Below are 115,343 nucleotides of genomic sequence, written 5' to 3' on the forward strand. Positions count from 1 at the left end.
TCCGTTGTTCAGGATGGCAATTTTGACCGGCAGCCCGTAATCAACGGCGGTCATCATCTCCTGCAGATTCATTTGAAAGCTGCCGTCTCCGGTGATGCAGATGACCGGCGGCGCGGCGGAGCCGCCCAGGGCGACCGCCGCGCCGATCGCGGCCGGGAAGCCGAAGCCCATCGTGCCGAGTCCCCCGGAGGTCAGGAAGGAGCGGGGGCGGGAAAACCGGTAGTGATGCGCCGTCCAGATTTGATGCTGCCCGACGTCGGTCGCCACTACCGCGTTCCCTTGGGTATGCTTGTCGATCAACCGTATGACCTCCTGCGGATTCAGCGATCCGGCCGCGGAGGCGAAATGCGGCACCTTTCTATGCCATCCGGCGGTTTCCTCCGGCCAATCGGTTTGCTTGGGAGGAAGGGGGCATGAATTCAGCCTGCGCAGCAGCTCCCCGACCTCCCCGCGGATTTTGAGCTCCACGGGGATGTTCTTGTCCAGTTCGGCGTCGTCGATGTCCACGTGGATCTTCCAGGCGTTTGGAGCGAACGACTTCGCCTTGCCGGATAACCGGTCGTTTAGCCGCGTGCCGAGGCAAATCAGCAGATCCGCGCGATGAACCGCCCGGTTGGCGGCATACGTGCCATGCATGCCGAGCATGCCGAGATTTAAAGGATGGCGCGACGGAAAAGCGCCGATGCCCATCAGCGTGGTCGCAACGGGGATTTGCGCGGCTTCGGCCAGCCGGAGCAGTTGCTCGGCCGCGCCGGATGCCGCCGCACCGCCGCCGGCTACGAGCACCGGGCGCGACGAACTCCCGATCTTTTCGGCAATAAGCCGCATGGTGTTCTCGTCGATTCCGGACTGGGGTTCGTATCCTCGAATATGGACTTCGAAGGCCGGCTCCAGTTCGGTACGGGTTGTCATGATATTCTTGGGCAGATCGATCAGAACCGGGCCCGGCCTTCCGGTGACGGCGAGATGGAACGCCTCTTTGACGACCCGGGGCAGTTCGCGGACGTCCATCACGGAATAATTGTGTTTGGTCACATCCATCGTCATCCCGAAAATATTGACTTCCTGGAAGCTGTCGCGCCCGATCAGATCGGTGGAGACTTGTCCGGTCAGCACGACCATCGGGATCGAGTCCATATAGGCGTTGGCGATGCCCGTGACCGCATTCGTCGCCCCCGGCCCGGAGGTGACCAGGGCAACGCCGGCCCGGCCCGTTACCCGGGCATACCCGTCCGCGGCGTGCACGGCGGCTTGTTCGTGCCGGGTCAGGACATGCCGGATTTCCCGGCAATCGTACAGCGCGTCGTAAATCGGAATGACCGCGCCGCCGGGATAACCGAAGATCGTGTCGACCTGCTCCCCGCGCAGACATTCGATTAGCAGATGTGCGCCGGTTTTTGCGAATGACGGCGTTTGTTCGTTGGCGATTCTCATCAAAACGACCTCCCGGTGGAATTTTGACCATTTTATCGCGAGATGTCCCCATCCGGAGTGACTCCAGTCATAAAACGTCCCGGATTCAGGGGGTACGATGATGAGGATACGAGTGAAGGGCTGGCTTGATTATGGCAGAACGCCATCATACAGCTCGAAGGAGGTCCAATGAAGTGAGCAAAACCATCGCGGTGATCGGCGGGGGAGTCTCCGGGCTAAGCGCCGCTTATTACGCCCGGAAACGGCTTGGCGAACGGCGGATCGACGCCAAAATTGCGATCATTGAGCAAACGGACCGGCTAGGCGGGAACATCCGCACCTTACGCCGGGACGGTTTTACGATAGAGCAAGGCCCCGACTCTTTCATCGCGCGAAAAGCGGCCGTGCTCGAGCTGACGAAGGAGTTGGGTTTGGAGCATTTGCTGGTCGGAACGAATCCGTCGGCCAAAAAGAACTACATTATGCATCACGGTCGGTTTCATCCGATGCCGCCGGGGTTGATGCTCGGCATTCCGACGCAGATGTGGCCGATGGTCAAGACGGGCCTGCTGTCGCCGGCCGGCAAGCTGCGCGCGGCCCTGGATCTGCTGCTGCCGGCCAAACGCGGCGGCGAGGACGAGTCGCTGGGCGGTTTCATCCGCCGCCGGCTGGGCCGCGAGGTGCTGGACAACATGACCGAGCCGCTGCTCGCCGGCATTTATGCCGGAGATACGGCAGCGCTTAGCTTAAAGGCGACGTTCCCTCAATTCATGGAGATGGAGCGGCAACACCGCAGCTTAATCCTCGGCCTTCTGGCGAGCAAAAAACAACCCCCGCCCAAACCGTCGCCCGGGCTGCCGAAAGCGGCGGCCGGCAGCATGTTCTTGACGCTGCAAGGCGGATTGACCGTGCTGACGGACACCCTTGCCGATGCGCTGCAAGGCGAGCGGGTGATCACGGGACAAGCGGTCACCGCGCTGAACAAGCGTGGCGAGCGCTACGAACTGGCGTTAAGCGAAGGCGGGCGCTTGGAGGCGGACGGCGTGATCGTGGCGGCGCCGGCTTTTGCGGCGGCGAAGCTGCTCCATAAGCGGCTTTCCGCCGCGGCCTTCCTGGAGCAAATCCGCTACGTTTCGGTCGCGAATCTGGCGTTCGCCTACCCACGGGAAGCGGTCGCGCATGATTTGAACGGCTCCGGGGTGCTGATTCCGCGCGGCGAAGGGCGCATGATTACGGCGATCACGTGGACGTCGTCCAAATGGCTGCATGCGGCGCCGAAAGGCCGCGTGCTGCTGCGCGCGTACATCGGACGCCTCGGGGACCAAGCCTGGACGGCGCTGCCGGAGACGGAGATCCGCCGCCGCGTGGCTGCGGAATTGGAAGAGCTGATGGGGATTCAGGCCGAACCGTTGTTTTGCGAAATGTCCGCTTTGCCCGAATCGATGCCGCAGTATCCGGTTGGTCACGTGGAGCGCCTGCAAGCGCTGCGCGGCGAGTTGGAGCGGACGATGCCCGGCGTCTTGCTGTGCGGAGCGGGATACGGCGGCGTCGGTATTCCCGATTGCATCCGTCAAGGCAAGGAAGCGGCGGAAGCCATGTTAACTTGGTTAGGAGATGAACGGTGATGCAACAAATACAATGGAAAGACTATACCGTAAATCCGTTTATCGTCATTTGGGAAGTAACGCGGGCTTGCGCGCTGAAATGCCTGCATTGCCGGGCGGAGGCCCAGTATCGTCCCGATCCGAGACAGCTGTCTTTCGAGGAAGGTAAGAAGCTGATCGACGAAATCGCGGAGATGGACGATCCGTTGTTCGTATTTACCGGCGGGGACCCGCTGATGCGCCCGGACTTGTTTGATCTGGCCCGGTATGCGATCCATGAAAAAGGCCTGCCGGTATCCATGACCCCAAGCGCCACGCCGAGGGTTACCTTGTCCGCCGTAAGCAAAGCGAAGGAGGTCGGCCTATCCCGTTGGGCATTCAGCCTCGACGGCTCGACGGCGGAGATCCATGACCATTTCCGCGGCACACCGGGTTCTTTCGGGATGACGATGAGAGGGATCGAATATTTGCAGCAGCTGGAAATCCCGATTCAGATCAACACTACCGTCTCCCGCTATAACCTGAGCGACCTGCCGCGCATCGCGGAAACGGTCAAAGGGATGGGCGCCGTACTGTGGAGCGTGTTTTTCCTTGTGCCGACGGGGCGGGGCATGGTGAAGGACATGATCTCCCCGGAAGAGCATGAACAGGTGATGGTTTGGCTGGCTCAGATGCAGCGGGAGATGCCTTACGGCATCAAAGCGACAGAAGCGCCTCATTACCGCCGCGTGTTGATGCAGCAGCAGAAGCTGAACGCGGATTCCGCGGGGGGCGCCGCGGCAGCCCCAAAACGCAGGGACGTGCTCGGCCGTTCCCCCAAAGGGGTAAACGACGGGGACGGCTTCGTGTTCATCAGCCATGTCGGCGACGTTTACCCCAGCGGCTTCCTGCCGGTCAGCTGCGGGAATGTCCGGGAATCCTCGCTTACGGACATCTACCGGAATTCGCCGATCCTGCGGGAGCTAAGAGACAAATCGCTGCTTAAAGGCAAGTGCGGCGCTTGCGAATTCAAGGAGCTGTGCGGCGGCTCCAGAGCCAGGGCCTACGCGGTCACGGGCGATTATTTGGAAAGCGATCCGTATTGCTCCTATCTTCCCCCGGGGTATTCGGGGAAAGAGAAATAGCGCATCGTCCATCACAACGCAAAAAAGGAGGCCGAACGGCCTCCTTTTCAGCATCATCCCCATTATCGGATCGGTTCAAACGTCACTTTCCAATGATCCTCTGCCAGTTGTTCGCAAACATGGCTGTAGCCCTTGGTCTCCAACACCTTCAGAAGCGGAACGGGTTTCATGGTGGCGTGCAGAACGAAGCTGTCGCCCGCTTCCAGCTTCCCGACCGTGTCCATAATCGCACTGAACGGTTCTTCGCCTTGGCGAAGCAGCGGACGAACGTCGAGTTCAACGATGCGGCTTGACATTATGCCTTCACCTCCACATCGGTCCGTTCGGCCGTGAAGGCTTGGCATAATCGCGCCGCAGCGCTAAGTCCCTTCATGCCGCCATATAACGTATAGAAGAACGAGTCCGGCGCATCCAGGGAGAAGGACAAATACTGCTTCGGATCGATCCCCAGCATTTTTTCGAACAGGGTGGAGGTATCGTAGGCATAGAAACAGAAATACGTATATTGAAATTCCGGCATTTTCTCGGCGATCGTAAGGATCTCGCCCGCGTAGCGTTCGAGGTTGCTCTCCGCTTCTTCAATCATGCGCAAGGCATCTTCCAGCTCCACGGCGATTTTGATCGTCTTGTCGTCGATAACCGTAATCTTAGCCATAGGGCATTCCCCCTGCTTTAGTTTTTGCCGATTTTCACCCGGAACGTCTCCGGCCCTTGCTCAATGTACTCCCAAGTAAAACCGCCGGGATGCATCGCTTCGAACTGAAAGCGGAGCGGCACCGGGTCGTGGTCGTTGACGAGCAGCATCGCTTCCCCCGGCTCCAAGGAATTAAACGCGGCAAAAATCGTCTTATGCTTGAGCTGCGGCGGGTACTCGGTGGCGTTGACGGTAGCTTTGAATTGACTCATGGGAAGTCCTCCTAAAGTTAAAAATTTAACGATTCGACCTCATTATATCAACGGAACGGATAGGGATTGTGATATCAGTCACAAGTTGCGCGGCGGCGAAAAGTTCTCCGCGGATTTGTCCGGAAGCCGTCATGTTTCCAGTGATTCCTGTCACTGGGGCGACCTTGCCGGCTGATTATAATGTCCGTAATTTAAGCTTAACTTGAAGCTGAAGGAGGAACCGATCACGTGCGTATCCGAGATTTCATTCCCAACCAGCACGGGGCCTGGGCCATGCTTGTCGTCCCGTTTCTGTTCGGTATGCTCGCCTCTTCCCCCGGGGCGATCCACGGATTGCTGTTTGTTTGCTGGCTTCTGATCTATTTGTTTATGTTCCCTTTGCTGCAATGGATTCGGACGGGAAAAGCCAAAGCCGCCCGCTACCGCAAGCCGTTGCTATTCTATGGGGCGCTGCTGGTCCCGGCGGCGCTCCTTCTGGTCCTGCTCCGTCCCGCAGTTCTTGCGATGTCGCTCCTGTTCGTCCCCTTATTTGCGGTGAATGCCCTCTACGCCAAGCGAAAACGCGAACGCGCCTTGCTGAATGACATTGCGGCGATCGTGCAATTCAGCCTGATGGTGTTTATCTCCTATCATCTGGGAGGAGGTACCGATCTACGCTTAGCGACGGAATTGTTCCTGATCAGTACGGGGTATTTCATCGGCACGGCTTATTACGTTAAAACGATCATTCGCGAACGGAACAATAAGCGTTTCTACGTCTACTCCGTCGTTTACCATCTGCTGCTGGCGTTTCTCGCGTTATGCTTTCTGTCTCCGGCATTGCAACTGGCTGCGCTTGTCCTGCTGGCCCGAGCCGTCTGGTTTCCGCGGACGAAAATCACGGTGAAGCAGTCCGGCATGCTGGAAATTGTCTATTCTGTTATCGTCCTGGCCGTCGTCTGGATGACCTACGCGTGAAGGTGTATAATGGATACAGAATAGTACAGATTCGGGCAAGGGGGTATAACAGTTGGAGGGACCGGAAGAAAGCGTCACAAAACACGAACAGCTGCTCCAGCATATCGAGGGACTGAAGATCGGGACGAAAATATCCGTGCGCAAGCTGGCCAAAGCGCTGGGCGTTAGCGAAGGCACGGCCTACCGGGCCGTGAAGGAAGCGGAGAACCTCGGGATCGTCATAACGAAGGAGCGGATCGGCACGGTTCGCGTGGAGAAGAAGCCGAGGAACATCTCCGACCAGCTAACCTTTGGCGACGTGGTCGATATCGTGGAGGGGCATGTGCTTGGCGGCGCGGAAGGATTGGATAAAACGCTGAACAAATACGTGATCGGCGCGATGAAAATCGATGCCATGGCAAGGTACATCGACGCCGGCAGCCTGCTGATTATCGGAAACCGCGACAATGCCCACTCGCTGGCCTTGGAGCAGGGCGCCGGCGTGCTGATCACCGGGGGCTTCGGGACGAGCCGGGAGGTGAAGGCGTTGGCGGACAAGCTGTCTCTGCCGATCATCTCTTCGCGGCATGATACGTTTACCGTCGCCTCGATGATTAACCGCGCGTTGTTCGACCGGTTGATCAAGAAGAAGATCATGCTCGTCGAAGACATCGTCAGCCGCAAGCCGCGGGTGAACATGTTGAAGGCAGTGAGCAACATCTCCGATTTCGACCAGTTGTCGTTGGAGACGGGACATCAGCATTTTCCGGTCGTGGACGAGTGGAACCGGGTCATCGGAATCGTCAGCCGCAAGAACGTGGAGGAGCTTAGCGGCGATCAGCCGATCGAGAAATGCATGACCCGCCATCCGATCACCGTGGGTCTGCAAACTTCGCTGGCCTCCGCCGCGCAGATCATGGTATGGGAAGGGATCGACTTCCTGCCCGTGGTGGACCGCAACCGGAAGCTGGTTTCGTCGGTGACGCGCCGCGAGGTGCTGCAGGCGATGCGGGACGTGCGCAATCAGCCGCAGCTCGGCGAAACGTTCGAGCATTTGATGTGGAACGGGTTTGCCGAGGAACGGGATGAGGAAGGAAAACTGTTTTTCCGAGGGATGATTACCCCGCAGATGTCCACCGATTTGGGGACGATTTCGCACGGAGTCCTGTCCTCGCTCATGACACAGGCGGGGCTTCGCGCGGCCAAGGACCTCAGCGGCGGCGACTTTGTCGTCGACAATATCGCCACCTATTTCGTGCGTCCGGTGCAAATCGAAAACCCGGTCGTCATCATCCCCGTGTTGCTGGAAATGAGCCGCCGGGCTTGCAAGCTGGAAATCATGCTGACGTATCAGGAATCGCTTATCTCCAAAGCGGTCATGACTTTGCAATCGATCGACCATGCTTGAGCCGGGACGTGCTATGCGCCTGCCTAGAGACGGGGCGGAGGGATAGCCTAACGGCCGGGCGGCCGCCGGTTATCCCTGTTTTTGTCTGGCATACAAGCCGTGATTGCGAATGCCGGCAAAAATGTTGAACGCCCCCAGCACCATAAACACGGCGCCGATGACGACCCTGAGCGTCGAGCCGCTGAACAGGAACATTTGAATGAGGGCCAGGATGATCAGCATCAGTCCCATACTGATGTTCATTTTGGCGGCCGCCATCCCCCGCGTCTGCGGATCGATCGAGCGCCGCGACTTAAAGCTGAAGAAGACCGAGCTCACGCAGCTGATGATAAAAATCGCGTACAGCACGTATTGAATCGTTTGGATCATAGGGTTATTTGGCTCCTTTTTTGGCATGATGTAAGATTAGATTACTGGTGCTCTCACAACGCTCGTAGTTCCGGCAGCAGACTTCAAATTTTGGTAAACTGGTGTTCGAAAAACCATACCTATTTGCGTGAGAAAGCGAAAAAATTTGCGTGAGAAAGCGGAAAATCGAATTGTATATGAAAATTCCGTATCATCGAGATCTAGGAGATCGTCGAGATCGCCGAAATAAATGCGCAGATGCAGTTATTTCCGCGCCCCCGCCCCCAAACGGCTAAATAGCTGCGTAGGTGCATTTATTTTCTGTGAATATGGATAAAAACGGCTCTTTCATGGAAAATAACTGCATTCTCGCAGCTATCTTCGGTTAAACTCGAGAATTGGAGAAAATAACTGCACTACTGGTTACTACTTAGGTGCTGTTAGAAACTGAATTGACCTTGAAGTGCAGAAATCAGGGAGTTTAAGATGGGGAGTTGTTTTTTGCGAAACGTGGAGATGACGCCGCGGATGCGAGCGAATTGCTCCGCACCTTGCGAAGTGCGGAATCCACCAGATATCTTCGTTTTGACTTTCACCATACGGATATCTCGCTCCGCTTGGTTGTTGTCAAAAGGAATTCGGGCATCACAAAGAAAGGCGAGTACGGCGTCTTTGTACGCCAGAAACCTCCCACCTAGATTGGCTGCTTTGCTCTTGGATTTTCTTCCGCGAGGTCCCGTTTTCTCGGGCACGGCATCTTTCGCCCATTCTTCACGACCTCGCTGCAGAATATCATCATAACGGGATCTGAATGCTTGGACCACCGCATCAGATAGAGGCTGTTGAAGGCTGCGAGCTATGCGTGCAGCTTTCCAACTCTCTTGCAACAGCGTCGTCATATCGGTTGCCCATTGATGGTTATCGTACTGGGCAATTTCTTTACAATCCCGCAGCAGGTGCGCATTGCAAAGCACATGACGGAAAGCATACTGGTCTTTAAAGTAAGAGGCGTAGCAGTCATGAACGAGATTCCCCTTATAGTGGGGTAATACATTCATGGCATCCATTCCTTTGCTTCCGCGGCTGGGATGGGCGAACAAGAGTGTCCACTCTTGGTTACACACGGTATGCATCCAGTACCCTTTTCCGTTGACGCGAAATCCCGTTTCATCGGCGTGTACCACGGGGCTGGCTAACAGCTGCTCGCGAATGGTTCGCTCTAGCGGCTGAAGACGACTTGTCATCTCTTCCAGTTGAGCAAGTAAGGTGGCCTCGCTCGGGCGGTATCCCGTGAGATCGGCATAGAGCTGTCCAATACGCTCAAGCGGCAACAATTGATAGGCATGAAGATAAGCCGTCCATGCTGCCATTTCTCTTCCGTATTGCACAGGCGCTCGAACATGAGAAGGAAAGGAAGCGGTCTGTTGGACGCAGCATTGCGGGCAACATTTCTTTTCAGCCTGATGTTCGGTGATGACCATGCGAGGGGCAGGTAAGTCAAAGACTTGTCGCTTCTCTAGCTCTTGTGCGGGTACCTGTTTCAAGGAAAAACCGCAGCTGGAACAGGTTTCAAGCGGATGAACCATGACATAATCCGGGTTCGTAACCACATGCAGCGTATGACCTTCGTGACCTTGAGGAGCGCCTTTTTTCCCTCCTGGTTGGCGTAAATTGGTTGGTTTACGGAATCCGTCACTCGAAGGCGGTTTGCTGCTGTTCTGACTATTCTGGCCGAGTTGGCGCTCCAGTTCCTGAACTCGCTTCTCCAATTGTTGAATGCGTTTGGCTTGCTTCTCTACGATTTGGGTGAGCTTCTCATTTTGATCCAGCAGCGCATGAAAGTAACTGGCAATCTCCTGATCGCCTTTACAAATAGTATTGACCTGTTGTTTCGTCAGCTTCATACGGCTCACCTCATGATTCAATGGATAATATTACATTCGACGTTTGCATGGGAATTACTGCTTGAGACAAAAAAAAAATCTCCTCGCGATAGGAGGAGACCTAAGTAGTAACCACTACTGCAGTTATTCTCCCCGCATGGCCTAGCCGGGTGAATCCAAGATTCGACGCCGAATCCGCCCCTCCGCCCCCGCCTCGCAATCAAAATTCATTTTTTTAATTAGCCATTCAATCAAAGTTAAAAAAAGGATTTTCAGCACCGAGAAGGTTGGATGAAGCCAGGGATTGAGCAGCGGAGCGTAGGTAGAGCCTACGTGAGCAGCGGAAAGCCCGGGTGAATCCAAGATTCGACGCCGAGTCCGCCCCTCCGCCCCCGCCTCGTGATCAAAATTCATTTTTTTAATTAGCCATTCAATCAAAGTTAAAAAAAAGGATTTTCAGCACCGAGAAGGTTGGATGAAGCTAGGGATTGAGCAGCGGAGCGTAGGTAGAGCCTACGTGAGCAGCGGAAAGCCCGGGTGAATCCAAGATTCGACGCCGAGTCCGCCCCTCCGCCCCCGCCTCGTGATCAAAATTCATTTTTTTAATTACCACTATTTTAACATGATTTGCTAGAGTCGGATATATGGCCTCATATCCACCCAAATCTGCAGCACCCCGTCGCTCACCAGCATCGTTTTGATCTGGATGGTATATTCCTTGTCGCGCACGACGTAGATTTTGCGGTTTAGCAGCGTGCGCGCCATTTTTGCGTCGGAATCGATGTCGAAAATATTCCGGCCGCGCAGCACCTCCAGCTCGTCATGCAGCTGTTCGGTCACTTCCTTGACCGCCAACGAATCCAGCGGCGGATCGCGCTCCTCCACCCGGATTTTGATTTCTTTGATGACGGTTGAGCGGTTGTTGTATTTTTTCAGCGTTCGGATGTCTTCCTCCGCTTGATGCAGTTGGATCGTCAGATCCTTGTTTTGGATCCAGAGCAAATTATAGCTAGTCTGATAGATGACGTTGTAGACGATGCTTCCCGTCACCATCCCGAGGATAAACACGGAGGCAAACTGCATGAACCTGCGAAAGCCCGTAAGCTTCGGCTGCTTCGCTTCCTCATTCATCCCCGGCCTCCCCCGCACATCCAGCGAACCAGCTCCGAACCCATATGCGCGCCGAGAAAGGCAAACAGCAAATACAAGATCTGCTTGATGGCCGGCGACAAGTTCCCGTCGAAAAAATTGCTCTCAATGACCCGCATCGGGTCGATCGTGCCGCCCACAGCGGCGGCGAGCGCCCATATTTTGATCCGGTCGGCGATATCCAGCATCGTATGGGTCGGCGGCTGCAGAGAAACGACGGCGCCGATGCCTCCGACCATGGCTCCCCCCACCACGATCCCGAAAGCGACGAAAAAATCCATGACCGCTTTGGTCAAAAACGAACTCATGCGCGTTTGCCCCTTTCCGAGGTTTGTCCGGTCTTCTACCATTCTATGGGCGGGCCATAGCCATGTATGATAAAATATTAAGTAAATCGTTCGAAAGGAAGGGATCGCATGGACAGCTTTGTTCATTTGCACGTACATAGCGAATACAGCTTGCTGGATGGCGCGGCACGGCTCGAGGAGCTTGTCGCCAAGGCGGCGGCCTCCGGCATGAAGGCGTTGGCGCTGACGGATCACGGGGTCATGTACGGCGCGGTTCCTTTTTATAAATTGTGCAAAAAGCACGGCATCAAGCCGATTGTCGGCTGCGAAATGTATTTTACGGCGGGGTCGCGCAAAGAACGGGGGAGCCGGCAGGACCAGCCGATCCATCATTTGATTTTGCTGGCCAAGAACGAAACCGGCTACCGCAACCTGATGAAACTCTGCTCCATCGGCCATTTGGAGGGCTTCCACTATAAGCCGCGGATCGACTGGGACGCGCTGGAGCGCCATCACGAAGGTTTGGTTTGCCTCAGCGCCTGCCTCGGCGGCGAAGTGCCGTTCCATCTCCTGCGCGGCAACTACGAGGAAGCCAAAAAAGCCGCGCTGCGCTACCAGGCGGCGTTCGGCGAAGACTTTTACCTGGAGCTGCAGGACCACGGCATCCCCGAACAAAAGAAAGTCAATCCGCAGCTCGTTCAGCTGGCCGGGGAAATCGGGGCGCAGCTCGTGGTCACCAATGACGCGCATTATCTGAGCAAGGAAGACGCCGAGGTGCAGGACGTGCTCATTTGCGTGGGTACGGGGAAGACGGTGGAGGACGAAGGCCGGCTTCAAATGCACACCAACCAGCTTTATTTGAAAACGCCCGAGGAAATGGCCGAGCTGTTCCCGCATCTGCCGGAGGCGTATGCCAATACGGCGAAAATTGCCGAAAGCTGCAAATTGGAGTTGGAATTCGACCGGCATATTTTGCCGGCGTACCGCCCGATTCCGGAGGGACAAACCGCGGGGAGCTATCTGGCGGAGTTGTGTCAAAAAGGCTTGGCCGAACGCTACGGCGGCCTGGACCTCTGGCAGGATCCGACGGAACGGGAGCGGCTGGAACAGCGGCTGCGTTACGAGCTGGAGGTGATCGCCAGCATGGGGTTCTCCGATTATTTCCTGATCGTTTGGGATTTTATCGCGTTCGCCCATCGGAACGGGATTGCGACCGGACCGGGCCGGGGCTCCTCGGCGGGCAGCTTGGTCGCTTACGTGCTGCGCATCACCAACGTGGATCCGATCAAATACAATCTGTTGTTCGAACGGTTTTTGAACCCGGAGCGGGTGACGATGCCGGATATCGATATCGATTTCAGCGACGAGCGGCGGGACGAAGTGATCGCTTACGTGGTCGACAAATACGGGGCGGAGCACGTGGCCCAGATCATCACGTTCGGAACGATGGCGGCCCGCGCCGCAGTACGCGACGTGGGACGGGCGCTGAACGTGCCGTTCGGCGAAGTGGACAAGGCGGCGAAGCTGATCCCCGGCAACCTGGGGATGACGATCGAGCGCGCCTTGAAGGAAAGCCCGGACCTGAAGGCGATGTACGACGGCTCCCCGCGGGTCAAAGGGCTGCTGGACATGGCGATGAAGGTCGAGGGCATGCCGCGGCACGCTTCGACCCACGCCGCCGGCGTCGTCATCTCGCGCGATCCGCTGACCGATGCGGTCCCGCTGCAGGCGGGCAGCGAGCATACCGCACTGACGCAATATTCGATGGAAAACCTGGAAGCGATTGGCCTGCTCAAAATGGACTTTCTCGGGCTGCGCACCTTGTCCATCATCGAGCGCTGCATGAACTGGATCAAGGAGCAGACGGGGGATGCCCCCGATTTCCGGCATATCTCGGACGACGACCCGGCCACGTACGATATGCTGGGCCGCGGGGAAACGACCGGCGTCTTCCAACTGGAGTCCACGGGCATGCGGCGGGTGCTGAAGGAGCTGAAGCCGTCCGTGTTCGAGGACATCATCTCCGTCAATGCGCTGTACCGTCCGGGTCCAATGGAGTTCATCCCCAAATTCATCGCCAGCAAGCACGGGCAGATCGGCGTGGAATATCCGCACCGGGATCTCGAGCCGATCCTGAAGGATACGTACGGCATCATCGTGTATCAGGAGCAAATTATGCAGATCGCCTCCAAAATGGCCGGCTTTTCGCTGGGCGAAGCCGATTTGCTGCGCCGCGCGGTGTCCAAGAAGAAACGTGAGGTGCTCGATGAGCAGCGAAGCCATTTCGTCGGCGGCAGCGTGGCGCAAGGCTATAGCGAAGCCGAGGCGAACGCGGTATACGACATGATCGTCCGCTTTGCCGACTACGGCTTTCCCCGCGCCCACGCGGCCGCTTATGGCGTGCTGGCTTTCCAGACGGCGTATCTCAAGGCGCATTATCCGGTGCAATTTATGGCGTCGATGCTGACAGCCGTCACCGGCAGCCACCGCAAGGTGGCGGAATACATCGTGGAGTGCCGCCGCATGGGCATCACCGTGCTGCCGCCGGACGTGAACGAGAGCGGCGTGCTGTTTACGCCGCAGGCGGGGACAGACGCCGGAATCGCGAAGGCGGGAGTCGGCACGGCGGGGAGCGCGGAGGCCGGCGGCAGTCTGCAGGCCGGTTCCGCCGAACCCGAACAGGAGCCGCCGAGTCTCGGCGTGATCCGCTTTGGCCTGGCCGCGATCAAAAACGTCGGGACACAGGCGATCGAAAGTATTTTGCGCGAGCGGAAGGAGCGTCCGTTCGACAGCCTGCTCGATTTTTGCCGCCGGGTGGATCTGCGTACCTGCAACAAGCGGGTCATCGAGTCGCTGATTCAAGGCGGGGCGTTTGATTCCCTGCCGGGCCACCGCGCCCAACTGCTGGCGATGCTGGATGAGACGGTTGAGGCGGCCTTGAAATGGCGCAAGGAGCGGGACGACTTGCAGATCCAGCTGTTCGATTTCGTGGAGTCGCCGAATTGGGACATCGAATACCCGGACGTGCCGAAGTTTACGGCCGGGCAGCAATTGGATTTGGAGCGCGAGCTGCTGGGTCTGTATTTGTCCGGCCATCCGTTGGACGATTTCGACGCGCTCCTCGAGGGGGACGGCGTCGACCGGCTGATGGATCTGGCCGAAGTGCCCGACGAGAGCCGCACGGTCGTGGCGGGGATGGTCGTGTCGGTGAAGACGATCACGACCAAGCAGGGCAAAGCGATGGCGTTCATGGAGCTGGAGGACCAGATCGAACGCTGCGAGGTCGTGTTGTTCCCCGAAGTGTGGCGGCGCTCGGCCGCCCACGTCGGCAAAGGGGCTTTGCTCGCGTTGCGCGGAGTCGTCCAGCAGCAGGACGAGGGCTTCAAGCTGCTGGCCGACGAAGTGGCGCCGCTGAGCGAGCAAAGCCTGGCCCAGCTGCGCCGCGGCCTGGCGCGCGGGCGCGGGGCCGGCTCCGCCGCCGGAGGCAAAGGCGGCGCACGCGGTGCGGCCGCGGGGCCCCGCGCGGCCGGCGGGGCGCCTGCGGCCGCTGCTGGCGGGCCCCGCCCCGCCAGCGCCGCAGGCGCAAGCCCCGGCGCCGCAGCGCAGCCAGCCGCCGCGGCTCCGCCGCCCGCGCCGGGCGCGCGGCGCGAGCGGGAGAAGACGCCGGCGCAGCGCGTCTTCATCAAGATCACGGCCGCGGCGGAGAACGCGCGCCTGCTCGAGCGGCTCAAGCTGCTGCTGGAGCAGCATCCCGGCCCGGTCGCCACGGTGCTGTTCTACGAAAGCACCGGCAAGCTCCTGGCCTTGACGGAGCGCTACAGCATCAAGCCTTCGCCGGACTTGATCCGCGCAATGGAGCAAATGCTCGGCCCCGACACGGTCAAGATTAAATGAAATGCGCCTTGCTTAACCGGTTCTGCACTTGTTGCAGGACCGGTTTATTGTTGGCGCGCACAGATGTAACGGACGTTCCGTCAGCGCAGTTGCTCAGGAGTCATCAACTGGGATACTACGATCCGCGTCAGTTGACACCCGGACTCCATTACCCGCGCCGGTCTAACGGAACCTGGAGACGCTATTTGCGCAGAAAAGGAGAGTATCCCAATCTAACGGAATGAGGAGACCTTATTTGCGGTGAAACCCGTAACTTAGCTGCTCTAACCGTCGAATAAGGTCATTAGGTTCCTTTATATCGGGAAATAGCCGGGAAATAGCCAAATAACGTCGCTACGTTCCGTTAGCGCAGCGCGACGACCAGAAGCTCGTTAGCGCTGCGCGACGACCAGAAGCTCGTTAGCGCAGGCGCTCAGTGCCTCCGTTATCGCCCCAGCGCCCAGCGCTTCAGTAGTGCCAGGCGACCGCGCCTCCGATAACGCCCCGGCACCCAGCACCTAGTTTCCGCTATCGCCCCGTCGCCCAGCGCCCCGAACGAGTGCCAAGCGATCAACGCCTCCGTTATCGCCCCGTCGCCCAGTGTCTCCGATAATGCCAAGCTCTCAGCGCTTCCGTTAGCTCCCAGCACCCAGCGCCTTCCGTCAATGTCAAGTATGCCGCATCCTCCACTACTCACTGGCGACCTGCGCGACAGGTTGGGGGGGAAGGACAAGTTTTAACGAACATTTTCCATGGCTCGTGCATACACTTAGGAACACGAAAAGCCAAGAACCCAAAACCGGGCGGGAACGCCCGTAAAGCGAATTCCGGCAGCGCGTCAACGACCGGCAACGGCGGTTGTTCCGGAATGAGGGAGGAAGATGCGTATGTCTTATGAACTGGCGGAAGCCCAACTGCAGCGCCGCGGCGTCAAGCTGGAGGAAATTGCCCAAATTGTATATTCGCTGCAAACGGAGTACCATGATGATCTGACGCTCGACCAATGTTTGGACAGCGTTAAGGCCGTGCTGCAAAAAAGAGAGGTCCAATATACCCTGTTCACCGGGATCGCCCTCGACGAGTTGGCCGAGCGGAAGCGGCTTCCGGAGCCTTTGCAGGCGATCATGGAGGCCGACGAGCCGCTCTATGGGGTGGATGAGACGATGGCGCTGGGCATCACGAGCGTGTTCGGGATGATCGGTCTGACGAGCTTCGGTTATTTGGACAAGGCCAAACCGCAAATCATCGGCAAGCTGAACAATCAGGGGGGGCGCATCCACGTCTTTCTTGACGATTTGGTCGCGGGCCTCGCGGCAGCCGCTTCCGCCCGGATTGCCCATAAGCACGAGCAGGCCGCCACTTACCCTACCGGTTCCGATTAAACGGAAAAGGAAACGGTGCCCTATCCCGCCGATAGGCCCGCTCCTTCTTCACACTGCGCGGGGGCCCGCGGCAAATCCCCCGCTTCGGGCCGCGTTCGGCGCGGTTTTCCTTTTGTTGCGGGAAATTTGAAAATTATGTTATCATTACTCTATTATCCGGGCTCAAAGATTAGGTTAGGGGGCTTTGAAAAGGGCATGTGGACTGTTATGTATATTGCGCCTACCGCGAAAGTTGCGGATATGATCAAGACCAAACTCACCGAAGAAGGCTTTCTCGTCCAAACACGTCCTGTTAATTTATCCAAACAGCAGTTTGAGATTTTGGTTCCTTCCGGGGAACTGGAAGAAGTGCAAGAGGTATTGAACTCGATTCTGCATCCTTAGCGAGGGATTCGGATTCCTGTTGTAGATGAGGCCTGGAAGTGCGGGTTCATAAGGGTCGGCTGGGTTTAACGGACTTTTGGAGCTGTCACGATAAATAAACGGCTGAAGAGGTGTAGTTGTGTTCAAAGATTTGTTTCAGAAGAAGAGGAAGTACGCGACCATTCCCTCAGGACGAACCGGTAGCGAAGAGGGCTCGCCGCAGGCGGATCGGCCCAGACGCGAAATTCCGGAAGGTTTGATGAATAAATGCGGCCGCTGCGGCGCGATTCAATACAGTAAAGAATTGGAGAAGAATTTCATGGTTTGCCCGGCTTGCGGCCATCACATGCGTCTGAATGCGCTGGAGCGGATCCGTTATACGTTCGACGAAGGCAGCTTTACGGAGTACGATGCGGACCTCGTTTCCGTCGATCCGCTGGAGTTTCCGGGATATGCGAGCAAGCTTGAGCAGCAGACGCTGAAATCGGGCCTCCGCGAGGCGGTCGTCACCGGCGAGGGGACGATCCAAGGTTTTCCGGCCGTCGTGGCCGTGATGAGCTTCGATTTCTTTAGCGGCAGCATGGGTTCCGTCGTCGGGGAGAAAATCACCCGCGCGATCGAGGCGGCAACCGAAAAACGCCTGCCGATGATCATTTTCTCGACTTCGGGCGGAGCGCGGATGCAGGAGAGTATTTTGAGTTTGATGCAAATGGCCAAGACCAGCGCGGCGCTGGCCCGGTTGAACGAACAAGGCGGGCTTTATATTTCGGTCATTACGGATCCGACCACGGGCGGCGTATCGGCCAGTTTTGCCATGCTTGGCGACATCATTGTGGCCGAGCCCGGCGCCGTATTCGGCTTTGCCGGAAGAATCGTCATCGAGCAGACGATCCGCCAGAAGCTTCCGGACGATTTCCAAACCGCGGAGTTCAACCTGCAGCACGGTCAACTCGATCTAGTCGTCCACCGGAAGGACATGAAGTCGACGCTGGCGAAATTGCTGGATATGCACGGCGTGAAGGGAGGAGCATAAATGGCAGGCGAATTGCCTTTTGAGACGCCTCTCGTGAAGCTGCGCGAGAAGATTCAGGAACTGGAGCAGTTTGGTACCGAGAAGGGCATCGATTTTTCGGAAGAAATCACACGTTTGGAAGAGCGCTATCGGCAGTTGGAGGATGAGATCTACAGCAACATTTCTCCTTCGCAAAAAATGCATCTGGCCCGCCATCATCAGCGCCCGACGTCGCTCGATATGATCGGGCTGATCTTCGAGGAGTTCATCGAGCTCCACGGCGACCGGGTATTTGGCGACGATATGGCCGTCGTTGGCGGATTGGCCAAGCTTGGCGGAGTTCCGGTCACGGTTATCGGCCAGCAGCGGGGGAAGGATACGAAGGACAATATCGCCCGCTTCTTCGGCAGCGCGCATCCGGAGGGATTCCGCAAGGCGCTGCGGCTCATGCAGCAGGCGGACAAGTTTCGGCGTCCGATCATTACGTTCATCGACACGAAGGGCGCCTATCCGGGAATCACGGCGGAGGAACGGGGGCAATCGGAAGCCATCGCCCGCAATCTGCGGGATATGGCAATGCTTCGGGTTCCCGTGATTTGCGTGGTGATCGGAGAGGGCGGAAGCGGAGGCGCGCTTGCGCTTGGCGTAGGCAACCGCGTGCTGATGCTGGAGAACGCGATCTACTCCGTCATTTCGCCGAACGGCGCGGCCTCCATCCTGTGGAAGGACGCCTCCAAAGCCGATCAGGCGGCGGAAGCGATGAAAATCACCGCCCAAGACCTGCTGGAGATGGAAGTGATCGAGGAGATCGTTCCCGAGCCGCGCGGGGGCGCGCATCGGGATTACGAATCGACCGCGGAAGCGATCAAAGCCGCGCTGCTGCGCCATCTGGAAGAACTATCCCATCTGCATCCGGATGAGCTGATGGAAGACCGGTACCGGAAATTCCGTAAAATCGGCAAGTTTCAGGTGGCGGGCAAGACGGAAGCGCAGGCGGCACCGGAAGGCTTGGCCGAAGTCGAAGTCGCCGGAGTGATCGAGGAAGAGGCTTCCTCGGACGCGTCGGGCGAGTCGGCGGCAGCCTCGGAGGGCCCCGGAGCCCAAGCTGCCGAGGACAATTAAGAACCAGGGCGATAACCTCCGATGGAACCGAAGCCGGGACCAGCGGCAAGGTTGTTTTCGCCTGTTTCGGGGAATACTGGAAATTTAGACGCTGGGCGCAACGTGCGTTTGCAGAATGTTCGTTACAATATGATAAACTTCCTATACAAATCGACAAAACTATAGTAAATTTAGTTGTTGGAAAAGATTATATAGAGAGAACTATTTTAAACGGAGGAAACCCAAATGCGCAAAACAAAAATCGTATGTACTATCGGTCCTTCCAGTGAGTCGTTAGAAAACATCAAGAAGCTGATTATGGCCGGAATGAACGTCGCTCGCCTGAACTTCTCCCACGGTGATTTCGAGGAGCATGGCAACCGGATCAAAACCATCCGTCAAGCGAGTGCAGAGTTGGGGAAATCAATCGCCATACTGTTGGACACCAAAGGTCCTGAAATCCGTACCGGTAAACTGAAAGAAGAACCGATTGAACTGGTACAGGACGAATTCCTGACCTTGACGACCGAAGATATTCTCGGCGACAAGGAACGCATCTCCATTACGTACAAAGAGCTCCCCGGAGATGTGGAAGTCGGTTCGACGATTCTGATTGACGACGGTTTGATCGGTTTGACGGTCGTTGAGATCCAAGGTACGGAAATCAAATGCCGCATCGTCAATGGCGGTACCGTCAAGAGCAAAAAGGGCGTTAATGTACCCGGCGTAAACATTTCCCTGCCAGGCATCACCGAGAAAGACGCTAACGACATCAAGTTCGGGATCGAACAAGGCATCGATTTTATTGCCGCTTCCTTCGTTCGTAAAGCGAGCGACGTGCTTGAAATCCGTCAATTGCTGGAGCAACACAACGCGACTCATATCCAAATCATTTCTAAAATCGAAAATCAGCAAGGCGTTGACAACCTCGATGAAATCCTGGAAGTATCCGACGGCTTGATGGTTGCCCGCGGCGACCTTGGCGTGGAAATTCCGGCGGAAGACGTGCCGCTGGCACAGAAACGCATGATCGAGAAATGCAACCGCGTCGGCAAACCGGTCATTACCGCAACGCAAATGCTCGACTCCATGCAGCGCAACCCAAGACCTACGCGCGCCGAGGCGAGTGACGTAGCCAACGCGATTTTCGACGGTACGGACGCCATCATGCTCTCCGGCGAAACGGCTGCCGGGAAATATCCGGTGGAATCCGTGTTGACGATGGCACGCATCGCGGAGAAAGCGGAATCCGCGTTGGAATACCGTGAAATTTTCATCAAACAAAGCAATGCGCAACAAACGACCGTTACCGAAGCGATCAGCCAAGCGGTGGCCAACTCCGCGCTGGAGTTGAACGCCAAAGCGATCATTACTTCGACGGAAACCGGTTATACGGCACGGATGGTCTCCAAATATCGTCCGAAAGCGCCGATCATCGCGGTGACCACCGAAGATCAAACCTTGCGCCGTCTGGCCCTGAACTGGGGCGTAACGCCGGTGAAAGGCAATACGGCCAGCACGACGGACGAAATGTTCGACAAAGCGATGAAGGGTGGCCTGGATTCCGGTCTGGTGAAGGAGGGCGACCTCGTCGTGATTACCGCCGGGGTGCCTTTGGGACGTTCGGGATCGACGAACCTGGTGAAGATCGGGCAAATCCGCAAGTAGCCGCTAGGTTATCATATATCGATTGAGTCACAAAAAAGGCAATGGGGCCCGCTCGGGACCATTGCTTTTTTTGCCAAGAATAACGGAAAATTCGGAAAGGAGCGGAGTGCGTGTACGTTTGCGAAGTGGCCATTGAGCCGAAATATTCGGAGTTCGATATGATGGGGATTATTTACCACGCCCATTATCTGGAATGGTTCGAGCTCGGGAGACTCCAACTGAGCCGAAATCTCGGCTTTGATTATTTCAAGATGGAGCAAGCGGGATATATTTCGCCCGTCCACGAAATGAAGGTGGAATATAAACGCGGGATCCGTTATGGCGAAACCGTGTTGCTGAAGACGCGGGTTATCGAGAACAACGGCGTCATAACTGCCTACGGCTACGAAGTGTACAACGGGGAAGGCACCCTTTGCGTGGAGGGTTCTTCGTCCCATTACGTGGTTCGCCGCGAAGACTTCAAGCCGGTGCAATTCAAGAAAGTGTTTCCGGAATGGTACGCCGCGTTGGAGGAAGCCCGAAAACCATAAATTTTGCTTATCCGGCATCGAGGCGGTAAAATACAAGTACAGGAATGTGGTAAAGGAGTCCTGATATGCGTAAATGGATAGCCGCTCTCATCGTGTTGATTCCGATCGTGGAATTTTGGGGGTATATGTACGTCGGCGAGAGATTGGGCGTCGGAAAAACGATCTTTCTGACGCTGGCGACCTCCGTGATCGGCGGGTTGATGATGCAATTTGAGGGGCGTAAAGTGCTGGCCGATGCGAAGGCCCAAATGAGCGGCGGGCAAATTCCGGGACGGATGGTCTTGGATGGGATTTGCGTGTTTGCCGGCGGGATGCTGCTGCTGATCCCCGGCTTCATCACCGATCTGATCGGATTTACGTTGGTATTTCCGCTAACGCGCGTGCTGTATCGGATCCCGCTTATGAAATGGGTCAGCAAGAAGATGAAGGACGGAACGATCACGTACTTCCGCCGGTAAGCCCAGCCTTCTCTTTCGCCGGTTTTGCCGCCGTGAGGGAAGTGCCGCCGGAATCAATCAGACAAGGCATCTCGTCTCGTAAGGCGAGATGCCCTTTTTTTAAACATCCAGTTGCCGTTACCTCAGCCGGCCGTGTACGATATAGTTCCGCATATCGCGGACGACGCCGGCGCGAACGGCAGCGCCCAGGATGACCAGTGTGACCGGCCCGATAATCAGCCCCAGCACGCCAAACAGCTTGAGGCCGACGAACATGGCGATCAGCGTAGGCAAAGGATCCAGCCCGACGCTGCTGGCCAGCACTTTGGGTTCGATCATTTGGCGGGCCAGCAGGAGGACCCCATACAATACGGCCAGTCCGATTCCCAGCGTCACGTCGCCGGTAGCAAACGCATAGATCAGCCATGGGATCATCACCGTACCGACGCCCAGATAAGGTAACAAATCGACAAGTCCAATCAGCAGGGCGTAGGTAAAGGCGGAATCTACGCCTAAGATTAACAAGCCCAGCAGTACGATCAACGCGGTGATCGAGATCATGATGAATTGGGCGCGCAGATAACCCGATAGCGCCCGCTGCAGGTCGCGCCAAATGGCGCCGGCGGTTTTGCGGAAAGGCGCGGGGATGGAGGCTGCCAAGAACCGCATATCGTGCTCCCAGCGGCTGCTGATAAAAAAAGTGGCCAGCAGGATCACGCCGAGAATGATCCCTAGATTGGGCAGGGAGGAGAGCAGCGTGACGATCGTCTCCAGCACGTTATTGACGAGGTGCGAAACGAAGGAACCGACCTTTTCGGCGGTGTTGTCGATATTTTTATGAATCGTATTTTCGTATCCGGGATTATCGGCGATAAATCGGTTGATTTCGGTAATGATCGATTGGATGCCCTCGCTTTGCGTCCAGGAGACGAACAGATTTCTCCACTCGGCAATGCGCAGGTCAAAGGACTCGGCCAAATGGATCAACTCTTTGACGAGGCGCGTTAACGCCGCGGATACGACGATTCCCGCACTTCCGAAATAAACGAGCAGCGATAGCGTCACGGCCAGCCATTTCGGTACCCGCAGGTTTCTTTGGAGCCACAGAACGAACGGATTCATCGCGTAGGCGATCAGCCAGGCGATCAGAAACGGATAAACCAGCGGGATGAGCCAGCAGACCGCGAGGATGGAACCGATGAGGACGACGCATATCCAGCTGCCGCGCAGCACGCGCTTGACGATCACGTGATCCATGTGGCATTTCCCCTTTTCGCAGTACATGTCCTAGTTCTACTCTATTATTTGTCCGCCTTGAGTATTCCGTCCCGAACCTTTTTGCTAATAATGTGATATAATTCATTGCATAACTGCAATCGTTTACAAAATTTCTTTATAATTGTGATAAAATCATTTAATGTACCGGGCGGCGCAGAAGCGGTTCCCATGTTTTCGGAAATCCAGTATGATGAAGAAGTAAGCAACGGAGCTATATTTGCGCAATGATAGGGTAGGCATTGCCTAACTTCGAAAATTTAAAACTTTCAATTTTGAAAATGTTTTCAGGGCTTGTTTGCTCACAAAATGTTAACAAAGGAGAGATGGTTCATGACAGCTACGAAAGGCCTGGAAGGCATAGTTGCGGCAACCTCTTCGATCAGCTCCATTCATGATGGCGTCCTCGCCTATCGTGGAATCAATATCGACGATTTGGCGGAACGTGCGAGTTTTGAAGAAACGGCTTATTTGTTGTGGTACGGCAAATTGCCCAATCAAGCCGAGCTGGAACGTCTGCAACGGCAATTGAGTGATTTCGCTGCGGTTCCTTCTGCGGTGCTTGAACAGATGAAGCTGTATCCGCGGACTGCCAACACGATGGCAGTGCTTCGTACTGCCGTATCGGCTCTTGCTTTGTATGATGCGAACGCCAATGACAACTCCCGTGAAAGCAACCAATTGAAGGCGATAAAGCTTCAAACCCAAATTCCGACCCTGATTGCCGCGTTTGCCCGCATCCGAGACGGCCGGGAACCGGTCGCTCCGCTGAAGGGCGTATCGATCGCGCACAACTTCTTGTATATGCTGACCGGGGAAGAACCGGATCCGATCGCCGTTCGCGCCTTGGATCAAGCCCTGGTGCTGCATGCCGACCATGAGTTGAACGCGTCGACATTCTCCGCCCGCGTAACGATCGCAACGTTGTCCGACATTTACTCCGGAGTCACTTCGGCGATTGGCACGTTGAAGGGGCCTCTGCACGGCGGGGCCAATGAAGCGGTGATGAATATGTTGGCCGAGATCGGTACACTGGACCAAGCGGAACCGTACATTCAGAAGAAGTTGGCCAATAAGGAGAAAATCATGGGCTTCGGCCATCGTGTATACAAGAACGGCGACCCGCGCGCCAAGCACCTGCAGAATATGTCACGTCAGTTGAGCATCCTGAAGGGCGATTCCACGTTGTACGACATTTCCGTCAAAGTGGAGCAGCTCGTCACCGGTCAAAAAGGGCTGAAGCCCAACGTCGACTTTTATTCCGCTTCCGTTTACACGATGCTGGGCATTCCGCGCGACCTGTTTACGCCGATTTTTGCCATCAGCCGGTTATCCGGATGGACGGCGCATATTTTGGAGCAATTGGAAGATAACCGCTTGATCCGTCCGCGTGCGGAATATACGGGCGTCACCAATCAGAAGTACGTTCCTATCGAATTAAGATAAGCAGCCATGCGGCTTCAAGGCACATTGTGGTAAAATGGAGACCGTGAGATGCAGCAAACAGTTTGAAGGAGGAAACCGTGAAAATGTTGAAATTGGAAAAGTTCGATCTTCCTACCGAAGGCGAGAAAATTACGATTCAGAACGGGAAGCTGCAGGTGCCTAACCATCCTGTCATTCCTTTCATCGAGGGCGACGGCACCGGCCGCGATATTTGGAAAGCGTCGAAACGCGTATTGGACGCCGCCGTGGAGAAAGCCTACGGCGGCGAGAAGCAAATCGCCTGGTATGAAGTGTTCGCCGGCGAGAAGGCCTTCAATACATACGGGGAATGGCTGCCTGCGGACACGTTGACGGCTATCCGCGAATATATTGTGGCCATCAAAGGCCCGTTGACCACGCCGATCGGCGGCGGCATCCGTTCGCTGAACGTGGCGCTTCGCCAGGAGCTGGACCTGTACGTCTGCCTTCGTCCGGTCCGTTATTTCCAAGGGGTGCCTTCTCCGGTCAAACGTCCGGAGCTGGTGGATATGGTTATTTTCCGCGAAAATACCGAGGACATCTATGCCGGCATCGAGTATAAAGAAGGCTCCGAGGAAGTCAAGAAAGTGCTGGCTTTCCTGCAGAATGAAATGGGCGTGAAGAAAATTCGCTTCCCGGAAACGTCCGGCATCGGCATCAAGCCGGTTTCGGAAGAGGGATCGAAGCGTCTCGTCCGCGCGGCGGTCGAGTATGCGATTAAGCACGGCCGCAAGAGCGTAACCCTTGTGCACAAAGGGAACATCATGAAGTTTACCGAAGGCGCGTTCAAAAACTGGGGGTATGAAGTGGCGGAAGCGGAATTCGGCGATAAAGTATTTACTTGGGCCGAATACGACCGGATCAAGGAACAGTCCGGCGCCGACGCGGCGAACCAGGCGCAAAAAGCGGCGGAAGCCGAAGGCAAAATCATCATTAAGGATGCGATTGCCGATATCGCGCTGCAGCAAGTGTTGACGCGGCCGACGGATTTCGACGTCATCGCTACGCTGAACCTGAACGGCGACTACTTGTCCGACGCCTTGGCAGCGCAGGTTGGGGGCATCGGCATCGCGCCGGGCGCCAACATCAACTATGTAACCGGGCACGCGATTTTCGAGGCGACACATGGTACGGCACCGAAGTATGCCGATCTCGACGTGGTGAATCCGGGCTCCGTGATCTTGTCCGGCGTCATGATGCTGGAGCATCTGGGCTGGCAAGAGGCGGCGGACCTGATCTATAAAGGTCTGGAAACTTCGATTAACAACAAAACGGTTACTTACGACTTCGCCCGTTTGATGGATGGGGCAACGGAAGTGAAGTGCTCCGAGTTCGCTGACCATGTCATCAAAAACATGTAATTGCGAATTTTAACCTTTAGCATAGCAACCTCCGTTAATATTAACCCTCCCTAGTTCATGGGGAGGGTCTTTTTTGCCCTGCCCGAGTCTGTTCGGGGCGGGCTTGGCCCTCCCAAATGATAAGGAGCAGGGCAAAAGCGGGAAATGATTCCGAAGAAGCGGAGCGTTCGCCTTTGTGAGCGGGTTTCAACCTCGTATGAATTCATCGGATCAAGAAACCCGCGAGCAACAGCGATCGTAGGAACATTTCCCAGCGTTGCCCCCATCCTTATCAAGTTTGTTTTCTTCTACCGCCCCGAGTCTGTTCGGGGCGGGCTATGCTTTTCAATCGCGATAAGGAGCAGGGCAAAAGCGGGAAATGATTCCGAAGAAGCGGAGCGTTCGCCTTTGTGAGCGGGTTTCAACCTCGTATGAATTCATCGGATCAAGAAACCCGCGAACAATAGCGATCGTAGGAACATTTCCCAGCGTTGCCCCATCCTTATCAAGTTGTTCTCCTAACCTGCCCCGATCAGACGTTTCTTTTATTTCCATCCAAAGTTATAATAGATTATAATAAATGTAATTGACGTGGAAGGGGCGGTTATGTTAATGTACCAAGTCATGCTATTCCTACATATTATCGGGGCCTTGGCGTTGGGTTTCTATCTGGTTCTGCCGTTTGTGCTCGGACGGATTGGCAAGTTGTCGCTGGCGGCCCAGGAAGGGACGGTTTCGGCCGTGCTCTCCTTGAACCGCTACGCGCAGATTGGACTGATCGTTCAACTGCTGACGGGTGGCTATTTGATCGGCCAAGGCGATTATTCCGTGCCGTGGATGGTCGTCATCGTCATCTTGTTCCTGGCGATCGGCGCGTTTAGCGGCATGATGGCCAAACCGTTGCGCTTGGCGCAGGAAGGAATACGCCAGAACAAGTCCGTGACGGCGGAGGAAGGGAAGCTGCGCACGTTAAGCGCCCTGCTGTCCGTGACGGTGTTGCTGATTTCGTTCTTTATGGTGTTCAGCACCATCATTTAATTCAGGGTACAAGCAAAAGACCTGTCGGCGTCAAAGCCGGCAGGTCTTTTGCTTGCGTACGCCTGCCAGGCAGGCGCCAGCTCCTTGCTAGGAAGGATCCGGGTCTTGTTCTTTTAATTCGTCCAAATGGGTAAACATCAACTTCAGAATATCGAGTGCCAGTTGTTTCTCTTTCGGCGACCGATTCATGACGATCTGTTGGATCTGGTCGATAAAATGGTCGTCGCTGATCTCGATGGAATCGTGGAGCAAATAGTCAACGGTAACGCCCAATTGATTCGCCAGTTTGACGAGTGTTTCCAGGGACAAGCTGCGCTCTCCCCGTTCGATTTGCCCTATGTATGCATCCGAAACTTCGATGCGTTCGGCGAGTTTTTCCTGGGTCAAGTGCATTTTATGCCGTTCTTGACGCAGCCTTTTCCCCAATGCCTCGTAATCCATAACACCCCTCCTGTATTTACCTTAGTGAGAAGCCGAAAGAAAGATAATAAACTACAGGTTTTGTTTGTATTTACTGAAAGTACGAATTGGGTTATTATGGAATCATGAGTTTTACTGAAATGTATCAATTATTTATAATAACCAAATTTAAGGAGATCTAGTATGTCTTCCGAATCTACTTCAGTTTCAATCATCATTACGGTCAAGAACAATGGAATCGATCTGTACACCACGATGGAATCCCTGAAAGTGTCGCATACGACGCTTCCTTACGAAGTCATTATCGTCGATGAAGGCTCTGTCGACGGGTGCTGTGATTTCTTGATGAATTACCGGTTCGACCGGCCCTTCAAACGGATCAAGGGGGAGCCGGGAATATCGGCGCGAAATATAGGAGCTGCTCACGCCGGCGGAGATTATCTGATCTTTTGCGGAGCTCATTTATATTATGATGACGGATGGATGGAACGGTTGCTGGAGCCGTTGATGCGGGGGGAAGCCGACGGCGTGTCGCCTGCCTTTCAGAAGAGCGAGCGTTCCTCCTCCCCCTCCCCGAAAGCGGAAGCGCTTGGAGGGGTGGTCGGCTCGGTGCGAGGTTACCCGGTAGTGGGCGAAGAACGAAACGACATCCCGTGGCTGTCCTGGGAATGCTTTGCCGTCCGGCGCGATACTTTTCGGAAAATGGGGGGGATGGAGGACGGTTTTGTCGGCAAAGAGTTGGAAACGGCCGAGTTTTCTTTGAGATTATGGCTGCAGGGCGGGAGCTGCCGACATGTGCCGGAGGTCACTTTGATTCAGGTGTTCCGGCAGAATTTCCCGTGTGACCATAGCGGGGATCGGTGGGGCACGGATTTGATGACCCTTGCCTATCTGCATTTCGGCGAAGGGTTGATTGCGGCCTGCCGGGAACAAGTGAACGGTACGTTTGGCGGTGAACCGATGGATGAGGCGAAGCTAAGCGAGCTGACTTCGGTACGGAGGGAGAAATATGCCTCTCTTCGCAAACATGACGAGCTGTGGTTTGTCGATCGATTCGGAATGGATTGGAAGCCGCAGGGATAAGCCGGGACGGCCGGGCCATCCTAATAGGGATGGGTGCGATCGGGCTTATTCGCGCCTAATCCACCATAACCCGAAGGAGGATGCAAACATGGCAGGAAACGGACAATCGAAGCAAACCTTGCCGCCCCAGCATCAAAACCATCAGCCCGGCATCGAAGCGGAGATGCATCCGCGTCCGGTCTATGAAGGAAATTACAAGGCCGCCGGCAAGCTGACGGGCAAAGTGGCGCTGATCACCGGCGGCGACAGCGGCATTGGCCGGGCCGTCGCCGTCGCCTACGCCAAAGAGGGAGCCGATGTGGCGATCGTGTACTTGAACGAGCACGACGATGCGGGCGTAACCCGGCGGGAAGTCGAGCAGGAAGGCCGCCGCTGCCTGCTGATCGCGGGCGATATCGGTGACGAAGCGTTCGCCGAGCGGGCCGTGCGGCAAACGGTGCAGGAGCTGGGACGTCTGGATATTCTGGTCAACAATGCGGCCGAGCAGCATCCACAGCCGGATATTATGGCCATCACGGCAACACAGCTGGAGAAGACATTCCGGACGAATATTTTCTCCATGTTTTATTTGACCAAAGCAGCGATGCCGCATTTGCGCCAAGGCAGCGCGATTATCAATACGGCGTCGGTAACGGCCTACAAAGGCAACCCGCAGCTCCTCGATTATTCGGCAACAAAAGGGGCTATCGTCAGCTTCACGCGGGCGCTGTCGATGAACGTGGTCGGGAGCAAAGGCATCCGGGTGAATGCGGTGGCACCGGGTCCGATTTGGACGCCGCTGATCCCGTCAACCTTTAATGAGAAGCAGGTGTCCGAATTCGGCGGAACGACGCCGATGCAGCGGCCCGGGCAACCGGAGGAGCTGGCGCCGGCTTACGTCTTTCTGGCTTCGGACGATGCTTCATATATGAGCGGGCAGGTCCTGCATATCAACGGTGGAGAGATCGTCAACGGGTAATAAGAAGCCCGAATCTAACGCCAACGAACCCCCAAGCGCATCGGCGAAATCCGAACAAGCTTGGGGGTTCGTTCTTCCCGAAGGAGCCTAGCCTAATCGGCATCGCGCCGCTCCGTCTCGGATAACTCATCCAGCGTCATTTCAAAGCTGGGAGCGAGCTGCTCCAGAAAATAAGCGACTTCCGGGAGCTGCAGCCGCTGCAGTTTGTCCAGAAGCTGCGTCTTCGCGACGGCAAATTCGCGGTTGCCGGCGGTGAGCTCCCACGCGCATTTCAAATAGGCATCCAGACTGTCCGCCGCTTTGACGTAGACCATCAACGCGGCGTCTTCTGGCGCATCCTCCGTATTGCCGGGGGATAACAGCGGGGCATAAACGTTCTGAAGTTCCGGCGGGACCATGGAAAGCAAGCGTTCCGCGGCGATCTTCTCCATCTCGCGGAAGCTGGACAAGAGCCGCGGATTATGGTGCTTGACCGGCGTCGGGATGTCGCCGGTGAATACTTCGGTTGCGTCATGGAACAACGCCAGCATTGCGGCCCGTTCCGAGTTCAGCCGCCGTCCGTATCGGGCGTTCCCGATTTCGCACAGCAGATGGGCCAATAGCGCCACGTGGAACGAATGTTCGGCTACATTATCGGCCGCGGTGCTGCGCATCAGGCTCCAGCGACGGATGGAACGCAGGCGGTACAGATAAGCAGGGAAATGGTAGCTCATCAGTGATAAACCTCGCTTATTTTGGAGTGGATTTTGGACAGAAATTGTCAACCGATACTAGTTCTTATGTTATTATAAATCTGAAGAATGCGATATGGCTAACGACGCGGCAAGGTTTTGCCTTTTTGCGCACAAGGGGTAAACAAGATGACAGGGAGAGGGGATTCTCGGATCATGCATCAGTTTGAAGAAAGCGTATACGAGTTGATTGTGGAAGCTTCGACACGGCTGCCGGGGGATGTACGGCGTGCGGTGAACCGGGGGCGGGCCCTGGAAAACCGGGCGACACGGGCCGGCTTGGCCATGTCGACCATCGCGCAAAACATCCGCATGGCGGAGGAACAGGTCTCGCCGATTTGCCAGGATACCGGGATGTTGACCTTTGTAGTGCATACGCCGGTTGGGGCGAACCAAATCGAGATGAAAAAGGCGATTTACGCCGCGGTAAAACGGGCGACCAAGGAAGGCAAACTGCGCTCGAATTCCGTGGATTCCTTAACGGGAGAGAACAGCGGCGACAATCTGGGACCGGGGACACCGGTGATTCATTTTGAACAATGGGAACAAGACGCGATCGACATCCGGCTGATCTTAAAAGGCGGCGGATGCGAGAATAAAAATATCCAATACAGCCTGCCGACGGAGCTGGAAGGGCTCGGCCGCGCCGGGCGGGATCTCGACGGCATTCGCAAGTGCATTTTGCACGCGGTTTATCAGGCGCAGGGGCAGGGCTGCAGCGCCGGATTTCTTGGGGTCGGCATCGGCGGCGACCGCACGACGGGATACGAGTTGGCGAAGCAGCAGCTGTTCCGGCCGCTCGATGACGTCAACCCGAATCCGGATCTGGACCGTCTGGAACGATATGTTCTGGAAACGGCCAATCAACTGGGCATCGGCACGATGGGGTTCGGCGGGGAAGTCACTTTGCTGGGCTGTAAGATCGGGGCGATCAACCGGCTTCCGGCCAGCTTCTTCGTGTCGGTTGCGTATAACTGCTGGGCGTTCCGCCGCCAGGGAGTCGATATCGATCCCGCAACCGGCGCGATCCGCGAATGGCTGTACGAGCGCGGCAGCGACGTATCGGTGGAAGATGAGTCGGATACGGTCGCCACTGGCCCGGCCGCTTCTGAAACTCCAGCCCCGGCCAGCCGCGAAATCGTATTGCGCACGCCGGTGACGGAGGAGCAAATCCGCAGCTTGCGGGTTGGCGACGTCGTGGTGATCAGCGGAGAAATGCATACGGGACGCGATGCCCTGCACAAATATTTGATGGATCACGACGCCCCGTTGGATTTAAACGGCGCGGTGATTTACCACTGCGGACCGGTGATGCTGAAGGATGAGGAGGGGTGGCATGTCAAGGCAGCCGGACCGACGACCAGCATTCGGGAGGAGCCGTACCAAGGAGACATCATGAAGAAATTCGGCATCCGCGCGGTCATCGGCAAAGGCGGCATGGGACCTAAGACACTGGCCGCATTGAAAGAACATGGCGGCGTTTATTTGAATGCGATCGGCGGTGCGGCGCAGTACTATGCGGAATGCATTAAGAATGTAAACGGCGTCGATTTCCTGGAATTCGGCATTCCGGAAGCGATGTGGCATCTGGAGGTCGACGGCTTTGCCGCGATCGTGACGATGGACTCGCATGGAGACAGTCTGCATGAAGGCGTGGAGAAGGACTCGCTCATGAAACTGGCCGCTTTTAAAGATCCGGTGTTCAAATCAAGATGAGAACCTTTCGTTTGCGGCTAACCCTGATCTTAATGATTCTGCTCGGCATCTCGATGCTGGCCGCCGGCATCACGATGGCCCAGTTGTTCAAAAACTCGCATATCCGGGCATTGGAGGAGAATATGGCCCGGGAAATTAATCTGTTGGAGTCGACCTTCGATTTCGTTCCCGTGGAAGGGAACCCCGAAGCCAATGAATATTACGAACGGCAGGCCAAACAGCTGCAGGAGCTGACCGACTCCCGCGTCACGTTCATCACGCTGGACGGAATCGTCGTCGGCGATTCCGAGTCCGATCCGGATCGGATGGATAACCATGCCCACCGGCAGGAAATCGAGTCGGCTGCGGGCGGCAAAGTCGGCAGCGCGATCCGGTACAGCCATACGGTCGGCCAAAATATGCTGTACGTGGCGGATCGCGTGACCACCGGCGAGTTCGACGGTTATGTCCGCCTGTCGATGAGTCTGGCCACGGTGGAGAAGGGGCTGGCCCAAGGCTGGTTCTGGATGTTCGGCGGGCTGCTTATTCTGTTTCTCGTCGCCGGCCTGGTGAGTTACCGGGTGGCGGCCGGTTTGACCAAACCGCTGGAACAGATTACGCGCGTTGCCCACCGCATCTCCGGGTTCGATTACGACGCCCGGGTTAAGCTGGATCGCAAGGACGAGATCGGTCAGTTGGGCCTGGCGATCAATGGGATGGCGGACAGCTTGCAGCAGCAGCTCAAACGCATCCGCGATAACGAGGATTTGATGCAGAGCGTGCTCGCCAACATGACCGGCGGCATTCTCATGGTCGATACGTCGGAACGCATAGCCCTGATTAACCGGGAAGCGGAACGGATTCTGCATATGAAGGGCGAACTGCTGTTGGGCAAATCGTATCAGGTGCTCAAGCGGAACTACGAATTTATCAAATTCATGGAAGAAGGCATCGCCCGAAAGGAAGCGGTCCAGGAAGAGCGGAACGTCTACGATCCCGAAGAAAAAATCCTGCTGTTCGACAGCGTGCCGATGTTTGAGGATAACGGCAACTACCGCGGCATGTTGTTCCTGCTGCAGGATGTCACCGAGATCCGCAGGCTGGAGCGCATACGCAGCGAGTTCGTCGCCAACGTATCCCACGAGTTAAAGACGCCGATCGCGGCGGTCAAAGGCTTTGCCGAAACGCTGCTGGCCGGCGGGGTGAAGGACGAGGAAACCGCCCGCTCTTTCCTGCAGATCATTTATGACGAGGGGGACCGGTTAAACCGGCTGATTGGCGACATCCTCGAGCTGTCCAAAATCGAATCGAAGCGGGTGCCGCTGGAATATGCGCCGGTACAACTGAAAGAGTTGTTCGACAGCATTTATGAGGTGCTTCTCCCGGCGGCCCGCAAAAAATCGATTTCGATGTCGCACGACGTCCCCGAGCATCTGTTCATCGAAGGTGACGAAGATCGGCTGCGGCAAATTTTCATGAATTTGCTGTCCAACGCGATCAGCTATTCCCTTGAAGGCGGGAAAGTGCGCGTTTCCGCCAGCATCGCAGGCGAAGACGGGGCCGAGGAGAAGATCCGCTTTACCGTTAGCGATACGGGGATCGGCATTCCCAAGAAAGATTTGCCGCGAATTTTCGAACGCTTCTACCGAGTCGATAAGGCCAGATCCCGCGGCTCCGGCGGTACGGGCCTGGGCTTGTCCATCGTCAAACACCTGGTCGAACTGCATCGCGGCACCATCCGCGTGGAGAGTAAAGTCGGCGAAGGAACGACGTTTATTCTGGAGCTTCCCCTGATGCATGCCCTGGATGATTAAGATCGGCAAAAGAAACATACGAATAAGTGTAAACCGTTTTTTTGAAAAATTTACACCGCGTTAACACTGCCGTGATATGCTGGGCTTGTCATTAAAATGATATTGGTTCAGAGCATGAACTTGTACCGCAAACAAATGGGGGGTACTATGACACAACGTCTATTGGTTATCGAAGATGAACCGACGTTATCCCGGCTTTTGTCTTACAACCTGACGAGCGAAGGGTATGAAGTTGTTGTAGAGGATCACGGGCAGACCGGTTATGAAACCGCACTGCAGCAGGATTTTGATTTGATATTGCTCGATTTGATGCTGCCGGGCATGAACGGTTTCGAAATCATGTCGAAGCTGCGCAGCGAAGGCGTGATGACGCCGGTCATTATCCTAACCGCCAAAAATGCGGAGGAGGAAGTCGTGCAGGGCTTAAAATCCGGTGCCGACGATTACATCACGAAACCGTTCGGCGTGGCCGAGCTATTAGCGCGCGTCGCCGCGGTTCTCCGCCGGTCGTCCGGCCAGGAGGAACGCGACAAACCGGTCCAACAGGAGAATTCGCAAATCTCGCTGGGAGCTTTGACGATTTACCCGGAGAAATACGAAGTCACGTTGAACGGAGAAGCGATCACGCTCAGACCAAAGGAGTTTGAGGTGTTGCTGTACTTGGCCCGCAAGCCGGGGGTGGTGATGACCCGGGACGATCTGATGAATGCCGTATGGGGGTTCGATTACATCGGGGGACAGCGCACGGTGGACGTGCACGTCAGCTCGCTGCGCAAGAAGCTGGAGCTTGATCCGCAATCGGTGCATATCGATTCCATTCGCGGCGTCGGATATAAGCTTGTCGTCAACAAGAAGAAAGCGTCCATCATGTAACTTTCGTGATGGGCGTTTCTTTTTACATAGGACTAAAGTACCGAAAACAATGTCTTAACATTCTCCCTCTATGATTCTAGTAGATCAAACGTAACGTATACATATACGGGGGAGTGGTACAGGTTGGAAAATCGGGCCATCGCACTGTTGGAACGTACCGCAAATGAAGAGACAGAGAACTTGGCAGCGATCGCTGCGGTAGGGGTACGCTCTTTAAGCCGTAAGGTCCCGGTAATCGGGCCGGAGGTTTCCTGCCGAAATGTGCTGGGGCAGTTTCAGAAGCAACCCGACCTTCCTTGCATTGTGGTTTGTGATGTAGATCACAAACCGCTTGGACTGCTGATGAGGGATCAATTCTTTCGCCATCTGGCCGGACGGTTTGCCGCCGATCTTTTTTATGAACTTTCAACGCTTCGATTTGCCGAGCGGCAGCCGCTGATCTGCGAGCTTGACACGCCCGCTGGGGAATTGCTGGATCATGCGCTGGGACGGGAGGGCGTCTCCTTCTACGACGCTTTGATCCTTACAATTAAGGGGCGGTTTTATGGGGTCTTGACGGTTCAGGATCTGATGCTGATGTCCCGGCAACTGCAGCGGGAGGCGGATGAAGCCAGGCAGGCGGCCGTTCGCGAAAGCCGCGACCGGGTTATAGAGATTGAGCGTTCGATCGCTGAAGTGGCGGAAGCGGCCAAACGAAGCCTGCAGGAATCGGAGCGAATGAACGAATTATCGGCGGAGGGGCGGCATGAGTTGGAAGCGGTCAAGGCATCGTTTTCCCGCGTGCTCGATATGACCCGCTCGCAAGAGAAGCAAATGGCGGAGCTGCTGGAGCGAACGAAGCAAATTTCGTCGGTCGCGGGTCATATCCGCAGCCTCGCGGATCAAAGCGGGATGCTGGCGATGAATGCCTCGATCGAAGCGGCGCATGCCGGGGAACATGGTCGGGGGTTTGCGGTCGTGGCCTCCGAGGTTCGCAAGCTTGCCCTGCAGACCAAGAGCTTCTCGGAGGAAATTGGCCTGACGCTTGGTGTCGTCAATCGTTTGATTCAGCAAACGGCTGCCACCGCTTCCACCACGGTGGAGGAAATGGCGGAAAGCCACGGAAGGGTCGGCAATGCGGACGGGACGTTCGAAGCGCTGGTGGAGTCTGCCCGCACCGTGGAAGCGCGCGGCCAAGAGATGTTCCATTCGTCGGAAACGGCGGCAGGCCGGACGAGAACCGTGCTCGGAGAACTGCACCATTTGGCGTCGCTTAGTTAAGATTTTACACAGCGTTTACATTTTGCTCCATGTTCTTTTACATAAGTACGATAAAATAAAACTGTTTTACATGGAATAATTCATCATTCGCGCATACTAAATCTATAGCTGAAGCGCCGGCACGGGCTCGCTGGAAAGGCGGGTACCGTGCTTCAAGTTTGCCCTGCAATTCCCCCGGCCGTACAGGCATAAGCCTTGCGGCTTCAGGCCAAGATGTTTATTTGTGAAGGAGAACTGTGATGGATAACATTATCCGGATTCAAAAGTTGAACTTGTACTATGACCGATTTCATGCGCTAAAGGACGTTTCCCTGGAAATTCCGGAAAAAGCGATTACCGCTTTCATCGGGCCTTCCGGCTGTGGCAAGTCGACCCTTCTGCGCACCTTGAACCGGATGAACGATATGATTCCGGGGACGCGAATCGAAGGCTCGGTACAAATCGCCGGCTCCGACATTTACGGTGACGACGTCCAGGTGGAGGCGTTGCGTAAACGGGTGGGCATGGTGTTTCAACAGCCGAATCCTTTTCCGAAATCGATATATGACAATGTTGCTTACGGGCCCCGGCTGCACGGCATCAAGAACAAGGCGGCTTTGGATGAAATCGTGGAACGGAGTCTCCGTCAAGCCGTGCTGTGGGACGAGGTCAAAGATTTCCTGAAACGCTCGGCACTCAGCTTGTCCGGCGGGCAGCAGCAGCGTCTTTGCATCGCCAGGGCCATCGCCGTGCAGCCGGATATTCTGCTGATGGACGAAGCGACTTCAGCGTTGGACCCGATTTCAACCCTCAAGATTGAAGAACTGGTGCAGCAATTAAAAGATAGTTATACAATCGTCATGGTGACGCATAACATGCATCAAGCGGCGCGCATCTCGGGACGGACCGTCTTTTTCCTGAATGGTGAAATTGTGGAAGCGGACGATACGCAGAAGCTCTTCTCCACGCCGCAGGATCCACGCACTGAAGATTACATTTCCGGTCGTTTCGGATAATAAAGGAGGCTACAGCAAGATGATTCAAAGAAAGGAATTTGATCAGAATCTGGAGGATTTACGACAGCTGCTTAGACAAATGGGCGAGCATGTCGAGCATGCTTTGACGGAGGCGATCAGCGCCCTGCAGGCTCTGGACTCGGCCAAAGCGAAGGAGATCGTGGAGCGCGACGCGGAGCTGAACCGGATGGAGGAGCAGGTCATGGAGATCGGCTCGCGCTTGATCGTGACCCAGCAGCCGGTGGCCAAGGATCTGCGCCGCATCATCGTGGCGTTTAAAATTTCCAGTGATCTGGAGCGGATGGGAGACCTGGCCATCGATATCGCTAAGATAACCACGCGGCTGGAAGGCCAGAAATTAATCAAGCCGTTGATCGATATTCCGAAGATGTCCGAGCTGGTTATTCTGATGCTGCGGGAATCGTTGCAATCGTATTTGGACGAGAATACCGACTTGGCCTATAAAATGGCGAAGGATGACGACGAAGTCGATCACCTGTACAGCCAAATGATCCACGAACTGTATTCGTTTATGATCTCCAACCCGGAATCGCTCCAGCAGGCGATGCTGCTGACGCTGGTGGGCCGGTATATCGAACGGATTGCCGACCATGCGACGAATATCGGCGAAAGTGCCGTTTATCTGGTGACCGGTCACCGGCCGGACCTGAATCAATAATCCGCTTTCCCGCGTCCAACCGGGCGCCGCTTGCGAAAAATTCGCAGGCGGCGCCCGGTTTTTCTTTTCCGTTTCGGGCTTTGGTGTTAACGGGATGGCCCCTGTGTTATCATAAGAAAAGGTAGAAAACTGTGGACGAGGTGTCGTATGGAAAAATTGATACTTATAGATGGAAACAGCATCATTTACCGGGCATTTTTTGCCATGCCGCCGCTCACGAACTCCAGCGGCCTGCATACGAACGCCGTTTACGGTTTTACGAACATGCTGCTGCGCCTGATTCAGGAGGAGCGCCCCACGCATATGCTGGTCGCTTTTGATGCGGGCAAAGTCACGTTCCGTCATGAAGGCTACCAGGAATACAAAGGCGGACGCGACAAGACGCCGCCCGAGCTGTCCGAGCAGTTTCCGCTGATGCGCGAGCTGCTGGAGAGCTTTGGCATCGCCTGGTTTGAGCTGGCCGGATACGAAGCCGACGACATTATCGGCACCTTGAGCAAACGAGCCGAGGAAGCCGGTCAAGAGGTGCTCGTCGTTACCGGCGACAAGGATATGCTGCAAGTGGTGAGCGACCGGGTTAAAGTGGCGCTGACGCGAAAGGGCGTCAGTGAAGTCGAACCTTACGGTCCGCAGCAAATCGAGGAGAAGTACGGGCTCAAGCCGCTGCAAATCATCGATTTGAAAGGGCTGATGGGCGATACGTCCGACAACATTCCCGGCGTGCCGGGGATCGGGGAGAAGACGGCGCTGAAATTGCTGCACCAGTTCGGATCCGTTGAGGAAGTGCTCGCCCACACCGATGAGTTGAAGGGCAAAATGAAGGAAAATCTGGTGAACCACGCGGACGACGCCCGCATGAGCAAACAGCTGGCGACCATTTTCCGCGAGGTTCCCGTTGAACGCACCTGGGAGGAGATGAAGTTTGCCGGCATTCCGGAGGAATCCGCCGTCCCGCTGCTGCGCAAGCTGGAGTTTAAGTCGTTGCTGGAGCGGATGTCCTTTGCCGGCGGCGAGAATGCCCACGGTGAAGCGGCTCCCGCGGAGCAGGTTGAAGTCGAAGTTACGACGGTTGACCGGAACAACCTTTCCGAGCTGATCCTCGATTTGCCGAACATCGAAGGAATCATCGTGGAGTCCTACGGGGAAAATCCGCATCAAGCCACGATGATGGGCATGGTATTGTCCACCGCCAGCCGCCACTATTTCCTGCCGTTTGACGTGCTGCAAGAGGAAGCGGCGGCGGAAATCCGCACCTGGTTGGCCGACGAACGGGTGCCGAAGCGCAGCTACGATCTGCATCGGGCGGATTTGGTGCTGTTCTGGCATGGCGTCGCGTTTGCCGGAGCCGAGCATGATGTGCAGTTGGCCGCCTATTTGCTCGATCCGACGGAAAGCGATCAGACGATCAGCGGTTTGGCCGCGAAATATCAGTTGCCGCCGGTGCCCGGCGACGACGAGGTCTACGGCAAAGGCGCCAAATTCAAGGTGCCGGAGCCGGAGGTGCTGAGCCGTCATCTGGCTCGCAAAGCGGACGCCCTGCTCCGCCTTGTGCCGCTGCAGCGGCAGGAGCTGGCGAAATATGAAATGGAGCGGCTGTTCTACGAACTGGAGATGCCGTTATCCCGGATTCTGGCCGATATGGAGAAGCAGGGCGTCGCCGTGAACAAGGAGGCCCTGAAAGAACTCGGCGTGGAATTTGAAGCCCAGATCAATAAGCTGGTCGCGAGAATTTATGAAATCGCCGGACAGGAGTTTAATATCAATTCGACCAAGCAGTTGGGAGAAATCCTGTTCGACAAGCTGGGACTGCCGGTCATCAAGAAGACCAAAACCGGTTATTCGACGGATGCGGAAGTGCTGGAAAAGTTGGCGCCCTACCATGAGATCGTGCAGTTTATCCTGGAATACCGTCAGTTGGCCAAGCTGCAATCGACGTATGTCGAGGGATTGCTGAAGGAAATTTCGCCGAAAACGGGCAAGGTGCACACGTATTTTCGGCAAACGATCGCCGCCACCGGCCGCTTGAGCAGCCAGTTTCCGAACTTGCAGAACATTCCGATCCGACTCGAGGAAGGCCGCAAAATCCGCAAGGTGTTTGTCCCTTCGGAGGAAGGCTGGTTTATTCTGGCCGCGGATTACTCGCAGATCGAGCTTCGCGTATTGGCGCATATTTCCGGCGACCCGGGGCTTCAGGAAGCGTTCCTGCACGATATGGACATCCATACGAAAACGGCTATGGACGTATTCGGCGTGGGTCCGGATCAGGTGGACGCCAATATGCGCCGCTCGGCCAAAGCCGTCAATTTCGGCATCGTATACGGGATCAGCGATTACGGCTTGTCCCAGAACCTGAACATCACGCGGAAAGAAGCCGCCCGGTTCATCGATCAATATTTCGATGCATTCCAAGGCGTCCGCCGCTACATGGATGAGATCGTCAAGGATGCCAAACGCGACGGGTACGTCAAAACGCTGCTGGAGCGCCGCCGTTATCTGCCGGAGATCAACGCATCGAACTTCAATCTGCGCTCCTTTGCCGAGCGTACAGCTATGAACACGCCGATCCAGGGAACCGCGGCGGACATCATCAAGCTGGCGATGGTTCGGATGGACGAGGAGCTGTACAAGCACGGACTGAAGAGCCGCATGCTGCTTCAGGTCCATGACGAATTGGTGTTCGAGGTTCCGCCGGAGGAGCTGGAGCTCATGAGTAAGCTCGTGCCGGAAACGATGGAGAAAGCGCTGGAGCTTAGCGTGCCGCTGAAGGCCGAAGTGTCCAGCGGAATGAATTGGTACGAAGCGAAGTAGCTCTCGCTATTACATCTTAGTTGGAGGTGACCGATATGCCGGAATTGCCGGAGGTCGAAACGGTCCGACGGACCTTGACCGAACTGGTTGTCGGAAAGACGATCCGGAGCGTTCACGTGTTTCTGCCGCGAATCATTCAGCGGCCGGATGATGTCAAACGCTTCGAAACCGAGCTCGCCGGCCATACGATCGTAGAGATCGGTCGCCGGGGAAAATTTTTGCGCATCGTGATGGACGGGTTGGTGCTGGTCTCCCATTTGCGAATGGAAGGGCGTTACGGGGTTTATCGGACCGGCGATGAGGTGGAGAAACATACCCATGTGATCTTCCGGTTTACGGACGGGACCGAACTCCGCTATAAGGACGTGCGCCAGTTCGGCACCATGCATCTATTTCTGCCGGGAGAGGAATTTACCCAGAAGCCTTTGGCGAAACTGGGGTTGGAGCCGCTGGAGGACTCGTTTACGGCGAAGGCTTTCCAAGAGGCGGTCTCCCGGTGTACCTCGAAGATCAAGCCGGTGCTGCTGAACCAGGAATACATCGTGGGTCTGGGGAATATTTATGTCGATGAAGCTTTGTTCCGGGCGGGCATCCATCCGGAGCATCCGGCGGACAAGCTGACCCGGCGGCAGTTGGAGCGGCTTCACGCCGCGATCGTGGATACGTTGAGCGAAGCGGTGGAAGCTGGGGGCTCCTCCATTAAGTCCTACGTTAATGGACAGGGGGAGATGGGGATGTTCCAGCATTCGCTGCGCATGTACGGACGCCAAGGGGAGCCTTGCCCGAACTGCGGGCAGCCGGTGGAGAAGACCGTAGTTGGGGGGCGGGGAACGCATTTTTGCCCGAACTGCCAGCCGCCTTATCGGACAAGTCGACGGGCAGGCACCCGAACAACGAAAGACGAGCGATAGTGCGAGGTTTCAAGTCAAAACAGTGAGGTGTAAAGGGAATGAACATCGGACTAACCGGAGGCATTGCCACAGGGAAAAGTACGGTTTCCCGCATGCTGGCCAGCCGCGGTGCCGCCGTGATCGATGCGGACGCGATCGCCAGGGAGATTATGGAGCCGGGCCATCCGGTGCTGGCCGCGGTCAGCGAACGTTTCGGTCAGGGTGTTCTTCACCCCGACGGGACGCTCGATCGCAAGAAGCTCGGCGACATCGTCTTCTCGCATCCGGAGGAGCGCAAGGCGCTGGAGGCGTTGACGCATCCCGCCATTCGTTCCGAAATGAAGCGACGCCTGGACGAGCTGGAAGAAGCCGATCCGTACAGGCTGGTGGTGGCGGATATCCCTCTGCTTTACGAATCGGGTCTTGACCCATTATATGAAGAAATTATGGTCGTGTACGTGCCCCGGGAGCTGCAGTTGACCCGATTAATCCATAGAGACGGGTTATCCCGGGAAGAAGCGGAGCAGCGGCTGGGCGCCCAGACGGATATCGAATTAAAAAAGGAGAGGGCGGATATATTGATTGATAACAGCGGTGGACTTGACGAGACGGAGCGGCAGATTGACGTCTTTTGGCGGGATAAGGGACTAGGATGAGGTGGCTACGTAAAAAAAGAGTCCTGCTTCTGCTGTTCATCGGTTTCACGATCCTGATTTTTTTTAATTCCGCATGGCTTTCGTTATTTTATCCGATTTATTATAAAGAAGAAATTCGGTTGCATTCCAAAAACAACGGCTTGGATCCGTTTATCGTCGCGGCGATTATCAAGGTAGAGAGCAATTATAAAGCGGGGGCGGAGTCGCGGAAAGGTGCGCTCGGCATTATGCAGATCATGCCGGACACGGCGGAATGGGTGATCTCCAAGGCGAAGCTGCCCGAGACGACGCTGGAAGAAATCCGCAATGAGACGGAGATGAATATTCGAATCGGTACTTGGTACCTCGGATCGCTGTCCGATCAGTTCGATGGCAACCCGATCGCCATGATCGCCGCTTATAACGCCGGACCGACCCATGTGAAGAACTGGTTGAAAAGCGGGCGTTGGGACGGGCGGCTGGAGACGGCCCAAGACATTCCTTTTGGCGAAACCCGACATTACGTACAGCGGGTCTCCCATTACTACCAGCAGTACCTGAAGATTTACGACGAGTTTTAGGCGGTTCTTTCACGAAAAATAAAAGGAAGCATTGGCTGGCTAAGCGCCACCCCAATGCTTCCTTCGGTGATCGGATTATTTGAATTGACCTGCCAGCTGTTGTTCAGCCAAGGTCACCAGACGTTTCGTAATGAAACCACCGATCGAACCGTTTTCGTAAGAAGTCAGGTTACCAGCATATCCGTCTTGTGGGAAAGAGATGCCAAGCTCCTGAGCGATTTCGTATTTCATTTGATCCAAAGCTCCGGAAGCTTGTCTAACCACCAGGTCGTTCGAAGAGTTATTATTTTGGGCCATGATTGTTCACCTCCTTGTGGTTGGTAACAGTATTATGTGCCGCACTATCAACTTCAATCCGATAAATTTATAGTAATTTATTGCCATGAGGGAACAGGGCTGTTATGACGGCATATTGAGGGGAGGTGCTCTAGTTTGAAATGTCCGTATTGCGATTATTTGGGGACCAAAGTGCTGGATTCGAGGCCGGCCAACGAGAACCGCTCGATCCGCCGCCGCCGCGAGTGCGAGAAATGCAGCCGGCGATTCACGACATTTGAAATGGTGGAGGAAATGCCGCTGATCGTCATCAAGAAGGGGGGAAGCCGAGAGGAATTCAGCCGGGAAAAAATGCTGCGGGGCTTGATTCGGGCCTGCGAGAAACGCCCGGTCTCCGTGGAACAGCTGGAGTCGATCGTATCCGAAGTGGAACGCTCCCTGAGGCATTCGGCCAACGCGGAAGTCGAAAGCCGGGAGATTGGCGAACTGGTGATGGAGCAGCTGTATCCGGTGGATGAGGTGGCTTATGTCCGTTTTGCTTCGGTATACCGCCAATTTAAGGATATCAACATGTTTATGAAAGAACTGAAAGGCCTGCTGTCCAAAAATACGGGGGTCACGGAATAGCTTTACTAATAAAGGGAGAACTCTTCGCCGGGCGGCGGGGAGTTTTTTTTATTATTTTGCAAAGACTAACAAAACCGAGGAGATTTGTCCCTTCATTTTACACAAAGTTTACAAAACGAAAACACAGGATTGATCTTCGCTTTCTATAATCAAATTGTAAATCAAATAAGGGGGATACCTAAGACAATGAAAAAGAGTATGCTATTGGTTTTGACTTTGGTGTTAAGCTTAACGCTGGCGGCCTGCGGTCAAAACAACAACGCAGCACAAAACAACACGGCCGGAACGAACGGCGGCACTACGGATGAAGCGTCCGCGAACAACGGCGGAAATGCGGCGACGACGGACTTGTCCGGATCGATCCTGGCTGTAGGTTCCTCGGCGTTGCAACCTTTGGTAGACCAAGTTTCGAAAAAATTTATGGATCAAAACCCTAACGTTTCTATACAAGTCCAAGGCGGAGGCAGCGGTACCGGGCTGACGCAAGTTTCCGGAGGTCAGGCGGACATCGGGAACTCCGACGTTTTTGCGGAAGAGAAGCTGGAAGCCGCTCAAGCCGGCGAACTGGTTGATCATCAGGTCGCTGTCGTAGCAATGGCCGCCGTTGTGAACCCGGACATTACCGTCGACAATTTGACGAAGGACCAACTGGTGCAAATTTTCACTGGCAAAGTAACGAACTGGAAAGACCTTGGCGGTCCGGATCAAGCGATCCAAATCGTAAACCGTCCGTCGAGTTCCGGGACGCGCGCGACGTTCGAGAAGTACGCGCTCGGAGTCAAAACGGAAGACCTGCAAGGTTCAATCCAAGAGGATTCCTCCGGTACGGTTAAGAAGCTTGTTGGCGAAACGCCGGGAGCCATCGGATATCTTGCCTTGTCTTACCTCGACGATTCCGTGAAAGTCGTGAAATACGAAGGCGTCGATGCAACGGAAGAGAACGTAGCGAACGGGACTTATCCGGTATGGGCCTACGAGCACATGTATACAAAAGGCGAGCCGAATGAAGTCGTCAAAGCGTTCCTGGACTACATGGTTTCTCCCGATGTCCAAGGCGACAACGGCGACGTTGTAGAGCTCGGTTATATTCCGATCAGCAAAATGCAAGTCCAACGCGATGTTGAGGGCAACATCACGCAGAAATAACGAGCAGGACTCGATAACATCATATCGGCACGGCAAGAGGCGGATGGTTCTGCCTCTTTCTGTGCTGTTATTAAAGGGAGAGGTTTCATGGCTCAGTCCGGCGGAAGAAAAAAAATACAACCGCATATCATCGAGGAATGGACCGGCAAGATCTATGCGTCGTTTTGCATCGTGCTGCTGGTGGTCACGATCTTCTCGATGGTTTATTTTGTTGCAACTAAGGGGTTAAGCACCTTTTTTCAAGACGGGATCGCATTTGGCGAAATATTCGGCAGCACGAGTTGGAAACCGGATGGGGAACCTCCGTTATTCGGCGCCTTACCGTTTATCTTGGGGTCGTTCAGCACCTCGATTTTGGCGGCGCTGATCGCGGCCCCGCTCGGCATTTGCGCAGCTTTGTTCATGGTCGAAATCATGCCGAAGTTCGGTAAAAAATATCTGCAGCCGGTCATCGAACTGCTGGCCGGGATTCCTTCGGTCGTTTATGGTTTTGTGGGGCTTAGCGTCATCGTCCCTTTGTATCGGGAACTTTTTCCGGGACAAGGTCTTGGTATCTTGGCCGGAGCGACCGTGTTGTCGATTATGATTTTGCCGACGATCACTTCGATTGCCACCGATGCGCTGGCTGCCCTGCCTCCCGGTTTGAAAGAAGGTTCTTACGCACTTGGCGCAACGCGTTGGCAAACCTTGTCCCGGACCGTATTGCCGACGACCCTGCCGGCCTTGATGACCGGGGTCGTGCTGGGCATGGCCCGGGCGTTCGGGGAAGCCTTGGCCGTTCAGATGGTCATCGGGAACGCACCGCATATTCCGCGCTCGCTCTTTGAATCCACCTCCACCCTGACCAGCGTCATTACGCTGAGTATGGGGAATACGGTGATGGGCACGACGCAAAACAACGTTCTCTGGACGCTGGCGTTGATTTTGATGCTGATGACGTTTGTTTTCGTCTTTATCGTCCGGTGGCTGGAAAGGAGAGCAAAACGATGAGCGCAAGAACTGTAGACAAAATCGCGACGGGCGTTATTATCGCCTTGGCCAGCATGATCGTACTCGTTATGGCGGCCTTGCTCGGCTTTATTCTGGTTCGGGGACTGGGTCATATCAGTTTCGATTTTCTGACGTCCCCGCCCGAAACCATTAAGGAAGGCGGCGGGATCGGCCCGCAATTATTCAATTCTTTGTTCCTCTTGGTCTTGACCATGATCATTACGGTTCCGCTCGGCATCGGTGCGGGAATCTATATGAGCGAATACGCCAAACCGGGGAAGGTCACCGATTTTATCCGTTTGATCGTCGAGGTGTTATCCTCCTTTCCGTCGATCGTCGTCGGTTTGTTCGGTTTGCTCGTCATCGTCAACTTGTTCGGGTTCGGCTTCTCGCTATTCTCGGGGGCGCTGGCGTTAACGGTCTTCAACCTGCCGTTAATGGTGCGGATCACGGAGCAGGGTCTGGCTAGTGTGCCGCAGGCCCAAAAGGAAGCCAGTCTGGCGCTGGGCTTGTCCAAATGGAAGACGATCCAATCGGTGATGCTCCCGATCGCCATACCGATTATCCTGACGGGAACGATTCTGGCGGCGGGCCGCGTGTTCGGCGAAGCTGCAGCGCTGCTCTTTACGGCCGGCATGAGCAGTCCGCGCCTCGACTTCGGCAACTGGAATCCGCTTAGCCCGACGTCGCCGCTGAATCCGTTCCGTCCGGCGGAAACGCTGGCCGTTCATATCTGGAAGATCAATTCCGAGGGCCTGGCGCCGGATGCACCCGAAATCGCCGCCGGCGCTTCGGCCGTCCTGATCCTGACCGTCCTGGCGTTTAACCTGCTGGCCCGCTGGCTCGGACGCGTGATGCTCAAGAAATTTACGGCGACGAAATAGGAGGACGAAGCCAGTGCCTAACATTGAACTATCAACAAAAGACTTAAGCGTTTTTTACGGAGAGAAGCAAGCCGTTAAGAATATCTCGCTCGATTTCGCTTCCCGGCAAGTTACGGCTTTGATCGGCCCTTCCGGCTGCGGCAAATCGACCTTCCTGCGCAGCTTGAACCGGATGAACGATCTGATCAGCGGGGTGAAGATCACGGGGGAGATCTGGATCGGGAACGACAATATCAACGATCCGAAGACCGATGTCGTGCTGCTCCGGCAAAAGATCGGCATGGTCTGGCAGCGGCCGAATCCGTTCCATAAGTCGATTTACGAGAATATCGCGTTTGGGCCGCGTTACCACGGGATCCGGGACAAGAAGAAGCTGGATCGGATCGTCGAAGAATCGCTCACCAAAGCGGCGCTTTGGAACGAAACGAAAGACCGGCTGCATACCTCCGCTTTGGCTTTATCCGGCGGTCAGCAGCAGCGGCTCTGCATTGCCAGATCGATCGCGGTAAATCCGAGCATCATCCTGATGGATGAGCCGGCATCGGCCTTGGACCCGGTGTCCAGCGCCAAAATCGAAGAGTTGATCGCCGACCTGAAGAAGGATTACTGCATTATCATCGTAACGCACAATATGCATCAGGCGGCTCGGGTGTCGGAGAAGACGGCTTTTTTCCTCATGGGGGAACTGGTCGAATACGACGATACGAGCAAAATCTTCACCAATCCGTCCGAAAAGCGGACGGACGATTATATCTCCGGCCGGTTCGGCTAAGCTCCGCGCCGGACCCAGGAATAGAGGCCAAACCGGGAAATCCCTTTCCGGCTTGGCCTTTTTCCGCAAATACAGGGGACAATGCCGGACCGGAGGCGGGGCACAGCCCCGTCCCCGGTCCCTTTTAGATTGGAAAATCCCCGTATATACTGATAACATGAGAGAAAGGACATCATGGCGTAGGCAGCGCCCGGAATGATTAAAGGAGATTGAACCATGAATGTGTTGGATTGGATAGAACGGATGTTTGAGCAATACGGCTATTTTGTCCTGCTGCTCGGATTGCCCATCGATTTTATCGCGCTGCCGCTGCCGCCGGGTCAGACGACGCTGACCTACACGGGATATTTGGCTTATAAAGGCGTGCTTGATTTCCTGCCGGCGATGCTTGCCGGATACGCCGGGTCGGTGATTGGAGTAACGGTCACCTATTTGATCGGCCACCGGGTCGGGGCGCCGCTAATCGAACGATACGGAAAGTGGATTATGGTCAAGCCCTCGCACTTGGACAAAACGAGACGGGTATACGAGAAGTACGGCAACAAGATGCTGCTGATCAGTTTTTTCGTGCCGGGCGTTAGGCAGTTTTTCGGTTATTTTGTCGGCATTATCCGCATCCCTTTTCGAACCTTCGCTTTATATGCTTACACCGGAGCAGCCCTTTGGGTGGCCGCGTTTGTGAGCATCGGATTCGTCTTTGGCGAACAGTGGCAGGTTGCGATCGATCTCGTAGAGAAATATATGAAGTACTTCTTTATGGGATTGGGTGCGCTGGTGGTGGGGCTCGTGTACATGAAATGGCGGCGTTGGAGGGTGAAGGTAGCCAAGCTCTCCCGGTAACGCCCAAAAGGCGCAGGATTGGATCCTGCGCCTTTGTTATTTTTTTCGTCTTTTTTTATTTTCGGGTTTGCTTCGGAGCAACATGAATTGATCAATCAGCGTCTCCTCGGTCTCTCCGCCGAAAGTTGCGCCGCTGCTCTCCGCTTTTTCCTCCTTCAACTTCATCAGGGAGAGCAAATCGAAAAAGTCCCCGAGAACGGTGAACCCGGCACCGATAATCGCCAGGTCGTCCGAGGAAATGTCATTGTCTTGGAGTCTTCGGTATTGACGCCTCTTTTTTCCTCCCAAGAAACACCACCCGCTTTTAAGATTAGACTTGTTCTATCATATGCACACGGCGGTAGAGGTGATTAGGCGGCTGCAACGGAAAGCTTTTCGGTCAAAGCCCGCTCGGGCCCCCCCGGCCTCGCTAACCCAATTTTGCTCATCTCCGCGAATGTCCCGATCGTTCGCAGGCAGGCCGTAATATGATGTTCTATATTTAAAAAGGAGGGAAAATCAATGTCGGGATATGAAAATAGCGTAGGCAACGTAGGTTACGGCGGTTTCTGGACTTCCACAGGCACGATCCTGGTTCTGTTCATCCTGCTGGTCATCATCTCCAGAGCGCTTATCGTATAATTGAGGCGTACGTCTCGACAGAAGGCCCTGCGGCGGCAGGGCCTTTCTTTAATGGCATAAGTCGGCCGGACAAGGTTCGGTATTAAGAAAATATTTTAGCGATGACGGCATATGGGTGAACAGATCTTTGAGGGATGTTCCGTGATAAATGTTACCGATCACAACGGGGTAGCAAAGCTCGGATATCAGGACATCGCCATTTCCATGAAGGTGAAGCTGCTTTTTGCCTTCGATGCAGCGGGAGAAATAAACGCCGGGTTGATCGGCAAACCCCAGCTTCTCGGCAAATCGATCCATACAGGTAAAATAGAGGGTGCTGTCTTCTCTCTTGGCGTCGATCAGTTGTTGAACCGCCTTCTTCAATGAATCGCGGGCGGTCGTGGCCTTCCAGCCGCTATGCGTCATTTCGATGCTGTTCTGAATTTCATGGGTGCGTACGCCAAGCCGATACACATGATCGGCAATCTCCGGAAGACGATGCTCCGTTTCAGCATACAGCAGCGTTTCGAGTACGGTATCGATGGCGGTCGTCGCGCTGTAGGCGATATTTTCCCGGATTTTATGGTACACGGGCTCCGGAATCCCATAGTAACGGGAGAAACTCGCCGCATCGGTGAAATTGAACGAAATATGCAAGGTCGTTAAGCCGGCGTCGGCCAGTTGATCGATGCGCGCCGGAGTCAACAGGCTGGCATTGGAATTTAGCTGCGTTTCGATATCGTTCGCGGCGCAATATTCGACAATCTTCAGGCAATCCTGGAATTTCAAAGTGACTTCCCCGCCCGACAGTCGAACCCGCCGGATCGTGCCGACCTCCTTCAGGATGCGTACGACCTCCTCTCCGCTGATGCTGTTCCCGTCATTCCTTTCATAAGCGCAGCAATAATCGCATTTGAAATTGCAACTCGAGGTAACGCCGACTTCCAAAGCTTCCAACCGGTATTCGGTCGGATTTTCCAGTTCGAGAAATTTGTAGGGGTTCATGTGGTACAGCCTCCCAGCCCGTCAAAATCGTTTTGATCCGTCTTTGTGATTATAAGCGTATAGGCATGGCTGAATTTATGACTTTTTTAACCTTCCGGGTCTCACCGGAATAAACACTGACCGGAGCGAATGGCGGAAGTAAGCTTGGAAATGGCCGAACATTACCAACAGATGAAGAAGGCCGGGAAGGTGGAAGGATAAGGATAAGGTGATCTAAGGTGATCTCGGCCGGCTTACCCCTTTGTTCCCCCCTGCAAACCGAATCCTTTGGACATAAACCGCTGGGACAAGATGTACAACACAATGGACGGGATCGCATACAGGATGGAGAAGGCGGCGAGATTGCCGTATTCGATCATCCCGTATTGGCCGAAGTACTGGTACAGCTTCAGGGAAGCCGGGAAGTTCTCCGGGTTTTGCAGCAAAATGTACGGGACGAAGAAGTTGCCCCAACTGCCCGAGAAGGTGAAGATCGCCACCGTGCAGATCCCCGGGACCATCAGCGGCGCAACAACCTTGCGAATGCCCGTAAATACGGAAGCTCCGTCGACCCACGCCGCTTCTTCCAAATCCAAGGGAACGGAATCCATAAAGTTTTTGAGCATCCAGATGCCGTACGGCATGGATGAAGCCACATAAAACAGGATGACGCCCCAAATCTGGTCATACAGCTTGAGGCTGAGAAACAGCTGATAGACCGGGACCATCACCGCAGTGATCGGCAGGGAGGTCATGAACAGGATGGTCAGCATAAACGGCTTCTTGTATTTCATCTGATACCGGGACAACGGATAGGCGGCGAGCAACGCCAGGACGACGACGAGTACCGCCTGCCCCAGCGACATGATCAGGCCGATAACGAACGCGCGCTGGTTCTCGCGGCTGGTGATCACCTCGAAGTAATTATCCGCCGTGACCCGCTGCGGCAGCTTCAGCGTCTGCATCGCATTGGCATCGACGGAAGCAACCGCTACCCATAGTAAGGGCAGGACAAAGCAGATTCCGATGAAGGTGAGGATCGCATAGGGCATGATCCGGTAGATGATTTTCCGTTGTTTCGCGTTCATAAGGAAGTCTCCTTGCACTTGGACTATTTCAACGAGCGGGTATAGAACAAGCTCAGCACGACCCCAATCAGCAGAAGCAGCAAGGAGATCGCGGTTCCGTACCCCAGTTGATAGTTCACGAAGGCTTGGTTGTACATAAAGATCGGCAGCGTGGTCGTGGAAGTTCCCGGGCCCCCGCCGGTCATGGCGTAGATTAACCCGAAGACGCCTAACGTCTGTAAAGTGACCAGCATCATGTTGGTGGTAAACGTCTCTTTAATGTAAGGGATGATGATTCGGATCAGCACCTGCCACCGCGAGGCGCCGTCGACGACCGCCGCTTCCTCGACTTCGCTGGGCACGTCGTCCAGCGCCGCTTGAAAGACGAGCATCGAGAAGGCCGTGCCGTGCCAAATATTGGCGAGGATGACCGTCAGCATCGGTACCGTATACAGCCAGGTGACCGCCGGAATCCCCAGCGAGGTAATGATCGAATTCAGCGTGCCCTCATCGCCGAAGAAGCTGTACAAGCACAAAGCGCAGACGATCTCCGGGGTGACCCAGCCGGCCAGGACGATCGTGCCGATCACCCGGCGAAACGTCCTGTTCTTGCGCTTCATGAGCAGGGCGATCAGAAAGCCCAGCACCTGCTGCCCGATAACCGCCGAGCCGAACAGGAAGACGAGCGTGTTCCAGATGCTGATCCGGACCGTCGGATCCTCGAACATGTGAAGGTAGTTGTCGAAACCGACGAATTTCAGTTCCCTGGCGGATTCCCCCGTTAAGGCGAGGTTCGTAAACGAATAGAAAAAGGTCAGAAAGACCGGATAGATAAAAAACACCAGCATTATCGCAATCGAAGGGAGCATGAAATACAGCCACGCGTACGAGTTTCGTTTTCTGGAATAACCTTCAGCCGTCATGCTGCTCATGGTTCGTTCTCCTTCCGGAAGGCAATGCTTTGCCGCTAGTTTTTATGGGGAGCGCAACACGTCATTTTTGCATCACCCGGTCCTCGCCGACGATACGGGTCACGTTCTGGGCGTATTTTTGGGCTGCGTCAGCCGGAGAAGTCCCCGTCGCGACGGACTCGACCATCGTCTGGATTTGCGTCGATACTTCCGGGTATTTATCCTGCGCCGGGCGGAATTCGGCGTTCTGCAGATATTCCGTAGCGATTTCGTTGAAGGGCATTTTCGTGTATTCCGGATCTTTGGCGACGTCGGCCCGGACGGTAATGTTGCCCGAGGCGATAACCAGCTTCTGACTGTTCTCCTTGTTTAAAGCGTATTTGATGAACTCCCAGGCTTCGTCTTTATGCTTGGCGTTGCTCGGAATGGACAGCGCCCAGCCTCCGGCGAGGGTGATCGAACCCGGCGCCTGGCCTTGGCTCGTCGGCATGGGGGCAAAGCCCAGCACATCCTTGTACTCCGGCCAAGGGGAAGCGCCGGAATCGAGATAGTTGCCGGTGATCCAGGAACCGTCGAGGGAGATGGCCAGCTTGCCCTGCGGCAAATATTCGCGGGAAGCGGTATTGCCGGCCTGCCCGTTGAGGACCTTGGAGAGCGGCGGTCCGAGCTTTTCCTTGTTCACGGTTTCGACAAACCCTAATGCGTCCCAAATTCCCTGGCTTTGAATGATCCACTTCCCGCTCGCATCGTCATACAACCGTTCGCCGGTGCCGTACAAGAGCATTTCGTACGTCTGCATGGAAGTGGCTTCTCCGGTCGCCTTCCCCATGTTCATCCAGATCGGGACGATGTCCGGCGCTTTTTCCTTGACCGTGCGGGCCGCATCCAGCACTTCCTCCCAGTTCTTCGGCACCCATTCCTCGGGAAGGCCGACCTGCTTGAAAATTTCCTTGTTGTACCAAAGGCCTCGCGAGTCGGTATTGTACGGTACCCCGTACACTTTGCCGTCGCTGGCGGTAACGCCTTTCTTCATCGCTTCGATGAACGAACCGTTCGTCCAGTCCTCCCATTCCATCAGCCGCTCGTCCAGCGGCTCCAAATAACCGGCGCTGGCATCGGAATTGAGAATAAACGTATCTTCCGTCACGATATCCGGCGCGGTATCCTTGGACTTCAAGGCCAAAGCGATTTTGGCGAAGTAATCGCCTTCGGACGCTTGGATCGGCGCCGGCTTGATCTCGACCTCCTTGTTCGGATAGTCGGCGGCGATCTCCGTCAGCCAACGGTACAGCGAGCCTTTCTCCCCGGCTCCGTCATCCCGGTACGTCACGGTAATCGTCGTTTTTCCGGAACTGCCCGACTTTTCATCGGACCCGGAACACCCGGCTAGCAGCGATCCGCCCAAAGCTGTGCACAACAAAACGGAAGCGATGGCCCAACTTCTTTTTTTCATGAATGACATGCTGATCCCTCCCTGGTTTCGTATCCCCGTCGGATTCGGAACTCCTAGCAATTGTGAAAGGTATAACGTTGTATCCGCTTACAAACCTTCCAGTAAAACATACTTGCCGGAGGAACGATTTATTCAAAAATTGCCTCGAAAAACTGGCGGACGAATCGGTTGTGCTGAAGGCATGATTCTCCGCTTGGCCTTGGGACCCCTCGAATGCAATGAGGCGCGGCCGGTTGCCCGGTCGCGCCTCATTGCATTGCATATAGGATTCGCCAGCTCCGGCGAGTCCGCCATCCCTAACCGCGAACATCGGAAAGGGCTCGCGATAGCACATGTCCCAAGTGGTCCAAGGCCTGAAGCGTATGACGGTAAAACGTCGTCCGGCTCATGTGAAAATCGTCCGCCAACTGGCTTTTGTTCCGGTTCTTCTGCAAGTAAACGGCTCTAAGGATGTTCTGATCCAACTGCGTCAGCGGATAGGCCGCTTCTGCGGCCGTCAAAATATCTTGCACGCAAGTCCGTACGGCGGCTGCACTCATTCCCAAATCCCGCACAGGCGAAAGCCATTCCAATTCTTCGCTGCGAAACAGCAGCTCCAGGATTTGCTTCGCTGCTTTTCCGTCAAGAGCCGAAGGGAATTCGGTTCTTGAAATCGCCGCAACCTCCGCCGGTCCGGTTTGACGAATAATTTCCTTCACCCACTTGTCGAACGCTTGATGCCTGAAATCCAGCTCCCAACGCGTTAGTTCGCCTTCCCCCTCGGTGCCGCCCGGCTTGATCCGTCCCATTTCTTGAAAGCCAAGAATTCGGAAGAGCCCGTTTAGCTGCGGATCGGCCGTAATCATAATTCCCCGAAGCCCGCTGGTCATCTCGATCAACCATTGCCGCATCAGCAGAGCGCCCAATTCCTCCGGTCCGTATAAGGGATGCCGGACGTCGACGGCGGCCAGCAGCACGCAGAGGGAGTCGGCAGACTCCCGGGGGAGCGTTCGGAGTTCGTTCTCCTCCTCTCCCAATAAAGGAAGAAAGCCGGGAGCATATCGCTCCAGCATAGGCAAGGTTGCGCCGTGCAACCAGAAGCCGGCGCAGAAAGCCAGCGGCGCTCCGGAATCGTCGCGCACGATGCAGATGCCTTCCGGGCTGTGCCGGGCAATTTCGTCCAGCAAGGCAGGGTAATCTTCGGCCGTGACCAGCTCCGATTGCCAGTTTGTCGGCGAAATCGCCGCCGCCAGCAGTTGCTGGAGGTCGCCGAGGTCTTCCGGGCGGAAAGGAAGATAAGTCCCCGGATTCAGCGCGGTAGAGAAATCGGCATACGCATGGGCAGACGGCAGAAATTCGCGATAAAGCTCCAAAATGTGAGCAGCGATCCCCCTTTGCCGCCGGGGGGCCGCGAGGTGGAATTGCTCCGCCAACAACCGAAATGCTTGATGCCGCCGGCTTCGGAACCGATCCGCATCCCTCCGGGCGTAATCGTCCCGCATCAGCCCGGCGATCACGTGATGAAGCGTCAACCCGTAAGCCGTTCGGCGAACGAACGATAAATTGCCGAGGGCATGGTAGCCGGCTGCATCCAGCGGCTGATCCAACAAACGATTAAGCACCGCCTGATCCGCTGCCGGCACCAGCGATAATGCCGCCAAAGCCGGATATAAATCCGGATACGCCGCTTCCCGCAAAATTTCGGCGCTTAATTTGCCCGGGAGCTCTGCAAAGTCGGCTCGGGGATCATCCTGCCGGGAATGAAGCCATTCGACGGTCATCGCAAGGAGCAGGGGAAGACCTTCGGTTTTGCGGGCGATTTCCTTCTGCAGCCCCTCGTTCAACCCGCTGCCGCGCAAATAGTCAAGCACTTCTTCGCGCGATAATAACGTTAATGGAAACGTCCGGATACGATGCCCCCAATAGGGACTGGTGTGCCATTTGACCGGGAGGCCGTTTCGCGAAGCCATGACGAACAGAACCCCGGCGTCTGTCAGCCTCGGCAGGAAACTGGACATCAGCCATCCCTCTATGCCAGCCAGACGCTCGCAATTATCGATCAGCAACACGGAGCGTTGCCGGGTCAATTCCTCGATCACGAAGGAGAGCTGGGGAAGTTCCGGCTTCCGTTGCCTGCCGTATTCGCTTTCCAGGCTGGTTTCGATCCCGGATAAGAAACTGCCCGATGTCGCCAGCTCGCTTTGTCCGTCCAACCAAAGCGTAAGCACGGATGCATGGGACGCCGCCTGCGCCATTTCCAACAGCAACGTTGTCTTGCCGATGCCGCCGATTCCCGAAACGGAAAAAATACGCAAGGCCGGGCTGGGATCGGCCAGCCATTGCTTGAAGCCGGCCAATTCCTTGGCAAAGCCGACGATTCGTCGGCCCGGTACGAACCGGTCGTTTGACGGTATCGATTGCAAACCGATCACTCCCCTGCAGGATGTTTATCAAAATTTGAAACATATATGAAACATGAGAGAGACGTTACTAGTTTACACTATAAATGGTTTCGCCAGTTGTTGTAATCCTTCTTTTCTAGTAATTAATTTTGGATGATAGAAAGGAGCATTTCGCTCATGAAACGCCGCCTATCGCTTATCTTGTACGCTATTCTGCTTGCCGCGCAAATCCTCCCCTGGGGGACGCCGTCGGCCCGGGCCAATGCCGAGCACCCGCCCGTCATAGACGGGTGGGTGCTCGTATCTACGGCGGAGCAGCTCGTCTATATGAATCGGCATCAGACCGACTATGTGTCTCGGAACATCCGGTTAACGAGCGATATCGATCTCAACGGGTACGCCTGGATCCCGTTCGGCGGGAACGGAACCGCTCCCTTCAACGGTACGTTCGACGGACGGGGGCATCGTATTTCCGGAGTGGAGATCAACGAGGCCGATTGGAGCGATCCCAAGCAATATGAGCTCGTCGGGTTCTTCGGGAGCCTTACCGGAACCGTGCAGCATCTGCGGCTGGACGTTCAAATTAACGGCGGCGCCAATACCGGCGGCGTAGCCGGCATTGTGAGCGATGGTGGGAAAATCCGGTTAACGCATGTCACGGGATCCGTCGCCGGCACATCGGTGTGGGAAAACACCCATACGATCGGAGGTCTGGTCGGTGCCACGACCAATTCGACCATTTCCGGCTCTTCCTCGGCGGCTGCCGTTATGGGCGGGTATGGTGCAAATATTTATACGGGCGGTTTGGTCGGCTCGCAAGGCGCGGGGTTGATTGAGCATTCGTACGCCACCGGCGCGATCGGGCTTCAGTCGTCAGCGGGCATGTATGTCTATTACTCCGGCGGTCTGGCCGGTTTTATGATTTACGGCACGATCGCAGACAGCTACGCGGCAGGGAAGGTATCCGGTGGCCCCGGGGGACCGAACTCGTTTGTTGCCGGTGTTGTAGGGATGGCTTCGGCAAATGCCGGCGTTCTCCGCTCGCATTTCGATACCGATAAGACGGAGCAGTCCGTCGGCATCGCTGTCCCAAACGGTGGCCCGGCCGAAGCCGAGGGGCATCCGACGGCCGAAATGGTCCAAGCCGCAACTTATGCCGGTTGGGACTTTGCGAACACTTGGGCGAGGCATCCGGCGGTGAACGGCGGAACCCCTTATTTGCGTCCGGCGGTACTGACCGAAAGCTTGCCGACGGCAGACCGAGGGAGTGCTTATGCGCAGCAACTTGAAGCTTTTGACGGGGCGGGAGGCGGCTTGACCTGGCAAGCAACCGGGCTTCCGGAAGGGTTGGCCTTGGACGCAACAGGGGCGCTGGAAGGAACTCCTCGGGAAGCGGGCAGCTTTGACGTTGACGTTACGGTGATCGATGCCGGGGGGGCCTCCGCAGCGGCGACGCTTCGTTTAACGGTCGCCGAACCTCCATTGCCAGACTTCGGCACGGTGACCGGTACCGTCTACGGAACCGGCAACATCCCGTTATCCGGGGTAACGGTGACGGTCGACGTCTACGGGATAAGCGACACGACCGGCGCCGACGGCAGCTTCACGCTGACGAATGTGCCGGTAGGCGCACAGACAGTGAAGTTCCTCGCCTCGGGATATAAGACACAGACGGCAAACGTGACGGTTGCGGCGGGAGGCGGCATCGATATCGGCCGGATCGACCTGGAGCCGAAGGATCCGCCTAGCCCGCCCGCGGATCCCGACGGATCGGGGGGATCTGGAGGATCCGGAAGCTCAGGAAGCCCGATTGTACCTGTGACGCCTCCGCCCGCCAACCAACCGGCCAAGGCCAAGATCAGGGCCGGCGGCCAGGATCTGCTCGTTACTATCATCGATGAAAAGGCCAGCGACGGCCGGGCCGTGCAGCGATTCGTAATGGATGGAAGCGGGCTGCCTGCGCTGTTTGCGAGCGCAAACGAGGTAGAGCTAGAGATCATCGAAGCCGCGGCTCCCATAATCAAAACGGATCTCCCGATGCAGACGCTCCGCGACATCCTGCGAGTACAACCGAATGCCGTTTTGCGGATCAAGGCGAATCGGGGAAGCTACAGCTTGCCGCTGCGTTTGTTCGGGGAGAGTGGCGGATCGACCTTGACAACCACGATCGCGGAAGCGACCGAGGAGGATCTCTCGGAAGTATTAACGACCTTCAAGGAGCACGGTTACGAGGGGCTCGCCGATCCCGTCGAATTTTCGCTGGACGTGGACGGTAAGGTCATCGCCGACTTCGGGCGCAATTATCTTGAACGGACGATCCGCCTGGACACGGAGCCTACCCCGGCAAACGCAACCGTGGTTTGGGTGGATGCGGATCATCGCTTGCACTTTGTTCCTGCCGTATTTCGCAAGGAGCATCAAGCCGTTTACGCCGTTTTCTCGGCTCCTCACGACAGCCTGTACGCCGTACTTCGGACCGGTCATGCTTTCGCCGATCTTGAGGGGCATTGGTCAAGAGCGGACGTTGAACTGCTTGCCGACAAATTGATCTTGGTCGGAAAAGGCGGCGGCGCTTTTGATCCGGACGGCAGCGTGACCCGCGCCGAGTTCGCGGCGATGCTGGTGCGTTCGCTCGGGTTGGCCGCACGTCCCGCAGCAATCGCCTTTCGCGACGTGTCCCCGGATGCGTGGTACGCGGACTCCGTAACGGCTGCCGTTCGGGCGGGGCTGGTCAGCGGTTACGCGGACGGCACGTTCCGGCCGGACCATCCGATCACCCGCGAGCAGATGGCGGCGATGCTGGCGCGCGCGGCCCAATTCGCAGGTGAATTGCCGGCGGCCGGAGCCGAAGTGCTCGAACGCTTTCCCGACGCATCCAACCTGGCGCGTTGGGCTGATGAGCCGATGCGGGGCTTATTGGCGGCGGGGCTGATCCAGGGGACGGACGAAACGACCCTCGCCCCGAAGGCATCGGCAACCCGGGCCCAAAGCGCCGTGATGTTGAAACGGCTGCTCGCTTACCTGAATTTCATCGATTAAACGCAAGCTCCGGCCGTTCCTTGGCAGTCGAGCGCTTCCCCCTCATTGTTAGTCAGATGAAGCTGGGGGAAGTTTCGGCTGCCTGTTTGGCTTACAGGCGATCCGGAGCCGGCAAACCGATAACATCCAGCGCATCGGCGATCGTATCCTTGAACCTGGCGGTGAGCCATAGGCGGAACGGCTGCTGGTGCGGCTCGGCTTTCAGGATCGGACACGCCGAATAAAAATGATGAAACAAGGTGGCGAGCTCATAAGCGAAATGGCAGATCGGCGTAGGGGACAGTTCCTCGCGTGCGGCGATCAGCGTATCCGGCCATGCCGCGATGTGCCTGAGCAGGGCGTGCTCGGCGCGTTCCGACGGGGCGGCATCAACCGGGGGCTCCGTCATTTGCGCCATTCCGCGCTCGCGGGCTTTCGCCAAGAGGCCGGCGGCTCGGGCATGGGCGTACATCAGATATACGCCGGTGTTGCCGGTCGTCTCCATGGCCTGTTGAATGTCAAACACCACTTCAGTCGGCAAGGCGAACCGCAGCAGGTAGTAGCGGATTGCTGCAGCCGCGATCCGGCGGCTGGAGAGCCCCTCGGCATCGGAGCGTTTACGCTCGATATGCGCTTCCATGAGATCCAACAGCTCGGACACCTTAATTCCGATCCCTTGTCTGCCGGACATGGCATAAGAGCTTTTGCCGTCGGAGGTGTCAATCCCCAGCTCCCTTGCCGCACCGGGGCTTAGTGAAACAACGCCGTAACCGACGTGGCGCAGCTTCTCCGCCTGGGCCGCGAAGCCGAGCCCTTCCAGCGCTTGCTTCACCATGGCCTGCGGGTACGCTTGCCTGCGGTCGATCACGTTGACGACGAGGTCCGCTTTGCCGAAGTTGGCGGATACGCCATCCAACCCATCGGTGCCGTCCGCGTGCGTGGTCCAAAGCCCATCCGCAAACGGTTTGTACCGGAAGTCGTTTGTCAGCAAACCGAATTTCCAGAGATGGTACGCGATATCTTTGGCCGTGTAGGTCAAAATGCCGTTGGACCGAACGAGAACTTTGTCCGCCCGATGCTCGGCATTCGGCTCGACCTGCTCGGCCTGCTCGGCCGACGACTGCTTCAGCACCCAACAGCCTGCCAGCTTGCCGGACCTTTCCATCTGAAATAGATCGGTTTGCTGCAGCAAACGAAAGGCCGAGTCCCAAAAGCCTTCGCGGACGATCCGGCTCTCCCACACCAGCAAGTCGTATTCGATCCCGAACGCCTTCATCTCCTCCAGATGCTCCCGCACGATACGTTCCGCCGTAAGCAAGCCGATCCATGCGATATTTTCGTCCCCGTCTTCCAGCGCCCGCAGCACTCGCGTTCTTTGCTCCAGAAGGGAAGGGTCCCGCTCATATTCCTTGTTCACGCGGGCATAAAGCTCCCAGCAGTAATCGCCGAACCGCGGATGCTCCGCCCGATGGGGAACGTTCAACAGCCCTGCGACAGTATCGGCCAGTTGATTGCCCAGGTCGTCGATATAATTGTGGACTTCAACCCGATATCCCGCTCTCTTCAGCAGCCGCGCCAGCGAGTCGCCGATACAGGCGTTTCTCAGATGGCCGATGTGGGCGGATTTGTTCGGGTTGATGGAAGTGTGCTCGATTATGACTTTTTCGCTGCCGGGATCGAGAAGGCGAAAGGCCTTGCGGGCCCATACGTTCCAATCGAGGTGGAAGTTCAGAAACCCCGGCGGGGCGGTTTCGATCCGCTCCAACAAACCTCCCATCCGTCCCGCCTGTTCCAACTCTTGCTTCAATAGCTCGGCAATATGCAGCGGCGGTTGCCGCAGTGTTTTGGCCAGCTGCATCGCGATATTGGTCGAATAATCGCCGTGTTCCGGGCGTGCGGGCTGCTCGATCACCACGTTCGCGAGCCCTTCGGTACGTTGACCGAGCTGTGAAACCACTTGCTGCACGGACGTTTCAATGTGCTTTTTCATCCATTGGCTGATCATAGGGGACCTCCTTGGCAAAATAAAAATAAGCCTCCGTCTCCTAAAGAGACGAAGGCTTGCGCGTTCGCGGTACCACTCTTGTTGTTAAACTCATGTTTAACCACTCTGGGGATAACGGTCTTTCGCCGTGGCTGCCTACCGGACGTAAACGTTCGGCAGCCATTCTCATGGGCCCGCTTCGCTGTCCGCTCCGTACCGGCTTCCACCAACCCGGCTCGCTAGGACTCGAACCGACAGCTACTCTCCCAATCGTCGAATTTGGGTTATTTTGTAATATTATAACCGGCCGGGCGATAAAGTCAACCGCTGTTTTATTAGGGTTGTTTTATAAGGCCATCCGTCCGATTGCGGATTGCTCCCATAATGTTCCTGAAATAGGTTATTCTTTTGGGGCTTTCTCCACAGGTAGGGGGGCGGCGCCCTTCTTGAAATCGGTTCTACTTTCGGCGCAAAAGTAAACCAAAGCCAGCAGAGGCACGACAACGCCGATCAGAGAGGTGAGACTCCAACCGCCGCGGGAATAAGACCACCCGCCCAAGGACGATCCGGCAGCCCCGCCGATGAAAAAGATAGCCATAAATAACCCGTTGAGGCGTCCTTTGGCTTTATTGCCCAGGGAATAAACCACCCGCTGTCCAAGCACCAGATTTCCCGAGACGGCCATGTCCAGCAGAATTGCGGCAAGAACCAGCAGGATAAGGGAGGCCGTCGATTGGCCGCGAATAAGATAGGCCAGGACAAAAGACAAGGCGGCAACCCCCATGGCCAATCCGGTCAAGAATTTGGTCCAGCCTTGATCCGCGAGTCTTCCCGCGATCGGCGCGGCGATGGCGCCTCCTACGCCGGCCAGCGCGAACCAGGCGATCCCCTGCTGCGTCATGCCGAATTCGTCCGCCAAATGCAGCGGAACCACAGTCCAAAAGAGACTGAAAACGCTAAACAGGCAAGCTTGATAAACGGCCCGGCGGCGAAGGACCGGCGTGTGTTTCAATAAAGATCCCAAAGAAGCGATCAATTTACCGTAACTTAAGGCGGGCTCCGGCTTGCGTTCGGGAAGCACCCGGTACAATAAAATCGTTAAAAGGCCGATAGCTCCCGCGGATAAGGCGAAAACCGCCTGCCACTTCCACAGGCCGGCAATGAAGCTGGCCACGGGGCGGGCGAACATGATCCCGAGCAGAAGTCCGCTCATTACGTTGCCTACTACCCGGCCCTGGTTGGGTCCCGACGCCAAATAGGTTGCATAAGGAACGAGAATTTGCGCTACCACGGATCCCAGACCGATAAACAAGGATGCGGCGAGGAACAGAGGCGCGCTGGAGGCGAAGGATGCCGTCACCAAAGCGCAGAACGCCACAAGCAGGAAGATGGCCACAAGACGGCGGTTTTCAACAATATCGCTGAGCGGAACGATGAACAGCAAACCGAGCACATACCCGATTTGCGTTAAAGTGACGATAAATCCCGCTGCCCCGGAAGTTAGCCCCGTGGCGGCGCTGATCGGCCCGACCAGGGTTTGGGAATAATACAGATTGGCGACGATAAGTCCGCAAGCGGCGGCCAACAGGAACAGAATCCAGCCTGAAACCGGCTTGCCGGCGGCAGTATGTTTCGTTTCCATAACAAAACTTCCTCCTTCGATCAAATACTGAACGCAACGTTTATTAATTGTCGACGATTAAATAATATACTGAACGTATCGTTTTGTAAATAACGATTTTATTTCCGGTGGTTGATGTAAATTTAGTATAATGAACGTATAGTTTTTTTCGGAAAAGGAGTGGGTTCAAGTGCATGCCAAAAGAGGGCGTCCGCGCAATGTGGAAACGCAAAACGCCATTCTTGCCGCTTCCTACGATTTGCTGCTGGAGCAAGGCTTTGGATCGGTCACGGTGGAGAAAATCGCGGAGCGGGCCGGGGTCAGCAAAGCCACGATCTATAAATGGTGGCCCAACAAAGCCGCGGTGGTCATGGACGGGTTCCTGTCGGCATCTACGGCTAGAATCCCGGTCCCCGATACGGGTTCGATCTTTCAGGACCTGGTCATCCATGTTACGAGATTGGTTCGGTTTATGACCAGTCGGGAGGGGAGTGTTATCAAAGAGCTGGTCGGGGAAGGACAAATTGATCCCGGACTGGCGGACACATACCGTTCGAGGTACTTTCGGCCCCGCCGGGCTGAGGCAAGCCAGATCATTGAACGGGGAATCCGGCGCGGAGAATTGAAGGACGGTCTTGATCTTGAGTTATGCCTGGATCAAATCTACGGGCCGATCTTTTACAGGCTCTTGATCCTTAGCGACGAGTTGGACGAGAATTACGTGGAAAACTTGGTGAAGGGGGTTTTGGAGGGACTCGCGGTGAAATGAATCCGTGAAAGTATCCGTGAAAGTATCCGTGAAAGTACCGGGCACGTACCGCTTGTAAACACCGCCGATTCGTGATACATTTTTCCCATAATCGATCGATTTTGGGTGTGAAGCACATACCGCTTTGATGCGACTTGCTCCAGGGAGCAGGTCGTATTGAGGCGGTTTTTTTATGGACTCGGAGAGGGAGGGGAATTCATGGGAGAATTCGATGACGTTTATTTGGAATGGTTGGACCGACAGATCGAAGAGGAGGGAAACCCGAGAAGACGGGAATTTTTGCGCAAGGGATTGAGCCGCGGTACAACGGATTTTTTGCGGTTCATTTGGTATCCCGCTATCGGAAATCTGGATGATTTATATCCCGAGTATGAGGTTCGCGATTTTAATAATGGATTTCGTTATCTCGATTTGGCTTATCTGCCGGGGAACGCCAAAGGATGCATCGAGATCCAGGATTATCGCAGCCATGCCCGGGATATCGAAGCGGGGCGATTCAAAGATTTATGCATGAAACAGGCTCTGCTGGCGCTTGACGATTGGCTGTTTCTTCCGATCGCCTATTTGTCCATTCGGGAAGATCCGGGAGTCTGCAAGCAATTGGTTCTCGCGTTTGTCGGCAAATTTCTGTCATGTGCCGTGCCTTCCGGCCTGAGTTGGGCAGAGGCGGAGACCCTGCGGTTTGCCCGCCGTTTGATGCGGCCCTTTACTCCAACCGAGCTCGCAGAGCATCTCGTGTTATCCAATCAACATACACGAGCAATTCTACATGAGATGCTCAACCGGAGGTTGCTGGAGGTCGTGGACGGCAAGCAACGGTATCGTACGTTCCGGCTTCCCAGTGCCAATCGGAGGGGAGTGAAAGCCGGATAGGGACGAGGGTGCTGTTGCAACCACCAGGTGCAACCACCGGGTGCGGCCTACGGGTGCCGTCTCCGGGTGCAACCTCCGGGTGCAACCTCTAACGCTTGTGAGCAACGCTATTTCGGCAAAATCGTGGCATAACAAATTCTAACGACGATGAGACACTCTATTAGCGGAAAAATCGAGTAATTTGGCACTGGCGTTGCATTAAAATTCGCAGACAAAAAAGAAGACATCTCCTATTGTTGAGTTAACCACGCGTTATCCATAAAACGCCTCAACAATAAGGAGATGACTATGGATAACGTACCGAATCAAACCGTCATTTGTCAATGTCTGAAACTGTTAAATGTGGATTCTTCCCGGGATGCAACTTTAGACTATCGGTCTCGGAAATTATTTGTCGGCGCTTCGACGCTCTTGTTTATCGAAGCTCAGTTGCACCAGCGCAGTTCTTACAAAGTCATGTCAGAGCATTTAGCCGCCAATCGCGAATTTCAGAAACTGCTGAAACTCGAAAGCATAAGTGCTGCCCAGTTATCGCGGAAAATGAAGCGGCTGCCTATGGCCAACCTTCAAACCCTTTTTTTCTCGATCATCGAGCAAATCAAGCAAAGAACAAAGGATTTAAAAGGGGTGACTCCTGGCATGGGTAGGCTCAAACTCATCGATTCGACGGGGATTACCTTGCCGCCTATTCTCGCGAAATGGTGCTACTGCTCAGAGACGAATCATGGCGTGAAGATGCACACTTCCTTGGTTGTCATGGATTCCAAAACCATGTATCCGGACAAAATCATCGCTTCCACCAAGGACGTCGCGGACCATGAAGTGGCTCTGGAATTTACGATCGCCAAAGACGCGACTTACGTGATGGATCGCGGCTACCAAGTATATAAGCATTTTCAGAAATGGCTAAAGGACAAAATCAAGTTTGTCTGCCGCGTCAAGGAAAATAGCCGACTAACGGTCATCCGAGAAAGGGAACTGCCCAAAAGACAGAAGGGATTCATCCGAGATGCCGACGTGAAACTTCCGGACTTTCCCGGGATCTTTCGCTTAATCGAGTTTTGCGATGACCAGAAGCGAACCTATTGTCTTGTAACGAATCGCTTCGACTTGTCTGCGCACCAAATCGCTGAGGTTTACCGAAATCGCTGGCATATCGAGTTGTTTTTCAAGTGGGTCAAACAGCATATTCGATTGGTCAAACCGCATGGTTATACGCCCGAAGCGATATGGAACCAAATGTATATTGCTTTGATCGCCTATGCGTTATGTTTACTTGTTAAACTAACTCTGAACTGTAAGAAATCAGCGTGGGATCTGCTCCAACTGATGCGAATCTATGCGGAAAAACCATGGGACGATTTTTTAGTAGCGATCTACCGCAAGCCAACGCGAACATCGAAGGGACGACCTAAGCGAAATGGTAGGCCCCCGAAAAAGGCAACGAAGTCAATGGAGCCGAAACTGATCGTACGCTAATGACAAATGAAAATTAAAAAAATGGATAACTCGTGGATCTATTCCCCCTTAGCCATTTTAGTTTATCCAGAGGAAACAAAGATGTAAAAATATTCATTTTATTGATATCAATTCAATTCTATCGTGACGAAAATTACTTAATGCAACGCTAGTGGTAATTTGGCTGCATAACAAGGGAATAAGCTTCGTGGTAAGCGTTAGAATCGCAAAGTGCTTTTTTTGGAGCATATAAGGTTTGTGACAAGCGTTAGCGGTTTGGTGGATGGGGGGGAGGTCGAGAGGTCGTAGGTAGGCGGTTGTTTAGGTCACAAGTTACTAAGTTGCAGGTAGGCAGGTTGCTAGGTCACGGTGTCGCTAAGTTGCAGGTAGGCGATTGCTAGGTCACATGTAACAAAGTCCCGGGTAGGCAGGTCGCTAGGTAGCTTAAACGAGGATTGCTGGAGGTCGTGGACGGCAAGCAACGGTATCGCACGTTCCGGCTTCCCGGCGCCGACCGGAGGGAAGTGGGTGCCGGATAGGGACGAGGGTGCTGTTGCAACCACCGGGTGCGGCCTACGGGTGCCGCCTCCAGGTGCAACCTCCGGGTGCCGTCTCCGGGTGCAACCTCCAGGTGCCGCCTCCAGGTGCAACCTCTAACGCTTGTGAGCAACGCTATTTCGGCAAAATCGTGGCATAACAAATTCTAACGAAGATGAGACACTCTATTAGCGGAAAAATCGAGTAATTTGGCTGCATAACAGGGGAATAAGCTTCGTGGTAAGCGTTAGAATCGCAAAGTGCTTTTTTTGGAGCATATAAGGTTTGTGATAAGCGTTAGCGGCTTGGTGGATGGGGGGTTAGGTCGATAGGTCTTATGTAGGCGGTTTAGGTCACAAGTTACTAAGTTGCAGGTAGGCAGGTTGCTAGGTCACGGTGTCGCTAGTCGCGGGTAGGCGGGTTGTTAGGTCACATGGTGTTAAGTCGCGGGTAGGCGGGTTGTTAAGTCACATGGTGCTGAGTCGCAGGTTGGCGGGTCATCGGGGTCCCGAGTAGCTAGGTCGTACGTTGGTAGGTTACCAAGTCATCATGTCTCCAAGTCGCAGGTTGGCAGGTCACAAGGTAGGTCGTTAGGTCATCATGTCTCCAAGTCGCAGGTTGGCGGGGTGCTAGGTCACCGGTTCGCCAAGTCGTAGGTTGCAGGTTGCTAAGTCCCCATGTCGTCAGGTAACCTGTAAACCAAGGGCTAATTTATTCATTTCTAATCAGCTGTGCTAGAATAAAGAAAATAAACCTTATTCCTGCAAAGATTCCCGCAAAGGAGGAAAACGATGAGCCATTCCATTACTGCGCACCTGTGGTTCGACAAAGAGGCAAAAGAAGCTGCGGAGTTCTATTGCTCCGTATTTCCGAATTCCAAGATCGCGAGCGCGACGACCTTGCACGATACGCCTTCGGGCGATTCGGAGCTCGTTTCGTTCACCGTTTGGGGTTTTCCGTTCATGGCGATTTCGGCCGGGCCGCTCTTCCGGTTCAATCCTTCCATCTCGTTTATCGTTAATTTTGACCCGTCCCGCGATAAGAACGCGAGGGAAATGCTCGACAAGGCATGGAACAAGTTGTCCGATGGCGGGATCGCGCTTATGCCGCTGGATCGGTACCCGTTCAGCGAACGGTACGGCTGGATCCGGGACAAGTACGGTGTCACTTGGCAACTGATGCTGACGAACCCGGACGGGGAGCCGCGGCCCGCGATTGTTCCCAATCTGATATTCGTGGGCGACAATTGCGGCAAGGCGGAAGAAGCGCGCGAGTTCTACCTCTCGATTTTCCGAAATGCCAAACCGGGCACCCTCGTCCATTATGGACCCGGCCAAGAGCCGGACCAAGAAGGAACGGTGATGTTCGCCGATTTTAGGTTGGAGAACACCTGGTTTGCGGCCATGGACAGCGCGCACGCGCACGGGTTCAACTTCAACGAGGCGATCTCCTTCCTGGTCAACTGTGAGACGCAAGAGGAGATCGATCATTATTGGGACAAGCTGTCCGCCGTCCCGGAAGCCGAGCAATGCGGCTGGCTCAAAGATAAATACGGCGTCTCTTGGCAAATCGCTCCCGCCCGGCTGGACGAAATGATGACCCGCGGAACGCCGGAACAACGGGACCGCGTCACGCAGGCGTTTTTGCGCATGAAGAAGTTTAACCTCGCGGAATTGCAACAAGCCTTTGATGGGAATTAACGAAAAAGGAAGCTCCGCTCAAGCCGAGTGAAGCTTCCTTGCATTTTATGGAGCCTAGGGGATCGATACGCTGGCCTCGTTGCTGCCGGCAAGACGTTAAACGCTGCGTCGCAGATGGGTTCACTGCCGTTTACATGGCGATATTCAGCTTTTTCAAAGCTTCCAATGCTTTGCCGTCCGCTTCCTTCCAGGCATCATAGGCCAGCAGTCCTTTCGCATAATTGCCGCATCCTGAATAGGGATCTCCGGTCCTATTGCCGAGCGACATAACCGCCACGGTATCCGCATTCTCCCACCAATGTCGGCTGATAAAATATCCCGACACATCAAACTGAAGGTCCGCTGCGAATTCGGGACTGTCCTGAAAGAAATTCCTTCCCAGCAAAACTTCTCCGTTTTCATGATATCCTGTGGTGAAATACATAGGGGTAATCCGATGAACTCCGTATACAAATGGTCGAGTAAATCATAATCTTTGCGGATAAAATGGCTTTGTAAAGGAGGGAAGCAAATGTTGCAACAATTTAATCGCTTAATGGACTACATTGAAACCCATCTGACGGATGAAATCTCTGGTAAAGACATATCCCAAATTGTTGGCCTATCTGATTATCATTTTAAAAGAATGTTTTCGTATATGGCCGGAATGTCGTTGAATGAGTACATCAAAAACAGGAAATTATCCGTTGCAAATGTTGATTTAATTAACGGAGCAAAGGTAACCGATATTGCCTATAAATATGGCTATCAATCTGTAGAAGGATTTTCAAGAGCCTTTCATGAGTGGAGCGGTTTTTTGCCTTCAGAAGTATCCAAAAACAAAATTCAAAAATCATTTCCCAAAGGGTGGACGAACCCTTGGGGTTCTTCTCCCCTGCTCGATAAATGCAAAAAAAGCCGATCCATCCGGATCGACTCTTGTATTATGGAGCCTAGGGGGATCGAACCCCTGACCTCATCGCTGCCAGCGATGCGCTCTCCCAGCTGAGCTAAGGCCCCGTGAGCGACTATTTTATTTTATTAAAATGCGATCAAGCTGTCAATATCCCGATGCAAAAAAAATGGCAATCCCCCCTCCGGCAACCGGAGCCGCCGTGAAGGGGGAACGCTGACGCTTTCCGCTGTTAAGGGACGATAGGTTGTACTTACACCTTCAGGGCGGTGATTTTCGCGGTCGGAACGATGACCTGTCGGCCGGATTCATCGATCATTTCCAGCGCATCGGTTTGCATGGCAACCAACGTACCGCGAATGATGGATTCGGCAGCCTCGACGGTAATGCGGCGGCCGATCGAAGCCCCGATCCGCTGTCGGGTATCGGAATCCGGGAAGGAGGCGGCATGGAGAGCTTGCTCCAGATGTTCTACCCGGCTGGACAACAGCTCAAGCTCAGCCTGCAGTAGACGAATTCGCCTTCGCAGCGGTTCGTGAAGCAGAAAGCGCAGGATGGTCATATGATTCACCTCCTTCGCATTCCGAGATCGTCTCTAGCAAAAGAGACAATATATCATATGAGGATAGATTGATAGAGTTCGGGTGGGACCTTACTTTCCGGCGGATATCCTTTATGTTATGCTGAAAATAGATACTGAATCGTTACGTAAGGAGAGGGATAAAACATGATCAAACATATCGTCTTGTTCAAACTGAAAGAAGCGTCGCCGGAAAGCGTTGCACGTACGGTTGAAGTGCTGCGCGGCTTGCAGGGCAAAGTGGAGCAACTAAGAAGCCTGGAGGTGGGCACCGATGTGATCCGTTCCCCTCGTTCCTATGACATTGCGTTAATTGCGACCTTTGATTCGCTCGCCGATTTGGAAGGATACCAGATTCATCCGGAGCATAAGAAAGTTATCGAGCACATGAACGAGGTCCGCGAAAGCCAGGTTGCGGTCGATTTCGAATTTTAAATCGGACCGGAGGAGGAAATCCCCATGTATTACGTAAACCGGGAACAAATCGAACGCAGGCTGGAGCTGGTGCCGGAATTGCTGCAGGCTCTTCGCGAATCTGCCCAGGCCGCTCCGTCCCTATTGGGGCGGTATGCCGAGGAACGGGCGCTGCATCTCGCCATCGAAATTGTGACGGACGCGGGCAGCTATTTGATTGATGGGTTCATTATGCGAGATGCGAGCAGCTATGAGGATATTGTGGACATTATGCTGGACGAGAACGTGATCGATGCTTCCCTGCATGCCACGTTGATTGAGTTGGTTCGCCTGCGGAAACCGCTGGTTCAAGATTATTTCGCGTGGGACCGGCAAGAAATGATCGGGCTAAGGGAGCGGCTGCCCGGCGCTTTACAGGAGTTTTCGGCCAACGTGCTGAAGTACCTTGATCAGGAAGGCGTTTGATCCGAGACGGACAAGCCCAAAAATAATTCCTTACCGGTGTGACCGGACGGACTGTCGCTGCTTATAATGCATTATCGATATAGGCATTCGCGGAGAGATGCCGAAAAAGGAGAGATGAGTCGTGAGCAAAGGAAATAAGGGTTGGTTATGGGGGGCCGCCATCGGTACGGTCGCTGGAGCGGTAACGGCGCTGTTGTTTGCCCCCAAAGCCGGGAAAGAACTTCGCAAGGATATTGCCGACGGCGCTCGTCAGGTTGGCGAAAAGACGCAAGAGGTTGCCGGCAAAGTATCGGAGCAAAGCACCGTACTTGCAGGCAAGGTGAAGGAAGCTGCGGGCGGCTTGATTAGCGAAATTCAAAGCCTCCGGTCCACGAAGGACGCAGCGGAGGAGGAAATCGCCAAAGTGTCCGAATTTGCGGAGGAGGGGGAAGCTGCGGCTGAAGAAGAGACGGTTGTTCTCGGTGTCGTGAAGGGAGAAGAAACGGCTGAAGCCGGCAACCCGGAAGCCGCGGCTCCGGAAGCGGCAGCGACGGCCGAAGGCGAAGAAGGCAAGTGATGAGGAATGGCCGAGAAGGCCGATCATCCGAAGAAGACCCGGTGATGCCGGGTCTTCTTCCCGTTATTCCAACGCTTACGGGTTTTCTTGTTCTGCATTGCAAATTGAGTTAAGATTTAGGTACGCTTTGCGGATCGGAGTCATAAAGTAACGAGAGGGAATTTAAACTAATCATGAAGGATGCGGTATGTTCGTGCAGCAAGCCATCGCCATATTAGACTCGGGAGTGGGGGGCCTCACCGTCTGCAAGGAAGTGATGAGACAGCTTCCCAGAGAGAAGATCATTTACTTCGGAGATACGGCCCGAGCTCCCTACGGTCCGAGATCGCCTGAAGAAGTTCGCTTGTTTACCGAGCAAATCGTCGATTATTTAATTCAGTTTCATCCGAAAATGATCGTGATCGCCTGCAATACGGCTACGGCGGCGGCCCTCGATTTCATCAAGGCCAAAGTCGATATTCCCGTGATCGGCGTGATCTACCCCGGAGCGAGAGCGGCCATCAGCGCCACGAAAACCGGCAAGGTCGGAGTGATCGGAACGGTAGGGACGATCCGCAGCGGGGCTTATACCGCTGCTTTGCGCGAACTCAATCCGCAGACCGAAATCGTCAGCGAAGCTTGTCCGGAGTTTGTTCCCCTGGTTGAGCACGGGCTGTATGAAACGAAGGAAGCGCTGCTCGTGGTACAGCGATCGTTGCGGGAGATAAAGGAACATCCGATCGATTGTCTGATTCTGGGGTGTACTCATTATCCATTCTTAAAAGATCCGATCCAGCAGGTGATGGGTCCCAAAGTGAAGCTCATCAGTTCTGCGGACGAAACCGCAAGGGAGATCAGCACCGTGCTCCATCAGCGCGGTTGCCTGGCTCGCGGCAACGGCCTCCCCGTGCATCAATTTTTCTGCAGCGGGGATGCGGAGATGTTCCACAAGATCGCCCGCCAATGGCTGGGCGAGCAAATCGAGCTGACACCGATCGTATGGCAGGTGTCCAGCCCGGCGGGGTAAACGGTAAAAAAACCTTTGGCGGGTCTATTCGTCCCGTCCAAAGGTTTTTTTGAAACGCGGCCCGATAGCTTTACGCCGTTTCTTGCGCGGGACGCAGGATTTGGATGGCGCCGGGATCCGCCGAGGCGTTAAGCGGCGTGGCGGCGACGTCTTCCCCATCGCCCAGGGCTAGGCGAGGGAGCGGACTGGATACCGTAATATTTCGGCCCCGCAGCATCGTGACGAACGAAAACTTGGTATGGGCACCAAATAGCACGGTCGGGAACAACAGCAGCAACTTTAGCTTCGAGCAATCGTGCACGACGCATAGATCGAGCACGCCGTCATCCGGTTTGGCGCCGGGGCAAATGGTCAGTCCGCCGCCGTAGCTGTCGACATTATTGATGGCCGTCAGCCAGGCGGACTCGAATTGATGGGCGATTCCGTCGCAGTCGACATTTAACGGGCCGGGACGGAACGTGAGCAGGGTATGAAAGATGCCGATCACGTAAGCCAGCCTGCCGAGCCCCAGGGCGTTGCATATTTTCTTGTAGCGGCTGCGGTTGACGTTCCGGGCCACCTCGGCGTCGAAACCGACGGCAAGCGCGGTCAGCGTGCTGCGACCCGCGACGGCGATCAGGTCGGCCGTTGCCGGTCGGCCGCTTAACATCACCTCCAGCGCGGCCCGAGGACGGCGCGGGAGGCCGAAGCCGCGGGCGGTGTCATTGCCCGAGCCGGCCGAAAATACGGCCAGCGGCACGCCGGAGTGCCGCAGCGACGGCAACAGGCTGTGGATCGTGCCGTCGCCGCCGATGACGCCAACCGCCTTCCATGCCCCCCGGCCGGATAGCCGGTCCTGAAGAAATGTATGCGCTTGCTCTCCGCTATCCGTAAAGGCAAGCTCATAAGGGATGCCCCGTCGGTGCAACTGTTTGCTGATTTTGTTCCAGACTCGGCGGCCTTCGCCGCCCCCTGCTTTTGGATTCACGATAAACAAATACATGATGACTCCCCTATCTTTGATGGCGGCGCCAGAGCGGCGTAATCTCAGTCTACTGAAGATTTGAATAAATGAAAATCAAAATTTTCAAAACCCGTTAATGGACGAAAGGAGTGTAGGCCGTGCAACTGATCGCCATGATCACCATGCTGATCGACCATATCGGGCTGCTGTTTTTTCCAGGTGAAGTGCTGTGGCGGATTATCGGGCGGATTGCCTTTCCGATCTATGCCTACGCGCTGGTCCAGGGTCATGTGCATACCTCCGATTATCGGAAATATGCGATTCGTTTGCTGCTGATTGCCGCCCTTTCGCAAATTCCATACCAGCTGGCCTTCGATACGAACGGACTCAACGTTGTCGCAACCTTGTTTGTCTCCTCCTTGGTCCTTCGTATGCTGGATTCGGCCAAACCGGGGCCACTCTCGGCAGTGATCATCGCCGGCGTCTGCGTAATCATGGAAGTGCTCCCGTTCGATTACGGAGCGTATGGGCTGCTGCTGGTGCTGATCTTCAAATATGCCGGACAGGGAAAAGCGGTGGCGATGCACTTGCTCCTGAATCTCGTCTACTTGTTTGCATACGGTTGGATCATCCAATTGGCCAGCATCCTGCCGACGGTCGTGATCGCTTACGGTCCGGGACTGTGGCGGAAATTGGAGGCCTGGCGGCTTCCGCGCTGGGTATGGAGGGCCTTTTATCCGGCGCATTTGGCCGTGTTGGCGCTGCTGGTGTACCTGCTGTAGCGGCAGAATCAGGGCGTCCCGGATTTTATTGCCCGGACGCTTTGCACGATTATCCCCTTTGATCAGGGCCAAGTACTGGAAGAAGAGCTCGCCTCACTCCGGGCCCTTGCCCCCTGAATGAAAGGGATAATCGTGCAAAGGCAGCGTGAGGGACACGCGCACAAGGTGGAAGTTAGCACCAGTCGAGGACGCCGTCCGGCGTTTTTTTGCGCCATGAAACGTGTTAAAATAGGGTATTCTAATGGGGATAACAATTTTTGACCCGAGGGCAGGAGGTAGGGAGGGAGATGAAATGGAAAAGCTGGTGGTCGCTCCGTCGTTGGTCCCATATTTTTCGCCGGACTCTCCCGCTGCTGACTTCGGGCAAAATCCCGTTCACCGACAAGCTGCTATTAGTTGTGCCGGCGTTGCTCTATTGGGTTTTGCCGGATGTGCTGCCCTGGATTCCGATCGACGATCTGGCGGTGACGATGCTGCTGATGAACTGGTTCGTGACCCGGGCGGAACGGAAATTTCCGGGAGTTTAAAGGCCCCGGCCTTGCTTGTTGGGCGGCGTTTCTTTACAATAGGAATGTTAGGAAGCCATTTTTTCTGATAGGAGAGATCATATGAACGTCAAAATTACCCGCAATGCGGCGAAAGTGATACAAAAAGAATTGGGCAAGGAAGAGAACCAGGGACTGGCGCTGAAGGTATTCATTACGCATTCCCATGGCGATCACGCCCACTACGGCCTGGATTTGGCCAAGCCCGCCGAAGGCGAGCAAATCGTCAAAACCGACAAGGACATCGATGTCATCGTGGAAGGCACCGACCCGTTGCTTGACGGCGTGAAGATCGATTATTTGTATTTTCCGGAGGAAGGCTTCGTTATTACCAACCCTTCCAAAGGCAATCATGGGGATCACTAAGCATTAGCTAATGATAAAGAAGGGACCTGGCATGGCTAACGATATTCGGATTTGCGATAAATGCAATCATATCCGTATGAAGACGTTTGTTCCGAAGTTGCAAAAGCTCGCGCCGGACGCGGAAATCAAAATCGGCTGCAAATCGTATTGCGGCCCGTGCGGCAAAAGAGCGTTCGTATATATCAACGGCAGATACATCAGCGCGCCGACGGAGGACGAGGTGCTGGCCAAGGCTGCACCGTTTGTGAAGAAACCGAAATAGGGACCGGTTCATACTGCATGATAGAGAGAGGCTGCCTCAAAAGGTCATAAACCTTGACCCGAGAGGCAGTCTCTTTAGGATTGGCGACCGATTAGATGCCCATGTCCTCGATCAGCTCTTGCCAGTCAATTCCATCGGTCCATTTTAGCGCCGCCGGCAGGTCTTTGCTTGTCCAATCCAGCGCAAACGACGTTGCCTCGTCGCTGCTCGCCTTGTGGTCTTTTCCTCCATAAATCTGGAGATAATACGACTGTCCGTGAGCGGTTGTTTCGGTAGATAGGATGATAAAATCCTGCGAATGAACGACTTTATACTCGCGCCCGTTATAAATCTCCTTCGATTCGGTGATATTTTGCCCTTCGAAGTCGATTTTCGCTTTATTCACCGAAATAGATACGCCTTTTCCATTGTCGTTTTTGTAGATCAACCCTAATCCCTCGATATCTTTCGTCGTGATTTCCGATTTAAATTTATAAATTTTGTTCAACTCTGTGCCTTTGAATTCCTTGCTCTCGATATTAGGGTACGTTAAGTTGACAACAGCGGAATCTACAGTGTATCCACCAATCTTCGCAGGCAGTTTCAGGCCCGACACGGCTCGTTCCGCAGCGCTCTTATCGGTAAAGGTTTCATTCGTTCCAATCACCAGCAGCGGTTGCTCATCCGGGCCTATGAGCTTGTATTCTCCCAAATGCAAACGTACACGCTCTTTTTCGGCTTGTTCAAATAGCTCATCCATAGCTGCCTGCTGTTCAGCCGTTAGTTTTGAGGCTTGCGGCCCTGCAGTTACGGCAGCATGAACAAACTCGGGGGAATCTCCTTGTTCCAGGACAAAGTCGGACAAGGCCTTGACATATTGATCAAGCAGCTCGAAATCGAGATGATCCGGCGTATCATTGCTTGTATGGAAACCTTGGATATTTTCCTGTGATACAGTAACTGCGTCAAAGCCCGACTCCCAAAACGATAGATGGTCACTCCCGCCATAGGCTCCTTCGGTCGTGGAGGAGATTCCCCGTCTCGTCATAGAAGTGTTTAAAGCGGTAACCAGAGGGCTTGATTGGTTTCCGACCAGCAGCGTTCTGCCGCCATTCTTAAGTCCCAAACAGTCAATATTGATATTATACACATGATCGTATTGATCTTGTAACTGCTTGACGAAGGCCTTGCTCCCCTGCATTCCGGATTCTTCCCCGTTAAAAGCGGCAAAAATGAGATCGCTTTCGAATTCTGCGGTGGGCATCGCGCTTAGTATAGAGGCTAGCTGCAGCAAGGCGCTTACCCCGGACGCATTGTCCAAACTTCCTCGATAGATCGTTTTGTCCTTTCCCGTTCCGGTCCAACCCACATGGTCAAAATGGGCCGACAAGACGATGGCATGCCGATGCTCCTCTTTCTGAGTTCCCGGGAGATAGGCTGCAACATTGGATGCGGTAATTTCTTCAGCATGCAAGTTCATCCCGATTTCAACATTCCGGACTTCCTTACGATGTTGGCTTAACCAGTCCGCCGTCTTCGGGTTTATCTGCAAAACCGGGATATCCTCTAATGCTGTTGGCAAATGCTTCATAAAAATATCGCTTCGCATCAGGATAGCCATAGGTTTGCGTTCATACGCCCCGGAAAATTGAATGTTGTCTTCGACTACAGCAATCCGCTTATCTATATTCGGGTCCTGCAAATCATTGGAAAGGGGAGAAACGGTATGAAACCGTTCATGGACTCTCTGCTCCAAAAAGTCCTTGCCGTAAGTCAAACGCTTTACCGTCCCATCTTCCAGGTGAAAGTTTAGCGTGAATTCCTGCTGATCCGGATGGAACATCGTGTGGGAATAACGCTGCAAATAGCCGTCTGAAAATAAAGGTTTCAGCCCCAAGCTTTTGAAATGAGATTCAATTAAACTTTGCGCTTTTAAATTTCCGTCCGTTCCCGTCAATCTTCCCATAAGTTTTGGGTCCGACAGCGCCTTGACGGTTGTTTCAAGACCGAGTTCTTCCGTCGTAGGAGATGCATGAAAGCAACCATTTAATAAAAGCGTGATCGTCAGCGATAAGAAAACGATGCTGGCCAACATTTTGAACGACATATGCCTCACAAACTCCAACCTCCGATTGTTATAGTTTGGTATATCTAAATAATACCATTACCTTATTATTTTATATAAGAAATATATTTACAATAAATAGAAAATAAAGTATTCTATACATGGGAGGAGGTGATAAATATGAGGAAAGTTACCATTTTCTTTCTCACCATGTTTATGCTGCTAGTAGGAGTTGCCGGCACTGTTTCGGCAGAAGGGCAAGCGTTTACACCCGCTCAAGTTCAATCATCCGCTCTATCCTTGAGTCCGGAATTGATCATTGAACCACAAGCACTCCCTTGTGATTACTACGCTGATGGTCAACATAGATTGGTTCTAGTTGGAACCCGATCAGCGTCATATTCCGGGGGATCACATTCTGCAATTATTATCAAGCCGGATGGAAGTCAACAAGCAGTAAGCTGTAATCTTACCAATTGGTATGAAGTCAAAACGTACAGTTGTGCTTGCGGGAGAGTCTCACAAGAAGTACAAGGTGATTTTATTAGAACGACTCATCAATACAATCATAATTGATTCTTTTGTGAAAAAAATCACTTAATAAATTGCTCAAATCCTTGTTTATATGATTAAAAAAGAAACCGCTCCTTTCGAAAATGGTCGGATGGCCCCCCCATTATACTCGAAGACGGTTTCTTTTTTTAATGTATGAAATAACATTATCGAGCTAAATGACGGCTATCCCCTCACGCGTACCATATCCTTCCGCCGATATACGCTGTAAATCAGTCCGATGGCCGCCATTTGGGCCAGCAGGCCGCTTCCTCCGTAGCCGATCAAGGGAATTTGAACCTTGGAGATAGGCAGGATCCCGAGCGACATCCCGACGCTCCAGGCGAATTGAACGGCGAATAAAGAACCGAGGCCGGCAATGAGCATTTTTCCGTAATTTTCGCTTACCGTGATGGCCGCCTTGGCCAAATGAAATATGAACAGCAGGATGCCTACTAAGACGATGAGGGCGAATATCCACCCCAGACTGTAGATCAGATAAGTAAACAGGCTTTCCGAATGAATGTAAGGTAGCTCTTGCATCGGCAAGCCGAAGCCGTGCCCCTGCCATCCGGCCGAATGGACGGCCTTTTCGATTTGTAAATAGATATAGCCTGCCCCCTCCGGATCCCGATCTCGCAGGATAAATCCGGCCAGCCGATCCTGGACGCGCTCGCTTAACAGCATCGGCAGCAGGAAGATCGCCGTGACGAGGGAAAGGTACGCCGTAACCCAACGCCAGCCCTGCCTTGAAAAGCACAGCATGAGGAAGAAGGTGACGGCATAGATCATCAGGTTTGCAACGGACGGAATCGACGCGAACAGCAGCAAGGGGAGGATGCCGAATACAAAGATCTTCCACAAAGTGTTCCGGCGTGCTTCAACTCCCCGGGAAAAATATCCTGCCGCAGCAACGGTGAAGAGATACGGACATACCGCCGTGAGGTTGATCCCGCCTAGGATATAACCGCGCGCTCCGTTAATCTGCTGACTCCCCAAGTGTGCGGCCAGGATAAGCATCACCGACAGTCCGTAGATCAGCGATGAATAGCCGGACAATTTCCGGTAATGAATCCGGCTAAGCGTGAATAGAACCGCCAATCCAAGCCCCATAAAAATCGTTTGTCTAACGAACAAATCGGTGTCGGACAAAAATCCGTTTCCGGCATTATAGCTAAGCTGCACGGCATATACGGCAATCATCGCTATCGTCAGCAGCAGCGCAAGGGTGCACAGCAGGGCCCAGGGGATGCGCGGTTTGTGCACTCGGTTTAATCCCTGCGCGACCGATTCCGAGTCGCCCATCCGGGCAATCGCCCGCCGCGCGGCCGCATCTTCGTCTAACCCTTCGGCTCGCATGGACTCCCATAGCTCGTCCAAATGGCCGGATAGCTCCTCTTTGATCTCCTGGCGCAGCTCGCGAGCCTTCACTTGCCCGCATACCCGGTTGACGTACTCTTGCAACAACGGATGCAATGGACTCATGCCGGTCCCTCCCCGAGTACACGATTCACGGCTCCGGCGTATAATCGCCATTCCTGCTTTTTCTCTTGAAGCTGGCGTTTGCCGCTGTCCGTGATCCGGTAATACTTGCGCTTCCGTCCCTCGGCTTCCTCCCAATAGGACTCAAGCCAGTGTTCCGTCTCCATTGCGTGAAGAATCGGATATAGCGTGCCTTCCTTCAAATCGAACACGCCTTCCGACAAACGTTCAAGCTCTTTGATAAGCTGATAACCGTACAATTCCCGCTCGTCCAGAAGGGTCAGGATCAGCATGCCGGTGCTCCCTTTGAGCAGCTCTTTATTTAGTTTCAAGTTGGCACCACCTTCCATTATCATGAAAATATTATACATCGAACTCATATGCATAGCAAATCTATGTATGTGAGTAGAAGTTTCCCCCGCAGGCGTTTTCTTTGGTAAAATAGATGCAATCTTTGCATTTTCGGTTATCCAATACAAGAATGAGAGGAGTCGGATCATGGGAGCGATTCAGGAACGGATGGCGGAAGTAGCGCGGTACCGGGCCGAGCGAACGGCCAGAGAGGACTTCGGCGAGTTTTGGAGCCGGACGCTGGAGCGGTTTGCGGCCAAGCCGCTGCATGACCGCCGGGAGTCCGCGGCTACGTTTATGCAGGGGGTTGCCGCGCACCGCGTACGGTTTGAGGGCTACGACGAGACGCCGCTGTACGGCTGGTTTTTGGTTCCGAGCGGCGGAGAAGGGCGAAACCGCAAACTTCCTTGCCTGGTGGTTTACCAAGGGTACCAATGTCATCGGGGAATTCCGGAAAATTATGCGGTTTGGCTGCAGATGGGGTACGCCGTTTTTGCGGTGGACACGCGCGGGCAGTCGGGAGAAACGGGGAATCACCTGGCCTCTGACCGAGGCATCGTCAAAGGATGGATGACGCAAGGCTTGCTGGAGCCGGAGAAATTCTACGGCCTGGCGATGACGATCGACGCTTGGAAGGCGTTACAGTGGGTAAGCGTTCAACCCGAGATTGACGCGGAGCGGATCGGGGTGTACGGAACGAGCCAGGGCGGGGGCTTGGCTTTGCAGATGGCGGCGTTAAGCGAGGTCCCGCGCGCGGCGGTCGCCAATGTCCCGAACCTGTGCCATCTGGAATTTGCTCTGATGAATTCGACCGGCTCCGTCTCGGAAATCGCCGAATTCGCGGCCCGAAATCCGGGTGCGTTGGAGCAGGTGCTTACGACGTTGAGTTATTTTGACAATCTGAATTTGGCCGAAAAGATCAATATCCCCGTGCTGTATTCGGCGGGCTTCAAGGATTTGATCTGCTGGCCGGAAACGATCGCCGCTGCCTACAACCGTAATCCCGCGGCGGGCAAGGAGTTGCTGCTTTACCCGTTTATGGGGCATGAGGAAGGGCCTGACGAGCATCGGTTGAAGGCGTACGCTTTTTTGCGCGAGCATTTGTGGTCGTAAAGGGCAAGGGGAGGCTTCGCCTTCCTATCCTTCCGTCTCGGGCCGGTCGGCGCTACGATCTTCCGGGCGATCCGGCCCGCCTAAGTTGTCTTGGAGTAAGTGCGCATAAACTGGCGGGGGGACATGCCCTCGGCCTGCTTGAACGCTTTGCTGAAAGAGTAGACGTTGCTGTAACCGACCTTTTCGGCGATCGTGGACAAGGACAAGCGGTTAAACATCATCAGTTCCTTCGATTTCTCGATCCGGTAGCGGATTTGGAACTGATGGGGCGTCAGGTCGAACGTCTGCTTGAAAATGCGGGAGAAATGGAACACGCTGAGGCAAGCGATCTTGGATAACGTCTCCAGCGGAACCGTTTCGTTGTAATGCTCCATAATGTAGGTGACCGTCCGTTCCATCGCGCGCTGATGCATGACGAGATGCGCATTGTCGTTTGCTTTCAGCCCTTTTTGCAGCAAGTAAAGGATGCGCAGCACCAGCGATTTCTGCATCAGCGGGTAGTCGGCGTCGCGCCGCTCGTAGGCATGGATGATCTGCATCAGCGTTTTGTGCACCTCGGCATGGTTGCCGATGCGCAGTACGTTGGGAAATCCGAAGACCGTACCCAGAATGTCGGGGCGGAGCCAGGCCAGTTCTTCTTCGGTGCATTCGCTGCGATTTTTGAAATTGATCGGCACCTGTTCGAAATCCTCATAATACAGCACGTCAAAATGAATGTGCGGCATCCAGCACTCCCCCCGCGATTCCATGAATTCGTGCTCCAATCCCGGTTTGAACAGCAAAATATCCCCGGGCTCCGCGACGAACGTTTCGTTCTCCACGCGGAGGGTGAGTTCCCCTTTTTCCATATACAGCAGCTCGTAATCAAAAATGATGCGAGGCGCCAGCCTCATCTCGTCGACCCGGTGATTCCAGGCTCTCCGAACGTTGGGCGACAGGCGATGAATCAAATCCTGAAGCGTCATAAGCTGATTGTTCATCCGTTCCTCCTGTATAGCAAGATTGGAAGCAAATCCCCCATCCATGGAAGCTTGAAGATCTATTCATCATATACTAGGATTTCGGCAATTTGATAGTGTCGCTGCTAGAGAAGAAATCTTGATGGAGTCACAATAGCAAGAATGGATAAGAAATCACAAATCCCAACATAGAACCAGGCGGGAGGATCATGTAAAATTTAAACATGTAATCGCTTTCAATCATATCACGGTTAAAACCGAACCGAAAGGGGGGGCTTAACGTGGCGAAAGCAAAGCCGACGATTTGGGCCGGGCGAAGGACCTTGTTTTTGCGAAATCTGCAATCGATTGCAGAAATGAAGAGCAGCCATGTTGCCAGCGGCTCTGCCCCGAGAGGACGCCAAGAAGGGGATGATCACCGTTGCGCAGCCTGCCATTGATGTTGCTTTCCGGGCTGCTCCTATTGACCGCTTCCTGCAGCAAGGAGCCTTCCGTGCTCCCGCAAACGACCGCTCCTGCGGGGGAGACGTTTATTTTGAAAAATACCGCCAATCTGCAGCAACTCGCCCAGCTGACCGGCAAGGATTCGCTTAACCATACGGATCGGTACGCCGTTTACGGAACCGACTTGGGTTCTATGTTCACGATGGGGGACCAAACCTACTTCGTCTTCGGCGACACGTTCGGCGAAAGGCCGGAAGGCATGACGGGAGGGGGCGGCAGTTATTGGCGATCCAACGTCATGGCCTACAGCTCGGATTCCGATCCGTCCGACGGGATTACGTTTGACGGGATGATTACGGATGAGGTCGGACTGGCCAAAGAACTGATTCCCTCGAAAAAGCTCGATTACGACGAGATGACCGTGATTCCTACGCATGGCTTGACGGCCAACGGGGCGATGTACCTTTACTTTATGTCGGTCCAGCATTGGGGGGATCCCGGAGAATGGGACGTTAATTACTCCGGCGTAGTCAAATCGGAAGACGGCGGGGAGCAGTGGGCGATCGTGGAAGGGCTCCAGTGGCCGGGAGACAGCGGGTTTATTCAAGTGAGTCCGTTCAAAATCGGGGACGGCGAAGAGGCGGAAATCTATTTCTGGACGATCCCGTCCGGCCGTTTCGGCGGCGTCAAGCTGATGCGGGTCAAGGAACAAAGGATCGAGGACCTCAGCAGCTACGAATATTTTGCGGGTGAAGACGAGCGGGGACAACCGCGATGGAGCAAGGAGATGGAGCAGGCCGAGCTCGTGGTGGACGACAACGTCGGGGAACTGTCGGTGATCTGGAATCCCGGGCTGGAGCGGTGGCTGATGACGTATTTGAAGGAAGGTCAAGGCGTTGTTCTCCGGGAAGGCTTAACTCCTTGGGGACCGTGGGGCGACGCGCTCGATTTGGTTTCGGCAGCCGATTTTCCGGGGTTGTACGCGCCTTTCATGAATGACCGGTTTCTTGCGGACGACGGGCGGACGCTCTATTTTGCCTTATCGCTGTGGGATCCGTATAACGTGTTCTGGTTCAAAGCCGCGCTCCAGGAAGCCGGCCCCGGCGATTGAGGCCCGTGGCGCGGTCCGTTCAGGTTTAAGCGCCGGAAGGCGTTTAAATAGAAGTTTTGCCGAATAAAAAAGGGAGGTTAACCAAATGAAACAGCGTCGTTTGAAAGGATTGTCATGGACATTGGGATTGCTGCTGATCGTAGCCCTGTTCGTAACCGGCTGCGGGGGGGCGGGGAACGGCGGGAATGCCGCTTCGGGCGAGAATGCGGAAACGGCAGGCGGAAACGCCGCCGAGGAACCCGTGGCCGGTGATAACGCGGCTCCGAAGGAGAAGGTCAAGCTCGAGTTTTGGGCCAATAAATTCGAAGAGACGACCGATGCCTGGTTCAAGAAATGGACGGACGAATTCAACAAGACGCATGACGATATCGAGGTCAAGCTGACGATCGTGCCGGGGGACGCTTGGACGCAGAAGCTGAAAGCGGCGCAGGCGGCCGGCAAGGCGCCCGATGTGATGACGATGAACTACAGCAACATCGCGCCGTCGGCGAAGCAAAGCCAGATTTTGCCGCTGAACGACTATCTGGACTCTAGTCTGTTTGACGACCTTTACGACAATATCAAAGGTTTCGTCACGGTGGACGGCAAGTATTACGCGTATCCGAAGCTGGTGGAGCCTTCGGCGGTGCTGTATTACCGGAAGGATCTGTTCGAGGCCGCCGGGCTGGATCCGGCCAAACCGCCGGTGACATGGACCGAGTTGATCGATTACGGCAAGAAGCTGACTCAAAACGGCGTGTATGGCGTATCGATCGCCCAAACGGCACCGGACCTCGGCTGGTCGAGTTGGGGCCTGCAATATAATGCAGCCGGGCATCTGCCGATCACGGACGACTGGTCCAAAGCGGATGTCATGGACGACGGTTACAAGGAGCTGCTGAACTTCTACAAGACGCTGTACCAGGAAGGGATCATGCCGAAGCAGCAGTTGGCCGGTTACGCCGACGCGGCGCCGTTCGGGCAAGGAAAGACCGCGATGCAGATCAGCGGATCGTGGTCGATCGGCTTGTTCCGCAATGAATACAAAAACATGCTGGACAAAATCGGCGTCGCCCCGATGCCTTCGATCGATGGAGACCCGACGAAAACGACCGCCACGCTGGGCGGCTGGACGCTGGTCGTCGACGGCAAATCCAAGCATCCCGAAGCGGCTGCGGAATATATCGGCTGGCTGCTGGCCGGGGATCCGAACATCATGATCGACTTCTTCAAAACGAGCCAATTCTCCAAGTTCTCGCCGCGCAAATCGGTGGACGAAGCGATGAATCAGGATCCGGATGCGAAGAACGACGAGTGGCGCAAGCTGATCTCCGAGAAGGTCGTGCCTTATTCCGAAGCGGAGCCGGTGTATCCTTGGGACATCAGCATGTTCTTCGCGACCGCGATCGAAAAGGCCATGAAAGGCGAGGACGTCGATAAGGCGCTGGCGACCGCGGAGAAAGAAATCAACAATTTCATCGAGAAGCAGAAGCTGGCAGGGACAAACCCGAGAGCTAACGGCGGTGAGTAAGGATGCATCGTTCCCGTTCCAAGCCTCGTTATGACAACAAAGTGGCATACGCCATGCTGCTGCCGATTCTGGCGCTTCTCACCGTGTTCGTTATCATTCCGTTTGCGTATGCCATCCGGGTCAGCTTCTACGATTGGAGCTTCTACCAGGATTCGGTTTACGTCGGGCTCCGCAATTTCACGAACGTATTGACCGACCCGTTGTTTACGAAGTCGATTCTGATCGGCCTCCGCTTCTCGCTGATGGTCGTTCCGGTCCAATTGGTGCTGGCCTTCCTCTTCGCCCACGTGATCAAAGGCATGGGAAGACGCGGGTCCGGATTCGTGAAAACGTCGATCTACATCCCGACGGTGATCTCCGGCATCATCGCATCGATTGTCTTCGCGTTTATTTACGACTATGACGCCGGCCTAGCCAATTACCTGCTCGGGTTGCTCGGGCTGGAAAAAATAGCTTGGATCGCCGACGTTCGCACAGCGCTCGCGAGCATCGCGGTGCCGGTCGTATGGCTCGGCTTCGGGATTACGACGCTGATCATGCTGGCCGGATTGCTTGACATCCCGGAGAGCTACTACGAAGCGGCCGAGCTGGAAGGGGCCGGCGGTCTGACGAAGATGCTGCGGATTACGCTGCCTCTTCTGAAAAACGTGATTTTGTATCTGCTGATCACCGGCTTCACCGGGGCCGTCCAGCAGTTCGAGCTGCCGCTGGTCATGACCGGCGGCGGTCCGCTCAACGAGACGCAAACGCCGAACCTGTACATTTTCAACCATTTCCGGAATGACGTGCTGGTGGGTCACTCCATCGCCTCGGCGCTGCTGCTGTTCCTCGTGCTGGGCAGCATCTCCGCGATCATTTTCAAGGTGTTGAACTCGGATAAAGCGGTGGACGGTTAAAATAACCCGGATGGAGGACTAAGAGACGATGAGCAACCACAAAGCGCTGTTCGGCAAAATCGTCCTGTATGCCGCCGGGATCCTGGTCGCCTGCATCGCATTGTTTCCTTTGCTGTGGATGGCGATCGCCGGATTCAAGGCCAAAACGGAGGTGCTGTCCACGCCGTTCCGGTTTTTCCCGGAGCGGTGGCTGGTCGAAAATTACATCTCTATCCTGCAGGACAATATGTTTCTCAAATCGATGATCCTAACGTTTGGCGGGGCGGTGTTGTTTGCCGTGTTAAGCCTGGCGATCAACGCCTCCGCCGCTTATGTGTTCGCCCGTCTGGAATTCCGCTTCAAGCGGGTGCTGTGGGTGTACGTCATCATGACGATGTTCATTCCCGGCATGGCGATCCTGGTGACTTCGTTTATCGTCGTAACCAAGCTACAGATGCTGGATACGCTGGCGGTACTCGTGCTGCCGGGCGTCGCTTCCGCCGGACACATGTTTTTCATCAGGCAGTTCTATCTCAATATTCCGCTGGCGCTGGAGGAAGCGGCTTTGATCGACGGAGCGGGACGCTTCAAAATTTTTACGCATATCTTCCTGCCGATGTCGTATCCGGTTTTCGTCATCGTCGGCATCGGCTCGTACCTGGGCTACTGGAACTCCTTCGTTTGGCCGACGATGACGATTACGAACGTCAACCTGTTTCAAATCATGCAGTATCTGGCCACGTTCCGATCGGAGCGCGGGACGGAGATGGGGATGCTGATGGCCGGATCGAGCCTGGCGGCTGTACCGACGATCGTGCTCTTCCTGATCTTCCAGAAATACATTATTCGCGGCATCAAAATCTCCGGGTTGAAGTAACGACGCCGAAAGGAGGAAGTTTGGATGATCGAATTGAAAAACTCCCGGCTGTGCGTGGGACTTAGCGAGGAGAACGGCGCGATCGTTTCCCTGCGCGATCCATCGAACGGACGGGAATACATCGAACCAAACGGCACCGGAGGCGACGTCTTCCGGCTGGAGACGGAAGACGGTGCTTCGGGCGGGTTCCGCGAATTTGCTTACGAGTTACGGCAGGGCGAGGGTTACCTGGAGTGCCGGCTCCGCTGGCAAAGCCTGGCGGGCCCGGTGGTTGCCGGGACGCTCCGGTTGCGGGAAGATGCGGATCGGTTGGAATTTCGCTGCGGGGTGGACAATAGCGCGGGCGGACCGCCCGTTATCAGCTTGGAGTATCCGATCCTTTCGGATCTTGGGGCGATCACGGACGGAGGCGAAGACGACTTTGTCGTCCACAGCTTTGCCACGGGATTTCAGGTCCGAAATCCGCTGAAGCATTTCCGGCATGACGGAACGGGCTTCCGTTACATGCCTTATCCGGAGAGCTTCTCCGGCGCGGCGATGCAGTTCTTCGCCTATTACGGCAAGGAGCGCGGCGGTTTGTATTTTGCGGCGCTGGATCCGGACGGTTACGCCAAATGGCTCAACTTCTACAAAAACGAAGGCGGCCGGCTGGAGGCATCCTTCATTCACGCCTGCGAGGACATCGGTCCCGGTAAGGGGATCGAGGTTCCTTACACGCTGGAGCTGCGGCCGCTTCGCGGACTGGGCTGGCCTGAAGCCGCCGGCCTCTACAAGGCGTGGGCGATCCGGCAGCCGTGGTGCGCCAGAGGAACTTTGGCCGAGCGGCGGGACCGCGGCGACGCGGAGCTGTTCCGCTGGTTGTACGAGGAGGCGGGCGCGGCCACGTTCGGCGTCAACGCCGGCTACGACCGGACGAAGTGGCTGCGCAAGTACCGCGAGCGGATCGGGACGCCGCTGTTCCATATCCTCGGTCCGGATTGGAGCAAGGCGCCGCAAACGTTCGGCCGGGGCGTGCCCGGCGGCTATGACGACTGGTTCCCGACCCGCTTCAACCCGGACAACATCGCTTGCATCCGCGAACAAGGCGACCGGTTTGCTCCATTCGAATTCGACTATCTGTTCAATTTCGCCGGGGCGGACGGGGAACGGGCCAAAACGGCCGCTCAACGGTTCCCGGAGGACAAAAAGAGCATCGATGCTTACCGGTTCCCGTTTCTCTGTCCGGCCGCCCCCTTTACCCGTGAGCTGCACCGCCGCCGGGACGAAACGCTGCAGCGGGAAGCGGACGTGGACGCGATCTATTACGACATTTCGGCGAACAACATCCTGAAGACATGCCTCGACGACAGTCACGGCCATCCGGTCGGCGGGGGCAAAGCGATCACTGACGCGTACCGGCTCAATTACGCCGAGACGAAAGCGGCGATGGGGCAGGCGGCGGGACGATACGTGACGATGGGCACGGAAATGATGAACGAAACGTTTCTGGACGTGCTCGACTTCTACCAGGCCCGCGCCGGCGGTCAACCGGCCGCCCCGCTGGAGGGCTACCCGTTCCGGGACCTGCTGAAGTCGGGGGACGCGGAGCTGGTGCCGCTGTTTGCCTACGTGTACCACGAGTACGGTCCCGTCAGGCTGGACGGCTGGGGCAAGCTGACGGCGGAAATCGGCGACCTGTTTTATTTCACGGTGGCGCGAACGTATTTGTGGGGCGGGCTGTACGAGCTCAATTACGAATACAGCCCGATGGAAGCGCTGGACGGCGTGGAGAACGGGAGCGACGAGCATTACGCCGCGTTCGAGCCGCGCGGGTATGCTTTCGCGGAGGAACGGGCGGATTACCTGAGCTTGTTTGCCGCGTTGCGAACCGGCGCGGCAAACAAGTATCTCGCTTACGGCGAAATGCTGCCGCCGCTTCACCTCGATGCCGGCCGGGTGACGCTGGACTGGTTCCACTACAACCACGGGATCGGTTCCCCGGAGTATAACGATGCGGGGAGCCTAGGCGTGGAAAGGATCGTGCATGCGGCATGGAAGTACCGCGACGAAAGCGTCGGGTTATTTTTCGCCAACGTGGGCGAGGAGGCTCGGGAAGTGGCGTTATGTCCGGACGATCTTCCCGTGGCCGGACCGGTCGTGGAGCTGCGTTGCCACACGTATTCGCCGGGCCCGGAGCGGCGGAAAACCGAAACCGTCAAGGCGGATGCCCGGAAGCTAAAACTGACGATCCCGCCGCGTTCCGTCGTTTTGCTGGAAGCGATGCTGCATCCCGTGAAGCGTACGTAGCCAGGAGATCCGTGACGCGAGGGACGTAACGGAAAGTAACGGAAAGTAACGGAAAGTAACGGACCGTAACGGACCGTAAAGACCTTATTGGCCCATTTCCCGGCTATTTCCCGCTGTAACGGACTCCAGAGACCTTATTCGACCCTAACGGTGACTCCTTATCCGCTTTTGTACGAAATAAGGTCTCCTCGGTCCGTAAGATTCGGAAACTGCTCAAAAGCGGTGAATAGCGTTTCTGATGTCCGTTAGCGGAAGGCCCGGCTGAATTCAAGATTCGACGCCGAATAACTGCTTTGAAAATTGCTTCGTGACGCGAAGATGAATTTTTGAACTACCGTTTCAATGAAGGTTCAAAAAGTCAGGTTTGGAGCACCGAGAAGGTTGGATGAAGCTAGGGAGTGAGCAGCGGAGCGTAGATAGATCTACGTGAGCAGCGGAAGGCCCGGCTGAATTCAAGACTCGACGCCGAATAACTGCTTTGAAAATTGCTTCGTGATGCGAAGATGAATTTTTGAACTGCATCTAATAAGGAGAGAGAGATGATCATGAACCTATTTAACGGACTGGATCTAGGATTAGGCAACTTGTACCGGATGTCGCCGGCGAAGACACGATCGATCAGCGCGGAGAACTTTACCGGCGCCAAAGGCCAAGGCGGCATGGCCACCAAAGGCACGGGGGCGGAGTGCGCCCGCGACCTCGGGCAGGGCTGGAAGGTATCGCCGTCGGTGAGCATCGCGCCGGGGCAGACCTTTACGGTGGCGGACATCGACGGGCCGGGAGCGATTCAGCATATTTGGCTGACCTGCTTCCCGGACAGCTGGCGGCATTTGATTTTGCGGATGTACTGGGACGGCGAGAGCGAGCCGAGCGTGGAAACGCCGCTGGGCGACTTCTTCTGCAACGGTTGGTGCGAGCGCAGCAACGTCAACTCGCTGCCGGTGGCGGTCAATCCGGCCGGCGGGATGAATAGCTATTGGGTGATGCCGTTTCGCCAAAAAGCCAAAATCACGGTCGAAAACCGGATGGGCTCGCCGGTTGTCCTGTACTATCAAATCGACTACACCTTGACCGAGGTACCGGACGATGCCGCTTATTTCCATGCCCAATGGAGAAGAAGCAGCCCGCTTCGCTATAAGGACGTGCACGTGCTGTTGGACGGCGTCCGCGGAAAAGGCCACTACGTGGGCACCTATCTAGCCTGGCAGGTGAACAACAACGGCTGGTGGGGCGAAGGAGAAATCAAGTTCTACATGGACGGGGATCAGGATTATCCGACCATTTGCGGCACGGGTACGGAAGACTATTTCGGCGGAGCGTGGAACTTCGAGCAGCCGAAAGGAGAATACGCCTCCTTTTCCACGGCTTACTTAGGTCTCCATCAGATCATTAAGCCGGACGGCTTATACCGGAGCCAGCAGCGCTTCGGCATGTACCGCTGGCACGTGATGGACCCGATCCGCTTCGAAAGCGATCTGCGCGTCACGATCCAGGCGCTCGGCTGGCGGTCCGGCGGCCGGTATTTGCCGCTGCAGGACGATATCGCCTCCGTCAGCTATTGGTATCAATCGGAGCCGCATGCGGCTTACCCGCAGTTGCCGGATAACGACGGGCTGGAAGTCATTTAAGCGAATCCAAGGAGGGAATGACATGCTAGGGAGCATTTCGCCCGGCCCGAACCTGTCGGCATTCGCCGCATCGATCGCGTACGATTTCATCGGAGGCACGGAGCCGGAGGTGCAAGGGAGCGAGCCGGAACCCGGCGTGTACCATTTTAGGCTGACATTTCGCCTGGATCGTCCGGTCCGGCAGGATGATTGGAGGGTGAAGGTCGTACCGGCCTTTGCCCCCTCTTTCCATTGGGCGCCTCATTTGACCCCGACCGACCGCCATGTGATCGACCAGCACAGCTTCCGCTCCCCGGCGTTGATCGTCCGGGATGACCGGCGGATGCTGGCGCTGATCCCCGACCTCGATCTACTGGGGGAGGGGAGCCAGGTCCGCTGGTATATGGATAATGACGCTTCCCGGAACGAGCTTGTGCTGGGCATGGGCGGTAGCCGGGTAAAGGAACATGTGCTTTACGAAAAAAAGCCCGGAGCAAGCTACGCCGCAGGCCGCGTGAAAGTCGGCTTTCACCTGATGGTCAGCGACGCGCCGGAGGCGCTGGCCAACCCGTGGCGTGCGGTCCTGCGCTTCCTTTGGGAACGGTGGGGAGCGCCGCTTTACCGGACCGGGGCGCCTTTACCCGCGCCGCTGGCGCCGTTCGTGCGGTACGCGTACCGCTGGGCGTTCGAGCATTGGGAACGGCAGGTGTGGCAGGAGTTCGAGTTGAACGGGATAAAGGTAGGGGCGCCGGCGTTCATCGTCAACGTTACGCAAAGCCCGAATTATCCCGGGCCGGCCAGCGAGCGGGAGACCCGCTCCATTTGGAATCAGGCGTGGTTCAGCTCGCTTCGCTCGGCAGTGGGCGTATTTCGATACGGTCGGCAACACGATGATCCGGACCTGCTCCGGCGGGCGAGGTTGATGAAGGAGCTGGCGTTGTCAGCGCCGCAGCGCAGCGGCTTTTTTCCGTCGGTCATCGCCACGGAAATGGAGCAGGTCCGAATCGGGGACGCGCTCGTCCATCGCTCCAAAGGATGGGATACCGCGTACTGGGGAAATTCCGACCGCAACCCGCTGCCGGATCGCCGAATCAAGGAAGCGCCATATCATATTGCCGATATGAGCTGGACGGCGTTATGGATGCTCCGGTGGTACGGGGAGCTGGAGCGGGACCCGCGGTTGTTGTCCTATGCCGTTCGTTACGGAGACGCGTTGATCGCGCTTCAGGATGCGCTGGGGTTTTTCCCGGCTTGGCTGGATTGGCATACCTTGGAGCCGCTTGAGGCGCTGCGGGATTCGCCGGAGACGGCGGTGTCCGTCACGTTTTTGCTCCAGCTTGGCGAAATGACCGGCCAGGCCCGCTATACTCAAGCCGCGCTGCGGGCGGCGGAGGCGGTCGCGGAGAAAGTGGTGCCCGAGGGCCGCTGGGAGGACTTCGAGACATACTGGTCCTGCTCGGGGTTTGGCGGCAAGGATCATGTCGGCCGGAAATATGCGCGCAACAAGATGTATAAGCAGTGCAATTTCTCGATGTTTTGGGCGGCGGAGGCGTTCCTGGCGTGTTACAGACGGACGGGCGAGATTTCGTATTTGCGGCAGGGGGAACGATGTCTGGACGAAATGCTGATGACGCAAGCCTCCTGGCAACCCCCGTATCTGCATGTCGATGTGTTGGGCGGATTCGGGGTCATGAATGCCGACGGCGAGTGGAACGATTCCCGGCAAAGCCTGTTCGCCGAATTGATTCTGGAGTACGGCCGCGAGCTGGGCAGGACCGAATATCTCGAGCGCGGGCTGGCCGCCCTCAAGGCCTCCTTCGTCATGATGTACTGCCCGGAGAATCCGAAGACGAAAGCGCAATGGGAGGAGGCATTTCCTTTTTTCGGGGAACGGGACTACGGTTTTATGATGGAAAACTACGGGCATGGAGGGGAGGTGAACGAGCGGGGAACCGGAATGGGCGAGTTTACGATTTTCGATTGGGGCAACGGAGCCGCGGCGGAAAGTTACTTGCGCATCAAAGCGCATGATCCGGAATTGGACATTTGAGGCCGGGTCGGGGCGGCCGGAACCGGGAATTTCAGGAATGAATCCGATTTCTTTTGCCGAAACGGCAGCGGGGCCGTATACTTTGGGTAGAGATCTGCAATCGATTCCACAATTTGGAATCCCATCATTGTAAGCGCTTTATGACTGGAGGAGAAACGCCCTGATGTGGACTAGGCTCAAAAACGCCAAACTCCGGAACAAGCTGATGCTGATGCTCGTGTTGTTCATTTTGACGCCGCTCGTGTTTGCCGGGTTTATTTTCTACCGGAGTTCCAGCAATTTCGCCGCCGAACGGGCCGACCGCGAAGCGTTGCAATCGCTTCATCTGGTCCGCAGCAACGTCGACCAGCTGCTGTCGGAGATTGAAAACCGCATGCTCACGATTTACGACAACGGCCCGCTGATCGAGCAGCTTAGCCGGATGGACGGCCGAAACGCGAAGGGGGCCCGGGCGAACGCCGAGGATACGGTCAACCGGTTTTTGCGCGATTCGCTGCGCGGCAAGGAGGACATCGACTCGATTTACCTGCTCGCCAGGAACGGGGCGATGTATTTTGCCGACATCAAAGGTTCCGGCGTGTTCCGGCCGATCCTGGAGCGGCATCCCGAATGGACGGGGGCGATCGAGGCGAGGTCGGGACAGATTACGTGGCTGCCGACGTACGAAATGCCCGCGAACAATTATTTCAACTATTCGACCTACTACATCCCGGCAGGCATGCTGGTGAAAGACGTGACGGATTCCTTGCAAAATATCGGCGTGCTGATGATGAACGTCAAAATCTCCGCGCTGGATCGCATCGTGAAAGGCGTCAGCGTAAGCCCGCAGGGCGTCATTTTGATCGCGGACGGCGACGGGAACCTCGTGTGGCACGGCAACGACGAGGCGTATCGGCTCAAGCTGGCGGATCAGCCCTTTTTCAAGGAGATGATCGCAAGCGGAGACGCGTTGTCCCGGATGGACTTGAACGGGAAGCCTTACCGCATCGGTATGGAGCGCTCCGAATACAACGGCTGGTATTATTTCTCGCTAATGCCGCAGTCCGACGCCTTGCAGGCATCGGGTTCGCTAAAGCGGTTTTTTATCGTAACGTTATGCGTCTTCGCCTTGTTGTTCGTGCTGCTGGCCTGGCTGACAACGCATTACATCACCAAACCGATCCGCCAGATGGCGGTGGCGATGAAACGGATTCAGAAGGACAATTTCGAATACCGCCTGCAGGCGCAATCGGAGGATGAAATCGGGCTGCTGCAAAGCTCTTTCAACAGCATGAGCAGCCGAATCAACGACTTGATCCATGAAGTGAAGGTCATCTCCGAGCAGGAAAAAGAAGCCGAGATCAAAGCGCTGCAAGCGCAGATCAACCCTCACTTCGTCTACAATACGCTGGATGCGATGAACTGGATCGCGATCGAGAAGGAGCAGCCGGAGATCAGCGGCATGATCACGTCGCTGAGCGACATTATGCGTTACGCGATCCGGCCGGGCGCTCCGCTCGTCACGATCGAAGAGGAACTGAAATGGGCGAGAAATTACGCCTATTTGCAAGAGATGCGGTTCGAGGAGCGGTTCGAAATCGGGTTCGACGTCGACCCGTCCATTTACGGCTATAAAGTGCCGCGCCTGTTGCTGCAGCCCTACTTGGAGAACTCGATTTTGCACGGGATGGAGGAGATGGAATCGGGCGGGCGCATCGACGTGTCGATGGGACTGCAAGAGGACGGCCGGGTCCTCGTGATCCGCATCCGGGATAACGGAAGCGGGATTCCCGAGGAGAAGCTGCAGATGATTCGCGACCGGTTGGTGCACGGCATCGGGATGTATAATCTGAACGACCGCCTGAAGCTGGAATACGGGCCGGAGTTCGGCGTGCAGGTGAATTCCGTTTACGGGGAAGGAACGACGATTACGATCGTCATTCCGGCAATCGCCGGATAAGGCGAAACCCGGATCAATCAAACCTAGGGGGCTATGACATGTATAAAGCATTGATCGTCGACGATGAGACGAAGGTCCGCAGCGGACTCACCAAGCTGATTCCCGCCCTGGACGCCGAATGGACGGTCGTGGGCCAAGCCAAAAACGGCAACGAAGCGCTGGAGCTGGTGCGCAAGGATATGCCCGACCTCGTGATCACGGATATTCGCATGCCGAACATGAACGGATTGGATTTGCTGAATGCGCTTCGCGAGTATCCGGTTCAAGTCGTCATTTTGTCCGGGTACGGCTATTTCGAATACGCCAAAACCGCCATCCGGTTCGGGGCGTTCGACTATTTGCTCAAGCCGCTGAAACCGGACGAGGTTCGCGATCTGCTCGGCCGCTTGAAGCAAGAAATCGGCAAGCCGGCAGCAGGCGTTCCGGCGATTTCCGCCGATTTCCATTACGCCAAGCTGTGGAAGGATTGGCTGCTTGGCATCGAGGACTCCGCCGACCATCTCGACCGGCTGCGCGGACAACTTCCCGAAGCCGTCCGGGATTATCACGTGATCGCGATCGATATCGAGGACTTCGACGAGCTGGTGACCGAGGACCAATGGGGAGACCGTCAGCTGGTGGTGTTCGCCGTGCGGAACATCGCGTACGAAATTTTGCAGAATCGGGAGGGTTTGGGCAGCCGGTTCTTGTTTGCGAGCGCGTCGCAAATCTATTTTCTGCTGTTTGACGGGCCTTGTCCGAGGGACGTTTATAAATCGATGATTTATGAGGTCCGCCGTTGGGTGCGCATCTCCATTTCGGTGGGGATCAGCAGCCGCGCGGACGATTTCGCCGAGCTGCCGCGCGCCTTTGCCGAAGCTCGCGAAGCGCTGTTGAACCGCTGGATCTGCGGGAGCGGTCTCGTGCATGAGCATGGGGAATTGGCGAACACGGAAGGGAACGGGAACGCGCCCGGCTATCCGAGCGACCTGGACGAAGCGCTCGTGCTGGCGCTTCGCGAAGGAGACGGCGCCCGGGCGCGGGAAACGCTGCGCCGCTTCGTCGGCACGGTGTTGGAGCAAAACGTCGTTTACCCGGTATTCCATGGGTATTGTCTGCAATTGCTATCCTCCGTCGTTCGCTATGTGCACGAGCAGAAAATCACCGCCCTGGTCTTTCAGGACGAGCTCAAGCCTTACGAATGGTTTCAGGTGAACTTCTCCGCCGACGAATTCATCCGGTTCGTCGATGAGCTGACGGCGGCGGCGATCGACAAGGCGGAATGGAAAAAGCAGCAGAAGCACAACCGGACGCTGGAAACGGCGGTCGGCTTTATCCATCGCCACTACATGCAGGATATTTCGCTGAACGACGTGGCCGGCAAGGCGGGGATGAGCAGCAGTTATTTCAGCTCTTTTTTCAAGCAGGAGATGGGGATGTCGTTTATCGAGTATTTGACCCAGTTCCGGATGGATAAGGCGAAAAATCTGATGATGGACCCGGATTTGAAGCTGTACAACATTTCGGAGATGGTTGGGTACCAGGACGTGAAATACTTCTCGCGGCTGTTCAAAAAGACGGAGGGCGTGACGCCGGGGGAGTATCGGCAATTTTTCTACCGGAAGGACGAGGACGATGAGAAGTAGGGCGATTTGGCGTTGGCTGCTGCCGGTCATGGCCGTAACGCTGCTGCTCGCCGCTTGCCGGCCGTCGCCGGAGCCTGCGGCGGATCGCGGCGACCTTAATATTCTGCTGGATCATCCGGAAGTCGCGCAAGCCGACCCGGACCGGATCGTCTTGCATCTGCTGAGCTTTCACACGGGCCAGGAGTTCGAGTTCTGGAAATGGCTGGGCGAGCAATATACACAGGAGCACCCGAACGTGGAAATCCAAGTCGATTTCATCTCGAGCGACGACTACTTTACCGATAGCAAGCTGCTGGCTTCGTTTGCTTCGGGACATGGGCCGGACGTGTTTTTCGTATCCCCGGGGACGATCCGGCGGTTCGAGAATGCGGGGATTCTGGAGCCGCTCACCGCGGAATTCACGCCGGAGATTCGGCGGGATTTCAACGACGCGGCGCTGGAATCGGTGACGCTGGGCGGACAGATTTACGCGGTGCCGTTCGAAACGGAACTGCTCGGTTTGTACTACAACGAAGCGATGTTCCGCGAGAGGGGGATTCGGCCGCCGGCGACTTGGACGGAATTGGAAGCGGCGGCCCAAGCGCTGAAAGCGCCGGGCGTCAGCGGGCTGACGATGGAGACGTTCCAAAGCGTGTATCAAAATTTCGCCTGGCTCCCTTTTTTGTGGCAGACCGGGGCGGATTTGGTGTCCGAAGACGGGCGGGCCTCGGGCTTGGACGCTCCCGGTGCCGACACGATGTTCCGCTTTTTCCGCGACATGACGGATCGGGGGCTGCTGAATATGCACCCGTCCCGCCCGACGACGGATATCGGCATCCTGGCCAGCGGCGAAACGGCGATGCAGGTCAGCGGCACCTGGAATATCCGCATGCTGGAGACGATTTACGCCGACAAACCGATCGGCGTCGTTCCGCTTCCCGTGCCTGACGGCGGACAGCCGGTCACGATCGCCGGAGGATGGAAGATCGGCGTGAACCATTTCAGCAAACACGCGGACGAAGCCAAGAAATTCGTGATGTGGGCGTTTGCCGGCGAGCCGGAACTCCCGTTGAAGTGGGTCAGCGAGGTGAAGTTTGCCTACTCCCCGCGCAAATCGGTCATGGAAGCGGGCGGCGAATTGTACCAAAAAGGACTTCGCCGGGTGTTCACGGAGCAGATCTACGGTACGGAGCGGCAGGAGCCGCAGTATCCGGCGGAAATCAGCGGCATTTTCACCGATTCGCTCCAGCGTTTATTGTACGGCGGAGCGCTGCCCGATGAGCTTGCCGCCAGCACCTATCGGCAGATTACCGACTACCTGACGGACAGCGAAAAATAATCCACCCTCCGAAATTATTTCCCGTTACGAGCATGAATCCCCGGCGACTATACTGAAGTCGACCACAAATGAAAGGGGATTCATAAGAGATGAAGAAGACTCGTTGGAAGATCGTTTTGCCCGCTCTGATGGCGCTTTTGCTCCTTCTCCTGGCCGGCTGCGGCGCGAACGGTTCGAACAATCAGGCGAATAACGCCGGTTCGGACGGGGCCCCGGCCGCAAACGGCGGAGGGACGAAGGAGAAGGTCAAGCTGCAGTTCTGGGATATGCACACCGAAGCCGAGCAGAAATATTTCGAAGATCTCGTCAAAGCGTACAACGCTTCGCAATCGAACGTGGAAATCGTATACTCCACCTATAACCAAGCCGATTACACCTCGACGAAACTGCCGATCGCTTTTTCCGGCGGCAATGGTCCCGACATTTACATGATCAGCCCCGGCGACTTCATGAAATTCTCCAATTCCGGGTATCTGGCCGATTTGTCGCCGTATTTCCCGGAAGGGGTCAAAGAAGACTTCCTTCCTTCCGCGCTGGATGCGGTGACGGTGGACGGCAAAATTTTGGCTTTGCCTTACGAAATGGAGCTTCTGGGCCTTTACTACAACGAAGACATGCTGAAGCAAGCCGGTGTCAGCGTACCGAAAACGTGGGATGAGCTGCTGGAAGCCGCCCGCAAGCTGACGACGGACAAAGTGGCCGGCCTGGTGCTTCCGCCGGACAAAGGCGCCTACTTCAATTTCAACTTCTATCCGTTCCTGTGGCAAGCCGGCGGCAAGGTGCTGGCGGACGACGGCAAGACGTCGGCGTTCAATTCGCCGGAGACGGCGAAAGCGCTCGATTTCTGGGGCACGTTCTTCCGGGAGAAACTGTCGCCTTCCAAGCTGCAGTACGGCCCTTGGGAGATCGATAACCTGGGCAAGAAGACGGCGGCCATGCAGATTTGCGGCACCTGGGCGGTCAGCCGGATCGAGGAAGTCTACGGCGACGTTCCGATCAAGCTCGCTCCGTTGCCGACTCCGGACGGGGGCCAAACGGTAACGACAGCCGGAGGCTGGAAATTCGCCGTGAACGCCAAGAGCAAAAACCTGGAGGAAGCCGCCAACTTCGTGATGTGGGCCTTTGCCGACGCCGACACGTCCCGTCCGCTGAAGTGGGCGACGGAAACGAAGTTTGCTTACCCTGCCCGCCAATCAGTGGTGGAAGCCGGTAAGGAAATTTACAACAAAGGCTTGCGCCAAGTGTTCACGAACGAAATTTACGAATCGGCCATTCCGGAGCCGGTGTACAACCCGGACGTCGTCGAAGCGATCGGCGATGCGATGACGCAAGTCATGTTCGGCAACAAAACAGGGGCGGAAGCCGCCAAAGACGCCGACGCCAAAATCAATGAAGCGATGAAGTAAAGAAACAAGGCAGATGTCGGATTGGGGGATGGGCGGGCGTTGCTTACGGGGTGCCCGCCTCCCTCGAATCTTCTTTGGAGGAGGGGTTGAAGTGATTCCGCGCAAATGGCGTACAAGAGTATGGCAGGAAAGAATCACGGCCTACTGTTTTTTGTTGCCCGATCTGCTGGGCTTGTTCATCTTCGTTTTTTTACCGATCGTTTACGCGTTCTACGTCAGCTTGCATGAATGGGACGCGTTGAATCCGATGAAGTTCATCGGTTTCGATAACTATGTCAGCTTGTCCAAAGATGCGGACTGGTGGCATTCCGTCGGCAAAACGCTGCAGTTTACCGTCGTCTACGTTCCGCTGCTGTTTTGCCTTTCACTCGGTTCGGCGGTGATGTTGAACGCGTTGAAAGGGAAAATCGTCTCCCCCGTGCGGACGATGTTCCTGATTCCGTTTGCGATCACGTCGGTCATCTCGGCGATCATCGGCATGTACATGCTCGATCCCCGCAACGGGATCGTCAACGAAATCCTGGCGTTTTTCGGCGGCCAGCCGCAGCAATTTCTCGGTTCGACCTCCCAGGCGCTGTACAGTATCGTCGCGGTGCTGCTGTGGATCAACGTCGGCTATAACATGATTATTTTCCTGTCGGCGATCAAGGAAATCCCCAAGGATTATTACGAAGCCGCCACGATCGACGGGGCTTCGCGCTGGCAGATATTCCGGAGCATTACGTTTCCGCTGCTCAAAGAAACCAATACGTTTATCCTCGTCGTGACAACGATCGGCTCGTTCCAGGTTTTCGACCAAATCATGGTCATGACCAAAGGCGGGCCGGCGAACAGCACGGAGGTGAGCGTCGTCTATATTTTCAAACAAGGCTTCCAGCTATTGAACATGGGATACTCGTCGGCGCTGGCATTCGTCCTGTTCCTGCTTATTTTCTGTTTGTCCCTCGTCCAAATGAAGCTGTTTTCCGCCAAAGACTAAGGAGGTGACCCCAAGTGAGAACATGGAAGCGAATGCCGCAAAATTTGCTCGCCGTCCTGTTGGGGCTGGTGATGGTGTTCCCGATTTACCTGCTCGTGATCAGCTCCTTGCGGTCGGAGGAGAATGTGCTCGACGTGACGTGGGTTCCCATGGAACTGGCCTGGAGCAATTTTACCGAAGCGATCCAAACGACGCATTTGCTGCGTTCGATCGGCAACTCGCTGATCGTCAGCATCACCGTCACCGTCGTCGCCATGCTGTTTCATGCGATGTCGGGATATGCTTTAGCCCGCTTGCGGTTTCCCGGTCGAAAGTACATTTTCGCCTGGATGTTAAGCACGCTGATGGTGCCGTTTGCGGTGATTACGATCCCGCTCTACCTGATTACGAAAAGCTTCGGCATGCTGGACTCTTATGCCGGACTGATCATACCGTCGATTTTTAATGCCTACGGGATATTCCTGTTCCGGCAGTTTTACCGCGATTTCCCGAAAGAACTGGAGGAAGCGGCTTATATCGAAGGCTTGTCGGTGGCCGGAACGTTCTTCCGGATCGCGCTGCCGCTGTCGCGTTCGATCATTATTCCGCTGACGATCGGGTTTTTCGTCGCCAACTGGAACGCATATTTGTGGCCGCTGATCATCACGCAGCGCGAATCGCTGTGGGTGGTGCAGCAGCAGCTCGCGAACCTCGTCGGCGGCGGGTATTACACGCCGTGGAACGTGGTGTTGGCCGCCGCGGTCATCGCCGCGTTGCCGACGCTGCTGTTGTTCTTTGTGGCGCAGCGCTACCTCGTCGAAGGCATCAAAATGACCGGCATCAAATAAGTCGGTGCTGAAAACCCGGATTTTTGAACCTAGATTAAAATGGAAGTTCAAAAAATCAGCTCCAAAAAAATCGCTACATTTTTTATCCCTAGAACCCCCATTGCACGATTATCCCTTTGGGTAAGTGAGCAAGGAGCGGAACGAGGGAACAAGGTGATCCGCCCCATCCTCTCGTTCTCGGAGTTGTGCTTTTCGCGGCTTTAGGGCCTGAATCAACGGGATAATCCTGCAAAGCTCCGGACTACGGGGATGGACTTGGCATAGGATTTCGATTCGGTTAGATGAAAGGAGCAAAGATACTATGATTGACCAATGGGTGCGGGAGGCGCTGGAGAACGAAGCCCACGCGCTGTATCTGACCAGCCAAAACGTCAACGAAGAATATGTGAAGGCCGTCGAAATGCTGAAAAACTGCACGGGTAAGGTCGTCGTCACGGGCATCGGCAAATCGGGCCACATCGGCAAAAAAATCGCGGCCTCCTTATCCAGTACGGGGACGCCGGCGTTTTTCGTCCACTCCGCCGAAGCGGTGCACGGCGACAGCGGCATGATCGAGAAGAAAGACGTGGTGATCTTGCTGTCCAATAGCGGCGAAACGGCCGAGGTGCTGAACGTGCTGGGCATTATCGAAAAAATCGGCTCGCCTTGCATCGCCATCACCAAAAACCAAGATTCCACGCTGGGGCGCCGCTGTCACGCCGTATTGTCCTACAACTACGAGCGGGAAGCCGATCATCTCGGGCTGGCGCCGACCACGAGCGCGCTCTTGCAGTTGGCCGTCGGCGACGCTTTGGTCGTTACGTTATGCAAAGTGAAAGGCTTCACCCAAGAAAGCTTCCATCTGTTCCACCCCGGAGGCAGCCTGGGCGACCAGCTGTCCCGGAAAAACGCCGGCTCGGACGTACATTCGTGAGGAGGACGCAGCCATGGGCATTATGGTGATCGGCAGCTTCATGATGGATCTCGTCATCGGGGCCTACCGGGCCCCAGAAGACGGGGAAACGATTATCGGCAACAGCTTCGACCGATTCCCGGGGGGCAAAGGAGCCAACCAGGCGGTCGCGGCCGCCCGGCTCGGCGCTTCGGTGGCGATGGCGGGCAAGCTCGGCAACGATTCGTTCGGCCAAGAGATGAGGGCGGTGCTGGAGCAAGAAGGGATTGATGTCGGCCATATCCTGACCGATGCGCATGCGCCGACCGGCGTCGGTTCGATCGTGCTGGACGAAAACGGGCAAAACCGCATTATCGTCGTTCCCGGGGCCAACCTCCGGTTTACGCCGGAGGAAACCCGGGAGCTGGAGCCGCTCATCCGAAACGCGAAAATGCTCGTGATGCAGCTGGAAATGGATCTCTCGGTCATCGAGCAGGCCGCGGAGCTGGCTCGCAAATACGGCGTGCCTTGCATCCTGAACCCGGCCCCGGCGCGGGCGCTGAGCGACGAGCTGCTGCGCAAGGTGACGTATTTGACGCCAAACGAAAGCGAGCTGGCTTTGCTGACGGGCATCCCCGCCGATTCGCCCGAAAACGTCCGGCGGGGCGCGCAGTTGCTGCTGGACCGCGGGGTAAGCTACGTCATCGTGACGCTGGCGGAAAAGGGCGCATTGATCGCCGGCCGGGACGGCTTTACGAGCGTGGAAGGCTTCCCGGTGAAACCGATCGATACGGTGGCGGCCGGCGACTCGTTCAACGGCGCCCTGGCCGCCCGGCTGCTGCGCGGCGCTTCGGTCGAGGAAGCCGTGCGGTATGCCAACGCGGTCGGCGCTTTGACCGTCACCCGGCGGGGGGCGATTCCTTCGCTGCCCCGGCGCGAGGAAGTGGAGGCTTTTCTAAAGAGCAGAATCTAGCAACTTGCGTAGCCGAATTCGGCTGACCAAACCTAATAAAGGCAGGGATCACACCATGGAGATCGTGCAAAATTTGTCAAGCCTCTCCCGCAGTCGCCAAGGCAAAAGCAAACGGGCGTCCAGTTACGATCGTTCGGGAGGCAACAAGGATTACTTCAGCATCAAACCGGGGGACAACACCGAGATTTGCCGCATCCCCGGGGCGGGTTGCATCAAGCATATCTGGATGACGATGGCGACCGACGCTCCGGCGGAGGAAACGTTCCTGCCGCGCAAAATCGTGCTGCGCATGTACTGGGACGGCGAAACCGAACCCAGCGTGGAAGCGCCGATCGGCGATTTTTTCGGGCTTGGCCACGGAATTACGAGAAACTACACCTCCGCTTGCCTGATGATGAGCCCGGAGGACGGAAAGGCGTTCGTCAGCTATTTTCCGATGCCGTTCGCTTCCGGCGCGCGGATCACCGTGGAAAGCGAAGCGGAACAGACGATCAAATTTTATTTTTACGTCGATTACGAACAGTACGAAAGCTTGCCGGCGGATGAACTGCGCTTCCATGCCAAGTGGAACCGCGAATGCCCGACGGAAGGGATTCCCGACAAGGACGTCGATAACGCGTTTTTTGAATTCGGCGGCAAAAACACGACCGGGGACGGCAACTACGTTATCCTGGAAGCGCAAGGCAAAGGCCATTATGTCGGCTGCAATTTGAACATCCACAACCTGCGGGAGACGCGGGAGTGGAACTGGTACGGCGAAGGCGACGACATGATCTTTATCGACGGCGAGCCGTGGCCGCCTTCCCTGCACGGAACGGGAACCGAGGATTACTTCAATACGGCCTGGTGCCCGCAGCAGGAAGTCTGCACGCCGTACCACGGCATCATCCTTGGCGGAGGACCCAACTGGAGCGGGAAAATCTCCGTGTACCGCTACCATATCCAAGACCCGGTCATGTTCGACGAAAGCATCAAAGTGACGATCGAGCACGGGCACAACAACCACCGCAGCGACGATCTCTCGTCCACGGCCTATTGGTATCAGTCCGAGCCGCATCTGCCGTTCGCGCCTTTGCCGAAGGTCAAGGAACGCTTGCCGCTGCCGGACATCCTGCCGTTCGACGAGGAATCGAACCGTCAGCAATTTGCGCACCCCAATCCGTAAGCAGAGCGGCCATCCGTCGGGATGGCCGCTTGCGTTGTTCGTCACCCGTCGATTGATTCGAAGGGGGTTCTATTCTAAAATATGGATAGATGATGATAGCGATTTCATAGAATGGGATGATCATTTGGCGACAATTTACGATATCGCGGACAAACTGGGCCTCTCCCCGTCTACCGTCTCGCGCGCCCTGTCCGGCCGCGGATACTGCAAAGAAGAAACCCGGAAGCGGATCATGCAGGCGGCGGAAGAGTTGGATTACGCCCCCGACCAATCGGCCAAAATGCTGAAAACGCGGGTATCGAACAAAGTTTTGTTCACGGTTCCGGATTTATGCAATCCTTTTTATTTCGATATGATTCAAGGCATCAACGACGTGCTGGACCCGTACGGCTACCTGCTGATCCTGATGGACACGAAAAACCGGCTGGACGAAGAGAAACGGGCGATCCAACTGCTGCGGGAAAAATACGCCGACGGCATGATCATGGTTTCTTTCGATTTTTGTGAGGAAAATATCGCTTTGCTGAACCGCCTGCATGCGCCGGTCGTGCTGACGAACCGCTACGTTTCGCCCGTCGGCAAGGACCGTTTCCATTACGTCTGGGTCGATACGCAGCTGGGGATCAAAGAGGTGGTGCGCCACTTCGTGAGTCAAGGCATCCGCCGCATCGGGTATATAGGCGGCCGTTTGCAGGAGCAAACCGGCCGGGAACGCTACGAAGGCTACCGCGAAGGATTGGAAGAGGCGGGGCTTTCGCTGCGCGCCGATTGGGTCCGGGAAAGCGACTATACGGAGCAAGGCGGTTATTTGGCCGGCCTATCCTTGCTGGCCGGCAGCCATCCGCTTCCGGAGGCCGTTGCCTGCGCCAATGACCTGATGGCCTACGGCTTCCTGCGCGCCTGCGAAGAGAAGCGGATTCGCGTCCCCGAAGACCTGCTGCTTGCCGGGATGGACAATTTGAGCCTCTCGTCCCGCATTTCTCCCCAATTAACGTCGGTTTCACTCCGGGCGGGGGAAATCGGACGGACGGCGGCGGAAATACTGATTCGCCGCATGAACGGAGAGACTCAGCCGATCAAAAACATCAAACTGCTGCCCGAGCTGATCGTTCGCGAATCGAGCGTTTCTCATCGCTCCGCCCCCTGATTCTCCTTGCGGAGGTCCGCGATCAAATTCGACATAATTACCTTGTCGGAAATCCGCAGCCGTTTCATTGCCTCTTCATGGGGAGCGCGGCACGGCTCGATTTCCGTCGGCTCCCGGCTGTCCAGATCGTAGCAGTTGCCATTTTCAAACAGATTATCGGGCGAAGGAATGTAATACAGCTTGCTGTCCGTAAACGCTCCCGAGCGGAGGACGACCAGGCGATCCATTTCAGAGTCGGCAAACCAATGGTTGCCCATCATGTAATAAGGAGCCGAGGAGATCCCCAGCAAATGCAGCAAAGACGGGGCCATGTCGAGTTGGCCGGCAGGTTCATCGTACACGCCGGCCAGCTTGCCATCCGGCAGATGTATGAGCAGCGGCACCTGATTCATGATTTGGTGCATATCGAGATCGCTGAGCGGTTTGCCGAGGAATTTTTCGTAGTCCTCTTTGCCCGTGACCGAGTTATCGTGATCGCCGTAAAAATACAGGATCGTGTTGTCCCACAAGCCGTTCTGCTTCAAACCCTCCACCAATTCGCCAAGTGCGGCATCCACGTAATGCACCGACTGCAAATAATCGCCGAAAATCGTTCCTTGGAACTCGCCGGTGTCAAGCTCCTGTAGGCTGGCCGGCAGCGAATAAGGATGATGGCTGGTTAAAGTGATCATAAACGAATAAAAGGGCTGGTTTTCTTGAGCCATGAACCCTAAGGATTGCCGGAAAAAGGATTTGTCGCCCAGCGACCAGCCCAGGGGCTCGTCCAGCTGGAAGTCTTTTTTGCTGTAGAACCGGTCGTAACCCATCGCTTGGTACATATTGTTGCGGTTCCAGAAGCTGCCTTCGTAAGCATGAAAGGCTCCGGTCGTATAACCGGCTTGCGCCTTCAGGATCTGCGGCAGCACGTCGAACGTATGATTCGGGTAACGGACCGCGACCGATCCCGTCGGCAGGGGATGCAGCGAGCTGTTTGAGGCGAAGTCCGCATCCGAGGTTCGCCCCTGGCCCGTTTGATGGTAGAAGTTCGAGAAGTATAGGCTTTCGTCCATCAGCTTGTTGAAATTCGGAGTGACTTCTTGGCCGCCGATTTGTTTGCCGATCATGAAATTCATGAACGCCTCGGCCTGGATGACGATGACGTTGCTCCCGGCGTACGCCCCAAACAGGTCATTGTCCGCTTGACGGCGCTGGCCGGCTTCGGCGAACCACTGCCGGATCTCGTCCTGTTCCCCGGCGCTGACCGTTTGGCCACCTCCGAGATGCTCCTTGAGGTAGCGGCTGGCGTCATAATAATGAAAGCCGAGCAAGCCGGTGACGTTGTACAAGGAGACGTTCCACCAGTTGTTTTCGAACAGCCCGACCGCCCAGGTTTGGGTATAGTAACGGATCGGCCCCATCGTTAAGGCAAAGCCGAGCAGAAAGACGCCGATCCCCGTGAACAGGCGACCGAATCGGCGCCCGCCGCTTCTCCGGCTTCCCGAGCCGAAGGTAACGGGGGAGAAGGAGCCGCTCCCCATGCCGGAGTAAGCGGAGGGGCCGTGAAGCCGATCCCTCCGGCGACGGTCACTCCCGCGGGTCAACCGCAGCCCCAATTTCACCGCGGCCCAGGCGGCCCAATCGGCGATCAGCCACAGATCGGCAGGGCGGATCAACTCGCGGATGCTGCCGCCGAGCTCCCCCACTTGTCCGGCTTGCAGCAACACGGGCACCGTCAGAAAATCGCTGAAATACCGATAATAGACCAGATCGGCGAAAATCAACACCGTGAGCAGCACGTTCAATACGCCTAAGGCGATCCCTCTTCCGCGCGGGGGCAGCCACAGCGTCCAGAACGAGACCAGCATGACGGAGCCGATGGCGATCAGATCGTCCAGCAGGTTCATGTCGATATAGCGGGCGTGCAGGTTAGTATGCAGAATGACAAGTTTCATGAAAATTGCGGCAACGAATAACAAATAGACGAAATGGCGGCCGCTAAAGCCGCGATTTGGTGTCAAACGCAGCATGACGGATCGTCAGCTCCTTTCCTTGCGGGTGTAAAAAGGGAGAACCCTCCCCCCACGGCTAATGGCGCGGAGGAAGGGGCCCGAGGTACTGCAAATATTGGCATTCGATGCGCCCGTTGAACAGCTTGCGGCGTTTGTCCGCTTTGCGCTGGAAGTCGTGCTCGAACTGCTTGGTCGGCGTGAGCGCGAAGAAGGACCATGTCGGAAGCCCGGCCATCACGCGCCCGAGTTGGGCGATCAGCTTGCGCACTTCCTTCTCTTCGCCGATCCGCTCGCCGTAGGGCGGGTTCGTGATCATGACGCCGTAATCGCCCTGCGGTTGGATCTTGACGGCAGGCATGCAGGCGAACTGGATTTCGTTCGCCAGCCCGGCGCTTTTGGCCGCGGCCTTGGCGATCTCGATCGCTGCCGGGTCGATGTCGCTGCCGGCGATGTGGAGCGGCACGTCATCGCGCACCGCGTCGATCGCCTCGTCGCGCGCCTGTTGCCACAGCTCCTCCGGCACGACCGGCCAGCGCTCGGCGTTGAACGTGCGCCGCAGGCCCGGCGCGAGGTTCCAGCCGATCATCGCCGCCTCGATCGGCAGCGTCCCCGAGCCGCAGCACGGGTCGTAGAACGGCCGCGCCGGGTTTTGGTTCCAGCGGCTCAGCAGGATCATCGCCGCCGCCATCGTTTCCTTGAGCGGCGCCTCCGTCGCGTGCTTGCGGTAGCCGCGCTTATGCAGCGCCGGACCGGTCGTGTCCAGCGTCAACAACGCCTTGTCGTTCAGCAGGTTGACCTCGATCACGTAACGCGGCCCGGTTTCTTCGAACCACTCGGTATGATACGACTGCTTCAGCTTGTCGACGATCGCTTTTTTGACGATCCCCTGGCAAGCCGGTACGCTGCTAAGCTGCGATTTGTGGGAGCGGCCCTCTACCGGAAATTCCCCGTTAGCCGGGATAAAATCCTGCCAAGGCAGCGCCTTGGTGCCTTCGAACAGCTCGTCGAAGGTGACCGCGGTGAACTCGCCCATCTTGATGAGCACTCGGTCCGAGGTTCGGAGCCACAAATTGCAACGGCAGATGTCGATCAGATCTCCGGTAAAATGGACCCGGCCGTTCTCCACGACCGTGTCTTCGTAACCTAATTCCTTTAATTCGCGCGCAACCACGGCTTCCAGGCCCATCGGCGCGGTTGCGATCAATTGCAAAGGTCCAGCCATAGGTAAGTCAATCACTCCAGCTTCGCTTAGACTTGTGAGAATAACGGAAAAACCATACAATTCAGTATAGGCCAATGTTCTGCAAGTTACAAACGGTTCTTGTCCTAGGAACGGATGAAAGGAAGATCGAAATGCTGACGCCGGAACAATACGGTGATGAACTATACGCCAAGGACGAAGTGCTGGAGCGGGTGACGCGATCCATCGCGGACAGCGGGATGCGCGACGTGTCGATCGCGCCGGGGTACGGCCGGCTGCTGACGCTGCTGGTCAAGCTGGCCGGAGCCAAAGCCGTGCTGGAAATCGGTGCGCTGGGCGGGTACAGCGGCATCTGCCTGGCGCGGGGGCTGCCCGCGGACGGGCGGCTGTTGTCGCTGGAGCTGAAGGAGGAGAACGCCGAGCTGGCGCGGACCAACTTGCGAGAGGCCGGATTCGGGCAGGTTGCGGAGTATAGGGTCGGACCTGCGCTCGACAGCCTGCAAACCCTGGAGCAACGGGGGGAGCGGTTTGATTTCTTTTTCATTGATGCGGACAAAGAAAACTACCCCAATTATCTCGAATATGCCATCAAGCTGGCAAAACCGGGGGCGCTGATTGCCGGGGACAATATCCTGCTGCGCGGGCGGACGCTGAACGAGGACAAAAACGGGCCGTCGGTGCAGGCGATGCGCCGATTCAACGAGACGATCGCCCGGGATGAGCGGTTGATCAGCACGTTGCTGCCGGCGTATGACGGGTTGGCGCTGGCGATGGTGAAATAAGCAAAGACGGGTCATTTGACAAGAATCAAATGACCCGTTCGTTGACGGCTAAGCCCCTTCAACCATGTCCCGTTTGCGGTAGCCCATATAGCCTAATCCCATCAAAGCAATGCTGATGGCCGTGAGCGAAATAAAAGTTGCCGCATCGAACGGATCCACCGGCATCCGCGGGATCCAGCTTTGGACGGCGGTTTTCGAGAACCATTCCGGCAAATCCAGAATGCCGCCAAAATAGTTTAATGCAAAAGAATACCCAAGATAAGCATAAACCGCTTTGCCTAGTCTTGGTGCCCAACCCAAAGCCATCGCGGCAAGTCCGGTAAAGAACAACATGGATGGCAGGAAGTTATAACCTGCGGCGAGAAAATCCCCCATGGTCATGGGAGAACCGTCGCCTAATGCAGAAACGGCGGTCCCGCCCAGTCCGGCTGAAGCCAGCAAAATGCCGAGCACTCCTGCAATGATGGCCAAAATGACACTCGTCCAATAGAGCTTAGCCCGCGTCACTTTTGTCGCATAAAGCTGGCTTAAATGCAGCCGCGATTCCTCCGAGACAAGTTTGTTTACGATGGCGATTGGCAAAATGGAAACCAATCCGATCATGACCATCATAATGGTCCCGGTGAAGGCTTCTTCGATGGAAACGCCGGAGACCGTAAACATTTGACTTAGAATTTCGTTGCTTTCCAGGAACGTCTGCATGTCTCCGTAAATCGAACCATAGGCTGCTCCCATAAGGACGAAGGCAATCATCCAACTGATCATCACGCCTTTGTTCAGCTTGGTAAACAAGCCGGGTACGGACAGCAATGATTTTTTTGCCGACTCCCGGCCTTCTCGTTCGGGCAAATAACCGGCCCCCATATCCCGACCGCCTTCAAGGACAAAAGCGATGATCACGACAATGATGCTGAAGGCCGCGGCCAAAGCTAGAGGCACCCCATTGTTTTCCGTAAATGGATAAGTCAGATAAGTCCAGCCCATCGGGTTGATCATGGAGAAGTCGGCGTTCGACACATCCGTACCGGCGCGAAAAATGTACAGCAAGCCTACCATCCCGAGCGATGCCCCCGTTGCGGCGGATGAGGTCGGCATAATTTGCGCCATCACTAAGGCGATCCCGGCCCCCAAGACCCCGGCCATCCCGATGGATGCGCCAAACAAAAAGGAACCTTCCGCGGAAATCGCCTCAACGCCAAAGCTGGTCATGATTCCGCCAATGACGAGGGCTAGGATCATATTGATGATGAAGACTTCGGCAACCACCGCAAGCGAGTTGGCTTGCCGTCCTACTCGAAAGGAACGGACAAGTTCCGTAAGCCCAAGATCCTCTTCTTTGCGAGTATGGCTTACCACGTGCAAAGCGGTGACAATCATTGCAAACAACCCGCAGAATAACAACATTTCATGGGCATACATCGCGCCTAAAGTATAATCCGCCGCAGATTCGATCGGCGTCGGACCAACCATGGAGATCATGGCCGGATTTTGCATGGTCTCATACATTCCCTGTAAGCCTTGCCCCTTGCCGATTTCTTCGAATGCCGGAACAAATCCGGCTGAAAACAAACCCAAGCCTAAGATCCAAAACATGATTTTTTTCCAATCCCGTTTCAGATATTGAACAAACAAAACGTCCCAACGTGCAAATTTCTCTTGCATGATATCGTTTCCTCCTTCCCGCTCTTAGACTTCGTAATGACGCATGAATAAGTCTTCAAGCGTAGGCGGCACCGATTCAAACTTCTTGACGCCCAATTTTGCCGCTTCGGACAAAATATCGTTGATATAAGCATTATCCGCAGAGAAGGTCGCTTGATTCCCGATTTGCTTGAAATCATGGACCCCGTTAACGGAAGCCATCCGAGCTGCATCGCCTTCGGTTACCATCGTGACTGTGGAACGGGTGAGGTGACGCAATTCGTCCAAGGTCCCGGTTTCAACTACCTTGCCTTGACGAATAATGACCACCTTATCGGCCAGACGCTCCACTTCGCTCAAAATATGAGAGGACAGCAAAATCGCTTTCCCCGAATATTTGATTTGTTCGACTTCTTCTTGGAAGACCGCTTCCATTAACGGATCCAGACCGGAAGTCGGCTCGTCGAGAATATACAAATCGGAGGCAACGGACAAAGCCGCAATCAAGCCGACCTTTTGCCGGTTGCCTTTCGAGTAGCCCTTTGCCTTCTTCTTGGGATCCAATTCAAAACGTTTAATCAAATGATCGCGCTTCTTTTTGTCTCCGCCGCCGTGCAGCTTTATAAACAAATCAATGATTTCGCCGCCGGTCAAGCTGCCCCAAAGCGCCACGTCCCCCGGAACATATGAAATCCGTTTATGAATCTCAAGGCTGTCCTTCCATACATCCTTGCCAAAGATTCGGGCCTCCCCGGCATCCCGACGAATGATTCCGAGCAGCGTGCGAATCGTTGTTGATTTCCCCGCACCGTTTGGTCCGATAAAGCCGACGACTTCTCCGGCGTTTACCGTGAACGACACGTCATGCAAAGCTTTGAATTTACCGAACTTTTTCTGCAAACCTTGAACTTTTACCATTTCCGTCATAGCACTAAAACCCCTTCTTAACCAGTTTTAGTAACGTGCTTTCCAGTTTAAAAACAAAGCTTTACTCGGATAATTATGAACTTAATATGATATAATAGTTCATAATTATAGAGTTAATCGCCAAGTTTTAAACCAAAGTTCATTTACAGATTCAGTTATAATCCTTTTTATCGGCATAGTCAATTTAAAAATCTTAAATTATGAACTATGCATTGTTTGATCATTCATAACTATCAATCTATAATTTATAGATAGCAGAGTTGTGAACCCAATACTCCATAATTGGATAGAAGTCGACAAAGATAGAAAGCGGGAATGAGAAATGAATGGTTTTGAGAAGAGGACGCGGGAGAAGAAAAAACAAGTTTTGCAAGCAACTTTTGACTTGATGAACTCCGAGGCCGGCCTGGAAAATGTGACGATGGATGAGATTGCCAAACACTCGAAGGTCGGTAAAACGACGATTTTTAAGTATTTTGGAAGCAAAGAAAACCTGATTCACGAGGTTTTTACGTTTTTTTTGACTCAAATGGGGGAATCGGCGCGGGCCATTATGGCCGAAAATAAGCCCTTCGAAGAAACCATCATTGCCATGAGTCAGAACAAAATCAATTATTTGGAGAAAGTCAACAAACAATTTTATTTGGATTTAATGGATCATTTTACGAAGAAGGACGATGACGGCATATCGCTGATCATGCAGCAATACGTTAAGGAAGGTTACAGTATGATGTTGGATTTGTTCCATCGCGGACGTAAGGAAGGCAAGATAGATCTGAAGTATTCGGATGAATTTCTTTTGATTTATTTCCAAGCTCTGGTCGAAGGGATCTCCAGCCCGCACATCTACCCGAAGATTCTCCCTTATACCGCCCAATGGGCGGAATTGCTGATCAAAGGGATGGCGCCGAGTCAGCCGAGTCAATAGAATAGACGAACACGACTCTGTTCTGAATAGGGCAGAGTTTTGATCATGCGGCAATAAGTGCAGTGATTTGTTTTGACTGATTATGAGAGATATTGAAAGTACTTGATTGATATTTTCTCGGGTTATGATACGATGTTCTTATGTTCATAGTCAGGAGGGGGAAGGATGTTAACGGAGGAGAGATATCACCGGATAATGCAGCGGCTGCGGGAGGAGGGAATCGTCAAGCTCCAGGACCTTTGCGCGCTGCTTGAAGCCTCCGAATCCACCGTAAGGCGGGATTTGGCGGATTTGGAGGAACGGGGGCTGCTCCGTAGAGTCCATGGCGGTGCGGCGCTGCCGGCCATGTCCGGGGGACTGGAGCCCGGCATGGCGGAAAAATCGGCCGTGAACCTCCCTCAAAAGCAAACGATTGCCGAAATCGCCTCCAATTTGGTGCGGGACGGGGAGGCGATTTATCTGGATGCCGGGACGACCACCCTGGCCATGGTTCCTTATCTGAAAGCGAAGCGGATCACGGTCGTAACCAACGGCTTGCCGCAGATTGAGGCGCTGTTGGAAGCCGAGATTTCCGGCTATTTGCTCGGCGGACTGGCGAAACGGCGCACGAAAGCGCTGATCGGCAGCCTGGCGCAGGATCATCTGGAGCATTTTCGTTTTGACCGGTGTTTCCTTGGGGCGAACGGGGTTCACCCGGAAGCGGGGTATACGACGCCGGACCCGGAGGAAGCGACATTGAAGCGCTGCGCAAGCGCGAGATCCGCCCAAACGTTCGTGCTTGCCGATTCCAGCAAAATCGGGACCATCGCCTTCGCCCGAATTTTGGAGCTGGAGCGGGCGGCACTGATTACGGAGCAAGTCCCGCCACGCTGGCGTCAGCCGATCGCGGAGAAGACCAATCTAATCGGAGGGTAATCCTATCATGATCTATACCATCACCTTAAATCCTTCCATCGACTATATCGTGGAAGTGGACGATCTGCATCTCGGCGGATTGAATCGAATGAAGCGGGACCTGAAGCTGCCTGGCGGGAAGGGCATTAACGTCTCGCGCGTGCTGAAGCGGCTTGGGGCGGACACAACCGCAATGGGGTTTCTCGGCGGGTTCACCGGCGATTTTATCGAGGAGTTTTTGCGGAGAGAACAGGTCGCTACGGATTTTGCACGCGTACAAGGCGGAGATACCCGCATCAATATTAAGCTTAAGCATGGGGAGGAGACGGAGTTGAACGGCGGCGGTCCGGCCATCGCGGAAGAGGAAGCCCATGCCTTGGTGGAGAAGCTGTCCTGCCTGGAGCAAGGCGATCTGGTCGTTTTGGCTGGCAGTCTGCCCCCGTCGCTCCCCGGCGATTTCTACGAGCGGCTGATCGGCATGTGTAAGAAGCAAGGCGCCGAATTCGCGATCGACACCACGGGGGAGCCGCTGCGCCAAGCGCTGCCGCATCGCCCGCTGCTCGTGAAGCCGAACCATCACGAGTTGGCCGAACTATTCGGCGTGCCGATGGAGACACGAGAGCAGTTGATTACGTACGGCCGACGACTGCTGGAAGAAGGGGCGCAGTACGTCTTGATTTCGATGGCCGGTGAAGGCGCTTTGCTGGTTGGCGGCGACGAGGTATACCATGCCAATGTCCCGCCCGGCCAGGTTCGCAACTCCGTGGGCGCCGGCGATTCGATGATCGCCGGTTTCGCGGGAACGCTCGCGCTGGGTGGCGACCTGCTGGAGGCATTCCGTCTCGGCGTCGCGTCGGGCAGCGCAACCGCCTTCTCCGACGATTTGGCCGAGCGGGCGTTGATTGAGGAACTTCAGGCAAAGGTGAGTATCGAGAAGATCGGATAAGGAAGAAAGAACCCCAATCCGCGATTGGGGTTCTTTCCTCATGGTCCGTCATGATAGAGATGTGCCCAGCCGTTGCCGATGACCTGGGGCCGCCGGGGATTGCCGTCGCTCTGCTGGTATGGCCGCAGCCCATATCCCTGATTATAGGGCGGATGGCTGGAATGCGGGGAATAAGCCTGTTGCTGCGGATTAGGGTAAGGGGCGGGTTGGTTTTCCTGATGACACCCCCGCGGCGGGCCAATAATCACCGTTTGATTTAGCGGCGCGAATGCTTCCCGGACTTGGTTTACATCGAGACAATAGGCATGCGCGAACGCTTCAGGCGGAGTTAACCGCAGCATATCGGAGGCGGGGATGATCTCCGGAATCGGCTGATCAAAAATAGCCAGGAAACGCGTCCCGTCCATCGTCGCGGTATCGTAGTGCCACCACCCCTGCGGTACGCTTGTCGCTTGGCCGGGACGGTTCGGATAATGCCGCAGCTCTTTGGTGAACGGGTTGATGATGGAGACGACCACTTCCCCCGAAAGGCAGTATACAAGCTCGGAGGCATTTTGGTGAATATGCATTTCGATTACATTGCCTTTGTCCAGATACGTATCCAATAACGACATATTTCCGAGTGTATTTAACTGTTGGATGGACAATTCGTTAATGAAGTTGCGTTGATCCTTTCTTACCGTTGTGTTCCGGTTGACGTCGAACGTAAACTGTGCGTTGGGTGACGTGAAATCCATGTAAGAAACCGCCATGGTCGTTCCCTGCCTTTCCTACGTATAGGCGCTATCACTTCTACTGGATATGTATGTTTATAATGGGGTTTATATGTGCGTTTCTGGGGTTGTTACCGGAGGATCGCCTTCGTTTGCGTTAGTCCCGGGCGATTAGGTATCATGGAATCAAACAATCCAATCGAATAGAAGGAGTAGACCATCGATGGGCAATGTTCCGAAAATGCTGATTATGGCCGGTGCCGTTCTCATCTTGATTGGCCTGATTTGGATGCTGCTGGGGAGATTCGTTCAACTGGGCAGGCTGCCGGGCGACATCGCGGTTGAACGGGGGAACTTTCGGTTTTATTTCCCCATCGTGACCTGCATCGTGATCAGCGTCGTCTTCTCTTTGATCCTGGCCGTTATCCGCTGGTTCACAAAGTAATCGTGGATCTGCATGTACAAAATGGGCGTCGGCTTAATGACCGGCGCCCGTAAAATATTGATAGAAATGGACATCCCGCCACTCCCCGAACTTCCGTCCGACCTCCTTAAAACATCCGATATACGCAAAGCCGAACTTCTCGTGCAGCTTATGACTTGCATTATTGCCGCCAACTACCGCACTGATGACGGTGTGGAACCCTAGCTCTTCGGCCCGGCGTAAAATGTCCCCGGTTAAAGCGGAGCCGATTCCCTGGCTGCGGAAGCCGACGGCCAAGTAAATGGACGTTCCTACAAACACAATAGAGGTATGAATAAATAACGACTGAGGTGCAGTTAATTTTGAGGATTTGGCCTCTATCATCGAATTAGTAGCAATGATGCAGTTAATTTTGGTGCGAAACCGGAAAATGACGCGAATTTAGAAAAATAAATGCATGATAGCAACTATTCGGCCCTCTTCGAAAAAGATCTCCGATTTAGATGCACGATTGCACTTATTCATACTATGACTCTGCAGAAGCCGGGTATTAAGTTAAAGAAGTCAAAGTTGGTGTATCGCATCTTTCTGTAGCTCATACCTAACGGCACGTTTTCCCGTAGAACCGAAGACAGGCTTTAACAAGCCTTTTGCCAGCATGGATTGTAGAGCTTGTACAGCAGTCCGGTGGTTCACTTGGAAATGAGATTTGATGTCGATCGGGCGAAGGGGACAAGCAAAATGGCATGCTAACCGTAAAATCTCTCTTTCCATCAGAGAAATTGGCTCTGCCGGGATCGAAATCGGTAGATATCGATTCAGCACCATACGTAACAAAGTGACGCACAATTCCGGTCGATTGGCGACATCATCGTAAGCGAAGCAGATCACTTGGAATCCCATCGCGGTCAGAAACGTCTCACGGTTAAGCTCGTTGCAATATTTCTGCCGATCCATGTCCTTGACATGCGGGCCGAAACCTTTGATTTCGATCACCAGCTTCACTGGCCCGGCCAACCAAACAAAATCGCAGAAATAAGATAATCCCCGCCAGTCCACCACCTCGTATTCCGGATGCAAGTGCTTAAAATTCCCTTGTACCTCCCACCAAATCTTGCGGCAAAACAGCTTCTCCGCCTCCCGGTGCCCGCGCTCCAGACGCCCCCTACGCTCTCCCGTCCTAGCCTCAAGATGCTTCTGTATAAATGCGGAGTGCGCTTGTTCGAACGCCATCTCTGAATCCATGATCCCATCCCTCCCGATAAAATAAAAAACGCCCCGGCTCCTCAATAGGATCGGGACGTTCTTCGTCTTAAGTTTCATTATACATCTGTCGGAAATGATTGACAAAAGGGGAGGGCTCGAATAAAGTATGAATGAACAAAAAAATATTCATTCAATCATTTAACCTCGCCAGGAAAGTGAAAAATACCACAAAATAGCTAACGCTTTTCCTGGCAAAACCAACAGTGGAGGTCAAGGACAGTGGAGGACAAGAAAATCCGAATTTATCGGTGCGGGAAGGAGTTGTTCAGCGCCCATGGGTTCAAGGACACGAACGTGGCCGACATCACCCGGAAAGCCGGGGTCAGCGTAGGAACCTTCTATAACTACTATGCATCGAAAGAGAAGCTATTCATGGAGATTTTTATGGAGGAAAACGCGAAGCTCAAGAGAAGCCTGATGAAGTCCGCCGACTTGGACGAAGAGCCTTTGCGGATGA

The 115,343-nt window shown here is 55.3% G+C and carries 108 protein-coding genes, 1 tRNA gene, 1 pseudogene and 1 other annotated feature (2 of these 111 cut by a window edge); of the genes and pseudogenes, 73 read left to right on the forward strand and 37 right to left on the reverse strand.

Annotated features, from left to right (window positions below; genetic code table 11):
- On the reverse strand, positions 1-1,434 hold the 5' portion of the coding sequence (gene ilvB / locus ACZF99_RS07660; RefSeq protein ID WP_483610502.1) for a biosynthetic-type acetolactate synthase large subunit. The gene continues 282 nt to the left of window position 1, outside the view; only the first 1,434 of its 1,716 coding nucleotides appear in the window; the start codon lies at positions 1,432-1,434; the stop codon falls past the left edge of the window.
- A gap of 173 nt (positions 1,435-1,607) precedes the next feature.
- On the opposite strand from ilvB, the gene hemG reads away from it, so the two are divergent.
- Positions 1,608-3,038, forward strand: a complete 1,431-nt coding sequence (gene hemG, locus ACZF99_RS07665) for a protoporphyrinogen oxidase (RefSeq protein WP_483610504.1) — start codon at positions 1,608-1,610, stop codon at positions 3,036-3,038.
- The gene (locus ACZF99_RS07670; protein WP_483610506.1) at positions 3,038-4,141 is read left to right on the forward strand and encodes a TIGR04053 family radical SAM/SPASM domain-containing protein; all 1,104 of its coding nucleotides are present in this window, start codon (positions 3,038-3,040) and stop codon (positions 4,139-4,141) included. Before hemG ends, ACZF99_RS07670 begins: the two co-directional genes overlap by 1 nt.
- A gap of 62 nt (positions 4,142-4,203) precedes the next feature.
- Here ACZF99_RS07670 and ACZF99_RS07675 read toward each other — a convergent pair whose 3' ends face one another.
- The 3 genes from ACZF99_RS07675 to ACZF99_RS07685 are packed head-to-tail and all read right to left on the reverse strand — an operon-like array spanning position 4,204 to position 5,047.
- Positions 4,204-4,437: a DUF2249 domain-containing protein gene (locus ACZF99_RS07675; RefSeq protein ID WP_483610508.1), complete on the reverse strand. Its 234-nt coding sequence runs from the start codon at positions 4,435-4,437 to the stop codon at positions 4,204-4,206.
- Positions 4,437-4,796 carry a hypothetical protein gene (locus ACZF99_RS07680; protein ID WP_483610510.1) on the reverse strand — a complete coding sequence of 120 codons (360 nt, stop codon included), beginning with the start codon at positions 4,794-4,796 and terminating at the stop codon, positions 4,437-4,439. The genes ACZF99_RS07675 and ACZF99_RS07680 overlap by 1 nt, the downstream gene beginning before the upstream one ends.
- 17 nt (positions 4,797-4,813) lie before the next feature.
- Positions 4,814-5,047: a DUF2249 domain-containing protein gene (locus ACZF99_RS07685; RefSeq protein WP_483610512.1), complete on the reverse strand. Its 234-nt coding sequence runs from the start codon at positions 5,045-5,047 to the stop codon at positions 4,814-4,816.
- Positions 5,048-5,275: 228 nt separating this feature from the next.
- On the opposite strand from ACZF99_RS07685, the gene ACZF99_RS07690 reads away from it, so the two are divergent.
- Together ACZF99_RS07690 and ACZF99_RS07695 are read left to right on the forward strand one after the other, a co-directional pair.
- Positions 5,276-6,004, forward strand: coding sequence for a YwiC-like family protein (locus ACZF99_RS07690; RefSeq protein ID WP_483610514.1), 729 nt, complete (start codon positions 5,276-5,278; stop codon positions 6,002-6,004).
- Between the two features lie 52 nt (positions 6,005-6,056).
- Positions 6,057-7,391 (forward strand): DRTGG domain-containing protein, encoded by a 1,335-nt coding sequence (locus ACZF99_RS07695; protein ID WP_483610516.1) that lies wholly within the window; start codon positions 6,057-6,059, stop codon positions 7,389-7,391.
- Between the two features lie 69 nt (positions 7,392-7,460).
- Here ACZF99_RS07695 and ACZF99_RS07700 read toward each other — a convergent pair whose 3' ends face one another.
- The 5 genes from ACZF99_RS07700 to ACZF99_RS07720 form a co-directional block, all read right to left on the reverse strand.
- Positions 7,461-7,760, reverse strand: a complete 300-nt coding sequence (locus ACZF99_RS07700) for a YtpI family protein (RefSeq protein ID WP_483610517.1) — start codon at positions 7,758-7,760, stop codon at positions 7,461-7,463.
- 419 nt (positions 7,761-8,179) lie between these two features.
- A complete protein-coding gene (tnpC, locus tag ACZF99_RS07705) occupies positions 8,180-9,643 on the reverse strand; it encodes an IS66 family transposase (protein ID WP_483606239.1) in 1,464 nt (487 codons plus the stop codon).
- A gap of 141 nt (positions 9,644-9,784) precedes the next feature.
- On the reverse strand, positions 9,785-9,985 hold the full coding sequence (locus tag ACZF99_RS07710) for a hypothetical protein (protein WP_483610519.1): 201 nt from the start codon (positions 9,983-9,985) through the stop codon (positions 9,785-9,787).
- 267 nt (positions 9,986-10,252) lie between these two features.
- Positions 10,253-10,753 carry a sporulation membrane protein YtrI gene (locus ACZF99_RS07715; protein ID WP_483610521.1) on the reverse strand — a complete coding sequence of 167 codons (501 nt, stop codon included), beginning with the start codon at positions 10,751-10,753 and terminating at the stop codon, positions 10,253-10,255.
- Entirely contained in the window at positions 10,750-11,079 is a 330-nt protein-coding gene (locus ACZF99_RS07720) for a YtrH family sporulation protein (protein ID WP_483610523.1), read from the reverse strand. Before ACZF99_RS07720 ends, ACZF99_RS07715 begins: the two co-directional genes overlap by 4 nt.
- A gap of 108 nt (positions 11,080-11,187) precedes the next feature.
- Here ACZF99_RS07720 and ACZF99_RS07725 point away from each other — a divergent pair, with 108 nt between their 5' ends.
- Entirely contained in the window at positions 11,188-14,952 is a 3,765-nt protein-coding gene (locus tag ACZF99_RS07725; RefSeq protein WP_483610525.1) for a DNA polymerase III subunit alpha, read from the forward strand.
- Between the two features lie 424 nt (positions 14,953-15,376).
- Here the strand turns inward: ACZF99_RS07725 and ACZF99_RS07730 are convergent, their stop codons facing one another.
- Positions 15,377-15,550: a hypothetical protein gene (locus tag ACZF99_RS07730; protein ID WP_483610527.1), complete on the reverse strand. Its 174-nt coding sequence runs from the start codon at positions 15,548-15,550 to the stop codon at positions 15,377-15,379.
- 268 nt (positions 15,551-15,818) lie between these two features.
- On the opposite strand from ACZF99_RS07730, the gene ACZF99_RS07735 reads away from it, so the two are divergent.
- The 7 genes from ACZF99_RS07735 (at position 15,819) to ACZF99_RS07765 (ending at position 21,445) form a co-directional block, all read left to right on the forward strand.
- A complete protein-coding gene (locus ACZF99_RS07735; RefSeq protein ID WP_483610529.1) occupies positions 15,819-16,313 on the forward strand; it encodes a phosphatidylglycerophosphatase A family protein in 495 nt (164 codons plus the stop codon).
- A 195-nt stretch (positions 16,314-16,508) separates the two neighbouring features.
- Entirely contained in the window at positions 16,509-16,697 is a 189-nt protein-coding gene (locus ACZF99_RS07740; protein ID WP_036624401.1) for a hypothetical protein, read from the forward strand.
- Between the two features lie 118 nt (positions 16,698-16,815).
- On the forward strand, positions 16,816-17,709 hold the full coding sequence (accD, locus tag ACZF99_RS07745) for an acetyl-CoA carboxylase, carboxyltransferase subunit beta (RefSeq protein ID WP_483610531.1): 894 nt from the start codon (positions 16,816-16,818) through the stop codon (positions 17,707-17,709).
- Positions 17,710-18,810, forward strand: a complete 1,101-nt coding sequence (locus tag ACZF99_RS07750) for an acetyl-CoA carboxylase carboxyltransferase subunit alpha (protein WP_483610533.1) — start codon at positions 17,710-17,712, stop codon at positions 18,808-18,810.
- A gap of 225 nt (positions 18,811-19,035) precedes the next feature.
- Positions 19,036-20,457: a pyruvate kinase gene (gene pyk, locus ACZF99_RS07755; RefSeq protein WP_483610535.1), complete on the forward strand. Its 1,422-nt coding sequence runs from the start codon at positions 19,036-19,038 to the stop codon at positions 20,455-20,457.
- A 110-nt stretch (positions 20,458-20,567) separates the two neighbouring features.
- Complete coding sequence (locus ACZF99_RS07760) at positions 20,568-20,987, forward strand: acyl-CoA thioesterase (protein WP_483610537.1); 420 nt, start codon at positions 20,568-20,570, stop codon at positions 20,985-20,987.
- A 65-nt stretch (positions 20,988-21,052) separates the two neighbouring features.
- Entirely contained in the window at positions 21,053-21,445 is a 393-nt protein-coding gene (locus ACZF99_RS07765) for an FxsA family protein (protein WP_483610538.1), read from the forward strand.
- A gap of 117 nt (positions 21,446-21,562) precedes the next feature.
- On the opposite strand, the gene ytvI is transcribed toward ACZF99_RS07765, so the two are convergent.
- Complete coding sequence (ytvI, locus tag ACZF99_RS07770) at positions 21,563-22,681, reverse strand: sporulation integral membrane protein YtvI (RefSeq protein WP_483610540.1); 1,119 nt, start codon at positions 22,679-22,681, stop codon at positions 21,563-21,565.
- 351 nt (positions 22,682-23,032) lie between these two features.
- Between ytvI and citZ the strand changes: the two genes are divergently transcribed.
- The 3 genes from citZ (at position 23,033) to ACZF99_RS07785 (ending at position 26,541) form a co-directional block, all read left to right on the forward strand.
- Positions 23,033-24,145 (forward strand): citrate synthase, encoded by a 1,113-nt coding sequence (citZ, locus tag ACZF99_RS07775; RefSeq protein WP_483610542.1) that lies wholly within the window; start codon positions 23,033-23,035, stop codon positions 24,143-24,145.
- Positions 24,146-24,228: 83 nt separating this feature from the next.
- On the forward strand, positions 24,229-25,524 hold the full coding sequence (gene icd / locus ACZF99_RS07780; RefSeq protein WP_483610544.1) for an NADP-dependent isocitrate dehydrogenase: 1,296 nt from the start codon (positions 24,229-24,231) through the stop codon (positions 25,522-25,524).
- Between the two features lie 591 nt (positions 25,525-26,115).
- The gene (locus ACZF99_RS07785) at positions 26,116-26,541 is read left to right on the forward strand and encodes a hypothetical protein (protein ID WP_483612603.1); all 426 of its coding nucleotides are present in this window, start codon (positions 26,116-26,118) and stop codon (positions 26,539-26,541) included.
- A gap of 87 nt (positions 26,542-26,628) precedes the next feature.
- Here the strand turns inward: ACZF99_RS07785 and ACZF99_RS07790 are convergent, their stop codons facing one another.
- The gene (locus ACZF99_RS07790; protein WP_483610545.1) at positions 26,629-26,982 is read right to left on the reverse strand and encodes a helix-turn-helix domain-containing protein; all 354 of its coding nucleotides are present in this window, start codon (positions 26,980-26,982) and stop codon (positions 26,629-26,631) included.
- A 162-nt stretch (positions 26,983-27,144) separates the two neighbouring features.
- On the opposite strand from ACZF99_RS07790, the gene ACZF99_RS07795 reads away from it, so the two are divergent.
- Both ACZF99_RS07795 and ACZF99_RS07800 read left to right on the forward strand, forming a co-directional pair.
- Positions 27,145-28,044 carry a glycosyltransferase family 2 protein gene (locus tag ACZF99_RS07795; RefSeq protein WP_483610547.1) on the forward strand — a complete coding sequence of 300 codons (900 nt, stop codon included), beginning with the start codon at positions 27,145-27,147 and terminating at the stop codon, positions 28,042-28,044.
- Between the two features lie 88 nt (positions 28,045-28,132).
- Positions 28,133-29,002: an SDR family oxidoreductase gene (locus ACZF99_RS07800; protein WP_483610549.1), complete on the forward strand. Its 870-nt coding sequence runs from the start codon at positions 28,133-28,135 to the stop codon at positions 29,000-29,002.
- Positions 29,003-29,094: 92 nt separating this feature from the next.
- On the opposite strand, the gene yfbR is transcribed toward ACZF99_RS07800, so the two are convergent.
- A complete protein-coding gene (gene yfbR / locus ACZF99_RS07805; protein WP_483610551.1) occupies positions 29,095-29,715 on the reverse strand; it encodes a 5'-deoxynucleotidase in 621 nt (206 codons plus the stop codon).
- A 174-nt stretch (positions 29,716-29,889) separates the two neighbouring features.
- On the opposite strand from yfbR, the gene ACZF99_RS07810 reads away from it, so the two are divergent.
- From ACZF99_RS07810 to ACZF99_RS07855, 10 genes are all read left to right on the forward strand, one after another.
- On the forward strand, positions 29,890-31,449 hold the full coding sequence (locus ACZF99_RS07810) for a fumarate hydratase (protein WP_483610553.1): 1,560 nt from the start codon (positions 29,890-29,892) through the stop codon (positions 31,447-31,449).
- The gene (gene pnpS, locus ACZF99_RS07815) at positions 31,446-33,242 is read left to right on the forward strand and encodes a two-component system histidine kinase PnpS (protein WP_483610555.1); all 1,797 of its coding nucleotides are present in this window, start codon (positions 31,446-31,448) and stop codon (positions 33,240-33,242) included. The genes ACZF99_RS07810 and pnpS overlap by 4 nt, the downstream gene beginning before the upstream one ends.
- Positions 33,243-33,389: 147 nt before the next feature.
- A complete protein-coding gene (locus ACZF99_RS07820; RefSeq protein ID WP_483610557.1) occupies positions 33,390-34,115 on the forward strand; it encodes a response regulator transcription factor in 726 nt (241 codons plus the stop codon).
- A gap of 123 nt (positions 34,116-34,238) precedes the next feature.
- On the forward strand, positions 34,239-35,375 hold the full coding sequence (locus tag ACZF99_RS07825; protein WP_483610559.1) for a methyl-accepting chemotaxis protein: 1,137 nt from the start codon (positions 34,239-34,241) through the stop codon (positions 35,373-35,375).
- Positions 35,376-35,614: 239 nt separating this feature from the next.
- Positions 35,615-36,370: a phosphate ABC transporter ATP-binding protein PstB gene (pstB, locus tag ACZF99_RS07830; protein WP_483610561.1), complete on the forward strand. Its 756-nt coding sequence runs from the start codon at positions 35,615-35,617 to the stop codon at positions 36,368-36,370.
- A 19-nt stretch (positions 36,371-36,389) separates the two neighbouring features.
- A complete protein-coding gene (gene phoU / locus ACZF99_RS07835; protein WP_483610563.1) occupies positions 36,390-37,049 on the forward strand; it encodes a phosphate signaling complex protein PhoU in 660 nt (219 codons plus the stop codon).
- Between the two features lie 147 nt (positions 37,050-37,196).
- Positions 37,197-39,857, forward strand: a complete 2,661-nt coding sequence (polA, locus tag ACZF99_RS07840) for a DNA polymerase I (RefSeq protein WP_483610565.1) — start codon at positions 37,197-37,199, stop codon at positions 39,855-39,857.
- A gap of 35 nt (positions 39,858-39,892) precedes the next feature.
- Complete coding sequence (gene mutM, locus ACZF99_RS07845; RefSeq protein WP_483610567.1) at positions 39,893-40,768, forward strand: DNA-formamidopyrimidine glycosylase; 876 nt, start codon at positions 39,893-39,895, stop codon at positions 40,766-40,768.
- A 38-nt stretch (positions 40,769-40,806) separates the two neighbouring features.
- Positions 40,807-41,403: a dephospho-CoA kinase gene (coaE, locus tag ACZF99_RS07850; RefSeq protein WP_483610569.1), complete on the forward strand. Its 597-nt coding sequence runs from the start codon at positions 40,807-40,809 to the stop codon at positions 41,401-41,403.
- Positions 41,400-41,963: a lytic transglycosylase domain-containing protein gene (locus ACZF99_RS07855; RefSeq protein ID WP_483610571.1), complete on the forward strand. Its 564-nt coding sequence runs from the start codon at positions 41,400-41,402 to the stop codon at positions 41,961-41,963. Before coaE ends, ACZF99_RS07855 begins: the two co-directional genes overlap by 4 nt.
- Positions 41,964-42,038: 75 nt before the next feature.
- Here ACZF99_RS07855 and ACZF99_RS07860 read toward each other — a convergent pair whose 3' ends face one another.
- Positions 42,039-42,260 (reverse strand): alpha/beta-type small acid-soluble spore protein, encoded by a 222-nt coding sequence (locus tag ACZF99_RS07860; protein ID WP_059046046.1) that lies wholly within the window; start codon positions 42,258-42,260, stop codon positions 42,039-42,041.
- A gap of 135 nt (positions 42,261-42,395) precedes the next feature.
- On the opposite strand from ACZF99_RS07860, the gene nrdR reads away from it, so the two are divergent.
- From nrdR to ACZF99_RS07890, 6 genes are all read left to right on the forward strand, one after another.
- Positions 42,396-42,866: a transcriptional regulator NrdR gene (gene nrdR / locus ACZF99_RS07865; protein ID WP_483610573.1), complete on the forward strand. Its 471-nt coding sequence runs from the start codon at positions 42,396-42,398 to the stop codon at positions 42,864-42,866.
- A gap of 186 nt (positions 42,867-43,052) precedes the next feature.
- A complete protein-coding gene (locus ACZF99_RS07870; RefSeq protein ID WP_483610575.1) occupies positions 43,053-44,012 on the forward strand; it encodes a phosphate ABC transporter substrate-binding protein in 960 nt (319 codons plus the stop codon).
- Between the two features lie 87 nt (positions 44,013-44,099).
- Positions 44,100-45,002, forward strand: coding sequence for a phosphate ABC transporter permease subunit PstC (gene pstC / locus ACZF99_RS07875; RefSeq protein ID WP_483610577.1), 903 nt, complete (start codon positions 44,100-44,102; stop codon positions 45,000-45,002).
- Complete coding sequence (pstA, locus tag ACZF99_RS07880; protein WP_483610579.1) at positions 44,999-45,886, forward strand: phosphate ABC transporter permease PstA; 888 nt, start codon at positions 44,999-45,001, stop codon at positions 45,884-45,886. Before pstC ends, pstA begins: the two co-directional genes overlap by 4 nt.
- Before the next feature lie 13 nt (positions 45,887-45,899).
- Positions 45,900-46,658 (forward strand): phosphate ABC transporter ATP-binding protein PstB, encoded by a 759-nt coding sequence (pstB, locus tag ACZF99_RS07885; protein WP_483610581.1) that lies wholly within the window; start codon positions 45,900-45,902, stop codon positions 46,656-46,658.
- 216 nt (positions 46,659-46,874) lie between these two features.
- On the forward strand, positions 46,875-47,498 hold the full coding sequence (locus ACZF99_RS07890; protein ID WP_483610583.1) for a DedA family protein: 624 nt from the start codon (positions 46,875-46,877) through the stop codon (positions 47,496-47,498).
- Between the two features lie 36 nt (positions 47,499-47,534).
- Here ACZF99_RS07890 and ACZF99_RS07895 read toward each other — a convergent pair whose 3' ends face one another.
- A complete protein-coding gene (locus ACZF99_RS07895) occupies positions 47,535-47,786 on the reverse strand; it encodes a hypothetical protein (RefSeq protein WP_483610585.1) in 252 nt (83 codons plus the stop codon).
- A gap of 213 nt (positions 47,787-47,999) precedes the next feature.
- Between ACZF99_RS07895 and ACZF99_RS07900 the strand changes: the two genes are divergently transcribed.
- Positions 48,000-48,119, forward strand: coding sequence for a sporulation protein YjcZ (locus ACZF99_RS07900; protein ID WP_483610587.1), 120 nt, complete (start codon positions 48,000-48,002; stop codon positions 48,117-48,119).
- 48 nt (positions 48,120-48,167) lie between these two features.
- On the opposite strand, the gene ACZF99_RS07905 is transcribed toward ACZF99_RS07900, so the two are convergent.
- The 5 genes from ACZF99_RS07905 to ACZF99_RS07925 form a co-directional block, all read right to left on the reverse strand.
- Positions 48,168-49,103: a radical SAM protein gene (locus tag ACZF99_RS07905; RefSeq protein ID WP_483610589.1), complete on the reverse strand. Its 936-nt coding sequence runs from the start codon at positions 49,101-49,103 to the stop codon at positions 48,168-48,170.
- 233 nt (positions 49,104-49,336) lie between these two features.
- Positions 49,337-50,170: a carbohydrate ABC transporter permease gene (locus ACZF99_RS07910; protein ID WP_483610591.1), complete on the reverse strand. Its 834-nt coding sequence runs from the start codon at positions 50,168-50,170 to the stop codon at positions 49,337-49,339.
- Positions 50,171-50,193: 23 nt separating this feature from the next.
- Positions 50,194-51,081 carry a carbohydrate ABC transporter permease gene (locus tag ACZF99_RS07915; RefSeq protein ID WP_483610593.1) on the reverse strand — a complete coding sequence of 296 codons (888 nt, stop codon included), beginning with the start codon at positions 51,079-51,081 and terminating at the stop codon, positions 50,194-50,196.
- A gap of 61 nt (positions 51,082-51,142) precedes the next feature.
- Positions 51,143-52,513: an ABC transporter substrate-binding protein gene (locus ACZF99_RS07920; protein ID WP_483612605.1), complete on the reverse strand. Its 1,371-nt coding sequence runs from the start codon at positions 52,511-52,513 to the stop codon at positions 51,143-51,145.
- Between the two features lie 296 nt (positions 52,514-52,809).
- Positions 52,810-54,915 (reverse strand): NB-ARC domain-containing protein, encoded by a 2,106-nt coding sequence (locus tag ACZF99_RS07925; protein ID WP_483610595.1) that lies wholly within the window; start codon positions 54,913-54,915, stop codon positions 52,810-52,812.
- A 156-nt stretch (positions 54,916-55,071) separates the two neighbouring features.
- On the opposite strand from ACZF99_RS07925, the gene ACZF99_RS07930 reads away from it, so the two are divergent.
- A complete protein-coding gene (locus ACZF99_RS07930) occupies positions 55,072-57,933 on the forward strand; it encodes an S-layer homology domain-containing protein (RefSeq protein ID WP_483610597.1) in 2,862 nt (953 codons plus the stop codon).
- Positions 57,934-58,024: 91 nt separating this feature from the next.
- On the opposite strand, the gene ACZF99_RS07935 is transcribed toward ACZF99_RS07930, so the two are convergent.
- Both ACZF99_RS07935 and ACZF99_RS07940 read right to left on the reverse strand, forming a co-directional pair.
- On the reverse strand, positions 58,025-59,917 hold the full coding sequence (locus ACZF99_RS07935; RefSeq protein WP_483610599.1) for an arginine--tRNA ligase: 1,893 nt from the start codon (positions 59,915-59,917) through the stop codon (positions 58,025-58,027).
- Between the two features lie 41 nt (positions 59,918-59,958).
- Positions 59,959-60,179, reverse strand: a binding site (T-box leader).
- 117 nt (positions 60,180-60,296) lie between these two features.
- A complete protein-coding gene (locus tag ACZF99_RS07940) occupies positions 60,297-61,538 on the reverse strand; it encodes an MFS transporter (RefSeq protein ID WP_483610601.1) in 1,242 nt (413 codons plus the stop codon).
- A 169-nt stretch (positions 61,539-61,707) separates the two neighbouring features.
- On the opposite strand from ACZF99_RS07940, the gene ACZF99_RS07945 reads away from it, so the two are divergent.
- From ACZF99_RS07945 to ACZF99_RS07960, 4 genes are all read left to right on the forward strand, one after another.
- Positions 61,708-62,286: a TetR/AcrR family transcriptional regulator gene (locus tag ACZF99_RS07945; protein WP_483610603.1), complete on the forward strand. Its 579-nt coding sequence runs from the start codon at positions 61,708-61,710 to the stop codon at positions 62,284-62,286.
- A 198-nt stretch (positions 62,287-62,484) separates the two neighbouring features.
- A complete protein-coding gene (locus ACZF99_RS07950) occupies positions 62,485-63,159 on the forward strand; it encodes a transcriptional regulator (RefSeq protein ID WP_483610605.1) in 675 nt (224 codons plus the stop codon).
- Between the two features lie 288 nt (positions 63,160-63,447).
- The gene (locus tag ACZF99_RS07955; protein WP_483606373.1) at positions 63,448-64,638 is read left to right on the forward strand and encodes an IS4 family transposase; all 1,191 of its coding nucleotides are present in this window, start codon (positions 63,448-63,450) and stop codon (positions 64,636-64,638) included.
- A 1,307-nt stretch (positions 64,639-65,945) separates the two neighbouring features.
- Positions 65,946-66,854 carry a VOC family protein gene (locus tag ACZF99_RS07960; protein WP_483610607.1) on the forward strand — a complete coding sequence of 303 codons (909 nt, stop codon included), beginning with the start codon at positions 65,946-65,948 and terminating at the stop codon, positions 66,852-66,854.
- 130 nt (positions 66,855-66,984) lie between these two features.
- Here ACZF99_RS07960 and ACZF99_RS07965 read toward each other — a convergent pair whose 3' ends face one another.
- The gene (locus ACZF99_RS07965) at positions 66,985-67,239 is read right to left on the reverse strand and encodes a hypothetical protein (RefSeq protein ID WP_483610609.1); all 255 of its coding nucleotides are present in this window, start codon (positions 67,237-67,239) and stop codon (positions 66,985-66,987) included.
- 261 nt (positions 67,240-67,500) lie between these two features.
- Here ACZF99_RS07965 and ACZF99_RS07970 point away from each other — a divergent pair.
- Positions 67,501-67,611: pseudogene (locus ACZF99_RS07970) on the forward strand (helix-turn-helix transcriptional regulator); the annotation flags it as partial.
- 169 nt (positions 67,612-67,780) lie between these two features.
- On the opposite strand, the gene ACZF99_RS07975 reads toward ACZF99_RS07970, so the two are convergent.
- Both ACZF99_RS07975 and ACZF99_RS07980 read right to left on the reverse strand, forming a co-directional pair.
- A tRNA-Ala gene (locus ACZF99_RS07975) sits at positions 67,781-67,853 on the reverse strand.
- Between the two features lie 146 nt (positions 67,854-67,999).
- Complete coding sequence (locus ACZF99_RS07980; protein WP_483610611.1) at positions 68,000-68,308, reverse strand: hypothetical protein; 309 nt, start codon at positions 68,306-68,308, stop codon at positions 68,000-68,002.
- 165 nt (positions 68,309-68,473) lie between these two features.
- Here ACZF99_RS07980 and ACZF99_RS07985 point away from each other — a divergent pair, with 165 nt between their 5' ends.
- The 4 genes from ACZF99_RS07985 (at position 68,474) to racE (ending at position 70,767) form a co-directional block, all read left to right on the forward strand.
- Complete coding sequence (locus ACZF99_RS07985) at positions 68,474-68,761, forward strand: Dabb family protein (protein WP_483610613.1); 288 nt, start codon at positions 68,474-68,476, stop codon at positions 68,759-68,761.
- A gap of 24 nt (positions 68,762-68,785) precedes the next feature.
- A complete protein-coding gene (locus tag ACZF99_RS07990) occupies positions 68,786-69,205 on the forward strand; it encodes a DUF86 domain-containing protein (RefSeq protein WP_483610615.1) in 420 nt (139 codons plus the stop codon).
- A 121-nt stretch (positions 69,206-69,326) separates the two neighbouring features.
- Positions 69,327-69,761, forward strand: a complete 435-nt coding sequence (locus ACZF99_RS07995; protein WP_483610617.1) for a YtxH domain-containing protein — start codon at positions 69,327-69,329, stop codon at positions 69,759-69,761.
- A 187-nt stretch (positions 69,762-69,948) separates the two neighbouring features.
- Positions 69,949-70,767, forward strand: coding sequence for a glutamate racemase (gene racE, locus ACZF99_RS08000; RefSeq protein ID WP_483610619.1), 819 nt, complete (start codon positions 69,949-69,951; stop codon positions 70,765-70,767).
- A gap of 70 nt (positions 70,768-70,837) precedes the next feature.
- On the opposite strand, the gene ACZF99_RS08005 is transcribed toward racE, so the two are convergent.
- Positions 70,838-71,749, reverse strand: a complete 912-nt coding sequence (locus ACZF99_RS08005) for a diacylglycerol/lipid kinase family protein (RefSeq protein WP_483610621.1) — start codon at positions 71,747-71,749, stop codon at positions 70,838-70,840.
- A gap of 119 nt (positions 71,750-71,868) precedes the next feature.
- On the opposite strand from ACZF99_RS08005, the gene ACZF99_RS08010 reads away from it, so the two are divergent.
- The 4 genes from ACZF99_RS08010 (at position 71,869) to ACZF99_RS08025 (ending at position 73,665) form a co-directional block, all read left to right on the forward strand.
- On the forward strand, positions 71,869-72,492 hold the full coding sequence (locus ACZF99_RS08010; RefSeq protein WP_483610623.1) for a TraX family protein: 624 nt from the start codon (positions 71,869-71,871) through the stop codon (positions 72,490-72,492).
- Positions 72,493-72,779: 287 nt separating this feature from the next.
- On the forward strand, positions 72,780-73,019 hold the full coding sequence (locus tag ACZF99_RS08015; protein WP_483610625.1) for a hypothetical protein: 240 nt from the start codon (positions 72,780-72,782) through the stop codon (positions 73,017-73,019).
- Positions 73,020-73,100: 81 nt separating this feature from the next.
- Complete coding sequence (locus tag ACZF99_RS08020; RefSeq protein ID WP_483610627.1) at positions 73,101-73,403, forward strand: iron-sulfur cluster assembly accessory protein; 303 nt, start codon at positions 73,101-73,103, stop codon at positions 73,401-73,403.
- A gap of 31 nt (positions 73,404-73,434) precedes the next feature.
- The gene (locus ACZF99_RS08025; RefSeq protein WP_483610629.1) at positions 73,435-73,665 is read left to right on the forward strand and encodes a YuzB family protein; all 231 of its coding nucleotides are present in this window, start codon (positions 73,435-73,437) and stop codon (positions 73,663-73,665) included.
- 91 nt (positions 73,666-73,756) lie between these two features.
- Here the strand turns inward: ACZF99_RS08025 and ACZF99_RS08030 are convergent, their stop codons facing one another.
- Positions 73,757-75,751 carry a M28 family metallopeptidase gene (locus tag ACZF99_RS08030; RefSeq protein ID WP_483610631.1) on the reverse strand — a complete coding sequence of 665 codons (1,995 nt, stop codon included), beginning with the start codon at positions 75,749-75,751 and terminating at the stop codon, positions 73,757-73,759.
- A gap of 138 nt (positions 75,752-75,889) precedes the next feature.
- Here ACZF99_RS08030 and ACZF99_RS08035 point away from each other — a divergent pair, with 138 nt between their 5' ends.
- Complete coding sequence (locus tag ACZF99_RS08035) at positions 75,890-76,285, forward strand: hypothetical protein (RefSeq protein ID WP_483610633.1); 396 nt, start codon at positions 75,890-75,892, stop codon at positions 76,283-76,285.
- A 162-nt stretch (positions 76,286-76,447) separates the two neighbouring features.
- On the opposite strand, the gene ACZF99_RS08040 is transcribed toward ACZF99_RS08035, so the two are convergent.
- Together ACZF99_RS08040 and ACZF99_RS08045 are read right to left on the reverse strand one after the other, a co-directional pair.
- Entirely contained in the window at positions 76,448-77,746 is a 1,299-nt protein-coding gene (locus ACZF99_RS08040; protein WP_483610635.1) for an FtsW/RodA/SpoVE family cell cycle protein, read from the reverse strand.
- Positions 77,743-78,075, reverse strand: a complete 333-nt coding sequence (locus ACZF99_RS08045) for a PadR family transcriptional regulator (RefSeq protein WP_483610637.1) — start codon at positions 78,073-78,075, stop codon at positions 77,743-77,745. Before ACZF99_RS08045 ends, ACZF99_RS08040 begins: the two co-directional genes overlap by 4 nt.
- Before the next feature lie 166 nt (positions 78,076-78,241).
- On the opposite strand from ACZF99_RS08045, the gene ACZF99_RS08050 reads away from it, so the two are divergent.
- On the forward strand, positions 78,242-79,207 hold the full coding sequence (locus ACZF99_RS08050; protein ID WP_483610639.1) for an acetylxylan esterase: 966 nt from the start codon (positions 78,242-78,244) through the stop codon (positions 79,205-79,207).
- 80 nt (positions 79,208-79,287) lie between these two features.
- Here ACZF99_RS08050 and ACZF99_RS08055 read toward each other — a convergent pair whose 3' ends face one another.
- The gene (locus tag ACZF99_RS08055; protein WP_483610641.1) at positions 79,288-80,187 is read right to left on the reverse strand and encodes a helix-turn-helix domain-containing protein; all 900 of its coding nucleotides are present in this window, start codon (positions 80,185-80,187) and stop codon (positions 79,288-79,290) included.
- A gap of 418 nt (positions 80,188-80,605) precedes the next feature.
- Here ACZF99_RS08055 and ACZF99_RS08060 point away from each other — a divergent pair, with 418 nt between their 5' ends.
- From ACZF99_RS08060 to ACZF99_RS08140, 17 genes are all read left to right on the forward strand, one after another.
- The gene (locus ACZF99_RS08060; protein ID WP_483610643.1) at positions 80,606-81,721 is read left to right on the forward strand and encodes a DUF4185 domain-containing protein; all 1,116 of its coding nucleotides are present in this window, start codon (positions 80,606-80,608) and stop codon (positions 81,719-81,721) included.
- Positions 81,722-81,806: 85 nt separating this feature from the next.
- Positions 81,807-83,231 carry an ABC transporter substrate-binding protein gene (locus tag ACZF99_RS08065; RefSeq protein ID WP_483610645.1) on the forward strand — a complete coding sequence of 475 codons (1,425 nt, stop codon included), beginning with the start codon at positions 81,807-81,809 and terminating at the stop codon, positions 83,229-83,231.
- Positions 83,232-83,233: 2 nt separating this feature from the next.
- The gene (locus ACZF99_RS08070) at positions 83,234-84,127 is read left to right on the forward strand and encodes a carbohydrate ABC transporter permease (protein ID WP_483610647.1); all 894 of its coding nucleotides are present in this window, start codon (positions 83,234-83,236) and stop codon (positions 84,125-84,127) included.
- A 28-nt stretch (positions 84,128-84,155) separates the two neighbouring features.
- On the forward strand, positions 84,156-84,983 hold the full coding sequence (locus ACZF99_RS08075) for a carbohydrate ABC transporter permease (protein WP_483610649.1): 828 nt from the start codon (positions 84,156-84,158) through the stop codon (positions 84,981-84,983).
- Positions 84,984-85,007: 24 nt separating this feature from the next.
- A complete protein-coding gene (locus tag ACZF99_RS08080; RefSeq protein WP_483610651.1) occupies positions 85,008-87,269 on the forward strand; it encodes a DUF6259 domain-containing protein in 2,262 nt (753 codons plus the stop codon).
- A 545-nt stretch (positions 87,270-87,814) separates the two neighbouring features.
- A complete protein-coding gene (locus ACZF99_RS08085; RefSeq protein WP_483610653.1) occupies positions 87,815-88,897 on the forward strand; it encodes a glycoside hydrolase family 172 protein in 1,083 nt (360 codons plus the stop codon).
- A gap of 22 nt (positions 88,898-88,919) precedes the next feature.
- Positions 88,920-90,926 carry a hypothetical protein gene (locus tag ACZF99_RS08090; RefSeq protein WP_483610655.1) on the forward strand — a complete coding sequence of 669 codons (2,007 nt, stop codon included), beginning with the start codon at positions 88,920-88,922 and terminating at the stop codon, positions 90,924-90,926.
- Positions 90,927-91,089: 163 nt separating this feature from the next.
- Positions 91,090-92,865 carry a cache domain-containing sensor histidine kinase gene (locus ACZF99_RS08095; protein ID WP_483610657.1) on the forward strand — a complete coding sequence of 592 codons (1,776 nt, stop codon included), beginning with the start codon at positions 91,090-91,092 and terminating at the stop codon, positions 92,863-92,865.
- Between the two features lie 38 nt (positions 92,866-92,903).
- Positions 92,904-94,490 (forward strand): response regulator, encoded by a 1,587-nt coding sequence (locus ACZF99_RS08100; protein ID WP_483610659.1) that lies wholly within the window; start codon positions 92,904-92,906, stop codon positions 94,488-94,490.
- Entirely contained in the window at positions 94,480-95,808 is a 1,329-nt protein-coding gene (locus ACZF99_RS08105; RefSeq protein WP_483610661.1) for an ABC transporter substrate-binding protein, read from the forward strand. Before ACZF99_RS08100 ends, ACZF99_RS08105 begins: the two co-directional genes overlap by 11 nt.
- Before the next feature lie 89 nt (positions 95,809-95,897).
- On the forward strand, positions 95,898-97,214 hold the full coding sequence (locus tag ACZF99_RS08110) for an ABC transporter substrate-binding protein (protein WP_483610663.1): 1,317 nt from the start codon (positions 95,898-95,900) through the stop codon (positions 97,212-97,214).
- Positions 97,215-97,305: 91 nt separating this feature from the next.
- Positions 97,306-98,193 carry a carbohydrate ABC transporter permease gene (locus ACZF99_RS08115; RefSeq protein ID WP_483610665.1) on the forward strand — a complete coding sequence of 296 codons (888 nt, stop codon included), beginning with the start codon at positions 97,306-97,308 and terminating at the stop codon, positions 98,191-98,193.
- Positions 98,194-98,207: 14 nt separating this feature from the next.
- Positions 98,208-99,020 carry a carbohydrate ABC transporter permease gene (locus ACZF99_RS08120; RefSeq protein ID WP_483610667.1) on the forward strand — a complete coding sequence of 271 codons (813 nt, stop codon included), beginning with the start codon at positions 98,208-98,210 and terminating at the stop codon, positions 99,018-99,020.
- A 301-nt stretch (positions 99,021-99,321) separates the two neighbouring features.
- A complete protein-coding gene (locus tag ACZF99_RS08125; protein ID WP_068786445.1) occupies positions 99,322-99,933 on the forward strand; it encodes a KpsF/GutQ family sugar-phosphate isomerase in 612 nt (203 codons plus the stop codon).
- A gap of 13 nt (positions 99,934-99,946) precedes the next feature.
- A complete protein-coding gene (gene rbsK, locus ACZF99_RS08130) occupies positions 99,947-100,864 on the forward strand; it encodes a ribokinase (RefSeq protein WP_483610670.1) in 918 nt (305 codons plus the stop codon).
- A gap of 4 nt (positions 100,865-100,868) precedes the next feature.
- Complete coding sequence (locus tag ACZF99_RS08135; protein WP_483610672.1) at positions 100,869-102,029, forward strand: glycoside hydrolase family 172 protein; 1,161 nt, start codon at positions 100,869-100,871, stop codon at positions 102,027-102,029.
- A gap of 124 nt (positions 102,030-102,153) precedes the next feature.
- Positions 102,154-103,176 (forward strand): LacI family DNA-binding transcriptional regulator, encoded by a 1,023-nt coding sequence (locus tag ACZF99_RS08140; RefSeq protein WP_483610674.1) that lies wholly within the window; start codon positions 102,154-102,156, stop codon positions 103,174-103,176.
- On the opposite strand, the gene ACZF99_RS08145 is transcribed toward ACZF99_RS08140, so the two are convergent.
- Positions 103,158-105,182, reverse strand: a complete 2,025-nt coding sequence (locus ACZF99_RS08145; protein WP_483610676.1) for an LTA synthase family protein — start codon at positions 105,180-105,182, stop codon at positions 103,158-103,160. The genes ACZF99_RS08140 and ACZF99_RS08145 overlap by 19 nt on opposite strands.
- A 58-nt stretch (positions 105,183-105,240) precedes the next feature.
- Complete coding sequence (locus ACZF99_RS08150; protein WP_483610678.1) at positions 105,241-106,386, reverse strand: THUMP domain-containing class I SAM-dependent RNA methyltransferase; 1,146 nt, start codon at positions 106,384-106,386, stop codon at positions 105,241-105,243.
- A gap of 131 nt (positions 106,387-106,517) precedes the next feature.
- Between ACZF99_RS08150 and ACZF99_RS08155 the strand changes: the two genes are divergently transcribed.
- Positions 106,518-107,147: an O-methyltransferase gene (locus tag ACZF99_RS08155; protein ID WP_483610680.1), complete on the forward strand. Its 630-nt coding sequence runs from the start codon at positions 106,518-106,520 to the stop codon at positions 107,145-107,147.
- A gap of 48 nt (positions 107,148-107,195) precedes the next feature.
- Here the strand turns inward: ACZF99_RS08155 and ACZF99_RS08160 are convergent, their stop codons facing one another.
- Together ACZF99_RS08160 and ACZF99_RS08165 are read right to left on the reverse strand one after the other, a co-directional pair.
- Entirely contained in the window at positions 107,196-108,809 is a 1,614-nt protein-coding gene (locus ACZF99_RS08160) for an ABC transporter permease (RefSeq protein ID WP_483610682.1), read from the reverse strand.
- Positions 108,810-108,833: 24 nt separating this feature from the next.
- Entirely contained in the window at positions 108,834-109,715 is an 882-nt protein-coding gene (locus tag ACZF99_RS08165; RefSeq protein ID WP_483610684.1) for an ABC transporter ATP-binding protein, read from the reverse strand.
- 367 nt (positions 109,716-110,082) lie between these two features.
- Between ACZF99_RS08165 and ACZF99_RS08170 the strand changes: the two genes are divergently transcribed.
- The 3 genes from ACZF99_RS08170 (at position 110,083) to pfkB (ending at position 112,483) form a co-directional block, all read left to right on the forward strand.
- A complete protein-coding gene (locus ACZF99_RS08170; protein WP_483610686.1) occupies positions 110,083-110,643 on the forward strand; it encodes a TetR/AcrR family transcriptional regulator in 561 nt (186 codons plus the stop codon).
- A 165-nt stretch (positions 110,644-110,808) separates the two neighbouring features.
- The gene (locus tag ACZF99_RS08175; RefSeq protein ID WP_483610688.1) at positions 110,809-111,558 is read left to right on the forward strand and encodes a DeoR/GlpR family DNA-binding transcription regulator; all 750 of its coding nucleotides are present in this window, start codon (positions 110,809-110,811) and stop codon (positions 111,556-111,558) included.
- Positions 111,559-111,565: 7 nt separating this feature from the next.
- Positions 111,566-112,483, forward strand: a complete 918-nt coding sequence (gene pfkB, locus ACZF99_RS08180) for a 1-phosphofructokinase (protein ID WP_483610690.1) — start codon at positions 111,566-111,568, stop codon at positions 112,481-112,483.
- A gap of 38 nt (positions 112,484-112,521) precedes the next feature.
- On the opposite strand, the gene ACZF99_RS08185 is transcribed toward pfkB, so the two are convergent.
- Positions 112,522-113,235, reverse strand: coding sequence for a cupin domain-containing protein (locus ACZF99_RS08185; protein WP_483610692.1), 714 nt, complete (start codon positions 113,233-113,235; stop codon positions 112,522-112,524).
- A 184-nt stretch (positions 113,236-113,419) separates the two neighbouring features.
- On the opposite strand from ACZF99_RS08185, the gene ACZF99_RS08190 reads away from it, so the two are divergent.
- Positions 113,420-113,641, forward strand: coding sequence for a DUF2905 domain-containing protein (locus ACZF99_RS08190; RefSeq protein ID WP_483610694.1), 222 nt, complete (start codon positions 113,420-113,422; stop codon positions 113,639-113,641).
- Positions 113,642-113,674: 33 nt separating this feature from the next.
- Here the strand turns inward: ACZF99_RS08190 and ACZF99_RS08195 are convergent, their stop codons facing one another.
- Positions 113,675-113,941, reverse strand: a complete 267-nt coding sequence (locus tag ACZF99_RS08195) for an N-acetyltransferase family protein (RefSeq protein WP_483610696.1) — start codon at positions 113,939-113,941, stop codon at positions 113,675-113,677.
- A gap of 243 nt (positions 113,942-114,184) precedes the next feature.
- A complete protein-coding gene (locus ACZF99_RS08200) occupies positions 114,185-114,865 on the reverse strand; it encodes a DUF559 domain-containing protein (RefSeq protein ID WP_483610698.1) in 681 nt (226 codons plus the stop codon).
- Between the two features lie 240 nt (positions 114,866-115,105).
- Here ACZF99_RS08200 and ACZF99_RS08205 point away from each other — a divergent pair, with 240 nt between their 5' ends.
- On the forward strand, positions 115,106-115,343 hold the start of the coding sequence (locus tag ACZF99_RS08205) for a TetR/AcrR family transcriptional regulator (RefSeq protein ID WP_483610700.1). The gene runs 344 nt beyond the window's last position; 238 of the gene's 582 nt are visible here — the first part of the coding sequence; the start codon lies at positions 115,106-115,108; its stop codon lies off the right edge, out of view.

It is taken from the genome of Paenibacillus sp. JL3B1040 (genome assembly GCF_057063165.1).

Bases quoted from the DNA above. Each gene is read 5' to 3' on its own strand.
- ACZF99_RS07890 (WP_483610583.1), top strand. From the start codon at position 46,875: ATGAATGTGTTGGATTGGATAGAACGGATGTTTGAGCAATACGGCTAT.
- ACZF99_RS08065 (WP_483610645.1), top strand. From the start codon at position 81,807: ATGAAACAGCGTCGTTTGAAAGGATTGTCATGGACATTGGGATTGCTG.
- ACZF99_RS08155 (WP_483610680.1), top strand. From the start codon at position 106,518: ATGCTGACGCCGGAACAATACGGTGATGAACTATACGCCAAGGACGAA.
- ACZF99_RS08100 (WP_483610659.1), top strand. From the start codon at position 92,904: ATGTATAAAGCATTGATCGTCGACGATGAGACGAAGGTCCGCAGCGGA.
- pstA (WP_483610579.1), top strand. From the start codon at position 44,999: ATGAGCGCAAGAACTGTAGACAAAATCGCGACGGGCGTTATTATCGCC.
- ACZF99_RS08105 (WP_483610661.1), top strand. From the start codon at position 94,480: ATGAGAAGTAGGGCGATTTGGCGTTGGCTGCTGCCGGTCATGGCCGTA.
- ACZF99_RS08030 (WP_483610631.1), bottom strand. From the start codon at position 75,751: ATGTCGTTCAAAATGTTGGCCAGCATCGTTTTCTTATCGCTGACGATC.
- ACZF99_RS08040 (WP_483610635.1), bottom strand. From the start codon at position 77,746: ATGAGTCCATTGCATCCGTTGTTGCAAGAGTACGTCAACCGGGTATGC.
- ACZF99_RS08070 (WP_483610647.1), top strand. From the start codon at position 83,234: ATGCATCGTTCCCGTTCCAAGCCTCGTTATGACAACAAAGTGGCATAC.
- ACZF99_RS08015 (WP_483610625.1), top strand. From the start codon at position 72,780: ATGAAATGGAAAAGCTGGTGGTCGCTCCGTCGTTGGTCCCATATTTTT.
- pyk (WP_483610535.1), top strand. From the start codon at position 19,036: ATGCGCAAAACAAAAATCGTATGTACTATCGGTCCTTCCAGTGAGTCG.
- ACZF99_RS07670 (WP_483610506.1), top strand. From the start codon at position 3,038: ATGCAACAAATACAATGGAAAGACTATACCGTAAATCCGTTTATCGTC.
- pstB (WP_483610561.1), top strand. From the start codon at position 35,615: ATGGATAACATTATCCGGATTCAAAAGTTGAACTTGTACTATGACCGA.
- ACZF99_RS07950 (WP_483610605.1), top strand. From the start codon at position 62,485: ATGGGAGAATTCGATGACGTTTATTTGGAATGGTTGGACCGACAGATC.
- phoU (WP_483610563.1), top strand. From the start codon at position 36,390: ATGATTCAAAGAAAGGAATTTGATCAGAATCTGGAGGATTTACGACAG.
- ACZF99_RS07785 (WP_483612603.1), top strand. From the start codon at position 26,116: ATGTACCAAGTCATGCTATTCCTACATATTATCGGGGCCTTGGCGTTG.
- ACZF99_RS08020 (WP_483610627.1), top strand. From the start codon at position 73,101: ATGAACGTCAAAATTACCCGCAATGCGGCGAAAGTGATACAAAAAGAA.
- ACZF99_RS07685 (WP_483610512.1), bottom strand. From the start codon at position 5,047: ATGAGTCAATTCAAAGCTACCGTCAACGCCACCGAGTACCCGCCGCAG.
- ACZF99_RS07905 (WP_483610589.1), bottom strand. From the start codon at position 49,103: ATGAACCCCTACAAATTTCTCGAACTGGAAAATCCGACCGAATACCGG.
- ACZF99_RS08175 (WP_483610688.1), top strand. From the start codon at position 110,809: ATGTTAACGGAGGAGAGATATCACCGGATAATGCAGCGGCTGCGGGAG.
- ACZF99_RS07820 (WP_483610557.1), top strand. From the start codon at position 33,390: ATGACACAACGTCTATTGGTTATCGAAGATGAACCGACGTTATCCCGG.
- ACZF99_RS08200 (WP_483610698.1), bottom strand. From the start codon at position 114,865: ATGGATTCAGAGATGGCGTTCGAACAAGCGCACTCCGCATTTATACAG.
- ACZF99_RS08075 (WP_483610649.1), top strand. From the start codon at position 84,156: ATGAGCAACCACAAAGCGCTGTTCGGCAAAATCGTCCTGTATGCCGCC.
- ACZF99_RS08090 (WP_483610655.1), top strand. From the start codon at position 88,920: ATGCTAGGGAGCATTTCGCCCGGCCCGAACCTGTCGGCATTCGCCGCA.
- citZ (WP_483610542.1), top strand. From the start codon at position 23,033: ATGACAGCTACGAAAGGCCTGGAAGGCATAGTTGCGGCAACCTCTTCG.
- ACZF99_RS07860 (WP_059046046.1), bottom strand. From the start codon at position 42,260: ATGGCCCAAAATAATAACTCTTCGAACGACCTGGTGGTTAGACAAGCT.
- ACZF99_RS07800 (WP_483610549.1), top strand. From the start codon at position 28,133: ATGGCAGGAAACGGACAATCGAAGCAAACCTTGCCGCCCCAGCATCAA.
- icd (WP_483610544.1), top strand. From the start codon at position 24,229: ATGTTGAAATTGGAAAAGTTCGATCTTCCTACCGAAGGCGAGAAAATT.
- ACZF99_RS08055 (WP_483610641.1), bottom strand. From the start codon at position 80,187: ATGAACAATCAGCTTATGACGCTTCAGGATTTGATTCATCGCCTGTCG.
- rbsK (WP_483610670.1), top strand. From the start codon at position 99,947: ATGGGCATTATGGTGATCGGCAGCTTCATGATGGATCTCGTCATCGGG.
- polA (WP_483610565.1), top strand. From the start codon at position 37,197: ATGGAAAAATTGATACTTATAGATGGAAACAGCATCATTTACCGGGCA.
- ACZF99_RS08185 (WP_483610692.1), bottom strand. From the start codon at position 113,235: ATGGCGGTTTCTTACATGGATTTCACGTCACCCAACGCACAGTTTACG.
- ACZF99_RS07675 (WP_483610508.1), bottom strand. From the start codon at position 4,437: ATGTCAAGCCGCATCGTTGAACTCGACGTTCGTCCGCTGCTTCGCCAA.
- mutM (WP_483610567.1), top strand. From the start codon at position 39,893: ATGCCGGAATTGCCGGAGGTCGAAACGGTCCGACGGACCTTGACCGAA.
- ACZF99_RS07910 (WP_483610591.1), bottom strand. From the start codon at position 50,170: ATGAACGCGAAACAACGGAAAATCATCTACCGGATCATGCCCTATGCG.
- ACZF99_RS07750 (WP_483610533.1), top strand. From the start codon at position 17,710: ATGGCAGGCGAATTGCCTTTTGAGACGCCTCTCGTGAAGCTGCGCGAG.
- ACZF99_RS07990 (WP_483610615.1), top strand. From the start codon at position 68,786: ATGTATTACGTAAACCGGGAACAAATCGAACGCAGGCTGGAGCTGGTG.
- ACZF99_RS08125 (WP_068786445.1), top strand. From the start codon at position 99,322: ATGATTGACCAATGGGTGCGGGAGGCGCTGGAGAACGAAGCCCACGCG.
- ACZF99_RS08025 (WP_483610629.1), top strand. From the start codon at position 73,435: ATGGCTAACGATATTCGGATTTGCGATAAATGCAATCATATCCGTATG.
- ACZF99_RS07935 (WP_483610599.1), bottom strand. From the start codon at position 59,917: ATGATCAGCCAATGGATGAAAAAGCACATTGAAACGTCCGTGCAGCAA.
- ACZF99_RS07725 (WP_483610525.1), top strand. From the start codon at position 11,188: ATGGACAGCTTTGTTCATTTGCACGTACATAGCGAATACAGCTTGCTG.
- ACZF99_RS07930 (WP_483610597.1), top strand. From the start codon at position 55,072: ATGAAACGCCGCCTATCGCTTATCTTGTACGCTATTCTGCTTGCCGCG.
- ACZF99_RS07700 (WP_483610517.1), bottom strand. From the start codon at position 7,760: ATGATCCAAACGATTCAATACGTGCTGTACGCGATTTTTATCATCAGC.
- ACZF99_RS08145 (WP_483610676.1), bottom strand. From the start codon at position 105,182: ATGCTGCGTTTGACACCAAATCGCGGCTTTAGCGGCCGCCATTTCGTC.
- ACZF99_RS08150 (WP_483610678.1), bottom strand. From the start codon at position 106,386: ATGGCTGGACCTTTGCAATTGATCGCAACCGCGCCGATGGGCCTGGAA.
- ACZF99_RS07960 (WP_483610607.1), top strand. From the start codon at position 65,946: ATGAGCCATTCCATTACTGCGCACCTGTGGTTCGACAAAGAGGCAAAA.
- ACZF99_RS08005 (WP_483610621.1), bottom strand. From the start codon at position 71,749: ATGTATTTGTTTATCGTGAATCCAAAAGCAGGGGGCGGCGAAGGCCGC.
- ACZF99_RS08080 (WP_483610651.1), top strand. From the start codon at position 85,008: ATGATCGAATTGAAAAACTCCCGGCTGTGCGTGGGACTTAGCGAGGAG.
- ACZF99_RS08035 (WP_483610633.1), top strand. From the start codon at position 75,890: ATGAGGAAAGTTACCATTTTCTTTCTCACCATGTTTATGCTGCTAGTA.
- ACZF99_RS07680 (WP_483610510.1), bottom strand. From the start codon at position 4,796: ATGGCTAAGATTACGGTTATCGACGACAAGACGATCAAAATCGCCGTG.
- racE (WP_483610619.1), top strand. From the start codon at position 69,949: ATGTTCGTGCAGCAAGCCATCGCCATATTAGACTCGGGAGTGGGGGGC.
- pnpS (WP_483610555.1), top strand. From the start codon at position 31,446: ATGAGAACCTTTCGTTTGCGGCTAACCCTGATCTTAATGATTCTGCTC.
- ACZF99_RS08160 (WP_483610682.1), bottom strand. From the start codon at position 108,809: ATGCAAGAGAAATTTGCACGTTGGGACGTTTTGTTTGTTCAATATCTG.
- ACZF99_RS08060 (WP_483610643.1), top strand. From the start codon at position 80,606: ATGTTGCTTTCCGGGCTGCTCCTATTGACCGCTTCCTGCAGCAAGGAG.
- ACZF99_RS08050 (WP_483610639.1), top strand. From the start codon at position 78,242: ATGGGAGCGATTCAGGAACGGATGGCGGAAGTAGCGCGGTACCGGGCC.
- ACZF99_RS08110 (WP_483610663.1), top strand. From the start codon at position 95,898: ATGAAGAAGACTCGTTGGAAGATCGTTTTGCCCGCTCTGATGGCGCTT.
- ACZF99_RS07940 (WP_483610601.1), bottom strand. From the start codon at position 61,538: ATGGAAACGAAACATACTGCCGCCGGCAAGCCGGTTTCAGGCTGGATT.
- ACZF99_RS08165 (WP_483610684.1), bottom strand. From the start codon at position 109,715: ATGACGGAAATGGTAAAAGTTCAAGGTTTGCAGAAAAAGTTCGGTAAA.
- ACZF99_RS07915 (WP_483610593.1), bottom strand. From the start codon at position 51,081: ATGAGCAGCATGACGGCTGAAGGTTATTCCAGAAAACGAAACTCGTAC.
- ACZF99_RS07715 (WP_483610521.1), bottom strand. From the start codon at position 10,753: ATGAATGAGGAAGCGAAGCAGCCGAAGCTTACGGGCTTTCGCAGGTTC.
- ACZF99_RS07765 (WP_483610538.1), top strand. From the start codon at position 21,053: ATGCGTAAATGGATAGCCGCTCTCATCGTGTTGATTCCGATCGTGGAA.
- ACZF99_RS07920 (WP_483612605.1), bottom strand. From the start codon at position 52,513: ATGAAAAAAAGAAGTTGGGCCATCGCTTCCGTTTTGTTGTGCACAGCT.
- ACZF99_RS07985 (WP_483610613.1), top strand. From the start codon at position 68,474: ATGATCAAACATATCGTCTTGTTCAAACTGAAAGAAGCGTCGCCGGAA.
- ACZF99_RS07795 (WP_483610547.1), top strand. From the start codon at position 27,145: ATGTCTTCCGAATCTACTTCAGTTTCAATCATCATTACGGTCAAGAAC.
- pfkB (WP_483610690.1), top strand. From the start codon at position 111,566: ATGATCTATACCATCACCTTAAATCCTTCCATCGACTATATCGTGGAA.
- ACZF99_RS07720 (WP_483610523.1), bottom strand. From the start codon at position 11,079: ATGAGTTCGTTTTTGACCAAAGCGGTCATGGATTTTTTCGTCGCTTTC.
- ACZF99_RS07790 (WP_483610545.1), bottom strand. From the start codon at position 26,982: ATGGATTACGAGGCATTGGGGAAAAGGCTGCGTCAAGAACGGCATAAA.
- ACZF99_RS08095 (WP_483610657.1), top strand. From the start codon at position 91,090: ATGTGGACTAGGCTCAAAAACGCCAAACTCCGGAACAAGCTGATGCTG.
- yfbR (WP_483610551.1), bottom strand. From the start codon at position 29,715: ATGAGCTACCATTTCCCTGCTTATCTGTACCGCCTGCGTTCCATCCGT.
- ACZF99_RS07980 (WP_483610611.1), bottom strand. From the start codon at position 68,308: ATGACCATCCTGCGCTTTCTGCTTCACGAACCGCTGCGAAGGCGAATT.
- coaE (WP_483610569.1), top strand. From the start codon at position 40,807: ATGAACATCGGACTAACCGGAGGCATTGCCACAGGGAAAAGTACGGTT.
- ACZF99_RS07955 (WP_483606373.1), top strand. From the start codon at position 63,448: ATGGATAACGTACCGAATCAAACCGTCATTTGTCAATGTCTGAAACTG.
- ACZF99_RS07870 (WP_483610575.1), top strand. From the start codon at position 43,053: ATGAAAAAGAGTATGCTATTGGTTTTGACTTTGGTGTTAAGCTTAACG.
- ACZF99_RS07855 (WP_483610571.1), top strand. From the start codon at position 41,400: ATGAGGTGGCTACGTAAAAAAAGAGTCCTGCTTCTGCTGTTCATCGGT.
- ACZF99_RS08190 (WP_483610694.1), top strand. From the start codon at position 113,420: ATGGGCAATGTTCCGAAAATGCTGATTATGGCCGGTGCCGTTCTCATC.
- ACZF99_RS07735 (WP_483610529.1), top strand. From the start codon at position 15,819: ATGTCTTATGAACTGGCGGAAGCCCAACTGCAGCGCCGCGGCGTCAAG.
- ACZF99_RS07900 (WP_483610587.1), top strand. From the start codon at position 48,000: ATGTCGGGATATGAAAATAGCGTAGGCAACGTAGGTTACGGCGGTTTC.
- pstC (WP_483610577.1), top strand. From the start codon at position 44,100: ATGGCTCAGTCCGGCGGAAGAAAAAAAATACAACCGCATATCATCGAG.
- ACZF99_RS07810 (WP_483610553.1), top strand. From the start codon at position 29,890: ATGCATCAGTTTGAAGAAAGCGTATACGAGTTGATTGTGGAAGCTTCG.
- ACZF99_RS08085 (WP_483610653.1), top strand. From the start codon at position 87,815: ATGAACCTATTTAACGGACTGGATCTAGGATTAGGCAACTTGTACCGG.
- ACZF99_RS07740 (WP_036624401.1), top strand. From the start codon at position 16,509: ATGTGGACTGTTATGTATATTGCGCCTACCGCGAAAGTTGCGGATATG.
- ytvI (WP_483610540.1), bottom strand. From the start codon at position 22,681: ATGGATCACGTGATCGTCAAGCGCGTGCTGCGCGGCAGCTGGATATGC.
- tnpC (WP_483606239.1), bottom strand. From the start codon at position 9,643: ATGAAGCTGACGAAACAACAGGTCAATACTATTTGTAAAGGCGATCAG.